Origin of the sequence: Delftia sp. CH05, assembly GCF_009827015.1 — a bacterium.
GTDB lineage: Bacteria > Pseudomonadota > Gammaproteobacteria > Burkholderiales > Burkholderiaceae_C > Comamonas > Comamonas tsuruhatensis.
In genome coordinates, this window is sequence record NZ_WUMG01000012.1 from 1 (window position 1) to 115343 (window position 115343).

Sequence of the window (115343 nt, forward strand, 5' to 3'; positions counted from 1 at the left end):
GGATTCGCCCGCAGCCAATGCCCGCGAGATCTCCTCGCGCTCAGCGAGAGTCAGTGCCAATCGTGATCGATGGCGCGCTGGCGGGCGGATTCCGCCGGTTGCGGCCAGGATGTTCTGAATGGAGGTATGTGGCCGATCGAACAGCTTGCCGATCTGGTGCAGGGTATCGCCCTTGCTCCAGCGATCCCACATCATCGCCTTCTGTGCTTCGGTGTAGTAGATCCGAGGTCGTTGCTTCATGGCCAGCACTCCTTGCGCCAGGTGCAGTCATTGTGTTGCATCGACCGGTTGAATTCACACGCAAAACTTGGCGTTCGGCGCCTTTTTGCTTGCGAAATCCATCTCGGGAAATGATGGTCCATCGCGCTCCGCGGTCCTGTCCCAGTATGGTCAACCATGTGATGTCCTGGGTATCTGCGGAGAACAACTCTGTGAGATGGGCAACCTTATCAATATGCCCCGGGTCAAAGCGGTCTGCCCCCAAGCATGCAACTGCTGCCGCCAAGCTCGGCGGCATGTTCGCATCAAACAGAAAATTCAATGCACGCTCCGCTTGAGTTCAAGCTCAAAGCGGATGGCTGCCTCCACGGCGCGCAGGGGCACTTTGTAAACGCGACCTGTGATGGCCATGGCTTGTCCGTCGCTGCCTTCGGCGAGATAGGAGGCAAACAGAATACTGGTCGGCGTTCCCGTGGTTTCGATGATGGGGGCGCCGAACTGGCGGGCTGGGTCGATGACGATGGGCGCCTTCTTTCCAGCGGGGTACCAGCGGCTGGCCTGCTTCTCGCTAGCGTCGTAGACGATGCCCTCATACAAGGATGGCCTTATGATGTCCTTGAAGACCGACTGCCTGCTTTTGAGATCCACCAGAGAGTTTTCGTGCGTTTCCTCGGACAGCGCTTCCGCATAGATGGTTCTCCCATCTGTCCTGAAGCGCGGTATGGTCATGGGATGGGTGACCCCATAAAGCTCGCCAGCTGTGGTCAGGCAGCGACGGATCACGTTCAATGCGACACCATGGCGCCTGAACTCCCGGATAAAGCGTAATTCCAGCAGATCCCGAAAGCCAATGACCTTTTCATCAAAGTCTTCGTTGAACAGTTCGTGCTTCCACAACGGTTGGCTGTACGTGCGCGAGTCTGCCTCGCCTGGCGTCTTGCGGTAGTGGTAACCGAAGAGCCAGCGATGGATGTCCCGCGTCGGCACGTCAATCAGGCGCGATGCTTCCGGGACAGAATAGATGCCGGTGCCCTTGTACATAGCCATGCAAGTCTACTACGGAAGCCAACGGGAACTATCTCCTGTGGGTGCCTGGAAATCGTTGTGCCACAACGGTTTACGCATTCTCAAGAGAGTCTTGTTCCATGTCCGGCAGCACCCCGCCCGGCACGGCCTCCTCCAGAAAGCCGGCGATCAGCCGGGCCTGGCGGCGTTCGCGCAGGCAGTACAGGTATTCGGGCAGGCGCGGCACGGGGCCTGCGAAGGGCAGGACGACGATGTCGGGGTGGGCCGAGGCTTCATGCCGGGCGAAGACGCTGATGCCCATGTCGCGGATCACGGCCTCGCGGATGGCTTCGCGGCTGGCGATTTCCATGATGTGGCGCGGTGCCAGGCCGGCGGCGGCCAGCATCTGTTCGGTGAGCTGGCGCGTCATGGAGCCGCGCTCGCGCAGGATCAGCGTGTCTTGCACCAGATCGGACGCCTGCACCATGGTGCGCTGCGCCAGCCGGTGGCTGCGGTGCACCAGCAGGGCCAGCGGGTCCTGGCCCAGTTCCACGCGCAGCAGGCGCGGATCACCTTCCAGGTGCGATGAGGTCGCCAGGTCCACCTGGTAGTCCACCAGCGCCTGCACCATCTGGCGCGAGTTGCCGCCCACGATGGCCACTTCCACCCGCTCGAAGCGCCGCTGGTAGCGCTTGACGATGTCCAGCACGTAGTAGGGCGCCGTCGCACCGATGCGCAGCTGGCCCTGGCTGGCATCGCCCGAATGGCGCAGCGCCGACTCCAGCTGGATGGTCTGCAGCAGCAGTTGCTCGACCTGGGGCAGCAGGCGCAGCCCAGCATCGGTGATGGACAGGCGCCCGCCCTGGCGATGGAACAGCTCCACGCCGTAGTGCTCTTCCAGCGCGCGGATCTGGGTGGTCACGGTGGGCTGGCTCAGCGAAAGCTGGCGTGCCGCCTGCGTGATGCTGCCCAGGCGGGCGACCCAGAAGAAGGACTTGAGCTGCGTGACGAACATGGCGGGGTGTTGGGGTCAGGAATGCCTGGCGCCATTTCAACATGGCGCCGTGATGCGCAGGGCCGGCGTGGCCGGGTATGTCCCTGGAAACAACTCCTGCGCCTGAAGGCACACTTCTTGCATACCAGTTTGCGTGCCAGTTTGTGTGCCAGCTGATTCATGGGTCTCGGCTGGTCTTGTGTCAGTGATTGCTCGTGATCAAGGAGCGCAGCAATGGATATTCGCAATCCCTCGCCGGGTCTTTACAACGAAGACCTGGCGCCCACCAAGGACCGCCGCTGGGGCGCCTTCAGCATTTTCAACGTCTGGACTTCGGACGTGCACAGCCTTTGGGGCTACTACCTGGCGGCCAGCCTGTTTCTGCTGTGCGGCAGCTTCGTCAATTTTCTGATCGCCATCGGCATCAGCTCCCTGGTCATCTTCTTCTTGATGAACTTGGTGGGCTATGCGGGCGAGAAGACCGGCGTGCCCTATCCGGTGCTGGCGCGTGCGTCCTTCGGGGTATGGGGCGCGAATCTGGCTGCCCTGGTGCGAGCCATCGTGGCCTGCTTCTGGTACGGGGCGCAGACGGCGGCCGCCTCGGGCGCCATGGTGGCGCTGCTGGTGCGCAATGAGGCGTTGCTGTCCTTCCACCAGACCACGCACTGGCTGGGCCATTCGGGTCTGGAGGTGATCTGCTACGTGGTCATCTGGGCCTTGCAGCTGCTGATCATCCAAAGGGGCATGGAGACCGTGCGGCGATTCCAGGACTGGGCCGGGCCTGCCGTGTGGATCGCCATGCTGGTGCTGGCCATCGGCCTGTGCGTGAAGGCCGGCGGCTTCAGCTTCGACCACGGCATTCCCATGGATGTGCTGCTGGACAAGACCAAGGATGCGGGGGTGAGCGGCGCGCCGGGCAGCTTCTGGGCGCTGATGGCCGTGGGCGCGACCTGGATCACCTACTTTGCGGCGCTGTACCTGAACTTCTGCGATTTCTCGCGCTATGCGAAGAACAAGGAGGCGGTGGCCAAGGGCAACCTCTGGGGCCTGCCCGTGAATCTGATCGCTTTCTCGCTGGTGGCCGGCATCACCACGATTGCGGCCTTCAAGGTCTATGGCGAGGTGCTGCTGCACCCCGAGCAGATCTCGGCCAAGTTCGACAGCTGGGTGCTGGCCCTGCTGGCCGCCGTCACCTTTGCCGTGGCCACGCTGGGCATCAACGTGGTGGCCAACTTCGTCTCGGCGGCCTTCGATATTTCCAACGTGTTTCCCAAGCGCATCGACTTCAAGCGCGGCGGATACATCGCCGCACTGATCGCCCTGGCTCTCTACCCCTTTGCACCATGGGAGGGCGGCGCTGCCCACTTCGTGAACGCCATCGGCGCCACCATGGGGCCGCTGCTGGGCATCATCCTGGTGGACTACTACCTGGTGGCCAAGGGCAACATCAACGTGGCCGCGCTGTATGACGAACATGGCGAGTACCGCTACGAGGGCGGCTGGAACGTCAACGCGCTGATCGCCACCGGCATCGGCAGCGTGTTCTCCACCATCCTGCCGAACTTCACCAGCCTGCTGCCGGTCTGGTGGGGCACCTACGGCTGGTTCTTCGGCGTGCTGATCGGCGGCAGCGTGTACTGGGTGATGGCCACGCTGCGCCCGCGCCGCATTCCGGCCGCAGCCTGAGGAGGCCGCCATGTCCGAGCCGCAGGATGCGCCGGCCACCGGGCCGGCCTTGATTGCCGAGCGCGTGATGCGCTCCATCGTCGAGCGCAAGCTGCGCCCTGGCGAACGCCTGGGCGAAAAGGAACTGGCCGAGGTCTTCGGTGTGAGCCGCACCATGGTGCGCGAGGCGCTGATGCAGCTGCAGGCGCGCGGCTTCGTCGAGGTGCGCTCGCGCCAGGGCTGGTACGTGGTCGAGCCCTCGTTCGAGGAAGCCCAGGAAACCTATGCCGCGCGCCGCGTGCTGGAGTCCGGCATGCTGCGCGACGCGGGCCGGCCGCTGCAGGCGGCCATACGCACGCTGCGCGAGCATGTGGCCCAGGAGCGCGGCGCCATCGCCGAGGCCGACAACGCCGGCCAGCGCAGCGTGCTGCTGGCCGACTTCCACGTCTGCCTGGCCGAGCAGATGGGCAACCGCTTTCTCACGGCCATGATGGCCGACCTGTCGGCGCGCACCACCCTGGTGTCTGCGCTGTACCAGTCGCAGACCGAGGCACAGCACTCCAATGCCGACCACGAGGCCATCGTCGATGCGCTGGCCGCCGGCGACATGGCGCGCGCCGAGCAGCTGATGCGCGATCACATCGACGCGCTGGCCGCGCGGCTGGATGAGAACCTTGCCCACCGCGCGCGCCTGCAGGACCGGCTGCTGGATGCGCTGCAGCCGCAGACGGCCCAGGCTGAGCGCCCGGGCAGGGTAAAGCCGCGCCGCTGAAGAAGGCGGGAGCGGGGCGAGGGGGCGCCTGGGGGCGGAGGGCACCCAAATCCGCCAATACCCGCTTCGCTAAATTTCCGTTGTGTGACACGGACGTTTCACCTGCGCTTTCTACAGTGGGTGTCAGAGGTGGCGACCCTGCCGCCTGTCCACGAACCCACAACGGAACTGACACGCCATGCGCCACACCCTTGCCTCCCTGGGCCGCCGCCTCGCCATTGCCTCTGCGGCGCTGACCGTCGCCTCCTTCGCCTCCCTGGCCCACGCGGCCAAGACCGAGCTGCTGGTCTACAGCGCGCTGGAGGCCGACCAGATCAAGGCCTACAAGAGCGGCTTCGAGAAGGCCCATCCCGAGATCGAACTCAAGTTCGTGCGCGACAGCACGGGCATCATCACGGCCCGCCTGCTGGCCGAGAAGGCCAATCCCCAGGCCGACGTGATCTGGGGCGTGGCCGCCACCTCGCTGATGCTGCTGGACAAGCAGGGCATGCTCCAGCCCTACGCGCCCAAGGGCCTGGACAAGGTGCGAGCCAACATGCGCGATCCGCGCGCCCAGCCGACCTGGGTGGGCATGGACCTGTGGTCCTCGGCCATCTGCTTCAACACCGTGGAGGCCGGCAAGCGCAAGCTGCCGGTGCCCGCCAGCTGGGCCGACCTGGTCAGGCCCGAGTTCAAGGGCACGATCACCATGCCCCACCCGGCCTCCAGCGGCACGGGCTACCTGATGGTCGCGGCCTGGCTGCAGATCATGGGCGAGGACAAGGGCTGGGCCTACATGGACGGCCTGCACCAGAACATGGGCGTGTACACGCACAGCGGCTCCAAGCCCTGCCGCCAGGCAGGGGCCGGGGAGTTTCCCGTGGGCCTGAGCTTCGAATACCGAGCCAGCAAGACCAAGAAGGACGGTGCGCCCATCGACATCGTTTTCCCCCGGGAAGGCCTGGGCTGGGATGTGGAGGCCACGGCCATCCTCAAGACCAGCAAGAAGCAGGAAGCCGCCAAGGCCCTGGCCGACTGGGCCGTCACGCCCGAGGCCAACAAGCTCTACGCCGCCAACTTCGCCGTGCTGGCCTTGCCCGAGGCGCAGGAAAAGCTGGAGTTCATTCCTGCCGACCTCGAAAAGCGGCTGGCGAAGAACGACTTCGATTGGGCCGCGGCCAACCGCGAGCGCATCCTGGCCGAGTGGAGCCGCCGCTACGAAGCCAAGGCAGAGAAAAAGTAAGCCGGAGCCACGCCATGCTGCGCATAGACCATATCGCCAAGCGCTACCGCGAGCAGCAGGTGCTGCGCGGCATTGACCTGAACGTGGAGGCGGGCGAGTTCGTCAGCCTGCTCGGCCCTTCGGGCTGCGGCAAGACCACGCTGCTGCGCATCGTCTGCGGCATCGACATGCCTGACGAGGGCAGGGTGCTGTTCCAGGGCGATGACATCACGCGCTGGCCGGCCGCGCGCCGTGGCTTCGGCGTGGTGTTCCAGAGCTATGCGCTGTTTCCCAACCTGACGGCCGCGCAGAACGTGGCCTTCGGGCTGAACGGGCAGCCTGCGGCGCAGGCGCGCGAGCGCGTGGCCGAGATGCTGTCCCTGGTGGGTCTGGGCGCGCAGGCCCAGCGCTACCCGGCCCAGCTGTCGGGCGGCCAGCAGCAGCGCGTGGCACTGGCCCGCGCGCTGGCGCCCCGGCCGCGCCTGCTGCTGCTCGACGAGCCGCTGTCCGCGCTCGATGCCCAGGTGCGCACCGAGCTGCGCAGCGAGATCCGCCAGCTGCAGCGCCAGCTGGGCATCGCCTCCATCATGGTCACGCACGACCAGGAAGAGGCCTTGTCCATGGCCGACCGCGTGGTGCTCATGCACCAGGGCTGCATCGAGCAGCAGGGTTCGCCCGAGCAGCTCTATGCCCAGCCCGTGAGCCAGTTCGCGGCCGGTTTCGTGGGCCGCATGAACCTGCTGCCGGCCACGGCCGAGGGGGCGGACCAGGTGCGCATCGGCGAAGCCAGCCTGCGCTGTGCGCTGGCCGGCTTCGAGCGTGGCGACGCGCTGCTGGTCGGCGTGCGTCCGGAAAGCGTGGTGCTGCACCCGGCCCAGCCCACGGCGTTGCCCAACCTGTTGCGCGCCCGCGTGGTGGAGACCTCCTTCCTCGGATCGATGGCCCTGGTGCGCCTGTACAGCCCCACGCTGCAATGCCAGGTTGACGCCCAGTGGCCCCTGCGCCACGACGTGGGCCTGCCCGACTGGCTGCAGGGCGAGGTGCTGATGGAGCTGCCCGCCGCTGCGCTGCAGCCGTTGGCGGCGCCCGACGCGAGGAAGGCCGCATGAGCGCGCATCCCATGGACACGGCCGTTTCCGTGCCGGTGCCGGTGGACCGCTTCGCTTGCGCACGCCGCAGCGCGCCTGCAGGACCCGTGCGTCCGCAGGGGCGCAGCGCAGGCTGGGAGCGCTGGTGGCTGGGCGCCCTGGTGCTGGGCGCACTGGCCTGGCTGCTGGCCACCATCGCCCTGCCGGTGGCCAGCCTGCTGGGCAGGAGTTTCTGGGACGACACGGGCCGCTTCACGGGCCTGGCCCAGTTCATCACCTATGCGCGCATGCCGGGCGTGACGCAATCGCTGTTCAACAGCCTGTGGCTGTCGGCCGTGAGCAGCACGGTCTGCGTGCTGCTGGCCTATGCCTACGCCTATGGCGTGGTGCGCAGCTGCATGCCGCTGGCGCGCTGGTTCCGCGCGCTGGCCCTGGTGCCGCTGCTGGCGCCTTCGCTGCTCATGGCCATCAGCCTGATCTACCTGTTCGGCAGCCAGGGCCTGCTCAAGGGCTGGCTGCAGGGGGGCTCGGCCTACGGGCCCTTCGGCATCATCGTGGGCTCGGTGCTCTGGACCTTTCCGCATGCGCTGATGATTCTGTGCACCACGCTGGCCTCGGGCGATGCGCGCCTGTACGAGGCGGCCGCCACGCTGGGCGCCAGCCGCTGGCGCAGCTTCCGCCAGGTCACGCTGCCGGCCAGCCGCTACGGGCTGATGATTTCGTGGATCGTGGTTTTCGTGCTCGTGGTGACCGACTTCGGCGTGCCCAAGGTCATTGGCGGCAACACGGCCATGCTGGCCACCGACATCTACAAGCAGGTCATCGGCCAGCAAAACCTGTCCATGGGTGCGGTGGTGGCCATGCTGCTGCTGGTGCCGGCCGGCCTGGCCTTTGCGGCAGAGCGCCATCTGCGCGTGCGCCAGGCGGCCACCATGGGCGTGCGCTCCGTGCCGCTGGTGCCCCAGCCCCATGCGCCGCTGGACCGCGCGCTGTTCGCCTACTGCGCGCTGGTGGCGCTGGCGCTGCTGGCCGTCATGGGCACGGCCGTGCTGGCCTCCCTGGTCAGCTACTGGCCGTACAACCTCACGCTGACATTCAAGAACTACCGCTTCGACATGATGGACGGCGGCGGCTGGGCCAGCTATGGCAACTCGCTGTCCATGGCGCTGGCCACGGCCGTGCTGGGCGCGGTGCTGAGCTTTGTGACCGCCTACCTGGTGGCCAAGCCCGTGCGCTGGGCACGCACGCGCCAGTGGCTGCATGCCGTGGCCACGCTGCCCATGGCCGTGCCGGGGCTGGCGCTGGGCCTGGGCTACATCCTGTTCTTCAATGCCCAGGGCAATCCGCTGCACTTCCTGTACGGCAGCATGGCCATCCTGGTGCTGTGTTCGGTGGCGCATTTCTTCTCGGTGGCGCACATCACGCAACTGGCCGCGCTGCAGCAGCTCGATGCCGAGTACGAGCGCGTGGCCGATTCCATGGGTGTGGCCTTCTGGACGCTGCTGTGGCGCGTGCACCTGCCGGTATGCCTGCCCGTGGTCATGCAGGTGGCCGGCTATTTCTTCGTCAACGCCATGACCACGGTGTCGGCCGTGGTGTTCCTGTACTCGCCCGAGACCACGCTGGCCTCGGTGGCCGTGCTGGCCATGGACGACGCGGGCGACACCGCGCCGGCCGCCGCCATGGCCACGCTGATCTTTGCCACGGCCGCTGCGGGCCGGCTGCTGATCGCGGCGCTGGATGCCTGGGTGCAGCGGCGCACGCAGCGCTGGCGCCAGCGCTGACTTTTTTCCTTTCCCTCTCCTCTGTTTTCTCCCATGAAGAACTACGACCTGATCGTGGTGGGGGCCGGCATTGTCGGCCTGGCCCACGCCTATGCGGCTGCGCGCCGTGGCCGCAGCGTGCTCGTCATCGAGCGCGATGCGGCCTGCATCTCCGCCTCCATCCGCAATTTCGGCTTTGTCACTGTCACGGGGCAGCAGGCGGGCGCCCACTGGCAGCGGGCCATGCGTTCGCGCGATACCTGGGCCGAGATCGCGCCGCAGGCCGGCATCGAGGTCGTGCACCGCGGCCTGTGGCTGACGGCGCGCCGGGCCAGCGCCGAGGCCGTGCTCCACGCCTTTCTGAGCACCTCCATGGGCGAGCGCTGCGAGCTGCTCACGCCGGCCCAGGCCGCCGAACGCCACCCGGCACTGCGCACCGAAGACCTCAGCGCCGTGCTCTACAGCCCGCATGAGCTGCGCGTGGAGTCGCGCACGGCCATTCCCAGGTTGGCGCAGTGGCTGGAGCAGGCCATGGGCGTGGATTTCCGCTTTGGCGAGGCCGTGCTCGAGGTGGCGGCACCCCGGGTGCGCAGCGCCCGCGCCAGCTACCACGGCGAACGCGTGGTGGTCTGCAACAACGCCGACCCGGGCGGCCTGTTCGCCGGCCTGTGGACGCCGCACCGCATCCAGCTGTGCCAGCTGCAGATGCTGCGCGTGCGGCCGCAGCCGGGCTTGCAGCTCAAGGGCTCGGTCATGGGGGACCTGAGCATGGTCAGATACGAGGGCTACAGCGCCCTGCCCGAAGCCGCCGCGCTGCGCGCCGAGCTGGAGCGGGAGGAGGGCGAGAGCCTGGCCCACGGCATCCACCTGATCGCCGTGCAAAGCGCCGACGGCAGCCTGGTGGTGGGCGACTCCCACCACTACGGCGCAGCGCCCCAGCCCTTTGCCAGCGAAGCCGTGGACCGGCTGATGCTGCGCCACATGAACGAGGCCCTGCACCTGCGCGATGCCCAGGTGGTGGAGCGCTGGGTGGGCGTCTACCCGAGTGCGCAGGACGCGCCCTGCGTGGTGCATGCGCCCGACGAGGCCACGCGCGTGGTCGCTGTGACGGGTGGGTCCGGCGCCAGCACGGCGTTCGGTCTGGCCGAGGAGGTCTGGAGCGCGTGGTGAGCGGCAGCCGGCCTACTTACTGGCCGAACATCACCCACAGCAGCGCCAGCACCATGATCGTGGCCAGCACGGCCAGCGTGATCTTGAGGGCGCTGTAGGGGCGCTCGCCCGCGATCTGGCCCGTGTAGCCGTTGGCGATGATCTGGAAGGTCCTGCTGCCGTAGGTGTAGCCCACCAGCCAGACCGGCACGAGGATGTGCTTGAAGGTGCGGCCCTGGTACTCGCGCTGCATCTGCAGGTTGCGGTAGGTGTCGCCGGGCACCTGGCGCGCGCACAGGGCGCGCAGCTGCTCGTCCATGTCCTGCACGTTGACCTGCGCGGCCTTGCCCAGGTCGATCTGGTAGCGCTCCACCGTCCAGCCGCGCACGAACTCGGGCGTGTAGGGCTTGAGGTCGGTGGTGGTGGGGAAGGGCTCCACCTGGCGCAGCAGGTTGGCGTGCACGCCCACGGTGCCGGGCACCAGCTCGTCGTCGAAGAAATGGGCGAGGCTGCCCGAGGCCGGCTCCCAGCGCACATGGCGCACCTGGCGCGTCTGCACGTTGCCGTTGCTGTCGCGGTAGGACTCGGTGGTGTAGTAGTAGAAGCCCGCCTCGGCCTGCCAGTCGGCGCTGGCGTGGGCGTCGAAGGTCCAGTACGGCAGGTACACGCCGTGCAGCGTGTCGGTCAGCGCGGCGGACTTCAGGCGGTTGGGCGCGAACCAGCGGCTGCCGTACCACTGGCGTATGCGGTCGCGGATCTGGCCGTCGCTGATCTTGAAGGGCAGGATGCTCTGCGGCGTGATGGCATCGCCCTGGCCCTCGTGGGCCACGATGGAGGGCGAGCCGCAGAAGTCGCAGCGCTGGGCCACGGTGCGGTTGACGAAGACCGAGATCGCGCGGCAGTTCTGGCACTGGACCTCGTAGCGGTCCTCCGTGCCCCAGCCCCGGCCGGACTTGGGGTTGCGCAGCGCCTCGGCCAGGTCCTGCTCGACCACATCGCGGCCCAGTTCCTCGCGCGTTTCCTCGCTCCAGGGCACCGTGGTGCCGCAGTACGGGCACTTGAGCGCCTGGGCCTGGGCATTCCATTCGAGGTTGGCGCCGCATTCGGGGCAGGGGTGCTTGCGCACCATAGCCGGCGCGGCGGCAGCGGCCTCCCAGGAACCGGAGGCGGGGGAAGTCGAGGTGCTGGAGGAACTGGAGGAGGGCGCGCTCACGGCATCGGTCCTGGAAAACGGGACGCGGCGCCAGGCAGGGCCTGGCGCCGCAAAGGGTCAAACCACGGAAATGTCAGCCGCGCAGGAAGTCATCGAGTGCGGCTTGCGCAATGCGCCACTGGCTGCCGATCTGGCGCGCCTTGAGGTTGCCGGCCTGGATCTCGGCCAGCACATCGGCCTCGCTGACACCCAGCACCTGGGCCGCCTGTGCCGGAGTCAGCACCTGCAGGCCACCGGCGGCGGGTGCTGCCGGCGCCTGGGCGGCCTGGGCGGCGGCAGGCGAGAACGGGTCGGAGGCCTGGCCGGCCGGTGCGCCACCGGCGCCGCCGCCGTTTTGCATGCTCTTCATCATCTCCTGCGCCATGCCGAAGCCCATGGCCATGGTGGCGGGCAGGGTGGCTGCGGCAGCGCCTTCGCCGCCCGTGGTCATGGCCTGGCCCATCTGGTACTTGACGTAGTCGTTGAGGTTGCCGATGGCCGTCATGCTGGAGCGCTTGTCGATGGCCTGCTCCACCTCGGGCGGCACGGACACGTTCTCCAGCACGAAGCTGGTGATCTCCAGGCCGTACTTGTCCGTCATGGCCGGGTTGATCAGCGGCAGCAGCGCATCGCCCAGCTCGCCATAGCGCTGGGCCACGTCCAGCACGGGCACCCGGGCCTTGGCCAGCGACTCGGTGAACACGCTGATGATGCGCGAGCGCATGGTGTCGGCGAACTCGTCGATGCGGAAGTTCTGGTCCGTGCCGGCCACTTCCTTGAGGAACTTGGCCGGCTCGACGATGCGGAAGTCATAGGTGCCGAAGGCGCGCAGGCGCACGGCGCCGAAGTCCTGGTCGCGCACCATCACGGGGTTGGAGGTGCCCCACTTGTTGCCCGTGAACAGCCGCGTGTTGATGAAGTAGACATCGCACTTGAACGGCGAGTTGAAGCCGTACTTCCAGCCCTGGATGGTGGACAGGATGGGAATGTTCTGCGTGGTCAGCGTGTGCTTGCCGGGGCTGAACAGGTCGGCGTACTGGCCGGCCGAGACGAACTGCACCTGCTGCGACTCGCGCACGATGAGCTGGGCGCCGTTCTTGATTTCCTTGTCGTCGTCGGGCCAGCGGTAGGAGAGCGTGTCGCGCGAGTCATCGGTCCACTCGATGATCTCTATCAGTTGCTTGGTGATGATGTTCATCAGGTTCATGGCAGGCTCCGAAACGGTGTTGGTCCACGACAAAAAAGGTCAATGGGCCATTCTAGGCGGCGTGCATGGCGGCGGGGAGAACGGCCACCGGCCGCTGCCCCGGTGAATTGTCAAAAAATGATCCGGATGCGTCGTGCAAGGCGGGCTTTCGGGGCTTCGCGCGCCACGGCCTTTGCCGGCATGTGTCGCCTGCTCCGTTTTTTGATGCAGATCGCCCTGTGGAGCGTCTGCCGTGGGGCCGCAGGCCCGCGCCACGGCGCAGGGCCGGGCGGCGCCTTAAAATCGTCGTTTGCGCGGCGCGAGCCGCCTCTCATTCACCGGCGCGGCCCCGGCCTGCGTGCGACGCCTGAAACAAGTCATGCTCACTTTCCAACAAATCATCCTCAAGCTGCAGTCCTACTGGGCCGACCAGGGCTGCGCGCTGCTCCAGCCCTATGACATGGAAGTGGGCGCGGGCACCTCGCATACCGCGACCTTCCTGCGCGCCCTGGGCCCCGAGCCCTGGAAGGCCGCCTACGTGCAGCCCAGCCGCCGCCCCAAGGACGGCCGCTACGGCGACAACCCCAACCGCCTGCAGCACTACTACCAGTTCCAGGTCGTGCTCAAGCCCGCGCCCGACAACATCCTGGAGCTGTACCTGGGCTCGCTCGAGGCCCTGGGCTTCGATCTCAAGAAGAACGACATCCGCTTTGTCGAGGACGACTGGGAAAACCCCACGCTGGGCGCCTGGGGCCTGGGCTGGGAAGTCTGGCTCAACGGCATGGAGGTGACCCAGTTCACCTACTTCCAGCAGGTCGGCGGCATCGACTGCAAGCCCGCCACCGGCGAGATCACCTATGGCCTGGAGCGCCTGGCCATGTACCTGCAGGGCGTGGACAACGTCTACAACCTGACCTGGACCGACGGCCTGAGCTACGGCGACGTCTACCACCAGAACGAGGTGGAGCAGTCCACCTACAACTTCGAGCACTCGGACGCCGACTTCCTGTTCACCGCCTTCAGCGCCCACGAAAAGCAGGCCAACCACCTGATCGGCGAACAGCTGGCGCTGCCGGCCTACGAGCAGGTGCTCAAGGCCGCCCACACCTTCAACCTGCTCGATGCGCGCGGCGCCATCAGCGTGACGGAGCGTGCCGCCTACATCGGCCGCATCCGCAACCTGGCCCGCGCCGTGGCCAAGGCCTATATGGACAGCCGTGCGCGCCTGGGCTTCCCCATGGCGCCCAAGGCCCATGCCGACGAAGTGCTGGCCGAGCTGGCCAAGGCCGCCGAACAACAGGGCAAGAAGGCCGCCTGAGGCGGACACCGCTGCACCGAGAGAACACCAGACCATGAACGCATCGAATCTTCTTGTTGAACTGTTTGTCGAAGAGCTGCCCCCGAAGGCGCTGCAAAAGCTGGGCGACGCCTTTGCCGGCGTGCTGTTCGAGCAGCTCAAGGCCCAGGGCCTGCTGGCATCGAGCGAAGCGCGCCTGACGGCCTATGCCTCGCCGCGCCGCCTGGCCGCCCACATCACCGAAGTGCTGCCCCAGGCCGAGGACAAGGCCGTGTCGCAAAAGCTCATGCCCGTCTCCGTGGGCCTGGACGCCGACGGCAAGCCCACGCCCGCACTGATCAAGAAGCTGGCCGCCCTGGGCGCCGGCGAAGAAGCCGTTGCCAGCCTGACCCGCCAGGGCGAAGGCAAGGCCGAGGCCCTGTTCCACGCCTCCACCGTGCGCGGCGTGATGCTGGCCGACGGCGTGCAAAAGGCGCTGGACGAAGCCATTGCCCGGCTGCCCATCCCCAAGGTCATGCGCTACCAGCTGGCCGACGGCTGGAGCAGCGTCCATTTCGTGCGTCCGGCCCACGGCCTGGTGGTGCTGCACGGCACCGAGGTGCTGATCGGCGTCAAGGCCCTGGGCCTGACGGCCGGCACGGCCACGCATGGCCACCGCTTCGAGGCGGCGGTCGATCCCGTGGTCATCCGCTCCGCCGATGACTACGCCGCGCAGCTGCGCGAGGAAGGCGCCGTCATCGCCAGCTTCGCCGAGCGCCGTGCCGAGATCGCGCGCCAGCTGCAGGCCGCTGCCGAGCGCGTGGGCGGCGGTGTCCGTCCCATCGAGGACGAGGCCCTGCTGGACGAAGTCACGGCCCTGGTCGAGCGCCCCAATGTGCTGGTCTGCGAGTTCGAAAAGGAATTCCTCGACGTGCCGCAGGAATGCCTGATCCTCACCATGAAGGCCAACCAGAAGTACTTCCCGCTGCTGGACGCCGCCGGCCGGCTGACCCACCAGTTCCTGGTGGTCAGCAACATCAGCCCCCAGGATGCCAGCGCCGTCATCGGCGGCAACGAACGCGTGGTGCGCCCGCGTCTGGCCGACGCCAAGTTCTTCTTCGACCAGGACCGCAAGAAGACCCTGGCCTCGCGCGTGGACGGGCTGGGCAAGGTGGTCTACCACAACAAGCTCGGCACCCAGGGCGAGCGCGTGGAGCGCGTGCGCTCCATCGCCAAGAGCATTGCCCGCCAGCTGGGCGACACGGGCCTGGCCCAGCAGGCCGACCTGGCCGCGCAACTGGCCAAGACCGACCTCGTGACCGACATGGTGGGCGAGTTTCCCGAACTGCAGGGCACCATGGGCCGCTACTACGCGCTCAACGATGGCCTGGACGTGGCCGTGGCCGATGCCATCGAGGACCACTACAAGCCCCGCTTTGCGGGCGACGAACTGCCGCGCGGCAACGCCGGCGTGGTCGTGGCCCTGGCCGACAAGCTGGAAACCCTGGTCGGCATGTTCGGCATCGGCAACCTGCCCACGGGCGACCGCGACCCCTTCGCGCTGCGCCGCCACGCCCTGGGCGTGATCCGCATGCTGGTCGAGAAGGACCTGGCGCTGGACCTGGAAACCCTGCTGGTCAGCGTGCTGCCCGCCTTCGGCGACAAGATCGAGGACGCCACGCCCCAACTGGCCGATTTCATCTACGACCGCCTGGCCGGCAACCTGCGCGAGCAGGGTTTCTCGGCCCAGGAAGTGGACTCCGTGCTGGCCCTGCGCCCGCAGCGCCTGTCCGACGTGCAAAAGCGCCTGGAGGCCGTGCGCGCCTTCGGCGAGCTGCCCGAGGCACCGGCCCTGGCCGCCGCCAACAAGCGCGTGGGCAACATCCTCAAGAAGGCCGACCAGGCGGTGCAGGCCCAGGTCAACGCGGCCGTGCTGGCCGAGGTGGCCGAGAAGGACCTGTACGCAGCCCTGCAATCGGTGGCGCCCAAGGCGCAGCAGCAGTTTGCTGCCGGCGACTACACGGCCAGCCTGCAGACCCTGGCCGCGCTGCGCGCCCCGGTCGATGCCTTCTTCGAGCATGTGATGGTCAACGCCGAAGACCCGGCGCTCAAGGCAAACCGCCTGGGCCTGCTGGCCACGTTGCACGAAGCCATGAATCGCGTGGCGGACCTTTCGCGACTGGCGTAAATGGAGCACCCCCTGAGGCGCTTCGCGCCTTCCCCCCGTGGCACGGCGCCTCTCTACTTGCTTCGCAAGGGAGGGGGACGACACCCTCGGTGCGGGGCGGCGCGGCCGGCCTAGGCCCTTCCTCGGTGTCCCTCGTCTTGGGACGCGCGCAATTGAGTTCTGACATTCTTGGGACCCGACCATGAAAATTGCGATCCTGGACCGTGACGGAACCCTCAACCAGATCGGTGAAGAGGGGTTCATCGGCTCGGCCGAGGCCTGGAAGGCCCAGCGCGGTGCGCTGGAAGCCGTGGCGCGCCTGAACCGGGCGGGCTGGCATGTGGTGGTCGCCACCAACCAGCCAGGCCTGGGCCGGGGCCTGTTCGACGTGACCGAGCTCAATGCCGTGCACGCGCGCATGCACCGCGAAATGGCGGCGGCAGGCGCGCGCGTCGATGCGGTTTTCTACTGCCCCCATGCCCCGGACGAGGAATGCCATTGCCGCAAGCCCGGCACGGCGCTGTTCGAGCAGATTGCCGAGCGCTTCGGCGTCGAGGGGCAGCAGCTGTGGGTCATAGGTTCCTGCGTGGCCCACCTGCAGGCCGGAGCCGCCATGGGCGCGCGCCTGCACCTGGTCTGCACGGGGGCCAGCGCCGGAGTGTCTCTGGATGGGGCGCTGCCGCCTGGACTGCCGCCCGGCACCCAGCGCCATGCCAGCCTGGCCGCGCTGGCCGATGCGCTGGTTCCGGCAGATGCCGCACCCGCTCCCTGAACGCCTGAACGTCCGAATGGCGCTTTGCCCATGCGCCGCCGGCCTGCCGTCCTGCGCACAATGCTATCTTTGTGAATTCCGATTCCTGAGGGCGCAAGGCCCGGGCCAGCCGCCCGGCCGCTGCGCCGCTTTCTGCACCACACTGCCGCCATGTCCCTGATCCGCTCCACCCTCCACATGCTCTGGATGGGCATCACCGTGATCCCCTACACCCTGGCCGTGCTGCTCACGCGCTGGCTGGGCGGCGGGCCGCGCCGCGTCTATGCCGTGGCGCGCGCCTGGCTCAAGCTGTCGGTGGACAGCGCCCGCGTGATCATGGGCGTGCGCCACCGCGTGCAGGGCATGGAGAACCTGCCCACCGATCCCAAGCAGGGCGTGGTGCTGCTGGTCAAGCACCAGTCCACCTACGAGACCTTCCTCATGCCGGCGATCATGCCGCGCCCGCTGGCCTATGTGTTCAAGAAGGAACTGCTCATGGTGCCCTTCTTCGGCTGGTCCATCGGCAGCATGGACATGATCCATATCGACCGCAAGCACGGCTCGCGCGCATTCCACAAGGTGGTCGAGCAGGGCAAGCGCCTGCTGGGCCAGGGCACCTGGGTGATCATGTTTCCCGAAGGCACGCGCATCCCGCGCGGCGAACGCGGCGAGTACAAGACCGGCGCCACGCGCCTGGCCATCATGACCGGCGTGCCCGTGGTGCCCATTGCCGTCACCTCGGCCAAGTGCTGGCCGCGCAAGGCCTTCATCAAGACCCCGGGCGTGGTCGATGTCTCCATCGGCAAGCCCATCCCTTCCGTGGGCCGCAAGCACGAGGAGCTGATGGTGGAAGTCGAAAACTGGATCGAATCCGAGATGCAGCGCCTCGACCCCGAGGCCTACCGCGCCTGAGGCAGGAGTCGGCATGGCGGACACGGCACAGCGTTCCTGGGACTGGTTGGTGCCGCCCGCCGTGGAAAGACAGGACGGCGGGCTGAGGCCGCGCCGTGAGCGATCCGCTCAACCCGAAGCGCCGCAGGCTTTGCCTGCACCTGCACCTGCACCTGCACCTGCACCCACCCCGCCCACCGGCTCCGTGCACAGTTCCTTCGTTCATCCGCAAGCCAACCAGCAGGCGGTTCTCCAGGGGCAGGTGCTGCACTTTCGGTTGCAGCGGTCGCGCCGGCGCACCATAGGCTTCACCATCGGCGCGCAGGGGCTGGTGGTCAGCGCGCCCGCATGGGTGAGCATGACGGCCATCGGGCAGGCACTGGATGCGAAGTCGGGCTGGATACTGCGCAAGCTCCAGGAGGCCGGGCAGCGCCAGCGGGCCCAGGAGTCGGCACGCATCCGGTGGGAGCACGGCGGCGAGATCGACTATCTGGGGCGTCCCCTGGCACTGCTTCTCACCGGTGGCGAAGCCCAGCCGCTGCGCACCCGCCAGGTCCACCGCGAACAGGCGGCCGACGGCAGCCATTCCCTGCACCTGCCGCTGGCGCCAGACGCATCGGCTGCCGAGGTGCGCGCCTGCGTGCAGGCCTGGATGCTGCGCGAGGCCCGCTCCTGGTTCACGGCCAGCCTGCAGCGCCATGCGCCGCTGCTGGGCGTGCAATGGACCAGCCTGCGCCTGACCAGCGCGCGCACGCGCTGGGGCAGCGCCAACAACGCAGGGGCCATCCGCCTGAACTGGCGGCTCATGCAGCACACGCCCGAGGTCATCGACTACGTGGTCGTGCACGAGCTGTCCCACCTGCGCCACATGGACCACAGCCCGCGCTTCTGGGCCACGGTGGCCAGCGTGATGCCGGGCTGGGAGGCGCAGCGCCAGGTGCTGCGCGACAGGCTTCTGCCGCCCTGGGAATAGGCGACTCGGGCACCGGCGAGGCGGCGCCAGTCGGGCTGGACGGTTATTCTTGCCGGGCACACAACCGCGTCCTATCAAGAAAGCCCATCCATGTCCGCAAACGCTCCCGTTCCCGCAGCCATTCCCCTGACCGTCCAGCCCGCACAGGGCTATGCCGGCGACATTCCTCCCGAACTTGCCTGGCAATGGCTGCAATCCGGCGAAGCCGCGCTGGTGGACGTGCGCACCGATGCCGAGCGCGAGTGGGTGGGCCGCGTACCCGGCGCCGTGGCCGTGGCCTGGAAGCAGTGGCCGTCCATGGCCATGAACCCCGATTTCGACAGCCAGCTGCGCGCCGCCGTGCCTGAAGGCGGCAAGGTGGTCCTGCTGTGCCGCAGCGGCGTGCGCTCGGTGGCCGCTGCCCAACGCGCAGCGCAACTGGGCATCGAGGCCTACAACATCCTCGAAGGCTTTGAGGGCGATGTGGACGCCAGCGGCCAGCGCGGCCATGTCGGCGGCTGGCGCCTGCGCGGCCTGCCCTGGCGCCAGTAAGCCGGCGCCAGCCTGTCGTCGCTCAGCGCTGCGGCTGCGCGAACCCCAGCGCCGCCGCCCGGGCGGCCACCATGTCCACCAGGGCCTGGGCCGGTCCTGACAGCGTGGCCTGCGAGCGCATGGCCAGCAGCAGCCGGCGCCGGGTGTTGAGCGCCCCCAGCGGGCGCAGCCGCAGTGCCCGCGCGGCCAGGTGCGGCGCGGTGGCCGCGCGCGGCAGGATGGCCAGGCCCAGGCCCACCGAGACCATGTGGCACATGGCATCGAAGCTGCGCACCTGGATGCGGATCCGCACGGGCCGGTTGATGGATTCGGCCTCGGCCGCAATGCGCCGCATCAGCGAGGTGGAGCGGGCCAGGCTCACGAAGTCGTGGTCCAGCACGGTGGCCAGGGGCACGGGGGAGTCGTCGTCCGTGTCCAGCGCATGGCCGCGCGGCATGACCAGCACCAGCTCGTCCACATCGCAGACCTGGGTGCTCAGCCCTTCCAGGGGCGTGTTCTCCCCGATGATGGCCAGCTCGGCCACGCCGCTGAGCACGGCGCGCACGGACTCCTCGCTCAGCGCGTCTTCCAGGTCCACCGAGACACCCGGGTGGGCCGCCATGAAGTCGGCCAGCAGCCGGGGCAGAAAGCCTGCGAACGCCGAGTTGTTGGCCCACAGGCGCAACTGGCCCGTGGCGCCGCTGCGAAAGTCGTCCATGGCCAGGGCCAGATGTTCCAGCCGGGCCACCACGTCCACGGCATGGTGGTACATGCTCTGGCCGGCGGGCGTGGGCGTGACGCCGCGCTTGCTGCGCACCAGCAGGGTCACGCCGCAGTGCTGCTCCAGCTCGGCCACGCGCTTGCTGGCGGCTGCCAGTGACAGCCCCAGCGTGCGCGAGCCCGCCGTCAGGCTGCCGGCATCGACCACGGCCACATACAGGCGCAGCGTCAGCAGATCGAATCGGTGCAGGTTGATCATTCGCATCCTCCACCAGAGACGAAGGATGGATCAACGAGATACGGCTGTTCGACCGCGAGCAGGCCCGCAAGAATGCGCCGGTACAAAGAGAACATGGAGACAAGCATGAATCGACGCATTGTGCTGCAGGCCGCCGGCCTGGCAGCGGCCGCCCTGCTGGGCGCAGGAACCGTCCAGGCCCAGGCCTTTCCAGCCAAGTCCATCACCCTCGTGGTCCCCAATCCGCCCGGAGGCGTGGTGGACACGGCGGCACGCCTGGCGTCCGATCCGATGTCGCGCCTGCTGGGGCAGTCGGTCGTGGTGGACAACCGGGGCGGGGCCAGCGGCAACATTGCCTACCAGATGGTGGCCAGGGCACCCAAGGACGGCTACACGCTGCTGGCTTCGTATTCGGCCTACCACGTGGGCAATCCGGCGCTGTTTCCCAAGCTGCCCTGGGCCCAGTCCGAGCTGGTGCCCGTGGGACTGATCGTGGCCGCCACCAATGTGATCGCCGTCCATCCTTCGGTGCCGGCGAACAATCTGCAGGAGTTCATTGCCTATCTGCGCAAGAACCCGGGCAAGGTCAATTACGCGTCGCAGGGCAATGGCTCGCTGTCCCATGTGGGCACGGCCGTGTTCGCCCAGGTGACCCAGACCCAGATCACCCACGTGCCCTACAAGGGCTCCGGCCCCGCCATCCAGGACGTGCTGGGCGGCCAGGTGCAGATGTTCATCACCACGCCGCCTTCGGTGCTAGGCCATGTGCAGACGGGCAAGCTCAGGGCCCTGGCCGTGACCAGCAAGACGCGCCATCCCATGCTGCCCGATGTGCCCACCACGGCCGAAGCGGGCCTGCCGGGCTTCGAGCTGGAAGCCTGGGTCGGCCTGTTCGCACCTGCGGGCACGCCGCCCGACGCCATCGCCAGGCTGTCGGACGCGCTCAAGACCTCCTTGGAGTCGCCTGACGTGCAAAAGCGCGCGGCCCTGCAGGGCGTGGAGCCGCGATTCCTCGGCCCGCAGGCGCTGGCCGCCCTGGTCCAGCGCGAGACGGACCACTGGGGCAAGGTCATCAAGGCCAACCACATCACGATGGATTGACATGACAGCCAAAACCCATTTCCGTATCGGGCAGATCGTGCCCAGCTCCAACACCACGATGGAGACCGAGATCCCCGCCATCCTGCGGGCCCGCGAGGCCCTGGCGCCCGAGCGTTTCACCTTTCACTCCAGCCGCATGCGCATGAAGCATGTGACCAAGGAGGAGCTGGCTGCCATGGACGGCGACAGCGACCGCTGCGCGCTGGAACTGTCGGATGCGCGTGTCGATGTGCTCGGCTATGCCTGCCTGGTGGCCATCATGAGCATGGGGCGCGGCTACCACCGTGTCTCCGAGACGCGCCTGCACCAGCGCACCGTGGACAACGGCGGCCCCGCGCCTGTGGTCACCAGCGCCGGCGCCCTGGTCGATGGCCTGCACGCCATCGGCGCGAAGAAGGTGGCGCTGCTGGCGCCTTATATGAAGCCGCTGACGCAGCTGGTCATCGACTACATAGAGAACGAAGGCATCGAAGTGGTGGACAGCATCTCGCTGGAGATTGCCGACAACCTGCAGGTGGGCGCCCAGGATGCGCGCGCACCCATCGAGATCACGCGGCGCCTGAACACGGCCAATGCCGACGCGGTCATCGCCTCGGCCTGCGTGCAGATGCCCTCGCTGGCCTCGGTGCAGCCCATCGAGGACCGCGTGGGCCTGCCGGTACTGTCTTCCTCGGTGGCCACGACGTTCATGATGCTCAAGCGCCTGGGCTTGCCGACAGCCGTTCCGGGGTTCGGTGCGCTGTTGAGCGGTAAATACTGAATCTTTCCTTGAGAAAGGCCGCTATTGCGGCCTTTCTCGGAGCGGGGTAGGTCTAATTCGCGGCATCCAGAACTGGCATGAGCCAGGTCAGAGACACCGAGCAAGGGCCGCCCCGCCGCGAGGGTGTCGTCCCCCTCAGGGGGAAGCGGCGACGCCGCTCAGGGGGGCTTAGATTGCCGGAATGCGCAGCTTCTGGCCGGGGTAGATCTTGTCGGGGTGGCTCAGCATGGGCTTGTTGGCCTCGAAGATCACCGGGTACTTGTTGGCATCGCCATAGAACTTCTTGGCAATGGCCGACAGCGTGTCGCCGCGCACCACGTCGTGGTACTGGGCTTCGGGCTCGGGGTTGGTCACCGTCATCTGGTTGTCCACGGACTGCACGCTGGAGACGTTGCCGCAGCACAGCGTCACCTTTTCCTTGGCCGCCTGGGTAGGTGCCGTGCCCAGCACCGTGACCTTGCCCTGCGAGCCGTCGAACTGCACCTTCACGTCACTGACGCCCAGGTTCTGCGTGCCGATATAGGTCTCGATGGCCTTGGCCGCCTTGGCATTCAGGTCTTGCGCAGGCTCGGCTGCCTGTGCGGCGCTGCCGCCGAACAGCTTTTCGCCGGCTTCCTTGATGAAACTGAAAAGTCCCATGGGTGACTCCTGTTGGTGGGTGGAAAAACGGAAAGGCCAATGTAACGCCTAACAGTGGCAGCGCGCGCTGCCGGGCAGGAGCGCTCCCGGATTTTTGACATTTGCGCCATTCTTGCGTTCACGTCCTCACTCAGTTGTCGTCCATGGCTGACGCTATCCTCCGGAAAACTCCGATAATCCCGCCCATGACTTTTTTGGCCATAGACATCGGCAACACCCGCTTGAAATGGGCGATGTACGACGCGCATCGGCCTGGCGCTGCCCTGCTGGCGCACGGCGCCGAGTTCCTTGAGCACATCGAGCACCTGGCCGAAGGGCCGTGGAGCGACCTGCCCACGCCCACGCGCATGCTGGGCTGCGTGGTGGCTGGCGACACGGCGCGACGGCGCGTGCACGACCAGATCGACATGATGCTGGGCTGGGATTTCGAGCCGCAGTGGGCCGTGCCCAGCGCAGCCGAGGCCGGCGTCACCAATGGCTACGATTTTCCGTCGCGCCTGGGTGCGGACCGCTGGGTGGCCATGATCGGTGCGCGCCAGCACATCCTGCAGCGCGGCCCCGAGCGGCCCCTGATCGTGGTCATGGTCGGCACGGCCGTCACCGTGGACGCGCTGGACCAGCATGGCCACTTCATGGGCGGGCTGATTCTTCCGGGCCACGGCATCATGCTGCGCGCCCTGGAAAGCGGCACGGCCGGCCTGCATGTGCCCACGGGCGCGGTCACGCCATTTCCCACCAACACCAGCGACGCCCTGACCAGCGGCGGCACCTACGCCATCGCCGGTGCCGTGGAGCGCATGTACCAGCATCTCTACATGCACTGCAGCATGGAGCCTGCCTGCGTCATGGCCGGCGGCGCAGGCTGGAAGATGGTGCCCAGCATGACGCGGCCTTTCGAACTGGTGGACAACCTCATCTTCGAGGGGCTGCTGGTCATGGCCCAGCGCCGTTGGGGCGATGCCAGCGGCCTGCCCGCGGAGGCGGTGAAGGCGGCTTGAAGCCGCCTTGAACCACCTGACAACGCCTGAAACCGCCTGAGGCCACTTTTCATCGTGCAGCGCAGCATCGCGCCGCACGATTGCGCGCGTAACAGTTGATGACGGGAAGGCGGCGCCCCTGGGTGTCGCATGCTATGCCTTTGGCGGGGGATGCGGCGACAGTGGATAATCCGCGGCAATGTCTTCCACCAATCACCTCATGGAACCGATTGCCGCTGTCGAAGCCCCGATCAAGGGGCGGCTGGGCGAACGCCTCCTTTCCGCCGGCAAGCTGAACGAGCGCGATCTGCAAAACGCCCTGCAGGCGCAGCAGGAGTTGGGCGGCTACCTGGGCCAGGTGCTGGTACAGCTGGGTGTGGTGGCGGAAACCGACGTGGCCCAGGCGCTGGCCGAGCAGCTGCAGATGCGCTGGCTGCGTGCGGAAGAGTTTCCCGACCTGCTGCCCGACGTGCCTGGCCTGCTGGCCAGTTTTCTGGATGCGCAGTGCGTCTGCCCGATTTCGCTGCAGGACGGCGTGCTCGAAGTGGCCATGTCCGTGCCGCAGGACCCCTTCATCACCAAGGCGCTGCGCTTGGCCACGGGGCTGCAGATCAAGCCCGTGCTGGCGCTGGAGGCCGACATCCGCAAGGCACTGTCCGAAGCAGGCCAGGAACCCGAAGGGGAAGAAGGCCAGGACTGGGAATCGGACGCCACGGGTGGCGACTTCGTCGAACATCTGAAGGACCTGGCCAGCGAGGCGCCCGTCATCCGCTTGGTCACAGGCATCATTTCCCGCGCCATCGAGCTGCACGCCTCCGACATCCACCTCGAGCCCTTTGAAGCCGGCCTGCAGGTGCGCTACCGCATGGACGGCGTGATCCACGCGGCCGAACTCGTGCCGCCGCGCCTGAGCGCCGCCGTCGGCTCGCGCGTCAAGCTGCTGGCCCATCTGGACATTGCCGAGCGCCGCCTGCCGCAGGACGGCCGCATCAAGACCCGCGCCAAGGGCCGCGAACTGGACCTGCGCGTCTCCACCGCGCCCACGGTGCATGGCGAGAGCATCGTCATGCGGGTGCTGGACCGCGCCAGCGTGAGGCTGCGCCTGGAAAGCATGGGCTTCGAGGCGGACACGCTCGAGAAATTCAACACGCTGCTGGCCAAGCCGCACGGCATTGTGCTGGTCACGGGCCCCACGGGCTCTGGCAAGACCACCACGCTGTATGCAGCCCTGTCCAAGATCGACGCGGTTTCCAACAAGATCATCACCGTCGAGGACCCGGTCGAATACCAGCTCGACGGCATCAACCAGATCCAGGTCCATCCCCAGATCGACCTGACCTTCGCCAACGCCCTGCGCTCCATCCTGCGCCAGGACCCGGACATCATCATGATCGGCGAAATGCGTGACGGAGAAACCGCGCAGATCGCCGTGCAGTCCGCCCTGACAGGTCACCTGGTGCTGTCCACGCTGCACACCAACACCGCCGCAGGCGCCGTCACCCGCATGCGTGACATGGGGGTGGAGAGCTACCTGATCACCTCCTCGGTCAACGGCGTGCTTGCCCAGCGGCTGGTGCGCACGCTGTGCTCGCGCTGCAAGCAGCCCGACACACTGCCGACGGCCGCCATCGAGGGCAGCGGCCTCAAGCGCTTTCTGCGCGAGGGCTCGCCCATCTACCGCGCCGTCGGCTGCGAGCACTGCCGCGGCACGGGCTACAAGGGGCGTACCGGCATCCACGAACTCATGGTCATCGACGAGCCGCTGCGCCGCGCCATCATCGAAGGCCAGGATGCCAACGCCCTGCATGCCATGGCCGCAAAGAGCGGCATGCTGAGCCTCTATGACGACGGCCTGCGCAAGGTGGCTTCGGGCGTCACCACGCTCGACGAAGTGCTGCGCGTGACCCAGGACCAGAGCGATGCCTGATTACAGCTGGGAGGCCGTGGACAGCCGCGGTCAGATGGTCAAGGGCACTTTTTCCGCTGCGGCCGTGGCCGAGGTGGTGGTGCACCTGCGCAAGAGCCGCCTGTCGCCCATCAAGGTCGAGGAAGCCGCAAGCCTGGGCAATGTGCCGCTGGCGGCGCGTGCGCTCAAGAAAGGCCGCATCAAGGCCGACGACATCCAGGGCATGACCACGGAACTGGCCATCATGATGCGTGCCGGCCTGTCGCTGGACAATGCGCTCAAGGTCCTGGTGGAGATGAGCCACAAGGTGCAGATGCAGGCCATGCTCCAGTCCGTGCTCGACAGCGTCAAGGCCGGCATGCCGCTGAGCCAGGCGCTGGGCAAGCACCATGACCTGTTCGGCGACTTCTATATCAACATGGTGCGCTCGGGCGAGGCCAGCGGCCAGATGTCGGGCGTGCTCAACCGGCTGGTGGAACACATGGCGCGCCAGCGTGCCCTGCGCGACAGCGTGGTCTCGGCCACCATCTATCCGGCCATCCTGCTGGGCGTGGCCGTGCTGTCCCTGGTGGCCATGCTGGGCTTCGTGGTCCCGCAGTTCGAGCAACTCTTCAACGACATGGGCGACGCGCTGCCCCTTCCCACGCAGTTCGTGATGGGGTTGGGCCATGCGTTTCGCAGCTACGGCTGGGCGGTGTTCATCGTGCTGGGCGCGCTGGGCTGGGCCTTTTCCCGCTGGGCCAAGAGCCCCAAGGGTCGCCAGACCTGGCAATCGTGGCTGCTGGGCCTGCCGGGCCTGGGTGGCGTGGTGCGCAAGTACCAGCTCACCTTGTTCAGCCGATCGCTGGGCACGCTGCTGGGCAACGGCGTCACGCTGCTGACCGCACTGCGCATTGCCAGCGACACGGTCTCCAACGTCGCCATCCGCGAGCGCCTGGAAAAAATGGGTCCCATGGTCAAGGAAGGCCATCGCATGGCCCATGCTGCCCAGAAAACCGGAGAATTCGAGCCCCTGGCCCTGAATCTGGTGCGGGTGGGCGAGGAAACCGGCCGCCTGGGCGACATGATGCTGGAGCTGTCCAACATATTGAACCGCGAGGTCGAAAACGCGATCAAACGCCTCCTGACCATGCTGGAGCCGGCGCTGATCCTGGTCCTCGGTATCCTTATCGCCTCCATCATCGTGTCGATCCTGCTCGGAATCCTGTCCGTCAACGATCTGGCCGTCTGATGAATCTGAATTGTCTGAAAGGTATGTAGAAGATGATGCGCATGCAAAAGCAACTGTCCTCCCGCGCCCGCAAGCGTGGCTTCACGCTGATCGAACTGCTGGTCGTGCTGGCCATCCTGACCCTGCTGGCCGGCCTGGTCGGCCCCAAGGTGCTGAACCAGTTGGGCGGAGCCAAGACCAAGACGGCCGGCGTGCAGATTGCCGACATCGAAAAGGCGCTGGAGCTGTACAAGCTCGACGTGGGCCGCTATCCCACCTCGCAGCAGGGCCTGGACGCGCTGGTCAAGCAGCCCGCTGGCGTCGCCGGCTGGGCAGGCCCTTACCTGAAGGGTGGCGTGCCGAATGATCCCTGGAACAATCCTTACCGCTACACCTATCCGGCTGCCAATGGCGACCTCGAGATCCTCTCGCTGGGCTCCGATGGCACACCCGGCGGAGAAGGTGAAGCTTCCGATATCCGCAACACCAAGTAAGTTGCTGGTCTGACGCCTCAGTGCAACGCTGCCTCCGTGCCGGGAATGAGTCTTGAAGCGCGCCCATGGTTTCACGCTGATCGAGTTGCTGGTGGTCTTCGGCATCCTTGCCGCGATCATCGGCATCGTGCCGCCTGCCATGGGCAAGCTGCGCGATGCCGTGGACTATCGGCAGACGGTGCAGGACGTGACGGCCCTGCTGCGCAAGGCGCGCCAGCAGGCCACGTTGCAGGGCATGCCCGTGGCATTCGCTGTCAATACGAATAGCAGGCAGTACGGTATCGCCGGACAGGCCACGGCCAAGCTGCCCGACAGCCTGACGGTGCAACTTACCACGGCAGCCGGCATGGCCCTGCCCGACGGCAGCCAGACCATCGTCTTCCTGCCCGAGGGCGGTGCCACGGGCGGCAGCATTTCGCTCGCCCGCGCGCAAAGCGGCAGCGGCGTGCGTCTGCGTGTGGACTGGCTGTCCGGCCAAGTCACCAAAGAGGCCCTGTAGTGCGTCGGCGCGCTGGAGCCCGCACCCGGGTGCGGGGCATGACCTTGCTGGAGTTGCTGGTGGCGCTGTCCATCATGGCGATCTCGCTGGCGCTCATCTATCGGGCGGTGGGTGGTTCCGCGCGGGGCGTCGCCAAGCTGGAACAGAACCAGGGCGTGGCCCTGCTGGCCGATTCGCTGATGGACGCCTTTGCCATGGTCGATCCTGGTGGCACCCAGGCTTCGGGGCAGGATGGCATCTACGCCTGGCAAGTGACATCGGCTCCTTTCGCAGTGGGCGGTCTGCCGGAGACCGCCGTGCAGTTGCATGCCTTGCGCATCATTATTTCGACAGAAGATCGCAACTGGGTCTTCGAGACCCTGCGCCCCCAGCGGCCCTTGCAGCCAGGTGAGGTGACTCGATGAAGCTGCGTGGCTTGTCGTCCTCCGGGCAACGTGGCTTCACCCTGGTGGAGTTGCTGGTGGTCATGGCGCTCCTGTCCCTGCTTATGCTGGGGCTGGCGTCGGCCATGTCCACAGTCTCGCAGACGCAGGAGCGTGTCGATGCGCGACTGGACCGCATGGACCACCAGCGTGTGTCCATCGGTTTTTTGCGTACGGTGCTAGGTCAGGTCTCTGCGGAGCGGCGCCGGGGTGGGCAGCGCATGCAGGGACAGAGCCCATTCTTCTTTCAGGCGGGACCCAACGGCATGCAATGGCTGGGGATCATGCCTGCCCGGTTCGGGCTGGGGGGACGAACACATTTCCAGCTGGCCCTTGAGGGGGATGCGTTGGTGTTGCGATTCACGGCCTGGAGGGGCGCGAACATGGAGCCTGATTGGGGCCAGAGCCAGTCCTACGTAGTCGAACGTGCCGTCTCGGCCTTTTCATTGAGCTACCAAAACGCCAAATTGGGCGCGTCCAGGTGGACTCCCCTTTGGGAGGACGAAAAGGAGCTGCCCTCGGCAGTGCAGATTCAGTTGCAGACCTCCACGGGCGCTTGGCCTCTAATGGTGGTTTCCTTTCTGACGCCTTCTGCAACGAACCCGAGTGTGGGCGGTGGTGGACCGACATTTGGCGGGGGGCGTTAGTGGTGCAGGATCCTCAGATGCGCAAGCATCCGCAAGCCCGGGGGATGGCGTTGGTCTTGGTCCTCTGGATCGTGGCGGCGCTCGCCATTTTTGCATCCAGCTTGGGCGGGGTGGTGCGCGAGGAGGCCAAGGTGGGGGGGGTGACACGCGACATGGCCCTGGGGCGAGCCATGGGCGAAGCTGCTATCTACCAAGTTTTACAGAGAATGGCGATCAACCCTGCCGATTTTGCGCAATACCAGGTCGTGAGCTTGCCTGGGGCGCATCAGATAATAGAGGTCGAAATCGTGCCATGGAGCGGATTGGTGGACATCAACGCAGCATCTCCCGTGCTGATGGCCGCAGTCTTCTCCCGCCTGGGTATAGGCTCGGGTGAGGCGCTCGCGCAAGCCTTGATGGAGGCGCGGCAGGCAGCGCGCAGCGCAGCCTTTGGAGGAGGGGTCGCCTGGGAAGCCCCTGAAGATCTTTTGCAGGTGCCCGGCGTGAGCTACGGCATCTATGCGCAGATCAAGCCTTTTGTGGTGGCGGATGTTGACGGCCGGGTGGGAGTCAACGCCAAGGCTGCGCCGCCCGCGCTGAGACAACTTCTCGAGGGAGTTGGCGCGGGTCAAGGGGGCATTTCCAGCACACGCTATCGATTGACTGCCAGGGTCGTTTTTGAAGGCCAGGGTGCCGCCATGGTGATGCGCGACGTGGAGATCGCCGGCGGCGTTGGCAAGACAGCGCTGCCATGGACAGTGCTTTCAGCGGCCCAGGCGTGGGCCGGACGGATATAGGTGCATCGAAACCCTGGAATGCGCGCGCGTTGCGGCGCGTCCTTGGCGGATGTGGATCAAGAAGGATTCAGCAAAAGTGAAAACGAATTTGTTCATCAGGGATGGGGATCTATGGCGTTGATGACATCCGATGCGAAGCTGTTCGGGCTGGATTTGCGCGGACTTTCGGCTGAGCTGGGAGATGCCTTGCGCAAGCTCTCCCAATCGGCTTGGTTGCGCAGGCTGGCTCCCACATCGTTGGTGGGCGTGTGGGTAAATGCCTCAGGGCCTGTGGGGGCCAAGGTGCGCGGGACTCATATCGAGTGGATCGATTCGGCCCGGGAGGCGCTGGAAAAAACAGCTTATAAGGCCGTATTGCTGGACCCCGAACAAGTGCTGCAACGCGTGGTTGTATTGCCTGTCATGGCTCCGGCGTCGTTGCGCGGTGCCATTGAGCTGGATGTGCATACCATGACGCCTTTTGCGCCACAGGACACCTTGTGGGCCTACGCGGAAAGCCCTGGCCCACAGCCGCCGGGGCGCCTGCGAATCGAAATAGTCATTGCGTCGCGCAGCCAGGTCGAGCAGGTCCTGCGCCAGCAGTCCATGCTGCTGCCTGCCGGCAGCACTCCGGAGGTCTGGGCTCCCGCCAGCACCACCACGGTCATATTGCCCAACTTTGGGGAGTCGCGACGGCGTCACGCCGAGGTGCGGCGGCGTAACTGGATTCTGGTGGGGCTGGGATGTGTGCTGCTTCTGGCGGTGGCGTTGGCTGTCACGCCAACGCTGCAACTGCAGCAACGTGCGCTGGACGCCCGCCAGCAGTTTTCCAGGCTGGCCGAGGCGTCCAAGGACACCGTGGCCAAGCGCCAGCTTCTGGTGGAGGAAGGGCAGGAACTGGGCAAGCTGCAGGAGCGCCTGCAGCAGCAGCCGGATCATCTGCGCGTACTGGCAGCCTTGACGGAGGCCTTGCCCGATGATGCCGCCACGCAGCGCATCGTCCTTCGAGGGAGCAAGCTTACCATCCAGGGCCTCACCGGCAACGCGTCCAATACCGCCGCCATGCTGGCCAAGGTTCCGGGATTCCTGGAGGTGCGCCTGCCAACGGCCGTCACGCGCGTTCCCGGATCCAGTAAGGAAAGCTTCGCGCTGGAGGCCGATATCGACCCCAAGGTTTTGGGTCAATACGTGCGTGAAGAAGACAAGCCGGCGGACGGTTCGGAGGAGGAAGGCGGCACGGGTGTGCAAGCTGAGGCAGTAGGCGCAAAGCCAAAGCCGGCAACCAAGCCTGAATCTTCCAGTGGGAGTCAAACGGATGCCGCCGTTGGTACAAAGCCTGTGAGCGGAACGAAAACTGAAGCTGTCACTGCTGCAGATGCAAAGCCGGCGGCTAAGCCTGAATCTTTGAGTGGGAGCAGGACAGATGCCGCAGTTGGTGCAAAGCCTGTGAACGGATCGAAAACTGAAACCGGCACTGTCGCTGGTACCAATGCCAAGACGAAGGAGCCGCAATGACGGGCTCACGCAAACTGACGCCTCGCCAATGGCTGCTGCTCGCGGGGATTGCTGCCTTGCTGGTTGTGCCTCCTGTGATGTTGGGGTCCTGGGTCCATGCCAAGCACACCTGGGCGCAGGAACAACTGGACACCATGGAGCCACGATATGCACGCCTGGTTGGCTTGCAGGAACAGGTCGATGAAATCCAGCAGGGCCTGGAGCAGATCGCCGAAGCAAAAGCCGCCTATATCTACCCTGCCGAACAGGACAGCACGCAGACCGGCAATGCACTGCAGCAGAGGCTGCGTGCGGTACTGGACAAGTCGGGCCTGGCAGTAGTCAGCAGCCAGATGCGCCCTGCGTCGGAGTCTGAGGAACAGGGGCAGAGCCTGGGCCCCTATGAGCGAATCACCGTCGCCATGACAGCCGAAGGCAATTGGCCAGCCATTCAACTGGCCATATTGTCACTGTCTGAAGTATCTCCCACGGTGTGGCTTGACGAGTTGCAACTGAACCTGGTGGGCAATCTGGTCAACAACAATCCCAAGGTCCTGCCCAAGATCAGTGCGCAATTTACCTTCAGCATTCTTCGGAGCAAGCCGTGAACCAGCGCATTCTTTGGACCGCAGGACTTGCCGTGCCCATGGTGTTGTTAGGGGGGGGGCTCGCGTGGACCTGGCTGACGCCCCAAATGCAACTTAAAGATACCGTCTGGATACCTCCCGAGCCCATAAAGGCCGACATCCAGGCACTGGTACCCGCACCGTTGCCGGTGGTTGACCACGCTCGTCGTGATGAGCAATTGCTGTTGGAAATGCAGGAGCGGCCCCTTTTCGCCATCAGCCGCAGGCCACCACCTCCTCCTCCGCCACCTCCTCCGCCACCAGAGAAAAAGCCTCCAGAGCCCCCGGATGTCTGGAAACAGGCGCGCCTGACGGGTACCTTCGAGGGGGATGTGGCGGGGATCATTTTCTCCCTCGATGGCAAGGAGCAGCGCCTGCTGCTCAACCAGGTCCTGTCCGGATGGAAGCTGCAAAGCGTGCAGGGTCGCAGCGCTGTACTGGCACGCGGCGGGCAGACACGTACGTTGCAATTGGTGAAGGCTTCCATGGACAAAGGCCCTACCATCCCGCCCGGCATGCGAGTGCCTGCATCCCTGCGTGAGGCAGCGGCCCAGGCGCAGGCTTCGGCACCACCCGCCCCGCCTTCGCAGGCGCCATCGCCTGGCGGTGCAGGAGCGCCTGCTCAGGCCGATCCCGAGCCTTCCTTTGGCGGACGCTGAGCCATCACCCGCCGAGAAATGAAAGACTGGTCACGAACACCATGAAATTGCATAACAGACCCCTTCAAACCGCCTTGGCACTGGCCGTGTGCCAACTGCTGCTTGCGTGCGCCCAGCAACCAAGGAGCAACTTCGTCAGCCATTTCAGTTCCACTGGGCCGCAGGAAAGCTATATCTTCAGTGGCGACGATGGCAGCAATAAGGACGACGAGGGCAAGGACGCCGGCAGCGAGCCCCGCATCCTGAAAGGCACGGGCAAGCTGCTGGGAGATGCCAAGCCGGCGCCAGTACTCAAGACGGCCCAGGTCAAGCTCAGCTTCGAAGATGCGCCCCTGGCCCAGGTGGTACGTACCGTGATGGGCGACATCCTGGGGCTGGACTATGTGTTGCATCCCCCCATTGCCGGAAACGTGACGCTGCAGACGCAAAAGAACATCTCCGGGGACCAGGCGCTGTACCTGCTGGAAGCAGCCCTGCAGGCCAATGGGCTGGCCATGGCCCGTGATGCGCGCGGTACCTACCATGTGGGTCGAGTCGACGCGCTCAAGAGCCTGGGCGCTCCGGTGCGCCAGGCCTCGGCTTCGGCGCCGCTGGCTCCGGGCTATGGCGCCATCATCATTCCGCTGGACTACATAGGGGCCAACGAGATGGCAGCCATCCTGCGGCCCATGGTGCCGGGGGATGCCATCGTGCGTGTGGACACGGTACGCAACATGCTGGTCATGAACGGCTCGCGTGCCCAGGCCGAGGGCTGGCTGGAGATGGTGCGCACGTTTGACGTGAACCTGCTCGAGGGCATGTCGGTGGGCGTGTTCCCGCTCAAGTATGTGTCCATACAGGAGGTGAACACCGCACTGCAGGTTATGAGCGGTGGGGCGGCGGCCGCAGCTGCCGGTGCAGGAGGCCCAGCCATTGGCTCGGTGGCGGGCCGGCCTGCACAGGGCGCGGCTGCCAACGCGGCCGCGGCGGCGGGGCTGGGCGAAGGCAACCCGATGTTTGGCGCGCTGCGCATCATGCCCATAGAGCGGCTTAACAGCATTCTGGTCATCACGCCGCGCGCCGCATACCTGGAGGAGGCGCGGCGCTGGATCGCCAAACTGGACCAGCCGGGGACCGGCGGCGCGCTTCCCCAGCTCAACATCTACCATGTGCGCAACGGCAATGCCAAACACCTGGCCGGGGTGCTTGCCGGTATCTTTGGGGGAGGAGCCGGTACGGGTTCAACCAACAGCGGTGTCGCGCCGGGCCTGGGTACCTCGACCACTGGGACCAGCAGCTTCGGCAACAGCGGCTTCGGCAGCAGTGGCTTCGGCAACAGTGGCTTTGGCAACAGTGGCTTCGGTAGCAGCGGATTCGGCAGCAGTGGGTTCGGCAGCAGTGGGTTCGGCAGCAGCACGGGCACCGGCCTTCGCATGGGCGGCACGGGCTTTGGACAGACTGGGGTCACGGGACAGACGCAGGGCACGGGCTCCACGGTGGCCAATGTGGGCGGTATCCGCGTCATGGCCGATGAACTCAATAATTCGGTTCTGGTCTGGGGAACTCCTGCTGAGTTCGAGCGCATTGAGGCTGCGCTGAAGAAGCTGGATTTGCCGCCGACACAGGTGCTGATCGAAGCGAGCATAGTAGAGGTCACACTCAACGATACGCTGCGGTATGGCCTTCAATGGGCTTTTAGTGGCGATGTGGGCAACAAGGGATACTCGGGCAACGGGGGGGTGCTTGAAGCAGGAGGAACTAATGCTGGGCCTGGCGCTTCGTCAATGACGGATAGTGGGCTTGGCAGCGTTCTCCTGGGGCAGGGCTTCAACTACACCCTCAAGAATTCCCTGGGAAATATCAAGGCTGTTCTCACAGCCTTGGCAGGTAAGACCCAGGTCAAAGTGGTTGCCAGCCCCACTCTGATGGTGCTTGACAATCACCAAGCCGCGATTTCCGTGGGTACACAGCAGCCCTACCAGTCAGGTACTACGGTCGTAGGAACATCGGGTACTCCCATCAGCAACTATGCTTTCAAAGATACGGGTGTCAACCTTCAGGTCACACCATCGGTCAATGCTGGAAATCTTGTCACCATGACGGTCAATCAGTCGGTGACAGACGTGGGAGCAGAGGACAAGGTCACTGGCCAGCGCTCATTCTTGCAACGTCAAATAGCAAGTCGCTTGGCTGTGCGGTCGGGTGAGTCCATTGTCATGGGGGGGTTGATCCAGGAGAACTCCAGTTCTGGACGAGCCGGTATTCCTTACCTGTACGACATGCCAGTGATCGGAAATCTATTTGGTTCCACTAACAACTCTGGCGCACGTACCGAACTGATCGTCATCATCACGCCCCGCGTGGTGCGCACCGATGTGGACGTGCGCGAGGTCACGGAAGGATTGCGCGACTACATGCAGGCGCTCACTCCATTATTGAAGTCTCCTTCGTCGTCAGCGCCTGCCCCTTCGGGGGAACTTGCAGACGCTCCCGCGCGTCAGTCAACCAAGCCTTGAGACCTGGACGCTTCAAGGCCTTGAGATGCAACCAACGGAAAAAAGTAAGATGAAACAACCAATACATGTAAGATTGCGTGGCGCTTGTGCGGTTTTGTTCGCTGCTGGGGTGCTTGCGGGTTGCGCCAGCATGGGAGGCGCGCAGGCTCCCGAGGCGGCCGTGACCCAGCGTTCTGCCGACTACTGGAAGGCACGCCTGTCGGGCGATGTGGACAAGGCCTATGCCCTGACTTCACCGGGCTACCGTGCCATCAACGACCGCGAGAAGTACCGCCTGTCCTATGGAGCCGTGCCGGTGCTCAAGGGCGGCGAGGTGGTGACGATCGAGTGCTTGCCGGAGCGTTGCGAAGTTCGCAAGAACTTTGTGACCCATATTCCGCTGATGAAGGACACACCGGTTCCCCTGATCATCAAGGAGATCTGGATCAAGGACGAAGGCCAGTGGTGGCTGATGCCGCAGTAAGGCCCTGTGTTCCTGGCGTCTGGCCAAGTTCCCCATGCTGTGTCCAGGTGTACACTCGGCACCCTGCATCAGAACCAGGCAGGGTGTTGTTTTTTTTCAAAAATGCTTGGCAGTCCCTTGGAAAGCGATGCAGGTGGACGAATAAGCTGTGCTACGATTCCTCGGCGATCTTTCGTGGTGGCGGCTTTAGATGAACAACGCCCCTTTCTTTTCTTTACTGGAGATAGTTTTATGAAGAAAAATGTTCTGGCCCTGAGCATTGCCGCCATGGTTGGTGGCCTGGGCTTCGCTGGCGCCGCTTCGGCTGCCGTGATCCCTGGTACCGGTGCTAACCTGACGGCTACCGACGCTACCGAACTGCAAGTCGACCCCTCCAACATGGGTCACATGCTGCTGGTGCCTTACTTCAATGCTCAAGCTGGCAACACGACCGTGTTCCACGTGGTCAACACCGACACCAAGAACGGCAAGGCCGTGAAGGTGCGTTTCCGCGGCGCTAGCAACTCCGACGATATTCTGGACTTCCAGCTGTTCCTGTCGCCTGGCGACGTGTGGACCGGCGCCGTGTCCGAAGGCGCCAGTGGCGTGGCCCAACTGGTGACCAACGACGGCACCTGCACGGCCCCCGCCATCGCCAAGGGCGCAGCTACGCCTTTCAACACCCAGCGCCTGAACAGCAGGCTCAGCACCGGTGAGAAGGCCAACCAGACCCGCGAAGGCTATCTGGAAATCTTCAACATGGCTGACATCCCGGCGACTGCCAGCGGGACCAAGGACCTGTACAACGCCATCAAGCACGTCAAGGGCAATGCTCCTTGCGCCGTGGACGGCTCGGATGCACGCAAGCTCCTGAACTCCATCGCTGTGCGTGACTTCTCGGTTGTGCCCGCAGGCAGCACCAACACGGTGGAGCAAGAAGCTCGTGCCGCTGGCTTTGATACGCCTACCGGTGGCCTGATGGGTGACTGGTACATCATGAACGTGGCCCAAACCACCACGTTCGCTGGTGCTGCCACCGCTGTTGCTGCCAAGACCCCTGCTGGCGTGAATGGCCGCGGCAACTTCGTGCACTTCCCTCAAGCGAACTCGGTCATTGCCACCGGTAACATTGCTAACTACACGTCCGATCCGCTGCTGGCTGCTGGTTTCATCTATGATGCGACTGCGAGCACTTACTCGCCTAAGCCCTCTACGGCTACGGTTGTTGCTCGCAACTATGACTTGCCCGACATGTCCACCCCTTACACGGTGAGCGCTGGCACGTCTACCCCTGTGGTTCCTGCTGTGCAGGCTGACAACCTGACTTCGGCCATCGCCGTGACGTCGGTGACCAACCAGTACGCTATGGACACCGTGGTGTCGGCCAAGACTGACTGGGTGTTCTCCATGCCCACACGTCGCTACCAAGTTGCTGCCAACTACGAAGCTGCCACGAACGCTAACGCTTACCGCGTGTTCGCCAAGCAAATCGTTTCTCCCGCTGTGCCTGGCGCTACCAACTGGTTCCACGGTGCCAACACTTCGGTGGACACCGCCGGCAACATCTGCGTGAAGGCTGATGGTCAGCAGTTCTGGGACCGTGAGGAAAACACTCCGGAACCTGGTGCTGAAGAGCCCGTGTTCTCGCCTAGCACCCCCGGTGAAGCTGCTGTCGTCCGTTTCTGCGGCGAAGTCAGCGTGCTGACCTTCAAGGACGCCAACACCTCGGTGCTGGGCGCTGCGGTTGCCCGTCAGAACGTGGATGAAGGCCCGTACGAAAACGGCTGGGCTGTGGTCTCCACGGCCAACGGCACTGCTGGCCTGCCCATCCTGGGTAGCTCGTTCATCAAGCTGACGAACCCCCAAGCTGCTGCCGGCACCGTTGGTACCTACGGTATCACTTGGCCCCACCGCTTCACGCGCAATGTTCCCTAATTAGCGGGAAACTTCATCACGCGTAAGTGATCACAAAAAGGCGGGAGGCAACTCCCGCCTTTTTTATTTTTGATGTAGTGTGACCATGAGTAACTCCATTCGCCGATTTCGTCATCTGACCTGTGTGTCTCTGGTCGTGTTGACCAGCCCGTTTATGTTGGCGGCACATGCCGCGCCCCTGGTCCAGGGGGATGGTGTGGCCGTAACAGCCGATGACATCAAGGCAGACGGCATACTGCGCGTGCCTGAACATGTTCGTGCCGAGCTCTACTCCAAGCCCCAGTCTGTAGAGCAGATCGCCGGCAACCTCCATGTGCGCCGCGTAATGGCGGAGCAGGCTGTCAAGGATGGCCTGGGCGACCGGCCGGAAGTGAAGGCTGCCATTCAGATCATGCGCGACAAGGTTTTGTCCGATGCCATGCTGGCCGAATTCGATCGCAAGCATGCGCCCTCGGAGCAGGATGCCGAGCGCCTGGCTCGCAACATCTACGCGGCCCAGCCCGAACGCTTCAAGGCAGAAGAGCAGGTTCGCGTGCGACATATCCTGGTGTCGGGCCAGGACGACGCGGCCAAGGCCAAGGCAGAACAGTTGCTCAAGCAACTGCGCGATGGCGCTGATTTCGCCAAGCTGGCAGAGCAGGAGTCGGCCGATAAGAGCAACGCGGCCAAGGGTGGGGACCTGGGCTTCTTCGGTAAGGGGAAGATGGTCCCGGCCTTCGAGACCGCAGCCTTCGGCCTGAAGAAGAAGGGTGAGCTTAGCGATGTGGTGGCTACCCAGTTCGGTTTCCATATCATCCAGCTGGAAGAGCACCGTGCCGCTGGGACCAAACTCTTCGAGGAAGTCCGTCCGGCCCTACTGCGCGAAGTGCGCAGCTCGGCACAGCGCGATGCGCGCCAGGAGATGGTGCAAAAGATCCAGAAGGACGCCAAGATTGACAAGGCTGCGGTCGAAGCCTATGCGGCTGAGTTTCAGAAGCAGCTGGATGCTGCGGGCAAGCCCGCATCGGCGAGTACAACGGCCAAGCCCTGATTTAAGTACACTCCACAGCTTGCTTTGACTGGCTCCTGGGCTGGCACGGCCTGTTGTGTGGCTTGCTGAAATGACAGGCCCCGCCCCGCACATGCGTGCGGGCGGGGCCTTTGTACTGCCCAGGTCCTGGGGTTTCACCATGTTCAAGAATCGCAGGGATTGATGCGCTTTTTAGTCGATGAATGCGTGGCGCTGTGGCGGGCCCGTGGGCTGCTATGGGTGATGACCCGGCGCGAGGTGGCCGCACGCCATGCGGGCACTGCTGCAGGCGTGCTCTGGCCTTATCTACAGCCATTGCTGACAGTGGCCGCCTACTACCTCGTGTTCGACGTGGTCTTTTCCATGCGCCTGGGCGACAACGCGCCTACGCATGCCGTGGGTGCTTTCCTGGTGGTGGGGGCCTTGCCTTGGATGGCTTTCTGCGATGCCACGGCACGGGGCATGAACAGTCTGGTGGAGGCCGGTGGCATCCTGCAGAAGAATCCGCTGCCACCGGTGCTCTTTCCCCTGCGTGCCGTGCTGGCCAGCAGCGTGATCTTCGGTCCGCTGCTGCTGCTGGTGGCCCTGGCCTACTTACCGCAGCATGGTTTGAATTCGTCGCTGCTGGCCTTGGTGCCCTTGCTGTTGGGCCAGTTGCTGCTGTGTGCGCTGCTTGCCTATGCGCTGGCCATCCTGACGGCGGCATTGCGCGACGTGGGCCAGCTCGTGACCTTTTTGCTGTCGGTGGGCATTTATCTGTCGCCCATCCTGTTTCCGCTGGCCCTGTTTCCCGAGCGCTGGCGTTGGGTGCTCTGGGCCAATCCCATGACCGCGCTGGTGCTGGGCTACCAGAATGTGCTGCTGCAAGGGCTGTGGCCCCAAGCCGCAGTATGGGTGGCGATCGGGGCCTGGGTACTGGTGCTGGCCGTGCTGCTCAATGGTCTGGTGCGGCGCAGCCGCGATCAACTGGTGGACTGGCTATGAATGCCAAGCATGTGGAGCTGCCCGGCGACCTGGTCCTGCGTGTGCAGGGCCTGGGTAAGGAGTACAAGCTGTATCCGTCGCCACGCGCGCGCTTCAAGGCGCTGCTGACGGGCGCGGCCACGCACCGCAGCCACTGGGCGTTGCGCGATGTCTCTTTCGAACTGCACCGAGGCCAGTGCATTGGCGTGATCGGCGACAACGGTGCTGGCAAGAGTTCGCTGCTCAAGCTGTTGGCGGGGACCTTGCAACCCAGTTGCGGACAGATAGAACGCGTGGGCCGGGTGACGGCCATCCTGGAGCTGGGTGCGGGATTCCATCCCGATTTCAGTGGACGGGACAACCTGTATTTCGGTGGCAGCCTCATCGGCATCAACCCTGAGCGCATGCGTGAACTCGAACCCGAGATCGCGGCCTTCGCCGAACTGGGCGAAGCAATGGAGCGCCCGGTCAAAACCTATTCCTCAGGAATGACCGTGCGCCTAGCGTTTGCGCTGGTGACAGCCGTGCAGCCTGATGTACTGATCATCGATGAGGCGCTGGCTGTGGGCGACCAGCATTTCCAGAAGAAGTGCATAGAGCGCATCATGGCGTTCCGCAACAGCGGCTGCACGATTTTGTTCTGCTCGCACAGTCCCTACCACATCCGCCATCTGTGCGATGCCGCGCTGTGGCTGCGCGGGGGGCAGGTGGCGCAGTTCGGCGATACCGAGCAGGTGTTGGCGGCCTATGACCTGCATACGCGAGAGCGCCAGGAGCGCGAGCAGCAGGCCCTGGCCGGCGGCGGGGACTGCGCAGCCGAGAGCGAGACAGCGCAGTCGGCTCAGGCTGCGCCTGTCTGTGATGTGCCGGCAGGGCGTGTGGCTGCTGCGGACAGCGGCTCGGCCTGCATTCTTTCCGTGGATGTGAAGGACCTTGCCGAGCCTGTGGGCGATCAGCCTGGTCTTTTGCAAAGCCAGGATCTGGTCGTTACTATCACGGCGCGCGGCCGGGGGAACGAGCGGCCCCATATCGGCTTCATGATCGAGCAGTCGAAGGGGGTGGGGATCACTTCCCTGGCCACACACGAGGATGGGGCCGTCCCGCGCCAACTGCCGGACGGGACTTGGCAGACCGTTCTGACCTTCCCGGAACTGCCGCTGCACAGCGGAGACTATGTGATCAGCGCCTTCCTGTTCGATGAGACGGGTCTGGCCGTCTACGACGAGTGGTTCCAGTTCCTGCACCTGCGCTTCATCTTCCCCAAGCCCTTGCCGGGCCTAGTGCGGCTGCCCCACCACTGGAGCTGAGTCCGTACGGCGGGATACACGGCTGCCTGTCGTTGGCTCCATAATCCACACCCCATGACATCCGACAATTCTTCGAATCCCCCGAGTGAAGGCCAGCGACTGCTGCAGGAAGCGCAGCAACTTTTGGAGCAGGGAGACCGCGCAGGTGCCGCCCAGGTGCTGGTCAGGGCTCGTGAAAGAGACGACAGCCTGTTGCAGGCTCACGCCTTGATCGAAACCCATGGCCTTGTGGGCTCGTTCTCGAACATCATGGGTCTGGATTGCAGGATTTCGCCCAAGGACGACATTTTTGGTTTCTTCCGAGGCCATCCGTCCAGTGTGAATCCACTGCGCGACTATTTCGCCGATGGCTGGCGCACTCTGTCCGAGCTCATGCTGCTGCTGGAGGCCGTGGACAGGCCTTTGCTGCGCACTGCCAGCGTGCTGGAGTTTGCCAGCGGCCATGGCCGCTTCACACGGCACTTGGTCAAGGCGCTGGGGGCGGAGCGTGTGACGGTCTCGGACATCGTGGCCGATGCCGTGGATTTTTCGCAGCGGACCTTTGGTGTGAAGGGCTTTGCATCGGCCAGCGTGCCGGAGCAGGTATGCTGGCCCCGGCAGTACGAACTGGTGTTTGTGCTTTCGCTGTTCAGCCATCTGCCGCGTTCGACCTGGACTCGCTGGCTGCAGGTATTGCGCGATGCAGTGGCGCCGGGCGGTTTGCTGGTATTCAGTACCCATGGCGTCAAGGCGGCGAATTTCGATAGCGTGAAGCTGGATGATGATGGATTTTTCTTCGCTCCTTCCAGCGAGTCGAATGCCATCGATGCCAATGAGTACGGCACGGCGTTCACCTCCGAGCGTTTCGTGCTGGACCGCATCGCCGAGACCTGGGGCAGCGATGCGCTGCGCCACCGCTCGCTCGTGCATTTCTGGAACCACCAGGATGCCTATGTGTTGCAGCGGCGGTGAGCGGTATCGGGGCTATTGAGAAAACAAAGAGGACGATTGCATGAGTTGGATGCTGCGGTTGCAGGAGCGGTTGTTCGGGCTGGCGGCATGGGATGCCAGCAAGATCACGGATGAATGGTTCCGTGCGCATTTCAACTATGCGGCCGATCTGGCCCATGATTGGCTGGGGCGGTCGCTGGACCTGTCCAGGGTCCGCTTGCTTAACTTCGGCTGCGGTGATGGCATTACTGATCTGGCGCTGGTGCTGCGCCATGGCGCCACCTCCATCCATGGCATCGATATCCGCCAGGAGTATTCCAAGCTGCCTCGCATCGCGCGGGAGCAACTGGGCATGTCGCGCATTCCCGCGGCGCTGAGCTTCGAGACCATCGAACCGAACTCGCCATTGGCTGGCCGGCATGCCAGCTACGATGGCTTGCTGAGCTGGTCGACTTTCGAGCATGTGCAGCGGGACAAGGTACTGCCTATCCTGGCAGACCTGCATGCCTGCCTGCGGCCGGGTGGCGTGTTCTTCCTGCAGATCGAGCCCCTTTTCCATTCGCCCTGGGGCTCGCATCTGCGCCGCTATGACGATGTGCCCTGGCACCATCTGATAGCCTCGGAAGAGGAGCTGTGGAGCATCATAGAAAAGCACGAGGGCCCTCTGGATGCCGCCGAAGTGGATTTCGGCTTTGCGGACTTCGGTGTGGATGGCTACAAGCGCTTTGTGTTCAAGGAGTATCAGGCGCTGAACCGGCTGACCGCCGATGAACTGATCGATATTGCCCGGCAGGCCGGTTTCGATGTGCTGCGCGAGGAGCGGCGCCATGTGGACATGCCCATCCCAGAGGCATTGCAGGGCCGCTATCCCGAAGATTGGCTGCGCAACAACGAGATCCTATTGCTGCTGGGAAAACGCTAGCCGCAAGGGGCTGCGGCTCCGGGTCTCTGTGTCAATCGACCGTCCGGTAGAAGCTCCAGTTGCCCTCGGACTTCAGGCGCCGCAGGTGCGGATTCTGATTCAGACCTTGTTCATGACGCCGCGGCGCCGCGATATGGGTCGCGGCAATCTTCGAGAAATCGAAGCTGCGTGTGTTCACTCGTAGCAGCACATGGTCCAGGCTATGAAGGATCAGCTCGAAATCCGTGCCTTGCAGTTCGGCTCCTTCTATGGTTAGGTGCTGATAGCGGTTGTAGGTGCCGAAGTATTTCTTTCCGGGGTCCAGCTTCTCCCAGAAAGCCAGAGGTGGGTGGTAGAAGATGCCGGAGCTGATCCTGAGACCGGATGCCGCCAGTGCCATGGCCTGGCGATGATCGTCCAGCACTACCCAGCGGGCCTGGCCTGAGGTGGCATCGATGTCCAGCTGTCTCAAGACCTGTCCAGGCTCCACATGCGCAGGCGCCTGCAGCAGCGGGTTGAAGGGCAGAGCCGTGCCCAGCATCCAAACCATGTAGATGGCCATCGCTGCAACGAATTGCCGGTTTGCCAACAGCAGGGCCAGGATGGCGAAGGCAGCGGCCGTGATGGCGGCTACGCCGGGACTGATGGTCTCGGAGATCGCCACAGGCAGCGTGGAATAGGTGAAGGCTGCCAACCAGGCGCAGGCTGCGGCACCCATTGCCGCCAGTGTCGGCAACTGCCACGGCCTTGCTGTCAGGGGCTGGCTGGACTCCAGGATCCCGGGCTGGGCAGGCCACTGCTTGCCGAGCACTGTGGCCAGCAGCCAGGTCTGTGCCAGCAGCAGGCCGATATCCGTGCGGTAGACCGGGACCTTGGCCCATTGTGTCGCCTGAGCCAGCCAGAGAGGCACGCCATGGTATGAAAAGTACAGCGTCCAGCAGATGAAAACCAGGCATATGACTCCCATGAGATCCAGTGGCAGTGGCGTGCGCTGCCGCATGCCCTGCGCTTGCTGCCAGGCGAACAGCAAGGCCAGCGGAATGGCCAGGAAGATGTAGGAGCCGGCATCGCTGGGGACTAGCATGTCGGTGATGTGGAACATCTGGTCCGGGCCGAAAAGTCCCCGGGCCAGGTACCAGGGGTCCATGTATCCCCCGGTCTCCATGCGCTTGCCCGGGTAGACGGTGGCGGCAATCGACGAAACGGCGTCTGCAGCATGAAGCCACCATGTGTAGAGCAGGAGGGCCGTCACAATCGCCATGACCGCCGCGAGGAATGCCTGATGCCAGTTCCAGCGCCAGTCCATGCGGCGCATGTACAGCCAGGCAATGGCCAGCGGCCCCAGCAAGCTGGCAACTACCACAAGCCAGGCCGGATACAGGGTGAGTGCAAAGCCAGCCAGCGCCCAGCCTGCCACCAGGGCTCGGGGCAGCACCTGCCGTATGGACTGCTGCGTCCAGGCGGTCAGGAACATGCCGAAGGCGAGCAGTGCGAAAAACAGGATGTAAACAGGCCAACCCGACCACCCCAAGGACATGGGTGATGCACTCACGCTGAGTGCCAGAACGGCTGCTGGCTGCCAGCGCAGCTGTGCGATGCGTACCAGGGCCCACAGGCAGGCCGCGAATCCGGCAAAGTAAGGGAACCACCAGTACCACGCGAGGGCCCTTCGCAAGTCAAGGGCAAAAAAGCCCCAGGTGGCTGGCTTGGCGAGCGCAGAAAGATTGGAGACAGGCACACCGCTCATGCCCACGGTGTTCATGTTGTGGCCGGCGCTGGAGAAAGCCGTGCTGGTGTTCTCGAAGCGCTTCAGCAGGAGACCGGGTGCGGCGGCCTGGTATTGGCTGATGGCCATTGCGGTGATGACCTGCCATTCGTCGCTGCGAATGATCTGGGGGGAGCCAATCCAGGATTTCTCATCATGTATGACAAGTTCGTCATTCTGAAATAGCAGGGAGACGGAGGAGCCGGTCCAACCGCCTGCTACCAGAATGATGAAGGCCGCTGCGGTCGTTGCGCCAAAGGCCCTTGCGTCAATGCGCAGCCTGGATTGCCAGCCAGACAGGGACAGCAGCAGGACCAGCGCCGGCAGCGCGAAGGCCACAAGTGCGCCGGCTCTGGATGGCGAGCTGGCACGGGCGGGCTGGTGCAGCGTGATCTGCCGGGCCTTGTCCAGAACCGACAGATCAAAGTGCTGTCCATCCGTGGTCATGATTTTCATGCGCACGGCGTAGGTGCCGGAAGCCATGTCCAGGTCGAGTGGGGCGCGGATGTGGAATCCTGAGTTGGCCCAGCCCGGGTTGCCTGTGGCCGCCACGACGTCTGGTCTGGGATAGGACAATGCGTTGAGCCGGCCTTGGTAGACCAGACGCTCGTCCAGGAAGATCGAGGCCTGGGTGGGAAAGGCCTGGCTGCGCGCTGACCCGCTCCAGCCTTTGGCGATCAATTGCTGTTTGGCTGCGTCGAAATGGACCTCTTCCAGTACCCCCTGATCGTGGAGCAAAGCATCGGCCGCAGCCGCCGGCCATGAAAAGCAGCAGAGCACCATGGCACTCAGCAATGCTGCTATCTGATGAACGGTTATGTAGAGTGACTGGCGAATGGGATACATGGCCGGAGCAGCGTTGTCAACCTGTGCGCGATCTGGACCTTGCCTCACGGCAACTGGCAAGGTCCAGGGCTGGATCGGTGGATTGGGTCGTAGCCCAGGGCAAGCCCCACTTGGTTGTCGCTTGTCCCGGTCAGGCTCAGGCCTGCAGCCAGTTTTTAACGCGCCGTTGCCAATGCGCGGGGATGCGCCTTGCCAAGCCGCGCAAGAGGGGCATTGAACGCAGCCTCATGAGGGTCGTAAGCGCCAGGGAACTTGCCACATGTGCCTTGTGCTGCACGTGGTGGGTGGACAGAAAGGCAGGGGGAAGAGGCTGGAGCAGGGCTTGTTCCGGGGGCTGCAGGCCTTGCAGGTAGCTGCGGGAATAGAAATCCTGCCCAGGCAGCGCCTGGGTAGTGCCGCCGGCGGGTTGAACATCCGGGGCCTGCTGGGGGATGAATTGCTCCTGGCGCACCTTGACGAAGAAGTCCAGCCATTGGGCGGTGCTGGCGTCCCAGGGCATGACCCAGGACCAGTCGCGGCCCGCCAGCCTTTCGGGAAAGGCCCCTATGTCGGGCGCGACGATCGGCAGCCCGGCGGCCAGGCAGGCGCTCAGGGTGTAGCTGTAGGTCTCCGGCCATTGGGCGGGGAACCAGGCCAGGTCGGGCTGTAGCCAATCCAGCAGCGCAGGCAGTTCCTCTTCCTTGTAGCCACCATGCACCGTCAGGCGTGCGCGTGGCTGGGTCTGCAGGCTGCGGTAGCCATAGCCGAGCAGATGGAATTCCACAGGAGCTCCGCGTTTGGCGGCTTCGATGGCCACGGCTTCAAGCACGTCGGCCCCCTTGATGGCACTCATGGCTCCCAGCACGACGATCTTGAGTGGGGCCGGGGCCGGCAATGTGCGTGCCGCTGGAGCCGGCAGCTGTGCCGGCAGGTCGGTGTGGGCAACCGCCTGAACACGCGCGCCGGGCACGAAGCCGGCGATCCGGCTGGCCGTGTCCTGGCTGGGGGCCAGCACATGGCGCGCGTTGTTCAGCAGCAGCGCATTGCGGTGGCGCCACTGGGCCACGGTGCCGGCATAGGGGGCTGTGTCCGTTGGTTCGCAGCAGCCGCATTCGCCCGCGCGGGGCGGCACGATGTAGCGGTTGTCTATGCCGGTCAGCGAAATGTTCTTGCAGTAGGTGTAGAAATCATGGGCCGTGAAGTCATGGGCCGTTCCCAGGCGTGCGGGCAGGTCCAGGATGGCTTCGCTGTGGCCCAGTAGATGCTGGTAGTGCACGTGCACTACGCCCAGCTGGCGCAGGGCCTGCACCAGCTCCTCCATCTGGTCGTTGATGCGGAAGGCGAGCTCGAAGGCTTCCTTCTCTTCGGCACGGCGCAGGACCACGACTCCACCTGCGGCTGGGGACAGCATGAGGAACAGTGCCTTGCCTTGCAGGAACTGCGCCAGTTCGCGGACATGGCGCACGGTGCCGCCCGCCCGATCGTGGAGCACGGCCAGCACCACGGGCTGCTGCGCTGCCTCGGCCTGCAGGCGTGCCACATCCAGCGCCAGGCGTGCCGTGCGCGCAGGGTCGGCCTGGACGAAGGCCATGACATCGGCTTCGTAGCGCGGATGCAGCCTGCGCAGGGTTTCCATGGCGGCACGTTCACGCGGGCTCTTGCTTTCTCCGAAGCTCACGCCGCCTGTGTGCAGCACGAAGGTGTCCAGCAGATGCAGGTTGCGCCAGCCAGCGGCTGCGGCACGCTGGCAGAAGTCGTTTTCCTCGCCATAGCCCTTGCCGAAGTGCTCGGTGTCGAACAGGCCGACGGCGTTCAGGCTGTCGCGGCGGATGTACATGCAAAAGCCCACGCCGGTCGGCACGTCCACCACCTGGCCGGGATTGGTGCGCGCGCACAGTGCGTCGATGGCGGCCGTATCCATGCCGGGCGGCAGGTCGTTGCCCTCGCAAAAGCGCGGGTAGCTGCAGATGGTGGCGTTGTTGGAAAACGGAGTGACGGAGGCGATGCGTGCATCTCCGTAGGCAGCCTGGCGGATGCGGTCCAGCCAGTCATTGGCAACCACGGTGTCGCTGTTGAGCAGCAGCACGTCATGGGCGGTGTTCAGCGCCATGCCGCGGTTGACGGTGCCGACGAAGCCGAGGTTCTCCTCGTTCTCCAGCAAAGTGATGCGGGGCTCCTGCGCAGCCTTCTCGCGCAGCCAAGCCGTGACTTCGGGCTCCGGGCTGGCATCGTTGATGACCACGAGTTGCCAGTGCGTGCGGCAGGGGCTGGCCAGAACGGATTCGATGCAGTTGCGCGTGTCGTCCAGGCCGCGGTACACGGGCACGATCACATCGACGGGCTGCTGCGGCATCGGCTGGGGCACGGGTGTGTGGAGGACAGGGGCAGGCACGGGCGTGCGGCCCAGCAGGCGGTCAATGCGCATCTTGGCGTGGACGAGAGGGCGCGTGGCCCGGAAGACGGTGGAGTTCTCTATATCGCGCAGGTGCTGCTCCAGGCGCGCGAAGTCCCGCTGCACGCGGGTGGCCTCCTGCTGCCAGATGGCGCGTTCCTTGCTTTGTGCCGCGTGGCTCTCTTCTAGCAGAGCATTTCGATGCGAAAGGCCCTTGATGGAGTCACTCTTGTGCTGAATCTCAACATTCAGTCCTTGAAGCTCATTGGCGAGCCGGCTAAGGGTTTCCGCATGTTGCTGTTCATGCACCAGTTGCTGGGTGTGCAGTTGATCCTGCAGATCATTGGCCCGGCTGCGCTCCTGCGCGATCTGCCGTTCAAGCGGCTGCACGGCGCCCGCCAGCGCCAGATAGTCGGCCGACATGGGCCATCCCATCTCGATCTCCAGCGAGGCGCCACGCAGTGCAGCCAGGGTTTCTGCGGGAATGGGCAGTTCGAACCAGGGGTCATCGCCGGTCAGAAGCAGCATCAGCGAGAAGGCGCCTGCCGGATGAAGTCCATTCCAAACGAGCTGATGATGCGGGCGTTCCCCCAGCAGGGCAGCGTCCGAATCCTCGGGCAGCCATTGCCAGACGACGGCGCCTTGCGCATCGAGCAAGGCCAGCCGATGCAGGTGTATGAAGCCCGGCCGGTCGGCCAGGTCCAGACGCAGATGGCTCAGTGAAGTGTTGTGGTCGGGCAGCGCAAAGCGCAGTGTCTGGCGTGCCTGGCCAATGATGCCCGTGGTGGAGAGCTTGCTTTCTTCGTCATAGCGGCCAGCGCGTGCCATGTAGAGCTGTGCCGTGAATAGGGCATGTGCCTGTGGATAGTTCACCGGCGGCTCGATGGCCTGTGCCTGGGCCACCGGGGCGGCACTGGCGATGAACTGGTAGGCCAGTGCATCGGGCGTGGCCAGCAGGTGGCGGGCAACGGCAGGGGGCAGGCTGTCGTAGGCGACGCGGAATTCGGATTCGGGGAGCGCCCGTTCGATGGTGTCGATGTCGTCCACCTGCCAGCCTTGCTCGGCCAGAAAGCGCGACAGCGAGCGCCGCGTGAAAAAACGCAGGTGGGTGCGGTCCAGCAGGCCTTCTTCGCGGTAGCGGAATTCGCCATGCAGCAGTTCTGCCACCAGGCCGCTGTAGCCTGCATTGGGCACGGAGATCAGCAGACGGCCTTCGGGCGTCAGCCGCTTGCGGCATGCAGCCAGGATGCGCTCGGGCTGGCGAAGGTGCTCCAGCACGTCGGCGCAGACGATGTAGTCATAGCTTGCTTCGCCGAAGAGCTGGTCCAGGTCGCAGTCTTCCAGGTCGGCCACATGGACATGGCGGTAGAAGGGCGCTGCATGGCGTGCCTCTTCCTGGCTCAGGGTGACGCCGTCGCAGACGCATTGCTTGTGCTCGGCGAGAAAGGCTCCAAGTGCACCGCTGCCGCAACCCAGATCCAGTATGTGCGCCTGGGCCCGGACATGGCCGGCCAGCACGGACAGCGACGTGCGCTCGTTCAGATCGACAGTGCGCAGGTAGACGTGGGGATCGGGAATGGGTGTGGTCATAGGAAAAGGGGTGCCGGGCAATCTCTCCGCTGGGAGCAGGTGCCGCGGCCATATTCATTCACGCCAGACGGCCTTGGCCAGTCCGCAGCGGGCAGCAAGCTGCGCCCACGTCAGGGCGCAAAAAATCCCGGAAGTCCGGGCGGCAGATTGTCGCGCATCATAATGCCGGCCACTGCAGTGACTGCATGGCATGGCCGGGTAATGACATATTGCGCGGCTGTTGCATTTTTTTGCATTACGGCATGGCCGCTGACGCTTGACGAAGGCCGTCGGCGGAATACTCTGTGCCGCCGTTTCTGCGGCGCGTGATTCCCGTGCGGGAATTTGAAGATCTGAAGGGCGGCATTGATGGGTTCATCGTTGGTCGTGTCGGTGGTGAGCCACGGACATGGCGCTCATATCCAGAGGCTGCTTGAGTGCCTGGCTTCGGCGCGCCTTGCTCCGGTGTCCCGTGTGGTGTTGACGCTCAACATTCCCGAGGCGGAGCCCCAGGCGCCCGTGGCCGGCTGGCCCTTTGCTCTGGAGATCCGGCGCAATGCGCAGCCTCTGGGGTTCGGCTGCAACCACAACCGGGCGCTGGCGAGCGCACGGGAGCCGTTTGTCTGCGTGATCAATCCCGATGTGTTCTGGAGCGAGCAGGAGGAGCCGTTGCAAGACCTTCTGGCGCTGGTGGCCCGCCCGGGACTGGCCCTGGCCTATCCCCCCCAGATCGGTGAAGACGGCGCGCTGCAGGATTTCGAACGGGAGCTGCCATCGCTGTGGAATTTGCTGCGGCGCAAGCTGCGCGGGCGCGTGGAGCGGCATGTGGAATGGGTGAATGCGGCCTGCCTGGTGCTGGGCCGGGACAGTTGGCTGCGGCTGCGTGGGTTTGACGAAGGTTTCTATATGTATTGTGAGGATGTGGATCTGTGCCTTCGCCTGCGGGTGCTGGGCGGAGAACTCAGGCGCGGCGGTTTGCCTGTGGTCCATGCGGGCCAGAGGGCGAGTCGGCGCAGCCTGCGCCACGGCGCATGGCACGTGGCCAGTTTGCTGCGGCTGTGGAGCCGGCCGGCCTACCGCAAGGCCAGGGCCCTGCCGCAGGCAGCGCCCTCGCTGCGCAGCCTGCGTGGAGAACCATCGTGATCTGGATGTCGGTACTGGCCTTCATGGTCTCCTTCATCGGCTGTGCGCTGCTGCTGCGCTGGGCCCGGCGGTCCGCAACGTCCTCCTACGGATACGACAAGCCTCAGCGTTTCCACATGGGCGAGGTGCCCCGGCTGGGGGGCGTGCCCATGTACCTCGGGCTGGCTGTCTCCTGGGGAGTCGGCACCTGGCTGAGCATGCGCGGAGATCCTTCGTCGCTGCGCATGCAGCTGTGGGTCGTCGTATGCCTGGCTGCCATGCTGCCGGCCGTGGTCGGCGGCGTCATCGAGGATGTCTCGCAGCGCCTGAGCGTGCGCTACCGGCTGGTGCTGACCCTGCTGAGCGCCGTGCTGGCTGTTTTGCTGTGCGGCCTCACCGTGCCTCGGCTCGGCTGGCCCTGGCTGGAACAGGCGCTGGGTCCTGCCATGCCCTGGCTGGGCATGGGCCTTGCGGTGCTGGCGCTGACGGGCCTACCCCATGCCTTCAATATCATCGACGGCTACAACGGGCTGGCGGGCATGGTGGCCACCATCATCTGCCTGGCGCTGGCCCATGTGGCCTTGCAGGTGGGCGACCGCACGCTGGCCGCCATGCTGGTGACGCTGGCCGCCGCCACCTGCGGCTTCCTGGTCTGGAACTACCCGCGCGGCATGATGTTTGCCGGCGATGGCGGAGCCTATGTCTGGGGCCTGGCGATTGCCCTGGCCAGCATCGCCCTGGTGCAGCGCAATTCCGCAGTCTCTCCATGGTTTCCCATGCTGCTGCTGATCTATCCGGTCTGGGAGACGGTGTTTTCCATTTACCGCAAGCTGATGCGCGGCATGTCGCCGGGCATGGCGGATGCGCTGCATTTCCACCAGCTTATCTATCGGCGCATGGTGCGCGGTGTGTTCGACGATGATCTGGCCCGGCGCATGCTTCGCCGCAATAACCGGACCTCCCCCTATCTGTGGGCCTTCACGCTGCTGACCGTGGTGCCGGCATTGCTGTTCTGGAGCAATACGCCCGTTCTGGTGGGTTTTTGCCTGCTGTTCGTGGTCAGCTACGTGGTGGCCTATCTGGCCATCGTGCGCTTCAAGCTGCCGGGCTGGATGCAGAACAATGGATGATGACCGGGCGCCATGGGCGTTCCGTCATCCGGGCATGCAACACTGCGGCGCAGTTGCGGCACAATGCCCGCCTTGTTGTTGACTACTTCCACGCCCCCGGGCTAGCACCATGAACGATATCCTCTCGATTGCCCCCCGCGACAAGGCCGAAATCCTCGCCCAGGCCCTGCCCTACATCCGCAAGTTCCATGGCAAGACCATGGTCATCAAGTATGGCGGCAACGCCATGACCGATCCGGCCCTGCAGGCCGACTTCGCGGAAGACGTGGTGCTGCTGAAGTTGGTGGGCATGAATCCGGTGGTGGTGCATGGCGGCGGGCCGCAGATCGAGACGGCCCTGAACCGCCTGGGCAAGAAGGGCGAGTTCATCCAGGGCATGCGCGTGACCGACGCGGAGACCATGGAAGTCGTGGAATGGGTGCTGGCCGGCGAGGTGCAGCAGGACATCGTGGGCCTGATCCACCAGGCCGGTGGCAAGGCTGTGGGCCTGACAGGGCGCGATGGTGGCCTGATCCGCGCACGCAAGCTCAAGATGGTCGACAACAAGGATCCGAACATCGAGTACGACGTGGGCCAGGTGGGCGACATCGTCTCCATCGACCCCAGCGTGGTGCGCGCGCTGCAGGATGACGCCTTCATCCCCGTGATCAGCCCCATCGGCTTTGGCGAGGAAAACGAGAGCTACAACATCAACGCCGACGTGGTCGCCAGCAAGCTGGCCACCGTGCTGCAGGCCGAAAAGCTGGTGCTGCTGACCAACACCCCCGGCGTTTTGGACAAGGCAGGCAGCCTGCTGACCGACCTCACGGCGCGCGAGATCGACGCCCTGTTCGCCGACGGCACCATCTCGGGTGGCATGCTGCCCAAGATCAGCGGCGCGCTGGATGCCGCCAAGGCCGGCGTCAACGCCGTGCACATCATCGATGGCCGCGTGCCGCATGCCATGCTGCTGGAAATCCTGACCGACCAGGCCTACGGCACCATGATCCGCAGCCATTGAGGCCCGATGGCGCGGACTTTGCGGTTCGCGTTACCATCGCGCATGGCCCGGGCGTGGTCTGACGGCCTGGGCCGGTCTGCTGCAAGCCGCCTTTGGGCGGCTTTTGTTTTTTAGGTTTGATATGCGTTTGCTTCTTGTGGAAGACGATGTGATGGTGGCCAGCGGCATCAAGCTGGGGCTGTCCGATGCGGGGTATGCCGTGGACTGGGTCGGCAGTGCCGAGCGCGCCCTGGAGGTGCTGGCCCAGGAAGCCTTCGACCTGGCCGTGATCGACATCGGCCTGCCCGGTATCGACGGGCTGGAGCTCACACGCCGCCTGCGCAGCAGCGCGGTGGAGAGCTCGGCCATGCCCGTGCTGATTCTGACGGCGCGCGATGCGCTGCAGGACCGCGTGCAGGGCCTGGACCAGGGCGCAGACGACTACATGGTCAAGCCCTTCGAGCTTCCTGAACTGCTGGCCCGGCTGCGCGCGTTGCTGCGCCGATCACAGGCAGCCACATCGGCCGTCCTCAGCTTCGGGCCCATCGAGCTGGACACGGCAGGCCGCCGCGCCGGCGCGCGCCAGCCTGCGCAAGACGATGAGAGCGAGGGAAAGCTGCTGCCCATCGACCTGGGCCCGCGCGAATGGACCGTGCTGGAATACCTGCTGATCCACGCGCCCAAGCCCGCCAGCAAGGACAAGCTGCTGCAGGCGCTCACGGGCTGGGACCGAGAGATCACGCCCAATGCGGTCGAGGTCTATGTCTCTCGCCTGCGCAGCAAGCTGGAGCCGCACGGCGTGGCCCTGCGCTCCATCCGGGGCTTCGGCTATCGGCTGGAACTCTCGCATACCGTTGCCTGATGCGGACATGGCGCATGGCCCCAGGCGCTGACCGCCCATGACAGCCAATCTGCGACTTCGCCTGCTGGTGCTGCTGGTGGTGCCGCTGACGCTGCTGGCGCTGATGGGCGGCTGGTTCGGCTACCGCTCGGCAGACGAGGCCTCCACCCAGCATGACCAGCGCCTTTTGCGCCTGCTGCCCGCGCTGGCCGACTCCGTGCTGGCACCGTCGATTGCCGAGGGAACGCCGCCGCTGGTCGCGCTGACGCCCGCCATCGAGGAAGTCTTGCGCCAGCGCGGCAACGACGTCGGATATGCCGTGGGCGACCTGCAGGGCCATGTCGTTGCCGGCGACACCTGGATCCGCTTCGATGTGCCTTCCACGCCGCTGGCCGAGTTCCACAGCCAGGAGCATGACGGCCTGACCTACCGCGTGGCCGTCATGCGCGCCGAAACCTATGGCGCCGGTGAAATGGTGCTCGTGCTGGCCGACGGTGGCGACGTACGCCAGCAATGGGTGCGCCAGTTGCTGCTGCATGTGCTGCTGCCCAGCGTTCTGCTGATCGCGGGCGCTGGCATTGCCATCTACTGGTCGGTCAGCCGGGCCTTCCGGCCGCTGCTGACCCTGACCCAGGCTGTGGAGCGGCGCTCGCCGCGCGACCTCAGTCCCATCTCGGAGCACAGCTCGCCGGCCGAGGTCCGCCCGCTGGTGCGCTCGCTCAACCGATTGTTTGCACTGGTCAACGCCCAGGCCGAAGGCCAGCGGCGCTTTGTGGCCGATGCCGCCCATCAATTGCGCACGCCTCTGGCGGCCTTGCAGGCCCAGGTCGAGGCCTGGGCGCTGAGCGCGCAGGCTGCCCAGGCCGAAGCGAGGCGCAAGGGCACCGAGGCCCAGGTGGTGCTCAGCGTGACGCAGATCGAGCAATTGCGCGACGCCACGCGGCGTACCTCGCAGCTGGCACGCCAGCTGCTGGCGCTGTCACGTGCCGACGCCCGCAATGCCGAAGTCCAGCCGCTGCAGCAGGTGGACCTCAAGGACCTGTGCGAAAGCATGCTGGAAATGTTCTTCGACCAGGCCAGCGCCAAGGGGCTGGACTTCGGCCTTGACGTTGCTCCGGCCAGTGTCTGGGGCCACAGCTGGCTGCTGCGCGAACTGGTGTCCAATCTCGTGGACAACGCCATCAAGTACACGCCGCCCGGCGGCAGCGTCACGCTGCGCTGCGGCATGTACCATGGCGCGGGGCAGTCTGCGGATGAGCCGCCAGGGTGGGCCTTCCTGGAGATCGAGGACGATGGCCCCGGCGTGCCCGAGGCCGAGCGCTCGCAGATCACGCAGCGCTTTTACCGCGCCCAGGGTGCGTCCGGCGATGGAACGGGGCTGGGATTGGCGATTGCCGATGAAATCGCCCTGTTGCACCAGGGCACTCTGGCCTTTGGCGCTGGCGCGCAGGGCAAGGGCCTGCTGGTACGCTTGGAGCTTCCATTGCAAATGCCGGCCGTGCTCTCGGAAACAGTAGCAGCGCAGCCAACAGGGACGCGATCCTGACGGTTGCGCTCATGGGGACAGCTTTGTGCGGAGTTGCCGCCGAGGGCTGTGAGAGAATTACTTACAAATAGTTGATCTGCTTATGTCCGAGTCTGAAGTCCTGTCGCCTTTATCCGCTCCTGGCGCTGATGTCGTTTCCGACGAAGCCGCCTCCGCTTCCGCCCCCACGCCTGCGCGCAAACGCCCCAAACCCGGGGAGCGGCGCGAGCAGATCCTGCAGGCGCTTGCGGCCATGCTGGAAAAGCCCGGCGCAGAACGCATCACCACGGCAGCGCTGGCCGCTCACCTGGGCGTCAGCGAGGCGGCCCTGTACCGCCACTTCGCCAGCAAGGCCCAGATGTTCGAAGGACTGATCGAGTTCATCGAGCAATCCGTCTTCACGCTGGTGCAGCAGATCGTCGGGCGGGATGTGCCGGAGGAAGAGCGGCCCGCAGTGGATGGCATGCGCCAGGCCAGCCGCGTGATCTCGCTGGTGCTGCAGTTCGGCGAGCGCAACCCCGGCATGGTGCGCGTCATGGTGGGCGATGCCATCGTCTTCGAGCACGAGCGTCTGCAGGCCCGCATGAACCAGTTCTTCGACCGCATCGAATCCACGCTGCGCCAGTGCCTGCGCCCCGCCGCCGGTGCGCTGGGCTCCTCCGCCCCGACGGTCGATGCCCAGGTCGCCGCCAGCGTGCTGACGTCGTTTGCGCTGGGCCGCCTGCAGCGCTACGCACGCTCGGGTTTCCGCCGCCTGCCGACCGAGCATCTGGAAGCCAGCCTGGCCTTGATGGTCTGAACACGGCCCAGCGGACCCCAGGGTCCGCTCTGCAGCAAAGCCACCCGCTTGCGCCGGTGGCTTTTTTGCGACCAGGGCCTTGCTTCTTCGCGGTGGCAGTGCTCAGCCGGCAAGATTGCGCCGTCGCCTGGCCGGTGCTGTCACGCCCAGCGCCGCAACGATGCGCCCCACCTGGCCTTCCGTAATCCCATGCTCGGCAGCCAGTTGCCGGGCCGTCTTGTCCGTGGCGTAGTCTGCGGCGATACGCTGGTTGCGTAGTGCCTGCAGTGCGCGCGCTGCCCTGGGCAGCTGGAAGTGGGGCAGGCCTCCATACTCACGGGCGAGCTGGAGCAAGGCTTTTACGCCTATGGTGGCCGCATAGGGATGCTCGGGTGTGACCTTGTCCGGCGTGGGAACGTAGATGCGCAGCCCACCCCAGCGCTGCACCAAGGCCATCGTGGGCTGCAGTCCGATCAGGCGCTCGAAGTCCTGCAGCAGGGGCGGGAGCAGATCACTGCAAGTGCCATGGCGCGGGTCAATGGCAGCTGCTGCGGGCGTGGGTATGCCGATGGTGGGGGGCAGGGCAGCAGGCCGAAAGCCCTGGAAGACAGGTGCCGGATGGTGTTCGGAATGCATTTTGGCTGTACGCTCTTGGTTCAAAAGGAAACGGTTCAATTTGAACCATATTCTTGGTCCATAACGAACCACTGTCAAGATTCGCCATGCCTGCAAAACCTGTGACTGATGCGCTTACATCCAACGTTGATGAGGTACTGGCGCGCATGGCTGAAGCCTTGGGACCCGACTGGATGGCCGGCATGGAGGTTCAGCCTGAAACGGTGCGGACATGGCGCAAGCGCGGGGAAGTGCCAGCACGGCAACTGCTGCGGGCCTCGCAGCGAGCGGGCCGGCCGCTGGAGTATTTCAACGGCACGGGCGCGGCGAAGCCTGTCGCTCGGCATGGTGGGGCGGCCGAAGACGAGTTCACGCAGATCGAGATGCTCGATGCGCACGTCAGCGCAGGGCATGGGGCCGTCAACGGCCCTGACGAGGTGATAGGCCGCTTCGCCTTCCGTTCGTCCTGGCTGCAGTCCAAGGGGCTGGGCAGACACAACGCCAAGATCGTGCGTGCCCGTGGAAGATCCATGGCGGACCGCATCAACGACGGCGACATCCTGCTGGTCAACACCTCGGTCGATACGCTGACCCAGGATGGTGTTTATGTGATCGAGCTGGAGGGTGAGAACTACGTCAAGCTGCTGGAGCGCGACTTCAGCACGGGCGGTGTGCGCATCGTCAGCTACAACCCCGCTTATCCGCCCCAGGTTCTGGAAGGCGAAGCGGCCAACCGGCTGCGCATCTGCGGCCGGGTTCTCTGGCACGGCGGAGAACTCTAGCCCCCGGGCCGTGCCGCTCGGCACCGCTCCAGAGACTTTGCCGCAGGCCTGAGGCGACCTGGGCGTTTCCGTCTTCTCTCGGCCTTTCTCGTCCTCCTCTTTCGTGCGTCCGTGCCTACCCGAGCGGCAGGACGTTTGCGCTTGCCTGGCCGTTGGGATGTGCCGGGCCAAGGCACATGTGCCTGGCATCCAGGTCCGCTGCGCCTGAGAAGGCGCGCGCCTGTGGACGCTGAAACCGGGCCTGCATATGCAGGCCTTATTCATTTTTGCCTACCTCGGCACAGTCACTCCATCGCAACGACGCATCTTTTTCTGCGTCCCCCAACGGAGTGACCCATGTACGCCATCGCACAACTGTTCCTGCTCTTTGCCGCTCATCTGCGGCCCATCGTGGCCGAGGCTGCGGCGAGCGTGGCAGCGGCCTTTCCGGTGCTGCGCCCATGAATGCACTGGCCCAGCATCGCAACGCCATCGTGTCCGTCCTGGCCTCGGTGCCGCAGATCGGCGTTGTACAGGACCGCGAACGCCATGCCGCCAGCGATGCCGAGCTGGCCGCCCTGTTCACGTATACGCCGCCTGCAGCAGGCACGGCCCATGTCCGCGGCTGGTGGCTGCGCAGAAGCAGCACGGTCGAGCACGGCAGCAGCACGGCCCGCACGGTAAGCGTGCACCAATGGACGCTGCATGGCTACCTGGCCATCGCCGACGCCCAGGCCAGCGAGTTGCTGCTGGACGACCTGGTCGAGCAGTTCCGCGCCCTGGTGCGAGCCGATCCGACCCTGGGTGGCGTGTGCCAGCCCGGTCCCCTGGCAGGCAGCGACGACAGCACCGATGGCGTGCAGGTCATGCGTGCCGAGCCGGTGGATTTCGCGGGAGTGCGTTGCCACTCCGTTGTCCTGCAACTCAGAACCTGGAGCTACCTGTGACCTGCACACCACCGAACCGGGCCTAGACCGGACACCTCGCAACTTTCCCGCAACCCCTGTGGTCCGCGGCGCTGGAGAACGGCGCCCAAGGCCGCGAAACCTTTCCTCATCTCTTCAAAGGATTTTCCAAATGGCAGCAAAGATCATGCGCAAGATGGCCCTCCTGGCCCTGGTTGAAACCGTTGTCGGCACGGCCGTCGTACCGCTGGCGGCCAATGCCATGCTGGTCAGCGACGTGACCCTCACCCCCATCGAGGGCGACGTGGTCGAGCGCAACAACATCCGTCCCTTCTTCGGCTCCAGCGGCAGCACCCTGGTCACCGAATACCAGAAGGTGGCGTTCTCCGTGGAATTCGCGGGTGTGGCCGCAGCGGGCGAGCGTCCCGGCGTGACCGACCTGTTGCGTGCGTGTGCCGCCAGCGCCAGCACCGAGACTGGCGTGAAGACAGTCTTCTCTCCCGTGACCGACGGCATCCAGAGCGTGACCATCTACGGCAACGTGGACGGCACCCTCTACAAGATGCATGGCGCACGCGGCGAGGTGGAGTTCAGCACCGATGCCAAGGCCATTCCCAAGTGGAAGTTCGAGTTCACGGGCTCCTTCGTCCCCGCCGTGGATGAGGCCCTGCCGGCAGTGGACTACAGCGACTTCGTCGCTCCCCTGGGCGTCAACAAGACCAACACCCAACTGACCCTCGACGGCCTGGCGGTGGCCTGCAGCGCCTTCAGCTTCAAGTGCGGCAACCAGGTGGTCAAGCGCGACCTGATGAACGTGGACACCGTGGAAATCACGGACCGAAAGTCCACGGGCAGCGTCACCTTCGAGAACACCAGCGTGGCCACCAAGGACTGGATCGGCCTGGCGCGCGCCAGCGCCATCGTGCCCGTCACGCTCAAGCATGGCCCCGGCGCCACCAACACCGTCAGTTTCAAGAGCGCGCGCGCCCAGATCGGCAAGCCGACCTACAGCGACAGCGATGGCGTGCAGATGATCACGATCCCCCTGTCGTTCATTCCCTCCGACGCGGGCAACGACGAATGGTCCATCGAGATCTGACGCCTCACCTCCCTGCCTGACAACTACACATCCAAGGATCACCATGGCCGTCAAGATTTCCGGGCTCAAGCCCACCATCTCCGTTCCCGCAACGCTGTACCTGCCCGTCGATGAGGGCAGGTTCGGAGCCCATCACTTTGCCGTCGTGTTCAAGCGCCTGGGCAAGGCGCGGCGCGACGAGATCAATGAACTCATCGTCGTCGGCAAGCCCGCCACGCAGCCCGATGGCTCGCAGGAGGTACGGCGCATGACCATCCCTGAACTGCTCGACGAAGTGGTTGTGGGCTGGGAGGGGATGCTGGGCGACGAAGGAACACCCGTGCCCTACAGCCGCGACGAGCGCCTGGCGGCCGAGGAGGCCTACCCGGGACTGGAGCAGGCCATGGCCGTGGCCTGGTTCGACGGACTCAACGTGCACCAGCGGGATGCCGCCACAAAAAACTCCGTGGCGCTGTCCGGCATCACCTCGGCCTCGACGGCGCAGACCGCTATCTCGTAGACGACGAGCTGCGCACCCAGTGCGCGCAGATGGGGATCGACCCCGACCGGATGGTGCCCGGCGATCTGCAACGGCAGCACCCCGAGGACTACGAACTGTGGCCGGAGCATGCGATGGCCTGGAGCGTGTACCTCGGCTGCTCCACCCAATGGCGTAGGACGGCCACGCCCTGGGGCCAGTGGCACTGGGACGGGCTGGACTACGCCGGGGCCGAGATCGTGATGCGCCGCTACGCGGTGCCCGCCGCGCAGCGCGGCGAGGTCTTCGCGCAATTGCAGGTACTGGAGGCGCAGGCGCTGCGCCAGCTCAACCGGGGCTGAGGCATAGGGGCCTCGGCTCCGGCCTTTCAAGACAAACACAAGCGGTCAAGCATACCGAACAGAGATCAGCATGAGTACAGCGGTCAAAAGCATAGGCATCGCCCAGACGCCCAGCCTGAGCGAGCTGCGTGCGCAGAATGCCCAGTTCTCCCAGGAGCTCGACAAACTCCACGGCAAGCTGCAGCAGGCGTATGCCGGCATGTCGCAGTTCGCAGGTGCCTCAACGGACACGGCGCTTGTGTCGGCGCGTGCCAGCGTCGATATCGAGAGCCTGTCTACTTCCATGGGCAAGATTGCAGGCCGCGCCAATGCCATGCTGGAAGTGGCGGGTTCGGCGGCCAAGGTGGGAGAGGCGCTCTACACGGCCAGTGCCCAGACAGAGAATTTGCGTACACGGCTGGACCTTGCCACCGGCGGCAAGGGCGCGCAGGAACTGGCCTATGTCACGGCCCTGGCCGATCGGCTGGGCCTGCAGCTCAATGCCACCGGCCAGGCCTACGCCGACTTCGCCACCAAGGCGCGAGGTACGGCGCTGGAGGGCGCGCAGGTGCAGGCCATCTTCACGGGGATTGCCTCGGCCAACGCGGCCATGGGCCTTTCCGTGGAGCAGGGCAATGCCTCGTTGGCAGCCGTACTCGACCTGATGGGCAAGGGGACGATAGGCGCGTCGGACTTCAGCGAGAAACTGGGACATATCCCGGAGGCGGCGCTGGTCGGCGCTCAGGCCCTGGGTGTGACACAGGAGCGGTTCTCCCAGATGCTGCAGACCGGCGAGGTCGTGACGCAGGACTTTCTGCCCCGTTTCTCGCAGGCGCTGCAAAGCTCCCTGGGAGAGGGGACGGACAAGGCGGCGGACAGGCTGGATGCCGGCACCCAACGCATGGCCAACGCCTGGGACAAGCTCAAGTCCGCCGTGGGAGATTCCGGCATCAGCCAGATGATCTCCTTTGGCATGAATGCAGCGGCCAACGACATGAACGCCTTTTCGGAGTCCATGTCGCGGGCGCGTGACAACGGGTCGGGCTTCCTGGGCCAGATCAGCAGCGGCCTGGGCAACATCGCCGGGCGCGCGGTGGGCTTGCAATACATCAGCACGGCCTTCCAGTCGAATGCGGAAAAGGCAGCCTATCTGGCCAAGGAGCTTCCGCGCGCCAGGGCTGAACTGGAGATGCTGCAGGCCAAGGGGGCAGCGACATCGCGCAATGTATGGGTGCGCACGGCCCATGACGATGCCCAGCGCCTGGTCGAAAAATTGCAGCAGGTGCAGCGCGAATTGATGGCGGCACAGGGTCAGCGCAATGCAGGCGGCGGCCGCGGGTTCATCAATCCGCCGCTGGTGGGACAGCCACAGCCGCAGGAGCAAAGCAAGAAAACTGACGCGCCTGCGCAGAAGAAAGAGCCGCCTGCGGTACCCCGCACCGTCAGCTACGCGCCACCGGCCGTGCCAGCCAGAACGCAGCAGGACGATGAGGAGCTCAAGCGCGATCAGGAACTGCAGAAAAGGCAGCAGGAGGTGGCGCAACTCGTCAAGGAGCACCAGACCAAGGCCGGACTGGCCGAAAAGAACCTGGAACTCGCCCGGCAGGAAACGCGCGCGATTGGCCTGACCGGTGAGGCGTTGGGACAACTGCGCCAGGAGCAGGTCGAGAAGACCATCGCGGAGATGGAAGACAACGCGGCCGGGCAAGAGAGTGTCCGCTGCTCCAGGGAGGTCGCCGAGGCCGTTGGCAAAGAGGCCGAGGCCACGCGCGAACTCGCCCGGGTCAAGGGCTACAACGAGTCTGCCAGCAAGGTGGACGAGTACACCAAAAGCGTGAAGGCGGCCAGTGAGGCGGTGCAGTTCGAGCAGTCTCTGGCAGCCATGTCGGAACGCGACCGCAAGATCGCGCTGGAGCAATACCAGGTCGCGATCGAGCTCAAGAAAAAGCTCGAAGACATCTCGGCCAAGAATCCGGATGATGCGGCTGGCGCCCAGAAACTCAAGGACGACGCCACGGCCGCAGCCAACCAAGCCAAGGCCAATGTTGCCGAACGTGTCCGCATGCAGGAGACCCAGAAATCGGTCGACCAGATGGACGAGATGTTCCGCAAGGGCTTCACGGACATGCTGGCCAACGGCACCGAAGGCTGGCGTACCTTCACCAAGAGCCTGAGTGCGACGTTCAAGGCCTCTGTGGCCGATGAGATGTACAAGGCGTTTGCGCGGCCGTTTCTCGTGCCTGTCTTCGCTCAGCTCAGGGGGTTCGTCGGCAACTTCCTCGGTCAAGGCGGTGCTCCGGGAACAGCGGGCGCTGGTGATGCGCAGGGCACGGGCCTGGGCGGTGGATTGACGGACTGGTCCACCTGGGGCACCTCGGCGCAGAAGTACCTGAATGAATCCGCACTCAAGCTCATGTCCAATGGCTGGAACATGGCCGGTGAAGCACTGCAGGACCTGGGCAAGACCGTGGGCCGGTTCGACACCTGGCTGAAAGACATTCCCGGTTTCCAGGGAGGGATTGGCTCTGCTGCCGGTTACCTGGGAAGCCTGTACAGCCTGTCCCAAGGACAGTACGGAGCCGCTGTGGGTCAGGCGGTGGGAACCTGGATTCTTCCGGGCATCGGCTCGATGATCGGCAGCTTCCTCGGTGGAGCGCTCGACAAGGCCTTCGGCTCCCGCGGCGCCAACCATGGCGGCGCGGCCTACAGCACGGCCGGCATTGGCAATGACAAGGCGGCCGAGCAGCTGTTTGGCCGCGCGGCAGGCGACTGGTACGACGATCTGACACGCCGCCACAGCGATGGCATCGAAAAGCAGCTCAAGACCAGTCTGGACGGACTGGCCCTGGTCTACGGATCCCTGGGCAAGTACGCCACGGGCGGAGTGCGCGACATCGACTTGGTGGGCGGCTTTGCCGCCAACGGAAAGTACACCGACGAGGACGCCTACGGCTACGCCAAGATCATCGACAAGACGACCGGCATGATCCTGGCCGGCTTCGAGAACCGCTCGCTGGGCAACAACCCGGAAGAGGCCTACAAGGCCTTCCTGGGCCAGACCGGTTCCCTGCTGGTGTCCGAACTCAAGAAGGCGGACCTGCCCAGCTGGATGCGCACCACGCTGGACTCGCTGGGCGAAGCACCCAATGTCGAGGCTCTGCAGGCAGCCTTCCAGACCATTGACCTGATCGGCCGCTCCTTCGAGGAACTGGGCAAGAAGATCACGGGCTTTGCCGACCTGACCGACCTGGCCTTCGAGTCCCTGATCAAGGCCTCGGGCGGCATCGAGGCGCTGAATGCCAACGCGGGCAGCTTCTACCAGAACTTCTACAGCGAGGATGAGCGCAAGACCATCGCCAAGCGCGAGATGGGCAGCAAGCTCAAGGACCTGGGCGTGGACATCGACCTGGACGCCGATGACGCCCAGGCCCGGTTCCGCACGCTGGTGGAGGACAAGCTCAAGGCAGCCAACTCCGAGGAGGCGAATGCCAAGGTATTGAAGGACGCCATCTCGAAGGTCCAGGGCACGCAAGGCCTCAAGGACATGGCCAAGACTGGCGCCTTCAAGGACTGGGCCAGCACCACCCTGGAAGAAGGTTCTGGCGATATCGGAAAACTCGCGGCCGATCTCGAGAACCTGGCGAACACCAGCACGTCGCTGGCCGACTTCACTGCCGGTATGGACAAGCTGATCGGCAATATCGGCGGCACCGGCAAGTCTTCGGCCGAGACCGCTGCCGAGCTGCTCAAGCTCAACGACACGTTCAAGGCCGTTACCAAGACATCCGAGGATGCTGCGGCGGCTTCGGCCAAACAGGCCGAGGAAGCCAAGCGCAAGCAGGAGGAGCAAGCGCAGGAGGCGAAGAAGAAGAACGAGGCCGATACGGATGCGGCGTGGAGCCTGCTGCAGCGTTCCGTCGATGCGGAGCGCTCGGCCATACAGGCACGCATCGATGTCGCGCAGGAGCGCGTGGATACCGAGCGCGCCCTCATGGACACCTTGCGCGGGCATGTCGTCGAACTGCGCGGCCAGATCGAGAGCACCCAGGCCATGGCCTTGGCCAGAGCCAACGAGGTCATTGACCAGGCACTGGCTGCGTACCGGCGCACGGGCTATCTGCCCGAATCGGCTGACATCGGCGAGGCCGTCTCGGCTGCGCGCGGCGGTATTTCCTCGGGCAACTTCCGCTCGCGCCTGGACTATGAGGCCGCGCAGTTGATCCTGGCCAACAAGCTCGAAGTGCTGCATGACGCGGCGGGCGAGCAGCTGTCTGCCGATGAATTGATTCTGGAGCAGGAAAAAAGCCAGGTCGATGCGTTGGACCGGCTGCTCAAGACCGAGAAGGAGGCGCTGGACATAGCGCGTGGCATCGACACGCGGCTGCTGTCGTCCGATCTCGCATGGGCGGAATTCCGCGCGGCACTGCTCAAGGAGAGTGTAGGCCATGGCAGCGCAGGCGATCTGGACGGGGCTGACGGCAAGAGCGAAAGCGGCTTCGGCCCTGGCGGTGGAGATGGTTCAGGCGCTGATCGGGCAAAGCGCATCGCTGAGACCTATCGCAGGTACGAGGGGACTGGGGATGTCGCAGGCTTGGTGCGAGATATCAAGGCGGCTGGCGGGACGGCAAAAGATATCGCGAATCTGGGAGGCTATGCGCTGGGCGACGTGAATGCTGTTCTAGACCAGATGGGAATCCCCCGATTCGCGCGAGGTGGCGATCACGCCGGAGGCGTGCGCATGGTCGGCGAATTGGGGCCTGAGCTGGAATTCACCGGCCCATCGCGCATCTACAGCGCACAGAGAACCCAGCAACTGTTCGCCGGAATGGGGGGCGGTGAAACATCCAGGCAGATCCAGGCATTGCATCAGTTGATCTTTGACATAGGCCGTCAGCAAATTGTGCTGTTGCACAGCATGGAGGGCTTGGCACGCAAGGCCGATGCGTTGGGTATCAAGCGGAGGGTCGCAGCATGAGCACGAATGGCGCATTCACGAAAGGCATGGGCTTTCTGCCTCCCATCGCCGTCACGCTTTCCAATATGACAACAAACGTTGCACCCAGTGAACTGGCGCCCTGGATGGTCAACAAGACGTATGCCCTGGGTGACGAGATCATTGACGTCACAGGACTCATTTGGCGATCCCTGGTCGCAGGCAATACGGGCAATGCTCCAGCAACGTCCGAAGGGAAATGGCAACGGCGCGGTGTGGAAAACCGCTTGCGCATGTTCGATGCAAGTCTGGGTTCCTACACGGAGGCTGACGACCTGATTGAGGTGCAGATCAAGCCAGGTTGCATCGTGACGGATATCGAGCTGCTGGGTATTCAGGCTCACACGGTCCAAGTGCTGATGCGCGATCCCGTCGATGGCGACGTATTCGACAGTGGCGCGCAACTCATGCTCAAGCCGTCGGGCAACTCCCACTGGAACTATTTCTTCGCCCCCATCGCTCGCGAACACAAGTTCTCCCTTACGGGTCTGCCGGCATACACCCAGGCCACCATCACGATTCGCATCAGCAACCGTGGGGCCAAGGCGCGCTGTGCGGAGGCAGTCATCGGTCGTGCCGTGTGGCTGGGCAACACACAGTGGCGACCCTCCATCAGTTTTGACGACTGGAGCCTCAAGAAGCGCGACGACTGGGGGGGCTGGGTAGCCGAGCCCGGCGCATACAGCGATCGCCTGAAGCTGCAGGTACTCGTTCACGGCACGCAGTACGAGCGCGTGCGCAACGAAATCTTGGCGTACCGCGCCAGGCCGGTCGTATGGATAGGTGCGCGAGGCTACAGCGTGCTCACCACGTATGGCTACATCACGGGCTTCGACCAGGTACTGGTGGCCCATGGCTTCTCCGATTGCAACCTAACCATTGAAGGACTGGAAGACGATGAACTTCACGCAACCACCTGATCCACCGGATGAAGGAGTGTCGATACCCAACCGACGAACCGACCCGCAGGATGTATTCGACGTCAAGACTGATGTCTACCTGAATTGGCTTTCCGGCTTCAGAAGCTGGACAGCGGGTCTGGCCGGTTGGCTGAAGACCTTTCTTGCGGAACTAGTCCAGGCACTGCAGACAGTTGAAGCCAATAAGAACGCCGCCCAGGCTGCCGCCGCAGCTTCGGCCACTAGCGCACAGAACGCCGCCTTGGTCGCCGGGGCGCAGCGCTGGGAGCCGGGCAACTATGCCCAGGGCGATGCAGTCTGGTCGCCTATCTCGCTGCTGACCTATCGGCGTGTACAAGTGGGGCTCTCAGCCAGCGCCATTGACCCCGCACAGGACCCTGCCGGCTGGCGGCTGTCAGGCTCTCCCATGTCGATGCCGCAGCAGGATCTGACCTCAGCTGGGCCGCACCAGCTCATCGTCGGCATGCACTATCTGGTCACGCATCCCCTGTGCGTGTGCCTGATGCCTGCAGGCGCCGCGCCTCAGGACCAGTTGCGCGTCACCAACCGCTCCAACGCCCTGACGCCCGTGCTGCGCCGCAACGGCGGCAAGTTCTCCGGTATCGAGGACGACTTGGTGCTGGATTCGCGCTTCGCCGACCGCACCTTTACACAAACCGCAACCCTGGGGTGGATCTGATGCTTTCGTTCAATACCTTGTATGGCCAACCGGCTGCGCTCATGCGCCGGCGCATCTGGAGCGGCGAGGAGCGCAAGCTGCCTGCAGCCAGTGTGCGCGTGGAAAACATGTTCAAGGCGCACCAGGGCTTCCTGCCGAATTTTTCGTTAGGGGTTCCAACTCGAGCAGTGTGGAACGGCCGCGTGTATGCCGTCGCCACTGCCACGACGCTCTACACGACACCGGACCTGCGCACCATCACGTCCAGGTTTGTGACGACCGGGACGATCCAGGGCTTGGCACAGCACAACGGCACCATCGTCGTCAGCTATGTCGATGGACCGCAATACGGCCTGCGCGCGAGCACGAATGATGTGTCGTTCACGGCGCCCGCTGGCGCTCAAGCCGTGGCCGCGATCAGCCGGGCCGGTGGGTTCTTTTTTGGTCAGCAGACGTCGACCGGCCTCTCCTACTGCTACAGGTCCGTCGCAGGGACAGATACCTGGCTGAACACGCCCATGCCTTCGGGAGACCCATGGCATAAATTCCTTTTCAACGGGTCTGCTTATCTGGCATTGTCTGGAGCAGGCCCCTCCTGGATCAACGCTGCAGTGTCAGACTCCGGGGCCTCGTTCATCAGCTCCACCGGGTTCAACGCGCTGCGCAACACGGTATCAGCAGCATCGGCCGCGCTCAATCAGGGCATTGCGGTCGGCACAAAGTTCGTGCTGTTTGGTGCGGTGGGGAAGCGGATGTGGACGGCAACGTCCGAAGATGGGCACAACTTCGACCTGAAGGTCCAACTGCTGCCCCTGCTTGATGGAGAAGATGTCCAGAGCATCACGAGCGCAATCGTGCTGGACGGCGTGATCTATGCGCGGGCCGTGACGCTGGACAACGCCAATGCGAGCCGCTTACGCCTTGTGGCCTCATACGACGCTGGGGCGAACTGGCGCTTGTTCCCCCCAGCATTCGTCCCTCGAACAGGGGTAGTCGATGTGACAACCCCCATCTTTGCCCTGGAGCCTGGTAAGGGCTTGTTTCTCGGGACCCAAGGCATGGGACTGCTATCCGACGTCGACAACGACCGTGAGTTCTACTACGAACAGGGGGCCGCATGAATTACGAATATGACCTGTGGGGTTGGTATGTGGGCATGGCCACGTCGCCCAGCGAGCGCACGACCACGCTGCCGCCTGACAACATGCAGACCCACGACGCACCGGGCCGCCCGCGCAGCAACTTCACGGGCCTGGCCTGGGTCGAACTGCCTTATGAGGCCCCGCCCGAGCCGGTGCCCGAACCCGCGATGCCGGAGATCGTCATCACCGGCATCGCGGCCGACAAGGAGGACTTTGTACATACTCCCGACTTTACCGATGCGACGGTGCCGGTAGGCGCCACGCTGGCCTTCTCTGCCGAGCTGCGGGCAGGCGCGCAGGTGTTGGCCAAGGATGACAGCTTTCGACTGCCCATCCGGTCGCGCGATGGCCGCGAGCGCGTGGTGCTGGCCTCCATGGCCAAGGGCTTCATCCGTTTCTCTGTCCACTTCGAAGACAGTCGGGTCTGGGAAGTGACCGAAGCCATGGTCAATTCCGACCTTCCTCCCGAACGCCACATGCGCTTCAAGGGCATCAAGGTATTTGCCGTGGAGGCATGACTTGCTCTGAGGCGTGACAACCAACCAAGCCGGCACCTGCCGGCTTTTTTGCGCCTGCCCACAAGCTAGGTGTTTTCCCCCGCATGTCTTCGCCGCGACAAGCTTTCCATGCAAAATAGCACGAACGTTCGTTTTAACAAGAATTTCGCATGTCCAGCGTTTCCGCCCCACGCCGCACCGCTCGCTCTCCGACCAACTCCAATGCCGATCCCAAGGCCGGCTCTTCCGTGCACGAAGCGGCTGCGCCCGCGCCGCGCCGCGCGCTGCACAAGGGTCAGCAGACCAAGACCACCATTGTGGAGGCTGCCCTCAACCTGGCCACGCACATCGGCCTTGAGGGCCTGTCTATCGGCGCTCTGGCCGAGCTGACGGGCATGAGCAAGTCGGGCGTGTTCGCGCATTTTGGCTCGCGCGAGGAGCTGCAGATTTCCGTGGTGCATGAATACCACGACCGTTTCGAGCAGGAAGTGTTCTTCCCGGCGCTTCAGGCACCGCGCGGCGTGGCGCGTCTGCGGGCGCTGTTCGACAACTGGATGAAGCGCACCTCCATCGAGCTGGACTCGGGCTGCATCTATATCAGCGGCGCCGTGGAGTTCGACGACCGCACGGGGCCGGTGCGCGATGCGCTGACGGCTTCGGTCCAGACCTGGCACGCAGCCATGCGCCGCACCATCGTGCAGTGCCGCGAATGCGGCGACCTGCGTGCCGACCTGGACGAGAACCAGCTGCTGTTCGAGATCCACGGCCTGATCCTGGCCCTGCATTACGAGGCGCGCTTCCTGCGCAACGAAGGCTCCATGCAGCGCGCCATCGACGGCTTCGAGAGCATTCTGGCGCGCTACGCCAGCCCGACCTGATTTTTCAGTTTCACCGTTTTCACCGCATCCACTGCAAACCCCGCCAACACAGGAGAAGACAAATGCCCAGCTACAACCCGCCCCTGCGCGACATGCAATTCCTCATGCACGAGGTGTTCAAGGTCACGGATGACTACCGGCAGATGACGGCGCATGCCGAGGTCGATGCCGACACCATCAACGCCGTGCTGGAAGAGGCGGGCAAGTTCGCGGCCAATGTGACGTTTCCGCTGAACATCAGCGGCGATGCCGAGGGCTGCGTGCTGAACAAGGAAACCCACGAGGTCACCACGCCCAAGGGCTTCAAGGAGGCCTACCAGAAGTACGTGGAAGGCGGCTGGCCTTCGCTGTCCTGCGACACGGCCTATGGCGGCCAGGGCCTGCCCTTTGCGGTGAACTCGGCGCTGTACGAGATGCTCAACAGCGCCAACCAGGCCTGGACCATGTACCCCGGGCTGTCGCACGGCGCCTACGAGGCCCTGCATGTGCATGGCACGGAAGAGCAAAAGAAGCTGTACCTGCCCAAGCTGACCAGCGGCGAGTGGACCGGCACCATGTGCCTGACCGAGCCCCATTGCGGCACCGACCTGGGACTGCTGCGCACCAAGGCCGAGCCCGTGGCCGGCGCGCCCGAGGGCACCTACAAAATCACCGGCAACAAGATCTTCATCAGCGCTGGCGAGCACGACTTCACCGACAACATCGTCCACCTGGTGCTGGCCCGCCTGCCCGATGCGCCCCCGGGCTCCAAGGGCATCAGCCTGTTCGTGGTGCCCAAGTTCGTGGTCAAGGCCGATGGCTCGCTGGGCGAGCGCAACCCCATCTTCTGCGGTGCGCTGGAGCACAAGATGGGCATCCATGGCAATGCCACGGCTCAGATCAATATCGACGGCGCCATCGGCACCCTGGTGGGCCAGCCGAACAAGGGTCTGCAGGCCATGTTCGTGATGATGAATGCCGCCCGCCTGGGCGTGGGCAACCAGTCGCTGGGCCTGACCGAGGTGGCCTACCAGAATGCCCTGGCCTATGCCAAGGACCGCCTGCAGATGCGCAGCCTGTCGGGCACCAAGGCCAAGGACAAGCCGGCCGACCCCATCATCGTCCACCCCGACGTGCGCCGCATGCTGCTGACGGCCAAGGCCTATGCCGAAGGCGGCCGCGCGCTGGTGACCTACTGCGCCTTCCTGATCGACAAGGAGTTCAACCACCCAGACGAAAAGGTGCGCAAGGACAGCGCCGAGCTGGTGGCGCTGCTGACCCCCATCGTCAAGGCCTTCATCACCGACAACGGCTGGACGGCCACCACCATGAGCCAGCAGGTCTATGGCGGCCATGGCTTCATCACCGAATGGGGCATGGAGCAGTTCGTGCGCGATGCGCGCATCAACATGATCTATGAAGGCACGAACGGCATCCAGGCGCTGGACCTGCTGGGCCGCAAGGTGCTGGGCAACCAGGGCGCATCGCTCAAGAAGTTCGGCAAGCTGGTGGCGCAACTGGTGGAGGAAGAGGGCGTCAACGAGAAGATGGCCGAGTTCATCAATCCCATCGCCTACCTGGGCGACCAGATGACCAAGTTCACCACCGAGATCGGCTTCAAGGGCATGCAAAACCCCGACGAGGTGGGTGCCGCCTCTGTGGACTACCTGCGTGTGGCGGGCCACCTGGTGTTCGGCTACTTCTTCGCCCGCATGGCCCAGGTGGCGCTGCGTGAAATCGCCAAGGGCAACACCGACCCGTTCTACCAGGCCAAGCTGCAGACCGCGCGTTTCTACTTCGCCAAGCTGTTCCCCGAGACCGCGACGCTGATGCGCACGGCCCGCGCGGGCAGCAAGTCCCTGATGGACACGGACGCAGCGCTGGCCTGAACGGCTTCACTCCAACATGGGAGCACGGGCTGTGCGCATCAGCGTGGTCTGTGCGCCTTTCTAGGCGAAAGGGGTTTGAAATGAAGGCATATCAAGCACTGGCAGCAATGGTGCTGGGCCTCACGGCCGTCGCGGCGCAGGCGCAGATGACGCCCGTGGGCCTGTGGAAGAGCGTGGACGACAAGAGCGGCGAAGCCAAGTCCGAGATCCGCGTGGCCGAGAACGACGGCGTGGTCACGGGCCGCATCGAGCAGATCCTGCGCAAGGGCGCCGATCCGGCCGCCACCTGCACCGAGTGTTCTGACGACCGCAAGGGCCAGCCGCTCAAGGGGCTGGAGATCATCCGCGGCGCCAAGAAGGCCGAGGGCAAGGACGTCTGGGAAGGCGGCAAGATCCTTGACCCCGAAAACGGCAAGACCTACACCCTGCGCCTGACGCCCATCGAGGGCGGCGCCAAGCTCGAGGTGCGCGGCTCCATCGGCCCCTTTGGCCGCACCCAGACCTGGGTGCGCGTGCAGTAAACCATTCCGGAAGGCGGCCGCAGCGGCCACCTCCCTCCCACTTGTGGAACATCCATGTCCCGATTCAATGTGAAGAAAGTCGCCGTGCTCGGCGCTGGCGTGATGGGTGCGCAGATCGCGGCCCATCTGGTCAATGTCAAGGTGCCCGTGGTGCTGTTCGACCTGCCTGCCAAGGAAGGCCCGAAAAGCGGCATCGCCGAGCGCGCCATCGCCAACCTCAAGAAGCTCAAGCCTTCGCCCATCGGCGTGGCCGAGGACGCGGACCTGATCCAGCCCGCCAACTACGAGGAGCACCTCAAGCTGCTCAAGGGCTGCGACCTGATCATCGAGGCCATTGCCGAGCGCATGGACTGGAAGCTCGACCTGTACACCAAGATCGCGCCCCATGTGGCCAAGCACGCCATCGTGGCGTCCAACACCTCGGGCCTGTCCATCACCAAGCTGTCCGAGGCGCTGCCCGACGCGATCAAGCCGCGCTTTTGCGGCATCCACTTCTTCAACCCGCCGCGCTACATGCCGCTGGTGGAGCTGATCGCCACGCCGACCACGCAGCCCGTGGTGCTGGACCAGCTCGAAGCCTTCGTCACCAGCGGCCTGGGCAAGGGCGTGGTGCGCGCCAAGGACACGCCCAACTTCATCGCCAACCGCATCGGCATCGCCGGCATGCTGGCCACCATGAAGGAGGTCGAGAACTTCGGCCTGACCTTCGACGTGGTCGATGACCTCACCGGCAAGAAGCTGGGCCGCGCATCCAGCGGTACCTTCCGCACGGCCGACGTGGTGGGCCTGGACACCATGGCCCATGTGATCAAGACGCTGCAGGACAACCTCAGCGCCGAGACCGATCCCTTCTACGGCAGCTTCGGCACGCCGCCCGTGCTGGCCAAGCTGATCGAGCTGGGCAACCTGGGCCAGAAGGCGAAGAAGGGCTTCTACAAGAAGGTCGGCCGCGACATCCTGCAGTTCGAGCTGGACAGCGAGGACTATGTGCCCGCAGGCGGCAAGGCCGACGAGGTCTATGGCCGCATGCTCAAGAAGCCTGCTGCCGAGCGCCTGAAGCTGCTGCGCAATGCCGAGGGGGCGCAGGGCCGCTTCCTGTGGGCCATCCTGCGCAACAGCTTCCACTACGCGGCCATCCACCTGGAGAGCATTGCGGAGTCCGCACGCGACGTGGACCAGGCCATGCGCTGGGGCTTCGGCATGAAGCAGGGCCCGTTCGAGCTGTGGCAGGAAGCCGGCTGGCTGGAAGTGGCGAAGATGGTCCAGGAGGACATCGATGCCGGCAAGGCATTGAGCAAGGCACCTCTGCCCAAGTGGGTCTTCGAAGGCCCGGTGGCCGAGGCCGGCGGCGTGCACACGGCGCAGGGCTCGTGGAGCCCTGCCAAGGGCCAGTTCGTGCCCCGCCGCGTGCTGCCCGTCTACGAGCGCCAGATCTTCCCCGAAAAGCTGCTGGGCGAAGACAGCCTGCCCGACTGGAAGACGGCCGGCACCACGATCGCCGAATCCAAGGCGCTGCGCACCTGGACGCTGGACGGCCAGATCCTGATCGCCAGCATCAAGAACAAGATGCACGCCATCAGCCCCGAAGTCATGGAAGCGCTGATGGAGGCCGTGGACGTGGCCGAGACCGACTTCCAGGGCATGGTCATCTGGTCGGGCGATGCGCCGTTCAGCGTGGGCGCCGACCTGGAAGCCACCATGCCGGCCTTCGTGATCGGCGGCGCCGACGCCATCGAAAGCGTGGAGCAGGAGCTGCAAAACCTGATGCTGCGCATCCGCTACGCCCAGGTGCCCGTGGTTGCGGCCATCCATGGCATGGCGCTGGGCGGCGGCTGCGAGCTGGCCGTCTACAGCGCGCGCCGCGTGGCGCACATGGAAAGCTACATCGGCCTGGTGGAAGTCGGCGTGGGCCTGGTGCCCGGCGCGGGCGGCCTGACCTACATCGCGCGCCGCGCGGCAGAGAACGCCGCCACCAGCACGGGCAAGGACCTGCTGCCCTTCCTGACCGAAGGCTTCACGGCCGCGGCCATGGCCAAGGTGGGCACCAGTGCCATCGAGTCGCGCAAGCTGGGCTACCTGCTGGACAGCGACCTCATCGTGCCGCACAAGGACGAGCTGCTCTTCGTCGCCATCAACGAAGCCAAGTCCATGGCCGCAGGCGGCTGGCGCGCGCCGCTGCCGCGCAGCTTCCCCGTGGCGGGACGCAGCGGCGTGGCCACCATCAAGGGCTCGCTGGTCAACATGCGTGACGGCGGCTTCATCAGCGAGTTCGACCAGCATGTGGCCAGCCTGATCGCCAACGTGGTCTGCGGCGGCGACGTGGATGCGGGCACCCTGGTGGACGAGGCCTATCTGATGAAGCTCGAACGCAAGGCGTTCTGCCACCTGATCGGCCATCCGAAGACCCATGAACGCATTCTCGGAATGCTGAACACCGGCAAGCCCGTCCGGAATTGATATGTCCCCCCTGAGTCGCTTCGCGCCTTCCCCCCCAGGGGGACGACAGCCTCGCGGCGGGGCGGCCCTTGCTCGCTGTCCCTGGTCTGGAGCACGCCAGTTGTCTGGGGCGCGCCCTTTTCGGGGGCTGCGGGGGTGATGAATAACTGAGATCGAGGAGCAATCTCCATGAAACAAATCCAAGACGCCTACATCGTCGCCGCCACGCGCACGCCCATCGGCAAGTCGCACAAGGGCTTTTTCCGCAACTACCGTCCCGACGACCTGCTGGCGACCACGCTGAAGGCCGCGCTGGCCCAGGTGCCGGGGCTGGACCCGGCTGCCATCGAGGACATCATCTGCGGCTGCGCCATCCCCGAGGCCCAGCAGGGCCTGAACGTGGCGCGCATCAGCGCCGTGCTGGCGGGGCTGCCCACCAGCGTGGGTGGCATCACCGTGAACCGCTTCTGCGCCTCGGGCCTGTCGGCCGTGGCCATGGCGGCGGACCGCATCCGCGTGGGCGAGGCCGACGTGATGATCGCGGCCGGCGTCGAGAGCATGAGCATGGTGCCCATGATGGGCAACGCGCCCTCGCTGTCGCCGTCCATCTTCGAGCGCGATGGTGACGTGGGCATTGCCTATGGCATGGGCCTGACGGCCGAGAAGGTGGCCCAGCAGTGGAAGGTCTCGCGCGATGCGCAGGACGCCTTTGCGCTGGAGTCGCACCGCCGTGCCCTGGCCGCGCAGCAGGCCGGCGAGTTCAAGGACGAGATCACGCCCATCGAGGTCACCGACCGGGGCCTGGACCTGGCCAAGGGCGAACCCGTGGTGCGCACGCGCACCGTGGAGCTGGACGAGGGCGCACGCCCCGACACCAGCCTGGAAGGCCTGGGCAAGCTGCGCACCGTGTTCGCGGCGCGCGGCTCGGTGACGGCCGGCAACAGCTCGCAGACCAGCGATGGCGCAGGCGCGCTGATCCTGGCCAGCGGCGCAGCCGTGCAGCGCTTCGGCCTCACGCCGCTGGCGCGCTTCGTGAGCTATGCCAGCAAGGGCGTGCCGCCGGCCATCATGGGCATCGGCCCCATCGAAGCCATCCCGGCCGCGCTGCGCTATGCGGGCCTCAAGCAGGACGACATCGACTGGTTCGAGCTCAACGAAGCCTTTGCCGCCCAGTCACTGGCCGTGGTCAACACGCTGGGGCTGGACCCCGCCAAGGTCAATCCCATGGGCGGTGCCATCGCCCTGGGCCACCCGCTGGGTGCCACGGGCGCCATCCGCTCTGCCACCGTGGTGCATGCGCTGCGCCGCAAGCAATTGCGCTACGGCATGGTGACGATGTGCGTCGGAATGGGCCAGGGCGCCGCCGGCATCTTCGAGCGGGTCTGACCGTTGCTCAAGGCCCCGTTCGCGGGGCTTTGTCTTTTTCGCTCATTCCATTTTTTCCCATCCATGCGAGCCGGCACAGAAACGGCACTGACCAGGAGACAGCCATGGAACAACACCAACTCAGCAGCGATGGCGCCACGCTGGCGCTGCGCGTCTACACGCCCGCTGGCCCGCCACGCGCCAGCGTGGTCATCGGCGGGGCCATGGGGGTGCGCCAAGCCTTCTACGAGGCCTTTGCCACCTGGCTTGCGGGCCAGGGCTATCGGGTGACCAGCTTTGACTACCGGGGCCATGGCGATTCCCTGCAAGGCGCTTTGCGCCAGGTGCGTGCCGACCTGTGCGACTGGGCGCGCGACTACGAGGCGGTCATCGCCCATGCCAAGGCGCAGCTGCCGGACCAGCCGCTGTTCCTGATCGGCCACAGCCTGGGCGCCCAGCTGCCGGGCCTGCTGCGCTCCCCGCAGCTGGTGGACGGCCTTTTGAGCATTGCGGCCGGCAGCGGCTACTGGCGTGACAATGCGCCCCGCCTCAAGCGCATGGTTCCCTATTTCTGGCATGTGCTGGTGCCCGTGGCCACGCGCCTGTGCGGCTACTTTCCGGGCCGCCGCCTGCGCAAGGTGGGCGACCTGCCGGCCGGCGTCATGCTGCAGTGGCGCCGCTGGTGCCTGAACCCGCGCTACAGCGTGGGTGCCGAGGGCGAGGCCGCCGCGCGCAGCTACGCCGCCGTGCGCTTTCCGGTGATGGCGCTGTCCATGAGCGACGACGAACTCATGACCTGGCGCGGCACCGAGCACCTGTTCGCGCTCTACGCCAATGCCCCCAGCCGCATCGAGCGCATCGAACCCAAGGCCCTGCAGTTGCGGCGCATAGGGCATTTCGGCTTCTTCCGCGCCGATATGCGCGACGCGCTCTGGGGCCGGGCCGTGGACGTGTTCTCGGGCTGGACCAAGGCGCCGGCCGCCGCGGCCCACCCGCGCTTTCCCTCACCCGCAGAGTCGCCGGCTTGACGGACGCGGGCGCCGCTTGCCATCACACTCGTTTGCCATGAGCACAGACATCCATCCTCTCGACCAGGCCGTGGCGCTCACGCCCACCGGCGCCGTGGGCCACTACCAGGGCCAGACCACGCAGGACTACTGGAACATGGTGGGCCCATACGGCGGCATCACCGCCGCCGCGCTGGTGCGGGCCATCCAGCAGCATCCGCTGTGCCTGGGCGATCCGCTGTCCATCACCGTCAACTACGCGGCCGCGCTGGGCGCGGGGCGCTTCGACATCGAGGCCCGCCCCGTTCGCACCAACCGCTCCACCCAGCACTGGCTGCTGACCATCACCCAGCCCGACCAGGATGGCGATGCCCAGGTCGTCACCACGGCCACGGCCGTCACGGCCGTGCGGCGCAGCACCTGGGGCGGCACCGACCTGGCCATGCCCGAGGTGCCGTCGCCCGCCGCCGTGCCGCGCGTGCCGCCGCTGGGCGGCGTGGAATGGCTCAACCGCTACGACATGCGCTTTCTCGACGGCATCATTCCCCAGACCTGGGATGGCCGCGAGACCGACAGCCTCACTCGCCTGTGGGTGCGCGACGAGCCGCCGCGCGCACTGGATTTTTGCGCGCTGGCCGGCCTGGCTGACGTATTCTTCCCGCGCGTGTGGCTGCGCCGCGCACAGCGCACCCCGGCGGGCACGGTGTCCATCACCGTCTACTTCCATGCGGGGCGCGAGGAACTGGCCGCCGCAGGCACGGGCCACCTGCTGGCCCAGGCGCGCGGCCAGGAATTTCGCAACGGCTTCTTCGACCAGAGCGCCCAGCTGTGGAGCGAGGCCGGCGTGATGCTGGCGAGCAGCCACCAGATCGTGTATTTCAAGGAATAAGCAAGGCAAGACCATCATGAGCGAAACCACCCAGGACATCCTCGTGCACACCGAAGCCGGTGTCTGCACCATCACCTTCAACCGCGCCGACAAGAAGAACTCCATCACCGAGGCCATGTACGCCAGCATGGCCGATGCGCTGGCCCAGGCCGGCGAAGACGCCGCCGTGCGCTGCGTGGTCTTCCAGGGCGACATGGCCATCTTCAGCGCGGGCAACGACATTGCCGACTTCCTCAAGCAGTCGGCCGGCGGCGCCGCCAGGCCGGAGGGCGAGCAGCGCCCCGTCTGGCGCTTCCTGCACAACATCGCCGCCTTTCCCAAGCCCGTGATCGCCGCCGTCTGCGGCCCGGCCGTGGGCATCGGCACCACCTTGCTGCTGCACTGCGACCTGGTCTATGCGGGCGACAACGCGGCCTTCTCGCTGCCCTTCGTGAACCTGGGCCTGTGCCCCGAAGCGGCCTCCAGCCTGCTGCTGCCCCAGATGCTCGGCTACCACCGCGCGGCCGAGGCCCTGCTGCTGGGCGAGCCCTTCCTGGCCGAAGCCGCACTGGAGGTGGGCCTGGTCAACCGCGTCGTGCCGCCCAGCGAATGCAATGCGCTGGCCCAGGCCCAGGCCAGGAAGCTGGCCGCCAAGCCGCTGTCGGCCCTGATCGAGACCAAGCGCCTCATGAAGGCCGGCCAGTCCGGCCTGGTGCGCGAGCGCATGGCCGAGGAGGGAACGAGCTTCGGCAAGCTGATGGGCGGCCCCGCTGCCAAGGAGGCGTTCACCGCGTTCATGGAGAAGCGCAAGCCGGACTTCAGCCAGTGCTGAAATCCACGAAGGCCTCCGGGGCCTCCGAGGCGCCCGTGCAGTTCGAGCCCGAGTTCATCGCCGGGCTGCGCGAAGTGTTCGAGCGCCAGATCGCCTTCAACCAGGTGCTGGGGCTGCGCATCACCGAAGTGCTGCCCGAGCGGGTTGAAGGCCGCATCACCATGCGGCCCGAGCTCATAGGCCACGCCGCCTACCAGCGCATCCACGGCGGCGTGATCAGCGCCGGTCTGGACTCCATGGGCGGCCTGGCCGTCATGGCGGCCATCGGCGCCAAGCACATGGACGATGCGCCGCTGCAGCGCCTGCACCGCTTCTCGCGCCTGGGCACCATCGACCTGCGCGTGGACTACCTGCGCCCCGGCATAGGCAGCGAATTCATCCTGCGCGCCGAGGTGCTGCGGCTGGGTTCGCGCGTGGCCAACACGCGCATGGAATTCCTGGGGGCCGATGGCAGCTTGCTGTCCACGGGGACGGCGGCGTACATCGTTTCTTGATGCATGGCCCGCTGACTGCGGGCCTTCTTTTTTGCGTCTCTTCACCCCCAGCGCGCGCGCCACACGGCCCAGGCCGTGCCTGCGCCATAGGCGGCCATGGCCACGGCGACCAGGATGAACAGCGACTGGGCACTGCCCAGGCCGCTGGACATGAGCCAGCCGCCGCCCACCACCACGATCAACAGGCGCACCGTGCCGGCCAGCACGGGTGCCCAGACGCGGCCTGCGCCCAGGGAGGCGAAGTACAGCACCAGTCCCAGGCCGAACAGCCCGAAGGCCGGGCCCACGGTGCGCAGGTAGAGGTCGGCGTAGGCGCGCACGGCCGGGTCGCCGGTGAAAATGCCCGACCACAGCTGCGGCCAGACCATGACCACCAGCCCCAGCACGCCCAGCAGGGCAGCGGCCATGGCGCCGCCCGACCAGGCCACGCGGCGCGCGCGCGCCACCTGGCCGGCGCCCATGGCCATGCCCACCATGGGCACGGCGGCCATGCCGACGCCGAAGGCCATGGGGATCAGCAGGAACTCCAGCCGCTGGCCAATGCCGTAGCCGGCCAGTGCCAGCGGGCCCAGGCGGGCGACCATGCCTGTCAGCAGCAGCGCGGCCAGCGCCGTTTGCACGGGGGACAGGCAGGCGAGGGCCCCCACGCGCAGGATGTCGCGGAACATGGGCCAGGCCAGGCGGGGCCTGCGCCAGTCCAGTTGCAGGCGCTGCTGGCCCCATTGCAGATAGGCCAGGAAGACTGCGACGGCCAGTGCCATGGCCACGATGTTGCCCACGGCCACGCCCGGCATGCCCCAGCGCGGCATGGGCCCCAGGCCCAGCCCCAGCGTGCCGCCCACCACGATCTGCACCAGCGAGGCCGCAAAGATCACGGCCGACGGCATGCGCATATTGCCCGTGCCCCGCACCACCGAGGCCAGCGTATTGCACAGCCACACCAGGATGGCGCCGCTGAACAGCACGGCGCCAAAGCCCGTGGCCGCTGCCAGCACCTCGCCGCGCCCGCCCAGCCAGCCGTAGAAGGTGGCGCCGCACAGCACGAAGATGAGCGAGTACAGCAGGCCTGCGATGGCGCCGATCACGATGGCGTGCAGGGCCAGTGCCGAGGCGCGCGCGCCGTCGCCCGCGCCCAGCGCGCGGCTGATGGCCGAGGACACGCCGCTGCCCATGGCACCGTTGCTCATCATCTGCGTGAGCATGGCCAGCGGAAACACCAGGGCCATGGCCGCCAGCGATACGGTTCCCAGCTGCCCTACGTAGTAGGTCTCGGCCACGGCGACCAGCACCGACATGCTCAGCGCCACCATGTTGGGCACGGCCAGGCGCACCAGGGTGGAGGCGATGGGGCCGCTGACCAACGGATGCGCGGACCCGCTGGCCGCAGCGCCAGGGGCTGCGGAGGGCAGGGCGGCGTTCATTCCGCGCTCTCCTGCGTGGCGGTTTCCAGCACGGGCAGCATGCCCAGCACCAGGCTTTCCAGCGCGCCGATCTGCTCGCTGCCGCACAGCTCGCGCACGCGCTGCTGGGCCTGGCGCCACAGGGCGGCAGCCTCGCGGATGCGGGCGCGGCCTTCGGGCGTGACCACCACGCAGCGGCTGCGCGCATCCGCGCCGGGAACCAGGTCGATGAAGCCGGCCTGCTGCAGCGTGCGCAGATTGCGCGTCATCGTCGTGCGGTCGGTGTGCAACTGCTCGGCCAGGGCCGAGACCGTGGGCGGGCCGTCGGGCGCATTGCGCGCCTGCACCAGCAGGCTGAACTGCGTGCCGCGCAGGCCGCTGGGCGCGAGCGTGTCGTCATAGAGCTGGGAGATCTTGCGCGACAGGCTGCGCACCATGAAGCAGGTGCAGACCGGACTGGCGGCGCTTGGGGTGGAGGAGGTCATGGGGCGTGGGGCAGGTGGCCTGGAATGGAAATGAGTGTAGATGCACCTATTGATTTGCGCATGTCCGCTGCGCGACCTGCGCATGCGCGGTGTGTGATCGAGAAAGGCTTGCAAGCACATGAAACGGGAGAACCATCTGGTTACTTTTCTTGCGAGATGCCGGCATTTGTTGCCAGTTCGTGTGCGTAGCATCGGATTTTTCCGAAGGAGACCCACCCATGGCTGTTCAGAACCCGTTCTTTGGCAAGCGCGACAACGATGCTTTCACCTCCCGCAACACCCTGGGCAGCGGCATAGGCGCCACCGGTACGGGCGGCAGCCCCTCCGGTGCCGTCACGCCCAGCTCCAGCGTGACAAGTCCGTCGACCGCCCAGCGCCAGGCATCGGCCGTGGCGCAGGACTCCCAGGGCAGCAAGCTCACCGTAGGCCCCAATATCAAGCTCAAGGGCGTGGAGATCACCGACTGCGACACGCTGGTCGTCGAAGGCACGGTGGAAGCCACCATGGACTCGCGCGTGATCCAGATCGCCGAGCAGGGTGCCTTCCACGGCACGGCCGAAATCGACATCGCCGAGATCCATGGCGTGTTCGACGGCACGCTGACCGTGCGCGAGAAGCTGGTCATCTACGGCACGGGCAAGGTCAGCGGCAAGATCCGCTACGGCAAGGTGGTGATCGAAGAGGGCGGCGAGCTCACGGGCCAGATCGAGGCCGGTTCCTCGCCGCGCTCGTCCTCGTCGGGTTCGGCTGTGGCATCCAGCGCCTCCAGCCTGTCTTCCTCGTCGGCCGCCTCCAGCGACAGCGCCGCCAGCAGCTCCGCTGCGCTGGCCGCGGCCAGCGCGGCCGCCTCGCTGCAGCCGCGCGTCACGCCCTCGCTGGCCTGAGCCACCCCTGCGCCGGAAATGAAAAAGCGACCTGCAAAGGTCGCTTTTTTCATGGCTGCAGATGGGCGGGTTCAGCCGGCCTGCTGCTGCTTGCGTTCTGCATTGCGCTCGGCCGCTGCGCGCCAGGAACGCACCTGGTCGTTGTCCGGCAGCGACTGGGGCTTGCCCTGGCCGTCGATGGCCACGTAGGTCAGCAGGGCCTCGGTCACCTTGACGAAGCGGCCCTGGTCGGCAAAGCGCTCGGCATAGACCTCGACATCGACCGTGACCGAGGTGCGGCCCACGCGCTGCACGCTGGAGTAGAACGACAGGATGTCGCCCACGCGCACGGGCTGCTTGAAGATGAACTCGTTCACGGCCACGGTGACCATGCGGCTCTGGCCCAGGCGCGAGGGCAGCACCGAACCTGCCAAGTCAACCTGCGCCATAACCCAGCCGCCGAAGATGTCGCCATTGGCGTTGACATCGGCAGGCATGGGAATGACCTTGAGAACCAGCTCCTTGTCTGCGGGCAAGGGATGGGGCGGGAGGTCTGGGCGGGGTGGCATGGGCACAATCGGGTCAATATAACAACCGAGAATTGTCTTTCATGCGACGCGAGAGCGCTTCCCCTACGGATTTACCCTTAGTCCCAACCCCGGCACCGTCGCGGGACTGGAACGCGCTGCGGCGCCTGCTGCCCTACCTGTGGCAATACAAGTGGCGCGTGCTGGCGGCGCTGGGCTTCATGATCGGGGCCAAGCTCGCCAACGTGGGCGTGCCGGTGCTGCTCAAGCACCTGGTCGATGCGCTGGATCTGAAGGCCGGCGATGCCCGCGCGGTGCTCGTCGTGCCCGTGGCCCTGCTGCTGGCCTACGGGCTGCTGCGCTTTTCCAGCTCGCTGTTCACCGAGCTGCGCGACCTGGTCTTTGCCAAGGCCACGCAGGGCGCCTCGCGGGCGATTGCGCTGTCCACCTTCGAGCACCTGCATGCGCTGAGCCTGCGCTTTCACCTGGAGCGCCAGACCGGCGGCATGACGCGCGACATCGAGCGCGGCGTGCGCAGCACCGAGTCGCTGATCTCGTATTCGCTCTACAGCATCCTGCCCACCTTCATCGAGATGGCGCTGGTGCTGGGCATCCTGGCGCTGCGCTTCGACATCTGGTTCGCGGCCATCACGCTGGCGGCGCTGGTGTTCTACATCACGTTCACGGTCACGGTGACCGAGTGGCGCACGCGCTTTCGACGCGAGGCCAATGCCCAGGAGTCGGCGGCGCACACCAAGGCCATCGACTCGCTGCTGAACTACGAGACCGTCAAGTACTTCGGCAACGAGGGCTTCGAGGCGCGGCGCTACGACGAGAACCTGGAGGCGCTGCGCCGCGTGCGCCTCAAGAGCCAGAGCACGCTGAGCCTGCTCAACTGCGGGCAGCAGCTGATCATCGCAACGGCCCTGGTCGCCATCCTCTGGCGGGCCACGCAGGGTGTGGTGGATGGCCGCCTGTCGCTGGGCGACCTGGTCATGGTCAACGCCTTCATGATCCAGCTCTACATCCCGCTGGGCTTTCTGGGCGTGATCTACCGCGAGATCAAGCAGAGCCTGACCGACCTGGAGCGCATGTTCACCCTCATGGACAAGGAACGCGAGGTGGCCGACGCGCCCGGCGTCCAGCCGCTGCAGACCCATGGCGCACCGCCCGAGCTGCGCTTCGAGCATGTGGACTTCGCCTATGACCCCGAGCGGCCCATCCTCAAGGACGTGAGCTTCACCATTCCCGCCGGCAAGACCGTGGCCGTGGTCGGCCCTTCGGGCTCGGGCAAGAGCACGCTGGCGCGGCTGATCTTCCGCTTCTACGACGTGCAGTCCGGCCATGTGCGCATCGCCGGGCACGACCTGCGCGAGCTGACCCAGGACAGCGTGCGCGGCGCCGTGGGCATCGTGCCGCAGGACACGGTGCTGTTCAACGACACGGTGGAATACAACATCGCCTACGGCCGCCCTGGCGCCAGCCGCGAGCAGGTGGTGGCGGCCGCGCGCGCCGCGCGCATCCACGACTTCATCGAGGCCACGCCCCAGGGCTATGCCACGCGCGTGGGCGAGCGCGGCCTGAAGCTGTCGGGCGGCGAAAAGCAGCGGGTGGCGATTGCGCGCACCCTGCTCAAGGACCCGCCCATCCTGATCTTCGACGAGGCGACGTCGGCGCTGGACTCGGCCAACGAGCGCGCCATCCAGGCCGAGCTGCAAAGCGCCGCGCGCAACAAGACGGCGCTGGTGATTGCCCACCGCCTGTCCACCGTGGTCGATGCGCACGAGATCCTGGTCATGGAGGCGGGCCGCATCGTCGAGCGCGGCACCCACGCCCAGCTGGTCGCGGCGGGCGGGCGCTATGCGGACATGTGGGCGCTGCAGCAAAGCGGGGAGCCCGCCGTGCTGTAGCGCGGGGCGGCCGAGGGACCGGGCGGCCGGGTGCCTGGACGGCTTCAGGGCTTGAGGTGCGTGACCAGGAACTGCTCCATGGCCTCGTAGAACTCGAACTTGTTCTCGTCGTTGTGAAAGCCGTGGCCCTCGTTGTCCTTGACCATGTACTGCACCTCGACGCCGCGCTCGCGCAGCGCCTTCACCACCTGGTCGCTCTCGTCCTTGTTCACGCGCGGATCGCGCGCGCCCTGGGCGATGAACAGCGGGGCCTTGATGCGGTCCACATGCAGGGCCGGCGAGGTGGCGGCCAGGCGCTCCCTGTCGCGCTCGGGATCGCCCACCATGGCGTGCATCTGGTCCAGCAGCGGCTTCCAGTAGGGCGGAATGGTCTTCATGAAGGTGAACAGGTTGGACACGCCCACATAGTCCACGGCCGCCGCATACAGGTCGGGCGTGAAGGCCACGCCGGCCAGCGTGGCATAGCCGCCATAGCTGCCGCCGTAGATGCCGATGCGCGCAGGGTCGGCAATGCCCTGGTCGATCAGCCAGTGCACGCCATCGGTGATGTCGTCCTGCATCTTCAGGCCCCATTGGCCGAATCCCGCTTCCCAGAACGCGCGGCCATAGCCCGTGGAGCCCCGGAAGTTCACCTGCAGCACGCAGAACCCTCGGTTGGCGAGGAACTGCACCTCGGGGTTGTAGCCCCAGCCGTCGCGGGCCCAGGGGCCGCCGTGCGGGTTGATGATGCAGGCCAGGTTCCGGGGCTCTCGGCCGGCCGGCAAGGTCAGGTAGCCGTGGATGGTCAGGCCGTCGCGGCTGGTGTAGCTGACGGGCTGCACGCGCGACATGGCGGACTCGGGAATGGCCGGGTTGATGTCGGCCAGCTTGGTCAGCGCATCGGCGGCCGCATCGTAGATGTAGCGCGCGCCCGGCGTGCGGTCGTTGAAGGCGGCGACGATAAACTTGTCCTCGGCGCGGTTGGCGCCCTGGATGGCGAAGTCGTAGCCGGGCAGCTGCGCAGCCAGCCGGCCGTACAGGGCTTCGGTCTCGGCATCGAAGAAACGGTACTGCGGCTTGTCGGTCTGGTAGGCGGCCAGGGTGAGCACGCGGCGCTTGCGCGAATAGGCCGCCGCGCCCAGATCGACTTCTTCGGGCACGAAGATTTCCTCTTCCTCGTCGGGCCGGGCCGGGTCGATGACCACCAGGGCCAGCTTGTCGCGGCCCCGGTTGGACAGGGCGTAGAGCTTTTGGTCGTCGAAGGTGAAGAAGGCCGGGCTGACGCTGGTGCGGTAGTCGGTGGTGATCAGGGGCTGGAACTCGCCGGCCTCGTCGTCACGGTAGAGCAGGGCGCTGTTCAGGCCGTCGCTGGCCACGGCGGCCCGCACGCGGCCCGCATGGTCGGTCTGCCAGCCGACGATGTTGCCGGGGTTCTGCGCCACCAGTTGCGCCGCGCCCGTGTGCACGTTCACGCGGTACACGTCGAAGACCTCGGCATCGCGCCGGTTGTGGCTGATCAGCACATGGTCGGGGTCGTCTTCCAGGTCGTCCTCGATGCTGGCGCGCACGCCTTCCCAGGGCGTCAGGTCGGTGGCTTCGCCGCTGCGCGCGTTGACTGCCAGCACATGGAAGTTCTCGTCGCCGCCGAAGTCCTTCTGGTAGAGCACTACATCCGGGCCCTTCCAGAAGAAGTTGCTGATGTCGCGCTCGGTCTCGGCCGTGATGCGGCGCGGCTCGCCCACAGGGGTGTTGCCCTCCAGCGCCTGCACATGGATATTCATGCGCGCCGGATGGCCGTCCACGCTGACGGGCTGCATGAAGCCCAGCATGCTTCCGTCATCGGCCAGGCGGAAGAAGCCGCGTTCCGGATTGCGGAAGAAGTCCTTGATCGGATAGGCCTGCGGAGCCTGCGCATCGGCGCTGGCATCCCGTGCCAGGTTGAGGATGTGGGCGGCCATGGCGGGGTGTCGGGAAAACGTCGGCAAGGGTGACCTCCTGGGTTGCAGCGGCAGGGGAAAAAGGGAGCCGGCCATGATGCCATGGTGCTGTATACAAACAGGCGGGCCACTGTCTTTGCTGGGATTGGTTGTATACATTTGATTGGTGTTTTCCCGTGTTTTTGCGGAAAAGTGCACCATGAATCGCCTTGGATGTATACATTCACGCCATTCCATCCAGACAAAGCCCCATGAGCCCTCAGCTTGCCCCCGCCGCCTCCGAACCGGAAAGCCATTCCCAGGTCATCAAGGCCCAGCTGCAACTGCGCGAGATGATTCTTGCGGGCGAACTGCCCGCAGGCGAGCGCATTGCCGAGCTGACCGTGGTGCAGCGCCTGGGCATCTCGCGCACGCCGGTGCGCGCCGCGCTGATGCGGCTGGAGCAGGAAGGCCTGCTCGAAGCCATGGCCGGCGGGCGCGGCTACCGCGTGCGGCTGTTCTCCGAGGCCGATGTGGCCGATGCCATCGAACTGCGCGGCACGCTGGAAGGCCTGGCCGCGCGCTGGGCGGCCGAGCGCGGCGTGGCCGAGCCGCTGCTGGCGCAGGCCGGGCGCTGCCTGGATGCCATCGACCGTGTGCTGGAGACGGCCGACTGGGGCGACGAGGCCTTCTCGCGCTATGTGGCGCTGAACTCCGAATTCCACGACCTGCTGCATTCCATGGCCGGCAGCAGCGTCATGCAGCGCGAGCTGGAGCGCGTGGTGCGCATGCCCTTCGCCTCGCCTTCGGGCTTTGTGCTGGCGCGGGCCGAATCCCCGCGTGCGCGCCACAGCCTGATGGTGGCCCAGGACCAGCACCGCCAGGTGCTGGACGCCATTGCCGCGCGCGAGGGCGCCCGGGCCGAGGCGCTGATGAAAGAGCACTCGCGCATTGCGCGCCGCAACCTGCGCGAAGCCGTGAGCGAGCCCGGCAGCCATGCGGTTCCTGGCGTGCAGTTGATTCGAGTCTGATCTGCGCTTGATGTGTGCTTGATGTGCGCCGGCGGCCTCGGTCGCCCGTGCCCCAGCCACCGCAGCGCCAAGGACTGCGGACCCCACCCATAAAGGAGACCCCCATGAGCACATTCCCCAAGAACACCTGGTACGTGGCCGCCACGTCCGACGAGATCCAGGACAAGCCGCTGGGCCGTCGCATCTGCGGCGAGCGCATCGCGTTCTACCGCGCGCAGCACGGCATTGCCGCCGTGGAGGATTTCTGCCCGCACCGCGGCGCGCCCCTGTCGCTGGGCTTTGTCTGCGAGGGCAAGCTGGTCTGCGGCTACCACGGGCTGGAGATGGGCTGCGACGGCAAGACCATTGCCATGCCGGGCCAGCGCGTGCGCGGCTTCCCCGAGATCCGCAGCTATCCCGTCGAGGAGCGCCATGGCTTCATCTGGGTCTGGCCCGGCGACAAGGCGCTGGCCGATGCCGCGCTCATCCCGAAGCTGCCCTGGCACGACAACCCCGAATGGGCCTATGGCGGCGGCATGTTCCACATCCAGGCCGACTACCGGCTGATGATCGACAACCTCATGGACCTGACGCACGAGACCTATGTGCACGCCAGCTCCATCGGCCAGGCCGAGATCGACGAGACGCCCTGCAAGACCGAGACGCGCGGCGAGGGCGCCGATGTCGAGGTCGTCACCAGCCGCTTCATGAACGACATCCCCGCCCCCCCGTTCTGGAAGATGGCGCTGCGCAGCAACGGCCTGGCCGACGATGTGCCCGTGGACCGTTGGCAGGTCTGCCGCTTCACCCCGCCCAGCCATGTGCTGATCGAGGTCGGCGTGGCCCACGCAGGCCACGGCGGCTACGACGCGCCCGACGAGCACAAGGTCTACAGCATGGTGGTGGACTTCATCACGCCGGAGACCGAGGAGTCCATGTGGTACTTCTGGGGCATGGCGCGCCGCTTCAATCCGGGCGATGCCGAAGTCACCGACCGCATACGCGAGGGCCAGCACAAGATCTTCAGCGAAGACCTGCAGATGCTGGAGCTGCAGCAGCGCAACCTCAGTGCCCACCCCGACCGCAAGCTGCTCAAGCTCAACATCGATGCGGGCGGCGTGCAGTCGCGCAAGGTCATCGACAAATGGATTGCGCAGGAACAGCAGGCGGCGGCGGTGGCCGCAGCAGCGGCCCAGCCTGCCGCCGCGGTGGCCTGAGGCCGGCCATGGCCCGGCGCGCATCCAGGACCGGCGCCGGGGATGGGGTAATCTCGGCGGGCTTCAACCCCAGGGCCGCAAGGCCTGCCGCCACCGATGGTCCACTCCGCCTCCGATCCGCTTTCCATCGACCTCTACGACCAGCCGGGCCACCTGATCCGGCGCGCGCAGCAGATCGCGGCGCAGCTGTTCCGCGACGTGCTGGGGCCGGACGTGACGCCGGTGCAGTACGCCATCCTGCGCATGCTGCAGGAAAAACCGGGCATCGACCAGGTGACGCTGGCGCGGCTGGTGGCGCTGGACAACTCCACCACGGCCGACATCGCGGCGCGACTGGAGGCCAAGGGCTGGGTGCTGCGCGAGATCCTGCCCCGGCGCCAGCGGCGCCTGACGCTCACGGCCGAGGGCGAGGCCATGCTGGGCGGCTTCGTGCCGAATGTGCACGAACTGCACAACCGCATGCTGGCCGCGCTGGAGCCCGAGGAGCAGGCCGAGTTCAAGCGCCTGCTGCGCAAGTTCGTGCAGTTGCACGACGCACGCGACGCCCTCGACGCTTCCTCATCCGACTGACAGCGGCCCGGCCGCCTCCGCGTCCGAGACTGCGCGGCCCCGCCTGATCGGGGAAATCCCGGTATCTGGCGCCGATTTTCATTCAGTAAACTGAATCACATTCAGCATACGTAATGATGTGCTGAGAACACAAGAAAGCTTCCACAGAGCTTCAACCCAAGGAGACCCACGATGACTGCCTCTACCCCTGTTCCATGGCTGCAGCGGCCTTGCGCCGCCGCATCGTCCAACTGCCCGTTGCGGGAGCTGCGGCCATGAGCGCCGACCTGCGTGCAAGCGTCGACCAGCGGCCCATGACGCGCTTCCAGTGGTCGGTCATAGCCCTGTGCATGGTGCTCAACATGATCGACGGCTTCGACGTCCTGGTCATGGCGTTCACGGCCTCTGCCGTGTCGGCGCACTGGCAGCTCAGCGGCGCCCAGCTGGGCTTTCTGCTCAGTGCGGGCCTGTTCGGCATGGCGGGCGGATCGCTGCTGATCGCGCCCTGGGCCGACCGGCTGGGCCGCCGGCCGCTGATCCTGGCCTGCCTGGCCCTCTCGGGCGTGGGCATGCTGGGCTCGGCCTTCAGCCAGAGCGCCACGCAGCTGGCGGCGCTGCGCGTGCTCACGGGCCTGGGCGTGGGCGGCATCCTGGCCTGCAGCAACGTGATCGCCAGCGAATACGCCTCGCAGCGCTGGCGCAGCCTGGCCGTCACGCTGCAGTCCACGGGCTACGCGCTGGGCGCCAGCATTGGCGGCTCCATCGCGGTGTGGCTGCTGGGGCGCCATGACTGGCGCGCGGTCTTCCTGTTCGGCGGCTGCGTGACGCTGGGCGTGCTGGTCCTGGCCTGGTGGCGACTGCCCGAGTCCATGGACTTCCTGCTGGCGCGGCGCCCGGCCGGCGCGCTGCAGCGGCTCAACGCCCTGGTCGGGCGGCTGGGCCTGCCCGCATTGGCTGCGCTGCCGCCTGCCGCGCCATCGGCGGCGGAGCGCTCAAGGCGGGGCCCGCTGCAGCTGTTCGCGCCGGGCCTGCGCCGGCCCACGCTGCTGGTCTGGCTGTCGTTCTTCGCGGTGATGTTCGGCTTTTACTTCGTGATGAGCTGGACGCCCAAGCTGCTGGCCGCCTCGGGCCTCACGCCCGAGCAGGGCGTGACCGGCGGGGTGCTGCTGAGCCTGGGCGGCATCCTGGGCGCCACCTTGCTGGGCCTGCTGGCGGCGCGCTATCCCGTGCACCGCGCGCTGGCCGGCTTCATGCTGGCCACGGCCGTGCTGCTGTGCTTCATCGTGAGCAATCCGGGCTCGCTGCTGCTGTCGTATGCGCTGGCTTTTCTGATCGGCGTCTTCGTCAACGGCTGCGTGGCCGGGCTCTATGCCATCGCGCCCATGGTCTATGGCGGCGAGGTGCGTGTGACCGGCGTGGGCTGGGGCATAGGCATAGGGCGCATCGGCGCCATCGTCTCGCCCATGGTCGCGGGCTCGCTGCTGGACGCCGCGTGGTCGCCCAGCCAGCTCTATGTGGGCTATGGCCTGGCCTTCGTGTTCGCGGCCTGCATCGTGTCGCTGCACCGGCTGCAGGGGCCCGAAGCCGGCAGGCCCGCAGCCACGGGCCGCACGCTGTCGGCGCATTGAGCGCGACTTGCAGACAAGAAGGAGAACCCATGACCGAATGCACCACCATTGCACCTGCCTCCACGCCTGCCTTCCCGCTGGACCAGTGGTATGTCGCCGGCTTTGCCTGGGAGCTGCAGGACGCGCCACTGGCACGCACCCTGCTGGGCCGGCCCGTCGTGCTGTTTCTCACGCCCGATGGCAGCGTCGCCGCGCTGGAGGACCGCTGCTGCCACCGCGAACTGCCGCTGTCCTGTGGCACGGTGGAGGCGCGCGGCCTGCGCTGCGGCTACCACGGCCTGCTGTTCGACCGCGCCGGCCAGTGCCTGGAGATTCCGGGCCAGCAGCGCATACCGCCCAAGGCCTGCGTCAAGTCCTTCGAGCTGCGCGAGCGTGACCAGATCCTCTGGATCTGGATGGGCGCCACACCCGATTCCGTGCCCGCGCAGGAGCCGCCCGCCTATCCCGTGCATGGCGATGCGCGATACCGCTTCGGCGGCGATGTCTACCACTACGACGCGCCCTACCAGCTCATCCACGACAACCTGCTGGACCTCAGCCACCTGGGCTATGTGCACCTCAAGACCATTGGCGGCAATGCCGGCATCCACATGAATGCGGAGCTGCAGGTCCGCCAGGACGGGGACAGCGTCACCGTGCTGCGCTGGATGCCCGACTCCGACCCGCCGCCCACCTATGCGGCGGCCTGGCCGTTCGCGGGCCGCATCGACCGCTGGCAGGAGGTGGAGTTCCACCCCTCGCATGTGCGCATCTGGACCGGCGCCATGGACGCAGGCAGCGGGCAGCTGGACGACCCGCAGCGCGAAGGCTTTCACATGCGGGGCTTTCACGGCGTGACGCCGGAGACCGAGCATTCGGCCCACTACTTCTGGACCATTGCCACCAACCCGCATCCCGACATGCAGGACACCACGCGCCTGGTGATCGACCAGACGGCCGCCACCTTCGAGGAGGACAAGGTCGTCATCGAGGCCCAGTTCCGCAACCAGCAGCGCTTTGGCGCGCGCCCCGTCATCGACATCCACGTGGACGCCGGCCCCAACCGCGCGCGCCGCGTGATCAGCCGGCTGCGCGAGGCCAGCGCCCATGCGCTGGCGGCGGCCTGATTTTCCGAACCCATCCCTTTCCGCTTTTTTTCCCATGCAAGCCAACCCCATCCTCCAGGTGCGCGTCGCGCGCAAATGCGCCGAGGCGCAGGACATCTGCAGCCTTGAACTCGTGCCGCTGGACGGCGAAAGCCTGCCCGCCTTCACGGCCGGCTCGCACATCGACCTGCACCTGCCCGGCGGCCTGGTGCGCCAGTACTCGCTGTGCAACGACCCGCAGGACACGGGTCGCTACGTGGTCGGCGTACTGCGCGAAGCCGCCTCGCGCGGCGGTTCGGCCGCCGTGCACGAACAGGTGCAGGAAGGCCAGCAGATCGCCATCGGCGCGCCGCGCAACCACTTCGCGCTGCATGCGGGCGGCCCTGCGCGGCATCTGCTGCTGGCCGGCGGCATAGGCATCACGCCCGTGCTGGCCATGGCGCGCCAGCTGGCGCGCGAGGGTGCCGACTTCGAACTGCACTACTGCGCGCGTTCGCGCGAGCGCATGGCCTTCACGGCCCTGCTGCAGTCCATGCCCTGGGCCGACCGCGTGCACCTGCATGTGGATGGCGAGGGCGCGCTCGACATGGCGCAGCTCCTCGGCGCCCCGCAGGCGGGCCTGCACCTGTATGTCTGTGGCCCACGCGGCTTCATGGACGCGGCCCTGGGCATGGCTCGCGCATCGGGCTGGAGCGAGGACCGCCTGCACTACGAATTCTTTGCAGGCGAGGCCGTGCAGCGCGAGGGCGATGCCGGGTTCGAGATCGAGATCGCCAGCACCGGCCAGGTGGTGCGCGTGGCGCCCGAGCAGACCGTGGTCCAGGCGCTGGCCGGCATCGGCGTGGAGGTGCAGACCTCGTGCGAGCAGGGCGTGTGCGGCACCTGCCTCACGCGTGTGCTCTCGGGCGAGCCCGAGCACCGCGACATGTACCTGACCGAGGACGAGCAGGCCGCCTGCGACCAGTTTCTGCCCTGCTGCTCGCGCGCGAAATCCGCCCGGCTGGTGCTGGACCTGTAGCGCTGGACCCGGCCGGCCGGCGCACAATGAGGTTTTCCCCCAAGGCCCGCCCTGTGGCGGCGGGCGCCGCCTTCCTGCCATGCAACCTGCCCTGCTCGTCCTCAACTTCAATACCGAGGCCCATCTGCGCCAGATGGCCCAGGCCTTTCCCTCCTTCGACCTGCTCTACGCGCCCGACGCCGCCCAGTGCGAGGCCGCCATCGCCGAGCACGGCACGCGCATACAGGCCGTGCTGACCATAGGCTCCATCGGCCTGTCGGCCGCGCAGATGCAGCGCATGCCCGCCCTCAGGCTGGTCTGCGCGCTGGGCGCGGGCTACGAGAACATCGATGTCGCCCATGCGCAGGCCAACGGCATTGCCGTGGGCAATGGCGCAGGCACCAATGACGACTGCGTGGCCGACCATGCCATGGGCCTGCTGATCGCCTCCGTGCGCGGCCTGGTGCGCCTGGACCGCGCCACGCGCGACGGCGTCTGGCGCACCGCCATGCCGCTGCCGCCCAATGTCTCGCACAAGCGCCTGGGCATCCTGGGCATGGGCGCCATCGGCGCCAAGATCGCCCAGCGCGCGCTGGGCTTCGAGATGGAAATCGGCTACCACAACCGCAGCCCGCGCAGCGGGCTGCCCCACCGCTACTTCGGCGACCTGCTTTCCCTGGCGCAATGGGCCGATGTGCTGCTGGTCGCCACGCCGGGCGGCCCGGGTACGCGCCATCTCGTCAACGCCCAGGTGCTGGACGCACTGGGCCCGCAGGGCCACCTGGTCAATATCGCGCGCGGCAGCGTGGTCGATACCGCCGCCCTGGCCGCCGCCGTGCGCGAAGGCCGCCTTGCCGGCGCGGGCCTGGATGTCTACGAAAGCGAACCCGCGCCCCCGGCCGAACTGCTGGACCTGGACGCCGTGGTGCTCACGCCCCATGTGGGCGGCTGGTCGCCCGAAGCCGTGCAGGCCTCGGTGGACCGCTTCATCGCCAACATGCGCTGCCACCTGGAAGGCCGCCCGCTGGTCTCGCCGGTCACGGCCTGAGGCTGGATTCAGCCCTGTGCCATCCCGGCAGCTGCTGCCAGGTGCAGCAGCCCCATGACCAGGCAGAGGGCCGAGGACACATGCCAGAAGCGGTCGCTGTTGTTCGGGAACCGCGGTTTCAGCCACGGAAAGGCCGCGGCCCGCGCCACCAGCACCAGGCCGGCCCCGGCCAGCACCGGGCGCATGAAGGGCAGGGGACCCAGCAGGCCCGCGCCTGCCAGCGCATACCCCGCCAGCAGCGACAGCACCACGCCGATGGCCGCCGACACCAGCGGCGGATACCAGTGCCCGGCCTCGGCCATGCGCGCCATGCGCTCGCCGGCACCCATGAGCCGCAGCCCACGTCCCCCCCAGACGATGCAGGCGAAGTGGGCCAGCGCGGCCGCCGTGTCGAACAGGGCGGCGGCCAGGGCCAGCAGTTGCACGCCCTTCACGGCAGGGCTTCCCACGCGCCGGTGTGCTGATGCTTCTTCATGGTGTATTCCTTGGGATTTGCTGCAATGGCCGGCCACTGTAGTGCTTAAACTCCGGGCAGAAAACTCGCCTTGTGCTCAGGTTTTGCCGCATGCCCTCCCATACCTCCGCTACCACTGAATCCCAGAGAAGAAGACAGCCCGTGCAGGCCCGTGCGCAGCGCACGCTGGAGGCCATTCTTCAGGCAGCAGCTCAGATTCTGGTCAAGGAGGGCGAAGCCGCGCTCACCACCAATCGCATTGCCGATCGCGCAGGCGTCTCCATCGGCACGCTCTACCAGTACTTCCCCGACAAGCAGGCCGTCTTGCGCGCCATGGTCGATGGCCAGCGCCGTGCGGCCGTCGCGGCCATCGAGGCCTGGCTGGAGCAGGCGTCGGAGCAGGGCCTGCCGCGCGAGGCCGTGGCGCGCGGCGTGGTCGCCTGCATCGTCGAGGGCTTTGCGGGCCGTACGCCTGCGCGGCGCAAGCTGGCGCGCTTTGCCTGGCGCCAGGATGGTGACGAGCGCATTGCCCTGTCCATGCGCGAGACCGCCGAGCGCATGGCCGCCCACCTGCAGCGCTGGGGCGGCCCCTCGCTGTCCTATGCGCGCCTTTACGTGGCCACGCGGGCCGTGCTGGGCACGGTGCGCTTTGCCTCGCTGGAGGCTTCGCCGCTGATCGCCTCGGGCGCACTGGAGGAGCTGCTGTGCGAGATGGGGGCAGATATGTTGCTGGGTGGCGCGACGGACGCGGGAGCCGCTGCCCGTGCCCCTGCCCCATAGGCAGCAGGGGCTGTGCCTGTGCCATTTCGCTGGACCGGCTTCGCAGCAAGGCATGCCTTGATGGGCGGGCTGAAGTCCTGGTCGTCCTTGCGAAGCAGGATGGCGAAAAAAAGGCCCCGCAGAGCGGGGCCTTTTGCTTCTACCGGAGTGTGCGATCAACCGATAGCATTCTAACGAGTTCGCGCGGCAATGGCTTTCTCCGCCACATCCACCAGGTCGGCGCCGACCTGCTGCTTCCACTTGTCGTAGACGGGGCGCGTGGCCTTGACGAAGGCTTCGCGCTCGGCCGGCGTGAGCTGGGTCACGGTCACGCCGTTGGCGGCCAGGTCCTTGAGCAGGGGCTTGTCGGCCTCGATCATGCCCTTGCGCGCGATCACGACCTGCTCCTTGGCCGCGTCCACGGCGGCCTGACGCACGATGTCCTGGTCTTCCTTGGTCCAGGTGGCCCAGATGTCCTTGTTGACCACGAAGATCAGCGGATCGTTGATGTAGCCCCACAGCGTCAGATGCTTCTGGCCCACGGACTGCAGCTTGGCGGCCATGTAGACCGAGACGGGGTTTTCCTGGCCGTCCACGGCGCCGCTGGCCATGGCGGGCTGGGCATCGGCCCAGCTCATCTGCGTGGGGTTGGCGCCCAGCGCGGTGAAGGTGTCCAGGAACAGCGGCGAGCCCACGACGCGGATCTTCAGGCCCTTGAGGTCGGCAGGGGTCTTGATGGCGTGCTTGGAGTTGCTGATCTCGCGGTAGCCGTTCTCGCCCCAGGCCAGCGGCACCACGCCGGCCTTGTCCAGGCGCTGGAACAGGCGCTTGCCGGGCTCGCCATGCGTGAGAGCGTCGGCAGCCGCGTAGTCGGGCATCAGGAAGGGCAGGGCGAACAGGTTCAGCTCCTTGATCTGGGGCGACCAGTTCAGCGTGGAGCCCACGGCCATGTCGATCACGCCCTGGCGCAGCGCGCTGAATTCGCGCGTCTGGTCGCCCTGGATCAGGGACACGCCTGGGTAGAGCTTGATGTTGATGCGGCCGTTGGTGCGCTCGCGCACCTTGTTGGCCCAGATCTCGCCGCCCTTGCCCCAGGGAAAGGCCGTGCCCAGCACCAGCGACATGCGGTACTCGCTCTTGTACTTGGCCGGAGTCTGCGCCACTGCGGGAGCGGACGAAAGGGCCAGGGCCGCCGCTGCGGCCAGGCCGCTGGCGAGGAAAGTGCGAAGTTTCATTGCGAAGGTCTCCTTGTTGAATTTTTGGGAAATCAGTAGCCCAGGCGTGCTGGGAGCCAGAGAGCCAGCTGCGGGAAGGCGATCACGGCGATCATCACCAGGAACATGGCCAGCAGCATGGGGCCGACCCAGCGCACGGTGGACTCCATGCGCACGCCCGCGATGCGGCAGGACACCATCAGGTTCACGGCCAGCGGAGGCGTGAACTGGCCCAGCGCCACCTTGAGCGTGAGGATGACGCCGAACCACACCGGGTCCCAGTGGTAGTGCTGCATGATCGGCAGCAGCAGCGGCACGAAGATCAGGAAGATGGAGATGCCGTCCAGGAACATGCCCACGGTGATCAGCAGCAGGATCAGCAGCGCCATCACGCCGTACTCGCCCAGGCCCGATTCCACGATGGCCTTGGCCACCGGATCGATCACGCCCAGCGTGGACAGCGAGAACGCGAAGATGCCGGCCAGCGACACCACCAGCAGGATCACGGCCGACAGCTCGCCGGCCTCGCGCAGGATGGGATACAGGTCGCGCAGCGTGATGGTGCGGTGGATCACCATGCCCACGAACAGGCCGTAGAACACGGCCACCACGGCGGCCTCGGTAGGGGTGAACCAGCCGGCGCGCATGCCGCCCAGGATCAGCACCGGGGCGGCCAGGCCCCAGGAGGCCTCGCGCAGGCTGCGCCAGAACGGCGGGCGCGGCATGGACGATTCCAGCGCACCCATCCTGTGCCTGCGCGACATCCACACGGCCGGAACGATCAGCGCCACGCCGGCCAGGATGCCGGGGATCATGCCGGCCGCAAACAGCGCCGGCACCGAGGCGCCGGGCACCAGCACCGAGTAGATGATGAAGGCCACGGACGGCGGGATCAGGATGTCGGTGGCCGCAGCCGCGCCCACCACGCTGGCCGAGAAGCTGCCGGGATAGCCGGCGCGGCTCATGGCCGCGATCATCACGCCGCCCACGGCAGCGGCATTGGCCGGGCCCGAGCCCGAGATGCCGCCCAGGAACATGGCCACGGCAATCGCCACCAGGGGCAGCATGCCGGGGCCGCGGCCCACGATGGCCACGGCGAAGTTCACCAGGCGCAGCGCCACGCCCGAGCGGTCGAAGATCGAGCCTACGAGCACGAACATCGGAATCGCCAGCAGCGGGTACTTGCCCAGGCCGGCATAGAAGTTCTGCGGCACGGCCAGCAGGCCGAACCACTGCGTGTCGGGGCTGGCCAGCGCGATGGCGGCCGCACCTGCCAGGCCCAGGGCCGCGCCGATGGGCACGCCCAGGAGCATCAGGCCCAGGAAGGCGATGAAGAGCAGGGTCGCGATCATGGCGCCTTCTCCTCGTCCACGAAGGCGCCGGGGCGCCCCTGGCGCAGGAACAGTTGCAGCGCGCGCAGCGTGATCAGCGCCGAGCAGATGGGCAGCCACATCGAATACCACCACTGCGGCACGCCGATGCCGGGCGAGGTTTCCTCGAAACGGTAGTCGTCCCAGACCACGCGCACGCTCAGTGCGGCGATCACCGCGAACAGCAGGGCCACCATCAGCGTGCCGAAGCGCGCCAGGCGCTTCCTGCGCAGGGCGCTGCCGCCTTCGGCGAAGTATTCGATGCGGATGTGGGCGTTGCGCGCCACGGCCGCCGAGCCCGCGACCATGGCCAGCAGGATCATCAGGAAGACCGAGATTTCCTCGGTCCACGCGAAGGACGAGGAGGTGAAGTAGCGCACCAGCACATTGGCGAAGGTGATCAGGGCCAGCAGGGCCATGATGACCACGGTGAGCCAGTCCTCGATGCGCAGCGAACGCGGCTCGTCCGGCTGGGAAGGCGTCTCAGCGGCGCCGTTTTCGGTGGGAGGGGATGACATGGACGCGGGGAGTCAGAAAATTACACATGGCGGGGCAGATGCAGTCACTGAGCTTCCTCGGCGTCGTGTGCCGGGGGCCGTGAGGAAAAAATGTCACATTGGGTAAATGCGGCGCAGCGCCATTATGTGCGCATACGAGCGCCGCATCAGATGGCGGTTTCCTCAGTGTGGCGGCCCATGCGGGACGTTGATACGGGCATGCCCCGGCGTGGAGGCACCGAGGAAGGGCCGCCCCGCACCGAGGGTGCCGTCCCCCTCCCGGAGAGAGAGGGGGAAGCGGCGTAGCCGCTCAGGGGGTGCCTTCCATCACAGCGGATAATGAGGCCCATGGAAACCAAATGGCTAGAAGATTTCGTCAGCCTGGCTGAAACACGCAGTTTCAGCCGCTCCGCCCAACTGCGGCACGTGACGCAACCTGCGTTCTCGCGCCGCATCCAGGCACTGGAGGCCTGGGCCGGCACCGACCTTGTGGACCGCAGCTCCTACCCGACCCGGCTCACGCCGGCCGGCAAGACCATGTATGACCAGGCGCTGGAGATGCTGCAGTCGCTGCAGAGCACGCGCACCATGCTGCGGGCCCATGTCAGCGCGGGCAAGGGCATGGTGGGGTTTGCCGTGCCGCACACGCTGGCCTTCACCTTCTTCCCGAACTGGGTCTCCAGCGTGCAGGCCAAGTTCGGGCCGTTCCGCAGCCGGCTGTTCGCGCTCAACGTGCACGACGCCGTGATGCGCCTGGTCGAGGGCGGCTGCGACCTGCTGATCGCCTACTTCCATCCGTCCCAGCCCTTCCAGCTTGACCCGGCGCGCTACGAGATGGTCAGCCTGGGCCATGAGGTGCTCGCCCCCTACGCCAGGCCCGACGCCGACGGCCTGCCGCTGCACCAGCTGCCGGGCCGCCAGGGCCAGCCGCTGCCCTACCTGGGCTATGCGCCGGGCGCCTACCTGGGCCGCGTGACGGAACTCATCCTCAAGGAAGCGGCCGAGGCCGTGCACCTGGAACGCGTCTACGAGACCGACATGGCCGAAGGCCTCAAGGCCATGGCGCTGGAAGGCCATGGCGTGGCCTTTTTGCCATTCAGCGCCGTGCGCAACGAGCTGGAGGCCGGCCGCCTGGTCAGCGCCGCACCTGCCGGTGACGACGGTTTCCGCATGGACATGGAAGTGCGCGCCTACCGCGAAAAACCCACCAGCAAGGATGCGCCCCAGGGCGTGGCCGGCGCGCTGTGGAACTTCCTGCTGGAGCAGGGCGAGACCATCGGCTGACACGCCAGGCGGCACTCATGAAGACAAAGGGGCTCTCGAGCCCCTTTTTGCTGCACGCTGGTGCATGGCAAAGCCCTTCAAGAGACCGACTTGGTGCATGGGTTATGCCTAGGGTAAACACCTATTATGCATGGCATGCATAAGGGTTTCTGCAAACGGCATTGGCTGTGCTGCCACGCCTGGCATTAGAGTGCGCGCACAGCAGCCACGCCGTGTGCAGGCCCCCAGGCGCGCTGGATCGGGCAAAAAACGCGTGCCATGGCACGGCAGTTGCTTACCTGAATCTGGCTGACGTGCTGGAAAGCCCTAGCACGTGTCGGTGCTCCAGCACCGTGCGTGATTGCACAATATGTGTCACATCGTTGATAGTTCGAGCCAGCCCACAAGGCGACTCGACCGTTCTCAAGACCGTTTTCGTTCTCATCTCAGGAGACCCGTATGAAGAAGCATTTGTTGGCCATCGCCGTGACCGCCCTGGCTGCAGGCAGCGCTTTTGCGCAGGCTGGCGACACCCTGGCCAAGATCAAGTCCTCCGGCGCCGTGACGCTGGGCGTGCGTGAATCCTCCGGCCTGGGCTACACGCTGGGCAATGGCAAGTACGTGGGCTTCCACACCGAGATGGGCGAGCGCGTGCTGGCCGACATCCAGAAGCAGCTGGGCCTGGCCAAGCTGGACATCAAGTACCAGCCCGTCACCTCGCAGAACCGCATCCCCCTGGTGACCAATGGCACCGTGGACATCGAGTGCGGCTCCACCACCAACAGCCAGGCCCGCCAAAAGGATGTGGCCTTCGCCGTGACCACCTATGTGGAAGAAGTGCGCATCGCCGTCAAGGGCAACTCCGGCATCACCGGCATCAAGGACCTGAACGGCAAGACCATCGTCACGACGACGGGCACCACCTCGGTGCAGACCCTGCGCAAAAACAAGCGCGCCGACGGCCTGACCTTCAAGGAAGTCATGGGCAAGGACCACGCCGACAGCTTCCTGATGCTGGAAACCGGCCGTGCCGACGCCTTCATCATGGACGGCTCCATCCTGGCCGCCAACATCTCCAAGTCCAAGGCACCTGCCGACTACAAGATCGTCGGCGAAACCCTGTCGGTCGAGCCCATCGCCTGCATGCTGCGCAAGGACGACCCCGCCTTCAAGAAGGCCGTGGACGACTCCATCAAGCGCCAGATCGCCGACGGCTCGCTGGCCAAGCTCTATGACAAGTGGTTCATGCAGCCGATTCCCCCGGCCAACGTGAAGGTCGGCCTGCCGCTGTCCGACGCCACCAAGGACGCATGGGCCAACCCCAACGACAAGCCCATGGAGTCGTACGAAGTCAAGTAAGCACCAGCTGAATGCCGCCCCTTCTGCCATGCGGTTGGAAGGGGCGTTTTTTGTTGCGGCGCCGTTTTTGCCGGTAGTGCATTTTTCAAGAATCTGAATAAAGAGGTGCTCCTATGAGTTGGGATTGGCAGGTGTTCTGCCAGGACACCATTACCCAAGAGGTCGGTCAAAGCTGCTTCGGCAAGAACGGCGACATCACCTACCTCGACTGGATGCTGTCGGCCTGGGGCTGGACCATTTCCGTGTCGCTGCTGTCGCTGTTGATCGCATTGATCGTCGGCTCGCTGATCGGCACGCTGCGCACGCTGCCCGACCGGCCGTGGATCGTGCGGCTGGGCAATGCCTGGGTCGAACTGTTCCGCAATATTCCGCTGCTGGTCCACATCTTCATGTGGTACCACGTGGTGCCGTCCATCTTCCCCGCGCTGAAGTCCCTGCCGGGCTTCGTGCTCGTGGTGCTGGCGCTGGGCTTCTTCACCTCGGCGCGTATCGCCGAGCAGGTGCGTTCCGGCATCCAGGCGCTGCCTCGCGGCCAGCGGTACGCGGGCATGGCGCTGGGTTTCACCACGTTCCAGTACTACCGCTACGTGCTGCTGCCCATGGCGTTTCGCATCATCATTCCGCCGCTGACCAGCGAGACCATGAACGTGTTCAAGAACTCGTCCGTGGCGTTTGCCGTGTCCGTGGCCGAACTGACCATGTTCGCCATGCAGGCGCAGGAAGAGACTTCGCGCGGCATCGAGATCTACCTGGCCGTCACCGGCCTGTACGTGGTCTCCGCCTTTGCCATCAACCGCATCATGGCCTTCATCGAGAAGCGCTCGCGCGTCCCGGGCCTGATCGCTGCCAGCGGCGGAGGACACTGACATGAACCTGCAAATCGACTGGTCGTTCTTCACCTGGGACCTGTTCAGCAACTTCGTGCTGAAGGGCCTGTACTTCAGCCTGACGCTGACCGTCATCGCCACCATCGGCGGTGTGCTCTTCGGCACGCTGCTGGCGCTGATGCGCCTGTCGGGCAAGAAATGGCTCGATGTGCCCGCCACGCTCTACGTCAACGGCATGCGCTCCGTGCCGCTGGTGATGGTGATCCTGTGGTTCTTCCTGCTGATGCCGCTGATCATCGGTCGGCCCATCGGCGCCGAGGTCTCGGCCATCATCACCTTCATCGCCTTCGAGGCGGCCTACTTCAGCGAGATCATGCGCGCGGGCATCCAGTCCATTCCGCGCGGCCAGGTCTTCGCGGGCCAGGCCATGGGCATGACCTATGGGCAGAACATGCGCCTCGTGGTGCTGCCCCAGGCCTTCCGCAACATGCTGCCCGTGCTGCTGACGCAGACCATCATCCTGTTCCAGGACACCTCGCTGGTCTATGCCATCGGTGCCTACGACATGCTCAAGGGCTTCGAAGTGGCCGGCAAGAACTACGGCCGTCCCATCGAATCCTATCTGGCCGCTGGCGTGACCTACTTCGTGCTGTGCTATTCGCTGTCCTGGGCAGTGAAGCGCCTGCACAAAAAGATTGCCATCATTCGATGAGCCAGCACCCCATTGAGGAATTGCAATGATTGAACTCAAGAACGTTTCCAAGTGGTACGGCAGCTTTCAAGTGCTGACCGACTGCTCCACCAACATCCAGAAGGGTGAGGTCGTGGTGGTCTGCGGCCCGTCGGGCTCGGGCAAGTCCACGCTGATCAAGACCATCAACGCGCTGGAGCCCTTCCAGAAGGGCGAGATCTTCGTGGACGGCGTGGCCGTGCACGATCCCAAGACCAACCTGCCCAAGCTGCGCAGCCGCGTGGGCATGGTGTTCCAGCACTTCGAGCTGTTCCCGCACCTGTCGGTGACCGAGAACCTGACCATCGCCCAGATCAAGGTGCTCGGTCGCAGCCCGGACGACGCCAAGAAGCGCGGCCTCAAGATGCTGGACCGCGTGGGCCTGACGGCGCACAAGGACAAGTTCCCGGGCCAGCTTTCGGGTGGCCAGCAGCAGCGCGTGGCCATTGCGCGCGCGCTGTCCATGGACCCCATCGTGATGCTGTTCGACGAACCCACCTCCGCGCTGGACCCCGAAATGGTCGGCGAAGTGCTGGACGTGATGATCGGCCTGGCCAACGAAGGCATGACCATGATGTGCGTGACCCACGAAATGGGCTTTGCGCGCAAGGTGGCCAGCCGCGTGATCTTCATGGACGTGGGCGGCAAGATCCTGGAGGACTGCTCCAAGGACGAATTCTTCGGCAACCCGGAAGCGCGCCAGCCCCGGACCAAGGAATTCCTCAACAAGATCCTGCAGCACTGAACCGGTGCGGCCCTTGCGGGCACGGCAATCAAGGGGGCGCTTCGGCGCCCCTTTTTTGTGGCCGCGGCGAGACGATGATGAGAATCGTTCTCGATACAATCGCCGGCTCAGCTGTTTGCACCGTGCTCCAGATCCCGCCCCCATTTCCCCGCCACCGGACAACTTCCACGTCCGCCGTGCCATGCCTGCCATGAAGCGCGACGACGCCCCGGGAGAGCCCGGTGGCCATTCCCGCAGTCTCTACACCCGCTGGCGCAAGCCGCTGCAGCGCATGCTGGCGCGGTACTTCAAGAGCCCGGCCGATATCGAGGATGCCTCCCAGGAAGTCTTCGTGCGCATGCTGTCGGCCGACAAGCGCCTGCCCGTGGACGAAGAGCGGCCCTATCTGCATCAGGTCGTGCGCAGCGTGGCGGCCTTCGCGCACCGCACGGCGCCGCAGCAGGCCGGTGTGCGGCTGGTGTCCGTGGAGGATTGCCGCGACGAGGTCGAGGCCCTGCCGGCCCGCGACGGAGCCGACCATGCGCTGGACGATGAGCGCCGCCAGCGCCTGGCCCGGCTGCGCGATGCCCTGAACGAGCTGCCCGAGCGCCAGCGCCAGGCCTTCGTGCTGCACCGCGTGCAGGAACTGACGCTGGAGCAGACGGCCGAGCGCATGGACATCACCGTGCGCATGGTCTCGCGCCACCTGAGCCGGGCACTGTCCTATTGCGAGATCCGCGTACGCTACGCCAGCGCCGAGCAAATGCGTGCCCTGCTGCGCGCAGACGAGCAGCGGCCGGGCGCCGCAGAGAACACACGATGAGCAACGAACTTCCCCCGGGCGTTTCGCCGCAGGAGCTGGTGGGGCTGCATGACAGGGCGGCCGACTGGTTCGTGCGCCGCCAGCAGCCGGACTGGACGGGCGCCGATGAGCGCGCGCTGGATGCGTGGCTGGGCGCCCACCCGCTGCACCGCAGCATCTTCGAAGGCATGTCGCGCCACTGGCATGGCGCGCCACAGCTCAGGGAATTGTTTCCCGATGAGTTCGGCGCAGCGGTGCCGCCCGCCGCGCCTGCCGTCTGCGCTGCACCAGCGGCCGCGCCGCCGCGCCAGCGCGTTCTTGCCCGCTGGCCCGGCCGCCCTGCGGCGGCCCTGTCCGTGCTGGCGGTGGTCTCGCTGCTGGCCTGGGGTGGCTGGTACCGCTGGGACCACACGCCAGGCTATACGCTGCAGGCCCGCACGGCGCCCGGGCAGACGCAGAGCATCGAGCTGCCCGATGGCTCGCGCGTGGCCCTCAACGTGGACAGCGAACTCCAGGTGCGCTACTACCCGCGCCGCCGCGAGGTGGTGCTGGATCGGGGCGAGGCCTTCTTCGAGGTCACGCCCGGCCCGGACAGGCCCTTCACCGTGGACTCCGGCGCCAGCCGCGTCCGGGTGGTGGGCACCGCGTTCAATGTGCGCGCCGGGCCGCCGCGGCTGGTGGTGAAGGTGCTGGAGGGCAAGGTGCAACTGCGGCCCGAGCGAGACCGGGCCGGGGGCGATGTCCTGCTGCTGGCGGCAGGCGCGGGCGTGGCTGTGGACGGCGCCGGCCGGCACAGCACCGTGGTGGCCGATGCGGACAGCGTGGGCGACTGGCGCACGGGCCAGGTGCGCTTCAGCGGCACGCCGCTGGCGGAGGTGGCGCAGGAGCTGTCGCGCTATCTGGGTGCGCCCGTGGAGCTGGGCGACGAGTCGCTGGGCCGCCTGCGTGTCTCGGGCCTGCTGGCCACGGCCGCGCCCGAGCGCTTTGTGCGCGCGCTGCCGGCCTTGATTGCGGTACGCGTGCAGCCGCGCAGCGGCGGAGGTTGGCTGATCGTGCGGGGATGAATCGAAGGTTGGGAAACAATTTGTTTCAAACTGACGGCCAACCCCAGGTTCCAGCTTTGCACCGGTTTTGGCTTCTATAGGGGCAGGGGCGTGGATTTTCCAGGCCCGCACGGCTGCCAGCCAAGGACCACCGAAGGCGCTCGTCCCTCACGCCCCAGCCAACGGCCGCAACACCTGACGCGCATGCGCGGGTGGGCTGGCATGGCTTGTCCGGCGCGGTTCCTGATCGCCCGCGACGGCTGCCTGCGGCCTGCCCGTCGCGTGCCCGTGCAACGGCACAGCAACGGAGTGGCAATGAGAGCGCAAGAAGCAGCAGGCAGGGAATTCGCAGGCAGGGGCACACATGCCCGACGCAGGAACATGAAGGAGCAGGGCGCCGGCCCGCAGGCCAGTCCGCGCCTGCTGGCGTGGCTGGTGGCCGGTGCCGTGGCCGGCATGGGCGCCGCGCCGTCCGCCCGTGCGCAACAGCTTCAGCAGCCGGCCGCCTCTTCACCGATGCCGTCATCCGGACAGCGGCTGGCCTTTGACCAGCCGGCCCAGCCGCTGATCAACGCGCTGCGCGCCTTTGGCCGCCAGACCCAGTTCCAGGTGCTGTACGACGAAGCCGTGCTGGGCGGCCGCCAGGCGCCGGCCCTCCGGGGCAGCTTCACGCCGCAGGAGGCCATGGACCGGCTGTTGGCCGGCACCGGCGTGACCGCGCACAGCACCGAGCAGGGCACGTTCACGCTGCGAAAGGCGCCTGCGCCTGAGCCTGCGCCGCAGGCGTCGGCGGGCACCACGCTGTCCACGGTCAACGTGACCTCGCAGCGCATGGCCGCGCCGGGCAGCTACGTGGGCAGCGGCAGGAGCGCCAGCACCAAGCTGGACACGCCGCTGATCGAGACGCCGCGCTCCATCTCCATCGTCACCCAGGAACAGCTGCAGAACCAGGCGCCCAAGAGCATCGAGCAGGCCCTGTCGTACACGGCCGGCGTGTCCACCGAAGTCACGGGCGCGGACCTGCGCATGACGGGCGCCATCATCCGGGGTTTCAGCGATGGCAGCTCCTACTACAAGGACGGGCTGCGGCAGTTCTCGGCCGGCACCTATGGTTCGTGGAACGACGAGATCGACGAGCTGGACAGCATCGAGGTCATCAAGGGCCCGGCCTCCGTGCTCTTTGGCCAGGGGCGGCCGGGCGGCGTGATCAACGTGGTCTCCAAGAAACCCGAGGCCGACCATGTGAACAGCGTGGGCCTGTCCTATGGCCGCTACCAGCGCGCCCAGGCCACGGCCGATCTGGGCGGCGCGCTGGATGCCTCGGGCGACCTGCTGTACCGGCTCAACCTCAAGGCGCGTGACAGCGACGGACGCACCGTGGGCTCGCGCGATGACCGCATCTCCATCGCGCCCTCGCTGCGCTGGAACCTCTCCGGCCGCACCCACCTGACCGTGCTGGGCAGCTACTCGCGCGAGCGCGGCACGCCCAAGTCCTGGTGGCCCAGCCTGTTCACCTACCCGCAGATCAAGGACCTGCCTGCGCACCTGACCGCCGGCGACCCGTCCTTCGACCGCTTCGACCGCGACACGCGATCGCTGGGCTACGAGTTCTCGCACCAGACCGACAGCGGCTGGCAGCTCACGCAGAACCTGCGCTACTCCACCATCGACATCGATTACCGCCATATCTACGCCATGGACGTGCTGGCCGACGGCCGAAGCGTCTCGCGCGCCAGCCTGGCCCAGCGCACCAAGGGCCGCACGCTGGCGTTGGACACCCGCCTGCAAAAGGACCTGCGCTGGGGCGGGCTGCAGCACCGGCTGGCCTTCGGCATGGACCATGTGAAGTACAGGGAGCGCGGCGGCCTGGGCTTTGGCTGGGATGTGCCCGACCTGGACATGCTCGACCCCGCCTATGGCCAGTCCATCGCCTATCCAGAGCTGGAGGACAGCCGCACGGACCTGCGCCAGACCGGCATCTACACGCTCAACCAGTTCAAGTGGGACCGCTGGGTGGCCAATCTCAGCCTGCGCCATGACCAGGCGCGCACCACGCAGAACAGCAGCACCCAGCCGCGCATGAGCGACAGCGCCACCACCGGCAGCGCGGGCCTGCTCTACCTGTTCGACAGCGGCTGGGCGCCCTATGCGAGCTATGCGACCTCCTTCGATCCGGTCACGGGCCTGCAGTACGACGGCAATCCGTTCGAGCCCCGGCGCGGCAAGCAGTACGAGGCGGGCGTGAAGTACCAGCCTCCGGGAAGCACCTCGCTGATCACGGCCTCGGTCTTCGACCTGCGCCAGACCAACGTCACCACGCTGGACCCCGACCACCCGCGCTTCAGCATCCAGACGGGCGAGGTGCGCTCCACGGGGCTGGAGCTGGAAGGCCGCTTCGCGCTCACGCGCGAGCTGAACGCGCTGGCCAGCTACACCTACCTGGACCCGCGCACCACGCAGAGCAACCGGCCCGCCGAAATCGGCCGCCAGACCATACAGACCACACGCCACATGGCCAGCCTGTGGCTGGACTACCGCCCGCGCGCGGTGCCGGGCCTGATGGTGGCCGGCGGCCTGCGCTACAAGGGTCGCTCTCCCTACAACGTGGCGGCGGACGGCACGCTGAACATCAACGACTCCGCCACGCTGGCCGACCTGGCGCTGGCCTACGAGACACCGCAGTACCGCATCGCGCTGAACATCAACAACCTGTTCAACCGCAAGTACTTCGCAGGCATCTTCCGCGGCGTGGATCGCGAGGCCACGCTGAGCTTCAAGTACTACTGGTCTATGTAGAAGACCTGCGCGCGGTGGGCTTGCGCGCGGCGCGAGCCGGCCCGCGCGGCTCGGGCGTCCTGATCAGCTGGTGGTTGAACTCCCTCCACAGCGCGTCGCGCCGGGCCAGCGCCTCGGACACATCGGCATGGCGCAACTGGGCCACGGCCGAGACCAGGGCATTGCACAGGTAGAAGGCGGCCGTGTAGGAGTGAAAGGGCGAGGCATTGGCCGTGCGCACCTGCAGCCAGTGGTGGGCCACGGTGGCCAGGGGGGCCGTGGGGCTGTCGGTGATGGCCAGCACCCGGGCGCCGGCTTCCGAAAATCGCTGCGCCACCTCGTAGGTGCCGCGTGAATACTGGCTCACGCTGAAGGCCAGCAGCGTGTCGGTGGGGCCTACCCACAGCAGCTGGTCGGCCGGGGCGATGGCGCCTGCATCCAGCTGCTGCACGCCGGGGCGGCACATGTTCAGGTGCAGGGCCAGCCAGGCGGAGACCGGCGAGCTGTTGAGCTGGGCCAGCACGAACACCCGGCCCTCGTCCTGCGCGAGCTGCCGGGCCATGGCCTCGAAGGCCGCCATGTCCAGCCCCTCGCGCGTGGACTGGATGTTGTGCTGGTCGTGCAGCAGTGCATCGTCCACGCACTCGCTCAGGCTGCGCTGCGCGCCCAGCAGCACGGGCGCGCGCTGGGCAGCCGTCTGCAGCAGCGCCGTCACCTCGCCGCGCGCCTCGCGCTGGGCCTCGGCATAGCTGGCATAGCCGAGCTTGGCGAACAGGCGCACCACGGTCGAGGCGCTGGTGCCTGTGCGCGCTGCCAGGGCGGTGGCCGATTCCAGCAGCGCATGCGGATAGTCGCTGCCCAGGGTCTGGGCCAGCGTCTGCTCGCTGGCCGTCAGTTCCGCGCCCTGCTGCGCCAGGCGCTGCGGCAGCAGCAGCGCGGCTTTTTGCAATGGTGATTTCATGTTTTTCTTGTATATGCAACGTGTGTTGCAAAATAGGGGGTCGCGTGCAACACTGCATGCACTCTGGAGATTCCACCATGCACGATACCCTCGAACAAAGCCGCGTGCAGCAGCGCGCGAGACTGCTGGACTGGCTGGGCGGCCAGCAGCAGGCCATGCAAGACCTGTTGCACAGGATTGTCGATATCGACAGCGGCAGCCGCGACGAAGCCGGCATCCTGGCCGTGGCCCAGGCACTGCGCGAGCGGCTGGAGGCGGCCGGCGTGGCCGTGCGTTTCGAGGACGTGCCCGGCTACGGCGTGCTGCTGCATGCCGATGTCGCCGGTCCCGAAGGGGACGGCCCGGCCGAAGGCGCGCCCATCTATCTGATGGGCCATATGGACACGGTCTTTCCGGCGGGCACCGTGGCGCGCCGCCCCTTCCGCGTGGAAGAGGGCAGGGCCTACGGTCCCGGCGTGGCCGACATGAAGTCGGGCCTGGTGCTCAACGTCTTCGTGGCCGAGGCCTTTGCGCGCTGCGGCGGCCTGGGCGCGCCGCTCAAGCTGTTCTTCTCGTGCGATGAGGAGATCGGCTCGCCCGCCACGCGCCAGACCATCATGGACACGGTGCGCGGTGCGCGCGCCGTCTTCAATGCCGAGCCCGGCCGCGTCAGCGGCAACCTGGTGACCAGCCGCAAGGGATCGATGGCCGTGGAGTTCGAGGTACAGGGCGTGGCCGCCCACGCCGGCATCAACCACGCGGCCGGCGCCAGCGCGCTGGAAGCCATGGCGCGCAAGCTGCTGGCCCTGCATGCGCTGACCGATCCCGCCACGGGCACGACCACCAATGTGGGCGTGCTGCAGGGCGGCATCGTGCCGAACATGGTGGCGCCCCATGCCAAGGCCGAGCTCGATGTGCGCTACACGGCCCAGACCGATCCCGATGCGCTGATGGAGCGCATCCGCGCCATCGTGGAGGAAGAATCCGTGCCCCGCACCCAGGGCCGCGTCACCGCCGTGCGCCGCACCCTGCCCATGGCGCCCACGCCCGATGCGCTGCTGCAGCTGTACCGTCGCGGCGCGCAGTCGCTGGGCTTCGACGTGCAGGGCGAGTTCACGGGCGGCGCGGCCGACAGCGGCCTCACGGCCTCGGTGGGCGTGCCCACGCTGTGCGCCACCGGCCCCGTGGGCGGCCATCCCCATACCGAGCGCGAGTACTGCGAGCTGGCCACCTTCGTGCCGCGCGCCCAGGCCGTGGCCCTCGCCATCTTCGACCATCCTTGACTCCGCTGATACCCATGAAAAACCTGTCCGTGAATGCATCCTTCCCCACCCGCCGCAAGCTGCTGGGCGCAGGCCTTGGCCTGGCGGGCCTGTCCGCGCTGGCGCCGCTGGCCGCACGCGCCGATGACAAGTACCCCTCGCGCCCGATCACGCTGGTCGTGCCGTTTCCGCCCGGCGGCTCGGTGGACATCATGGGCCGCCAGTACGCCGAGCCCCTGTCGCGCATCCTGGGCGTGCCCATCGTGGTGGAGAACCGTCCCGGCGCGGGTGGCTCGGTCGCCACGCAGTACGTGTCGCGCGCCAAGCCGGACGGCTACACCCTGGTCGTGTCCTCGCAAAGCAGCCACCTGGCCAATCCGCTGACCCAGCCCAAGATCGGCTACGACCCCATCAAGGACTTCGAGAACATCGCCATCCTGGGCCGCCAGCCCAATGCGCTGATGGTGCATTCCAGCCTGCCCGTGAAGAACTTCCAGGAGTTCATCGAGTACGTGAAAAAGCGTCCCGGCCAGGTCAACTACGGCAGCGCCGGCATCGGCAGCATGGGCCAGCTCAACGTGGAAATGCTCAAGGCCGCCACGGGCATCTTCGCCACCCACATTCCCTACCGCGGCGGCTCGCCGCTGGTCACGGCGGCCATCGGCAACGAGGTGCAGTTCATCCTCGACAACCTGGTCTTCATGCTGCCCCATGTGCAGTCGGGCAAGGTGCGAGCCCTGGTCGTGGCCTCGGAGCAGCGCCTGCCCATGCTGCCCGACGTGCCCACCATGGCCGAGGTCGGCTATCCCCAGCTCAACATGAGCTCCTGGACCGGCATCGCGGCGCCTGCGGGCACGCCCGACGCCATCGTGCAGACGCTGCACAAGGCCGTGCGCCAGGCCGCCACCGCGCCTGCTATGGTGGCCAGCCTCAAGGAGCGCGGCGTGGTCGCGCCCGAGGAGATGAGCCCTGCCGCGTTCGAGAAGATGATGGCCGAGCGCCTGAAGCTCTTCGGCGAGGTGGTGCGCAAGGCCCATATCGTGGCCGAGTAAGCAGGGCACGCCCAGGGCGCCCCCAGGGCGCCCCGGATGGCCGGGCGCAGCCGAGGTAGTTCCATAAGGAGGAGACATGAGCATGACCCCTATCGCCCGCCAGGCTGCCAGCCACCCTTCCCGCCGCCGCGTGCTTGGCGCGGGGCTGGGCCTGGGGATGCTGGCGCCGCTTGCGGCGCTGGCCGCCGAAGGCAAGGCCACCGGCTACCCCTCGCGCCAGATCAGCTTCATCGTGCCGTTCCCTCCGGGCGGTTCGGTGGATGCCATGGCACGCCAGTACGCCGAGCCCATGGCACGCATCCTGGGCGTGCCCATCGTCGTGGAGAACCGGCCCGGCGCGGGCGGCTCGGTGGCCGCGCTGGCCGTGGCGCGCGCCAAGCCGGACGGCTACACCCTGGTCGTGTCCTCGCAGAGCAGCCACCTGGCCAATCCTCTGACCCAGCCCAAGGTGGGCTACGACCCCATCAAGGATTTCGAGAACATCGCCATCCTGGGCCGCCTGCCCAATGTGCTGGTCGTGCCCGCGAGCCTGCCCATCCGCAGCTTTGCGGAGTTCATCGCCTATGCCAAAAAGCACCCTGGCCAGCTCAACTACGGCAGCGGCGGCACGGGCAGCATGGGCCAGCTCAACATGGAGATGTTCAAGGCCGATGCGGGCCTGGACATCACCCATGTTCCCTACCGGGGCGGCACGCTGCTGGTCACCTCGGTGCTGGCGGGCGAGGTGCAGGTGTTCCTGGACAACCTCATCTCCATGCTGCCCCACATCCAGGCAGGCAAGGTGCGCGCCCTGGCCGTGGCCTCCGAGCAGCGCGTGGCGCAGCTGCCCGATGTGCCCACGCTGGCCGAGGTGGGCTATCCGCAGCTGAACATGAGCTCATGGACCGGCCTGGCTGCGCCGGCCGGCACGCCCGCGCCCGTGGTGCAGGTCCTCTTCAAGGCCGTGCGCCAGGCCGCCACGGCGCCGGCCATGGTGTCCAGCCTGCAGGACCGGGGTGTGACCCCGCCCGAGGAAATGAGCCCCGCCGCCTTCGAGGCCATGATGTCCGACCGCCTCAAGCGCTTTGGCGAGGTGGTGCGCAGGACGGGCATCGTGGCCGAGTGAGCTGCTAGTCCAACTGCACACCCACCTCGCGCACCAGCCGCCCCCAGTCCGCCAGGTCCTGGCGCAGCGTGTCGGCGAATTGCGCGGGCGTGGTCCGGGGCAGGTCGGTCAGGTTGAGCTCGCCCAGCTTTTTGGCCGTGGCCGGGTCCTGCAGCAACTGGTTGATGGCGGCGTTGAGCTTGTCCACGATGGGCTGCGGCGTTTTGGCGGGCGCGAAGACGCCGTACCAGGAATAGTTGTGGAACGGGTAGCCCGCCTCGGTCAGGCTGGGCAGGTCCGGCTGGCTGGGAATGCGCTTGTCGCCGCTGTGCGCAATGGCGCGCACGCGGCCCGCACGCACCAGCTCCACGGTGGAAGAGGTGTCTGCAAACGCCGCTTGCACCTGCCCGCCCAGCAGGCCCTGCACACAGGGGCTGCTGCCCTTGTAGGGCACATGCTGCATCTGCAGGCCGGCCTGCTTGAGCAGGAATTCCATGGTCAGGTGCCCGCCCGAGCCCTGGCCCCAGGAACAGTAGCTGAGCTGGCCGGGCCGGGCGCGCACATGCTCCACGAACTCCTTGAGCGAATGCACGGGCAGATCGCGCGAGACCAGCAGCAGATTGCCGGCGCGGCCGATCTGCGCAATGGGCGCAAAGTCCTTGATCGGGTCATACGGAACCTTGCGGTAGAGGCTGGGGTTCACGGCCATGGACGCCGTGTAGGTGAACAGCAGCCGGTAGCCGTCCGGCGCGCCGCGCGCGGCCTGCTCCACGCCGACCAGGCCGTTGGCGCCGGGCCGGTTGTCCACCACGAAGGGCTGCCTGAGCAGCCTGGTCAGGCCTTCGGCAAACACCCGCGCGATGGTGTCCGTGCCGCCGGCGGCGGCCGTAGGCACGATCAGCGTGACGGGGCGGGCGGGGTAGTTGCCGGCATCCTGCGCCGGCTGGGCGTGGCCCGTGCAGGCCATGGCCAGCAGCAGTGCCAGGGCCATGCCGTGCTTCTTCATCGTCTTCATGCACTTGTCTCCTTGTGTCGCCTTGAGTCGCCTTGCCTGTGCGCGGCCCCGTCAGCGCAGCCCCAGGCGCGCCTGCCGGCCCTGCTCGATCATGTCGGCCCCCACGCGGTAGAGGTTGCGCGAGACATAGCTGTCCACCTCGCGCGCACGCTCGCGCAGCCAGGCGGCCTTGAGGCTGCGGGCCTGGCCGATCTCGGGCGCGTCGCCGGCCGCGGTGGCCAGCACGTCGATCACATGCAGGGCCAGCTGCCACTGGCCCGCGTCCGCCAGCGCCTGGGCGCTGGCCACCAGGCCGGGCTTGTCGGTGATGGCATCGGCAATGGCGGCGCCCGCAGCCTCGGGCGGGGCCGGGTGCAGCGTGGTCGGGTTGCGGTCCCACCAGCCGTTTTCCGAACGGTAGATGTCGCGCACGATGTAGCTGGGGTCACCATAGGTGGGCTTCATCCACTCCACGCCGAACAGCTCCTGCGGATAGTCCATGGCCGCGAGCACCTGCTGCTCGTTCAGGCCCTCGTTCATCAGGCGCACGACTTCGGCGCGCAGCCAGCGCAGCGCCTGTGCGGTGTGCAGCAGCACCTGCTGCACGGCCTGCTCGCCCTCGATCACGGGACCGAACTCGCGCACGGCCTTGAGCGGGCGCAGCGCGGCCATGGCCTGCAGCGTGTCGGCCCAGCGCACGGTGTCGCGCAGCGTGCGAAAGGGCGTGCCGATGTTGGGGATGGAGTCCAGCAGCGCCGCGCCGCCGTACAGCACGCGCTGGCCGGGGCTCCACAGCGCGATGGCGTCGTCGGTCTCGGACGGCGCCCAGAACAGCTCGATGCGGCTGTCCCCGCTGCCTATCTCCAGCCGCGTGTCGAAGGTTTCGGTGGGCTCGTGCATGTCCAGCCGGTGCTCGAAAAAGCCCGCGCTGCGGTTGAACTGGATCTCGGCCATGCGGTGCTGCAGCGCCCGGGTCTCGCGGTAGCGTGCCTGGCGGCGCGGCAGGTTGCGGTGCGCGATCAGGCGCGGCACAGGCTCTCCGCGCGCGGCCGCATGCTCCAGCCATGCGGGCACGCCCGCGTTGTAGCCGATGTGGCCGTGGCTGTAGCACAGCGCATGCACGGGCGCGTCGCTGAGCTGGCGCAGGCTGGCGATCATGTCCTGGCTGACCTTGCCGCCGGGGCCGGCGTCGATCACCACCAGGCCCGCGTCGGTCTCGGCCACGAAGGACTGGCCCTGGCCGCGCAGTATGTGCAGGCCCGGCGCCACGGTTTCGCTGCCGGTGCCCACCAGCAAGAAGGGCTTGTCGTCGTCTCTGGCGTTCATGGGGTCTCCGGGTCTGGTTCGATGGGGGGCAGGGCGTAGCGGCCGTCCAGCAGTTCGGGCCGTGGCATGTAGGCGCGCAGGCACAGGTAAAAGCCTTCGCGCGGCGCGGGCAGCCAGTTGGCGCGGTGGTCTTCGCTGGCCGGCGGCGCGTGGCTGATGTGGATAGTCAACCCGCCATCGCCATCGCCATCGCCATCAGCGTCGGGGCGCAGGCCCGGCGTGCGGTCGCCGATGGCATGGCGGTCGATGGGGTTGTCCACCAGCATGCAGTCGTGGGCGCCGTAGAGGGTCAGGGACCAGAAGGCCTGCACGGGCGGCAGCGCGCCTGGGGTAAAGCGCAGCCGGTAGCGGCGGCTGCCATGCAGGGGCCGGCCCTGGGCGTCATGCCAGGCCAGCGGGTAGATGGCCTCGCGGCTTTCCAGCATGCCGATGTACTTGAGCGCAATTTCGGCGCGGGCCTGGAAGTCGTCGCCAAAACTGCCTTCGACCAGGGCGGGGAGTTCCCAGCCCGAGTCCAGGCGCCGGCCCGTGCTGGCCGCGCGCAGCCGGGGCAGCACGCTGTCCAGGGCGCGCTGCAGTGCGGCTTGCTGTTGCGCATCGGGTGCGCCCAGCCCGGCGCCCAGGCCCACGGCAGCAAAGCGCGCGACCCGTGCGGTGTGTTCCTCTGGTGGCGGGTTGTCGCGCAGCGCGGCATTGACCTGGGCGGCGTAGTACGCAGCGTTGGGCACGGCGTTGGGTGCGGCCTGGGGATCGCAGTCCGGGTCGAAGGCACGGGCCTGCGAGGGCGTGCCCGCCTGCCAGTCGGCCAGCGGGCGCACCGCAAAGCCGTCCTGCAGCGCGTGCACGGCGGGCAGGTCATGCTCGCCATCGACCAGGATGCGGCCTATCACCCACAGCCAGGGCGTGGGCGCGGCAATGTGTGCGCCGGGCGCATCGAACGGTGGCGGCAGCGCCCCCTGCCAGCCCGGCGGCGTGACCAGGAAGGAGCGCGCAGCCGTGCCCGTCAGGCGCTGGCCCAGGTGGGCGAAGGGGTTGGTGAAGAAGTCCAGCAGGCCCAGCACGTAGTAGCGGCCCGCCGTGTCGGGCACGTCGATCACCAGCGGCCCGGCGCCCAGGTCCAGCCAGGCGTTGGTGTAGAGCGTGTCGTTGTTGGGCGTGACCACGCGGCTGGTGCCGGCGCGCAGCAGCTGGCGCGCATGCACGAACTGGTTGCACCAGCGCAGCGGTGCGGGCGCAGCCTCGCCGGCCGCATTGCGCCGGGGCGAGGTGGCCGCACGCATGCGGCGCATCTCGTACAGCGGGCAGGTGTGGATGACGGCCTCCTCGGCCAGGGTGCTCAGGTCCATGGCGTGTCTCATGCGGCCACGGGCTGCAGGGGCGGAACAGGCCATTGGTGCGCGCCTGCCTGCGGGTGGTACATGCGCAGGATGAGGTAGAAGCGCCCGTGCGGCGTGGGCAGCCAGTTGGCGGCGCCCTGTGCCGGCCGGGCATGGCCCAGGTCGATCTGCAGGCTGCCGTCGGCCTCGCGCAGCAGTCCCGGCGTGCGGTCGCCGATGGAGTGGCGGCCGATCTCGTTGCCGTAGAGAAAGCGGTCGGCGTCGTACAGGGTGACCGACCAGAAGGCGTCGGCCGGCGGCATGTCGGCGGCATTGAAGCGCAGCACATAGCGCTGGCTGCCGTCCAGCGGCTGCAGGCCTGCGTCGTGGTGGGCGGCGGCGTAGATGGCCTCGCTGGTGGCCAGCGCGCCCAGGCCCAGGTAGGCGGTGCGTGCGCGGCCCAGGTACTCGCTGCCGTAGCGGCCGGTGGACGGCGTCATGGTCCAGGGCCGGGGGCGGCGGTTGCGCCCCATGGCGGCCACGGTGCACACGCCGTCGGCAAAGCCCTCGGTCAGGCCTTCGCGCACGGGCTCCTCCAGCTGCTCCCACGCCATGTGGGCGCTGGCCACCAGGCCGGCCTGGCCGAACCAGGCCAGCAGCCCCTGGTCCTCCTTGCGTCCGGGCGCCTCGGCCAGTGCATGGCAGAGGTTGGTGAAAAAGCGCGGCGCAACCTCGGCCGCAGGCTCCTGGTTCTCGAAGGCGGCCGCCATGGCGTCCACGGGCGGGCCGACCCAGTTCGTGACGGCGGCCGGGCGGCCTCCTTTCGGCACGCCCGGCGCGGGCTCCAGCCGGATGTCGGCCTGCAGTGCGCGGGCTGCAGGCCAGTCGGGCGCATCGCCCACCACGGTGCGGCCGATCAGCCAGACCAGGTTGCTGGGGCAGTGCACCAGACGGTGGCCGGCCAGGTGTTCCGGCACCTGGCCGCCCGGCCCGACCAGGACCACGGTCTCGCCTTCGGGCGCGCAGTTGCGCGGGCCCAGGTTCTCGAAATTCTCGGTATAGGCGTCGTACAGGGCCAGCACGAAATAGCGGCCCGGATGCGCGGCGCTGGAGGGCACGGTCAGCAGGCGCGGGCCGTCGGCCAGGTGGATCCAGGCCAGCGAGTACAGCAGGTCGTTGGCGGGCGTGACCACGTCGCGGTCCTCATGGGTGGAGGGGCGCTGGCTGTGGTGCAGCGTGTCGAAGTCGCCGCGCATGTCCAGGCCCAAACCGGTAGCACGTGCGGCGCCGGCATCGGTCTGCAGGCGGCAGGTGCGGTAGGTCTCTATCAGCGGATAGCCGTAGACAAAGGCAGTCAGGCCGATGGAGCGCGCCAGGGCGCGGCGGACTTCGGGCAGGGTGGGAGGGGTCGGGTTCATGTCCAT

At 66.3% G+C, this 115343-nt stretch carries 101 protein-coding genes and 2 pseudogenes; 79 read left to right on the top strand and 24 right to left on the bottom strand.

What is annotated here, in order from left to right:
- The 4 genes and pseudogenes from GRX31_RS12025 to GRX31_RS12040 all read right to left on the bottom strand — a co-directional run.
- Positions 1–240, bottom strand: a pseudogene (locus GRX31_RS12025) (IS30 family transposase); the annotation flags it as partial.
- 70 nt (positions 241–310) lie between these two features.
- Positions 311–541: pseudogene (locus GRX31_RS31165) on the bottom strand (hypothetical protein); the annotation flags it as partial.
- Positions 538–1266 (bottom strand): DUF433 domain-containing protein, encoded by a 729-nt coding sequence (locus GRX31_RS12035; protein WP_160852881.1) that lies wholly within the window; start codon positions 1264–1266, stop codon positions 538–540. The pseudogene GRX31_RS31165 and the gene GRX31_RS12035, both read right to left, overlap by 4 nt.
- Before the next feature lie 70 nt (positions 1267–1336).
- The gene (locus GRX31_RS12040) at positions 1337–2239 is read right to left on the bottom strand and encodes a LysR substrate-binding domain-containing protein (protein WP_160852883.1); all 903 of its coding nucleotides are present in this window, start codon (positions 2237–2239) and stop codon (positions 1337–1339) included.
- A 213-nt stretch (positions 2240–2452) separates the two neighbouring features.
- Here GRX31_RS12040 and GRX31_RS12045 point away from each other — a divergent pair, with 213 nt between their 5' ends.
- The 6 genes from GRX31_RS12045 to GRX31_RS12070 all read left to right on the top strand — a co-directional run bounded on the left by GRX31_RS12045 (position 2453) and on the right by GRX31_RS12070 (position 9877).
- Complete coding sequence (locus GRX31_RS12045; protein ID WP_016446485.1) at positions 2453–3904, top strand: NCS1 family nucleobase:cation symporter-1; 1452 nt, start codon at positions 2453–2455, stop codon at positions 3902–3904.
- Positions 3905–3914: 10 nt separating this feature from the next.
- Complete coding sequence (locus GRX31_RS12050) at positions 3915–4655, top strand: GntR family transcriptional regulator (protein ID WP_160852885.1); 741 nt, start codon at positions 3915–3917, stop codon at positions 4653–4655.
- 178 nt (positions 4656–4833) lie between these two features.
- The gene (locus GRX31_RS12055; protein ID WP_126311299.1) at positions 4834–5877 is read left to right on the top strand and encodes a putative 2-aminoethylphosphonate ABC transporter substrate-binding protein; all 1044 of its coding nucleotides are present in this window, start codon (positions 4834–4836) and stop codon (positions 5875–5877) included.
- 14 nt (positions 5878–5891) lie between these two features.
- On the top strand, positions 5892–6965 hold the full coding sequence (locus GRX31_RS12060; RefSeq protein ID WP_160852888.1) for an ABC transporter ATP-binding protein: 1074 nt from the start codon (positions 5892–5894) through the stop codon (positions 6963–6965).
- The gene (locus GRX31_RS12065; RefSeq protein WP_160852890.1) at positions 6962–8728 is read left to right on the top strand and encodes a putative 2-aminoethylphosphonate ABC transporter permease subunit; all 1767 of its coding nucleotides are present in this window, start codon (positions 6962–6964) and stop codon (positions 8726–8728) included. Before GRX31_RS12060 ends, GRX31_RS12065 begins: the two co-directional genes overlap by 4 nt.
- A 33-nt stretch (positions 8729–8761) precedes the next feature.
- Entirely contained in the window at positions 8762–9877 is a 1116-nt protein-coding gene (locus tag GRX31_RS12070; RefSeq protein ID WP_160852892.1) for a TIGR03364 family FAD-dependent oxidoreductase, read from the top strand.
- A gap of 16 nt (positions 9878–9893) precedes the next feature.
- Here GRX31_RS12070 and GRX31_RS12075 read toward each other — a convergent pair whose 3' ends face one another.
- On the bottom strand, positions 9894–11069 hold the full coding sequence (locus GRX31_RS12075; RefSeq protein ID WP_034365104.1) for a zinc ribbon domain-containing protein: 1176 nt from the start codon (positions 11067–11069) through the stop codon (positions 9894–9896).
- Between the two features lie 73 nt (positions 11070–11142).
- Positions 11143–12255 carry an SPFH and helix-turn-helix domain-containing protein gene (locus GRX31_RS12080; protein ID WP_016446478.1) on the bottom strand — a complete coding sequence of 371 codons (1113 nt, stop codon included), beginning with the start codon at positions 12253–12255 and terminating at the stop codon, positions 11143–11145.
- 358 nt (positions 12256–12613) lie between these two features.
- Between GRX31_RS12080 and glyQ the strand changes: the two genes are divergently transcribed.
- The 6 genes from glyQ to GRX31_RS12110 all read left to right on the top strand — a co-directional run bounded on the left by glyQ (position 12614) and on the right by GRX31_RS12110 (position 18823).
- Entirely contained in the window at positions 12614–13552 is a 939-nt protein-coding gene (gene glyQ, locus GRX31_RS12085) for a glycine--tRNA ligase subunit alpha (RefSeq protein ID WP_016446477.1), read from the top strand.
- Between the two features lie 34 nt (positions 13553–13586).
- On the top strand, positions 13587–15698 hold the full coding sequence (gene glyS, locus GRX31_RS12090; protein ID WP_016446476.1) for a glycine--tRNA ligase subunit beta: 2112 nt from the start codon (positions 13587–13589) through the stop codon (positions 15696–15698).
- A 181-nt stretch (positions 15699–15879) separates the two neighbouring features.
- Positions 15880–16449: a D-glycero-alpha-D-manno-heptose-1,7-bisphosphate 7-phosphatase gene (locus GRX31_RS12095; RefSeq protein WP_016451836.1), complete on the top strand. Its 570-nt coding sequence runs from the start codon at positions 15880–15882 to the stop codon at positions 16447–16449.
- Positions 16450–16599: 150 nt separating this feature from the next.
- On the top strand, positions 16600–17340 hold the full coding sequence (locus GRX31_RS12100; protein ID WP_160852894.1) for a lysophospholipid acyltransferase family protein: 741 nt from the start codon (positions 16600–16602) through the stop codon (positions 17338–17340).
- A gap of 13 nt (positions 17341–17353) precedes the next feature.
- Complete coding sequence (locus GRX31_RS12105; protein ID WP_160852896.1) at positions 17354–18292, top strand: M48 family metallopeptidase; 939 nt, start codon at positions 17354–17356, stop codon at positions 18290–18292.
- Between the two features lie 90 nt (positions 18293–18382).
- A complete protein-coding gene (locus tag GRX31_RS12110) occupies positions 18383–18823 on the top strand; it encodes a rhodanese-like domain-containing protein (protein WP_012203223.1) in 441 nt (146 codons plus the stop codon).
- A gap of 22 nt (positions 18824–18845) precedes the next feature.
- Here the strand turns inward: GRX31_RS12110 and GRX31_RS12115 are convergent, their stop codons facing one another.
- Positions 18846–19781, bottom strand: a complete 936-nt coding sequence (locus tag GRX31_RS12115; RefSeq protein ID WP_012203224.1) for a LysR family transcriptional regulator — start codon at positions 19779–19781, stop codon at positions 18846–18848.
- A 105-nt stretch (positions 19782–19886) separates the two neighbouring features.
- Here GRX31_RS12115 and GRX31_RS12120 point away from each other — a divergent pair, with 105 nt between their 5' ends.
- Both GRX31_RS12120 and GRX31_RS12125 read left to right on the top strand, forming a co-directional pair.
- Entirely contained in the window at positions 19887–20861 is a 975-nt protein-coding gene (locus GRX31_RS12120) for a Bug family tripartite tricarboxylate transporter substrate binding protein (RefSeq protein WP_017405951.1), read from the top strand.
- 1 nt (position 20862) lies between these two features.
- On the top strand, positions 20863–21621 hold the full coding sequence (locus GRX31_RS12125; protein ID WP_016446470.1) for a maleate cis-trans isomerase family protein: 759 nt from the start codon (positions 20863–20865) through the stop codon (positions 21619–21621).
- A gap of 168 nt (positions 21622–21789) precedes the next feature.
- Here the strand turns inward: GRX31_RS12125 and lysM are convergent, their stop codons facing one another.
- Complete coding sequence (gene lysM, locus GRX31_RS12130) at positions 21790–22260, bottom strand: peptidoglycan-binding protein LysM (RefSeq protein ID WP_016446469.1); 471 nt, start codon at positions 22258–22260, stop codon at positions 21790–21792.
- Between the two features lie 185 nt (positions 22261–22445).
- On the opposite strand from lysM, the gene GRX31_RS12135 reads away from it, so the two are divergent.
- The 19 genes from GRX31_RS12135 to GRX31_RS12225 all read left to right on the top strand — a co-directional run bounded on the left by GRX31_RS12135 (position 22446) and on the right by GRX31_RS12225 (position 41952).
- Positions 22446–23258: a type III pantothenate kinase gene (locus GRX31_RS12135; protein WP_016446468.1), complete on the top strand. Its 813-nt coding sequence runs from the start codon at positions 22446–22448 to the stop codon at positions 23256–23258.
- A 199-nt stretch (positions 23259–23457) separates the two neighbouring features.
- The gene (gene gspE, locus GRX31_RS12140; RefSeq protein ID WP_016446467.1) at positions 23458–25164 is read left to right on the top strand and encodes a type II secretion system ATPase GspE; all 1707 of its coding nucleotides are present in this window, start codon (positions 23458–23460) and stop codon (positions 25162–25164) included.
- Positions 25157–26374 (top strand): type II secretion system F family protein, encoded by a 1218-nt coding sequence (locus tag GRX31_RS12145; RefSeq protein WP_016446466.1) that lies wholly within the window; start codon positions 25157–25159, stop codon positions 26372–26374. Before gspE ends, GRX31_RS12145 begins: the two co-directional genes overlap by 8 nt.
- A 32-nt stretch (positions 26375–26406) precedes the next feature.
- A complete protein-coding gene (gspG, locus tag GRX31_RS12150; RefSeq protein ID WP_017405949.1) occupies positions 26407–26847 on the top strand; it encodes a type II secretion system major pseudopilin GspG in 441 nt (146 codons plus the stop codon).
- Between the two features lie 52 nt (positions 26848–26899).
- The gene (locus GRX31_RS12155; protein ID WP_046240069.1) at positions 26900–27346 is read left to right on the top strand and encodes a GspH/FimT family pseudopilin; all 447 of its coding nucleotides are present in this window, start codon (positions 26900–26902) and stop codon (positions 27344–27346) included.
- The gene (locus tag GRX31_RS12160) at positions 27346–27750 is read left to right on the top strand and encodes a type II secretion system protein (protein ID WP_337193895.1); all 405 of its coding nucleotides are present in this window, start codon (positions 27346–27348) and stop codon (positions 27748–27750) included. The genes GRX31_RS12155 and GRX31_RS12160 overlap by 1 nt, the downstream gene beginning before the upstream one ends.
- Entirely contained in the window at positions 27747–28415 is a 669-nt protein-coding gene (locus tag GRX31_RS12165) for a prepilin-type N-terminal cleavage/methylation domain-containing protein (protein ID WP_160852900.1), read from the top strand. Before GRX31_RS12160 ends, GRX31_RS12165 begins: the two co-directional genes overlap by 4 nt.
- 17 nt (positions 28416–28432) lie before the next feature.
- Entirely contained in the window at positions 28433–29191 is a 759-nt protein-coding gene (locus GRX31_RS12170) for a helix-hairpin-helix domain-containing protein (protein ID WP_160852902.1), read from the top strand.
- Positions 29192–29242: 51 nt separating this feature from the next.
- Positions 29243–30685 carry a PilN domain-containing protein gene (locus tag GRX31_RS12175; protein ID WP_337193897.1) on the top strand — a complete coding sequence of 481 codons (1443 nt, stop codon included), beginning with the start codon at positions 29243–29245 and terminating at the stop codon, positions 30683–30685.
- Positions 30682–31272, top strand: coding sequence for a type II secretion system protein GspM (gspM, locus tag GRX31_RS12180; protein ID WP_160852906.1), 591 nt, complete (start codon positions 30682–30684; stop codon positions 31270–31272). Before GRX31_RS12175 ends, gspM begins: the two co-directional genes overlap by 4 nt.
- Positions 31269–31949, top strand: a complete 681-nt coding sequence (locus GRX31_RS12185; protein ID WP_160852908.1) for a hypothetical protein — start codon at positions 31269–31271, stop codon at positions 31947–31949. Before gspM ends, GRX31_RS12185 begins: the two co-directional genes overlap by 4 nt.
- Positions 31950–31990: 41 nt before the next feature.
- Positions 31991–34444 (top strand): type II secretion system secretin GspD, encoded by a 2454-nt coding sequence (gene gspD / locus GRX31_RS12190; RefSeq protein ID WP_160852910.1) that lies wholly within the window; start codon positions 31991–31993, stop codon positions 34442–34444.
- A gap of 160 nt (positions 34445–34604) precedes the next feature.
- On the top strand, positions 34605–34907 hold the full coding sequence (locus GRX31_RS12195; protein WP_160852912.1) for a hypothetical protein: 303 nt from the start codon (positions 34605–34607) through the stop codon (positions 34905–34907).
- A gap of 231 nt (positions 34908–35138) precedes the next feature.
- Complete coding sequence (locus GRX31_RS12200) at positions 35139–36821, top strand: cell surface protein (RefSeq protein ID WP_160852914.1); 1683 nt, start codon at positions 35139–35141, stop codon at positions 36819–36821.
- 85 nt (positions 36822–36906) lie between these two features.
- Positions 36907–37851 (top strand): peptidylprolyl isomerase, encoded by a 945-nt coding sequence (locus tag GRX31_RS12205; RefSeq protein WP_237426667.1) that lies wholly within the window; start codon positions 36907–36909, stop codon positions 37849–37851.
- Between the two features lie 162 nt (positions 37852–38013).
- Positions 38014–38814 carry an ABC transporter permease gene (locus GRX31_RS12210; protein WP_160852980.1) on the top strand — a complete coding sequence of 267 codons (801 nt, stop codon included), beginning with the start codon at positions 38014–38016 and terminating at the stop codon, positions 38812–38814.
- Positions 38811–40100, top strand: a complete 1290-nt coding sequence (locus GRX31_RS12215) for an ABC transporter ATP-binding protein (RefSeq protein WP_160852916.1) — start codon at positions 38811–38813, stop codon at positions 40098–40100. Before GRX31_RS12210 ends, GRX31_RS12215 begins: the two co-directional genes overlap by 4 nt.
- 54 nt (positions 40101–40154) lie before the next feature.
- Entirely contained in the window at positions 40155–41051 is an 897-nt protein-coding gene (locus GRX31_RS12220) for a class I SAM-dependent methyltransferase (protein ID WP_160852918.1), read from the top strand.
- A 40-nt stretch (positions 41052–41091) separates the two neighbouring features.
- Complete coding sequence (locus GRX31_RS12225; RefSeq protein ID WP_160852920.1) at positions 41092–41952, top strand: class I SAM-dependent methyltransferase; 861 nt, start codon at positions 41092–41094, stop codon at positions 41950–41952.
- 31 nt (positions 41953–41983) lie between these two features.
- Here the strand turns inward: GRX31_RS12225 and GRX31_RS12230 are convergent, their stop codons facing one another.
- Positions 41984–44542: a DUF7657 domain-containing protein gene (locus tag GRX31_RS12230; RefSeq protein WP_160852922.1), complete on the bottom strand. Its 2559-nt coding sequence runs from the start codon at positions 44540–44542 to the stop codon at positions 41984–41986.
- 136 nt (positions 44543–44678) lie between these two features.
- Positions 44679–48503 carry a methyltransferase domain-containing protein gene (locus GRX31_RS12235; protein WP_160852924.1) on the bottom strand — a complete coding sequence of 1275 codons (3825 nt, stop codon included), beginning with the start codon at positions 48501–48503 and terminating at the stop codon, positions 44679–44681.
- A 348-nt stretch (positions 48504–48851) separates the two neighbouring features.
- Between GRX31_RS12235 and GRX31_RS12240 the strand changes: the two genes are divergently transcribed.
- The 6 genes from GRX31_RS12240 (at position 48852) to slmA (ending at position 54878) form a co-directional block, all read left to right on the top strand.
- A complete protein-coding gene (locus GRX31_RS12240) occupies positions 48852–49625 on the top strand; it encodes a glycosyltransferase family 2 protein (RefSeq protein ID WP_016446447.1) in 774 nt (257 codons plus the stop codon).
- A gap of 5 nt (positions 49626–49630) precedes the next feature.
- Positions 49631–50734 (top strand): glycosyltransferase family 4 protein, encoded by a 1104-nt coding sequence (locus GRX31_RS12245; protein ID WP_016446446.1) that lies wholly within the window; start codon positions 49631–49633, stop codon positions 50732–50734.
- Positions 50735–50843: 109 nt separating this feature from the next.
- Entirely contained in the window at positions 50844–51734 is an 891-nt protein-coding gene (gene argB / locus GRX31_RS12250; protein WP_012203251.1) for an acetylglutamate kinase, read from the top strand.
- Between the two features lie 121 nt (positions 51735–51855).
- The gene (locus tag GRX31_RS12255; RefSeq protein ID WP_016446445.1) at positions 51856–52575 is read left to right on the top strand and encodes a response regulator transcription factor; all 720 of its coding nucleotides are present in this window, start codon (positions 51856–51858) and stop codon (positions 52573–52575) included.
- A 37-nt stretch (positions 52576–52612) separates the two neighbouring features.
- Positions 52613–54100, top strand: coding sequence for an ATP-binding protein (locus GRX31_RS12260; protein WP_016451814.1), 1488 nt, complete (start codon positions 52613–52615; stop codon positions 54098–54100).
- Between the two features lie 82 nt (positions 54101–54182).
- A complete protein-coding gene (gene slmA / locus GRX31_RS12265) occupies positions 54183–54878 on the top strand; it encodes a nucleoid occlusion factor SlmA (RefSeq protein ID WP_012203254.1) in 696 nt (231 codons plus the stop codon).
- Between the two features lie 102 nt (positions 54879–54980).
- On the opposite strand, the gene GRX31_RS12270 is transcribed toward slmA, so the two are convergent.
- Positions 54981–55493, bottom strand: coding sequence for a Mor transcription activator family protein (locus tag GRX31_RS12270; protein ID WP_074920493.1), 513 nt, complete (start codon positions 55491–55493; stop codon positions 54981–54983).
- A gap of 146 nt (positions 55494–55639) precedes the next feature.
- Between GRX31_RS12270 and GRX31_RS12275 the strand changes: the two genes are divergently transcribed.
- The 19 genes from GRX31_RS12275 (at position 55640) to GRX31_RS12365 (ending at position 77514) form a co-directional block, all read left to right on the top strand.
- Positions 55640–56254, top strand: a complete 615-nt coding sequence (locus tag GRX31_RS12275) for a S24 family peptidase (RefSeq protein WP_026062523.1) — start codon at positions 55640–55642, stop codon at positions 56252–56254.
- 440 nt (positions 56255–56694) lie between these two features.
- Positions 56695–57180 carry a hypothetical protein gene (locus tag GRX31_RS12280; protein ID WP_017405922.1) on the top strand — a complete coding sequence of 162 codons (486 nt, stop codon included), beginning with the start codon at positions 56695–56697 and terminating at the stop codon, positions 57178–57180.
- 130 nt (positions 57181–57310) lie between these two features.
- Positions 57311–58237, top strand: a complete 927-nt coding sequence (locus GRX31_RS12285) for a phage tail tube protein (RefSeq protein WP_012203258.1) — start codon at positions 57311–57313, stop codon at positions 58235–58237.
- Between the two features lie 43 nt (positions 58238–58280).
- The gene (locus tag GRX31_RS12290; protein ID WP_012203259.1) at positions 58281–58736 is read left to right on the top strand and encodes a hypothetical protein; all 456 of its coding nucleotides are present in this window, start codon (positions 58281–58283) and stop codon (positions 58734–58736) included.
- 50 nt (positions 58737–58786) lie between these two features.
- The gene (locus tag GRX31_RS12295) at positions 58787–59056 is read left to right on the top strand and encodes a DUF1799 domain-containing protein (RefSeq protein WP_237426668.1); all 270 of its coding nucleotides are present in this window, start codon (positions 58787–58789) and stop codon (positions 59054–59056) included.
- Positions 59057–59126: 70 nt separating this feature from the next.
- Positions 59127–64010 carry a tape measure protein gene (locus GRX31_RS12300; protein ID WP_160852926.1) on the top strand — a complete coding sequence of 1628 codons (4884 nt, stop codon included), beginning with the start codon at positions 59127–59129 and terminating at the stop codon, positions 64008–64010.
- On the top strand, positions 64007–64948 hold the full coding sequence (locus GRX31_RS12305; RefSeq protein WP_016451810.1) for a hypothetical protein: 942 nt from the start codon (positions 64007–64009) through the stop codon (positions 64946–64948). Before GRX31_RS12300 ends, GRX31_RS12305 begins: the two co-directional genes overlap by 4 nt.
- Positions 64926–65627 (top strand): hypothetical protein, encoded by a 702-nt coding sequence (locus GRX31_RS12310; RefSeq protein WP_016446436.1) that lies wholly within the window; start codon positions 64926–64928, stop codon positions 65625–65627. The genes GRX31_RS12305 and GRX31_RS12310 overlap by 23 nt, the downstream gene beginning before the upstream one ends.
- Positions 65627–66727 carry a hypothetical protein gene (locus GRX31_RS12315; RefSeq protein WP_016446435.1) on the top strand — a complete coding sequence of 367 codons (1101 nt, stop codon included), beginning with the start codon at positions 65627–65629 and terminating at the stop codon, positions 66725–66727. The genes GRX31_RS12310 and GRX31_RS12315 overlap by 1 nt, the downstream gene beginning before the upstream one ends.
- On the top strand, positions 66724–67266 hold the full coding sequence (locus GRX31_RS12320) for a hypothetical protein (protein ID WP_016446434.1): 543 nt from the start codon (positions 66724–66726) through the stop codon (positions 67264–67266). The genes GRX31_RS12315 and GRX31_RS12320 overlap by 4 nt, the downstream gene beginning before the upstream one ends.
- A 149-nt stretch (positions 67267–67415) precedes the next feature.
- Positions 67416–68123: a TetR/AcrR family transcriptional regulator gene (locus GRX31_RS12325; protein ID WP_160852928.1), complete on the top strand. Its 708-nt coding sequence runs from the start codon at positions 67416–67418 to the stop codon at positions 68121–68123.
- Positions 68124–68185: 62 nt separating this feature from the next.
- Positions 68186–69991: an acyl-CoA dehydrogenase C-terminal domain-containing protein gene (locus GRX31_RS12330; protein WP_016446432.1), complete on the top strand. Its 1806-nt coding sequence runs from the start codon at positions 68186–68188 to the stop codon at positions 69989–69991.
- An 80-nt stretch (positions 69992–70071) separates the two neighbouring features.
- The gene (locus GRX31_RS12335) at positions 70072–70512 is read left to right on the top strand and encodes a DUF2147 domain-containing protein (RefSeq protein ID WP_016446431.1); all 441 of its coding nucleotides are present in this window, start codon (positions 70072–70074) and stop codon (positions 70510–70512) included.
- A gap of 54 nt (positions 70513–70566) precedes the next feature.
- Complete coding sequence (locus GRX31_RS12340; protein ID WP_012203269.1) at positions 70567–72969, top strand: 3-hydroxyacyl-CoA dehydrogenase/enoyl-CoA hydratase family protein; 2403 nt, start codon at positions 70567–70569, stop codon at positions 72967–72969.
- A gap of 168 nt (positions 72970–73137) precedes the next feature.
- Complete coding sequence (locus tag GRX31_RS12345) at positions 73138–74334, top strand: acetyl-CoA C-acyltransferase (protein ID WP_016446429.1); 1197 nt, start codon at positions 73138–73140, stop codon at positions 74332–74334.
- A 104-nt stretch (positions 74335–74438) separates the two neighbouring features.
- Positions 74439–75341, top strand: a complete 903-nt coding sequence (locus GRX31_RS12350) for an alpha/beta hydrolase family protein (RefSeq protein WP_016446428.1) — start codon at positions 74439–74441, stop codon at positions 75339–75341.
- A gap of 37 nt (positions 75342–75378) precedes the next feature.
- Positions 75379–76209, top strand: a complete 831-nt coding sequence (locus GRX31_RS12355; RefSeq protein WP_016446427.1) for an acyl-CoA thioesterase — start codon at positions 75379–75381, stop codon at positions 76207–76209.
- Between the two features lie 16 nt (positions 76210–76225).
- Positions 76226–77020, top strand: coding sequence for an enoyl-CoA hydratase (locus GRX31_RS12360; protein ID WP_016446426.1), 795 nt, complete (start codon positions 76226–76228; stop codon positions 77018–77020).
- Complete coding sequence (locus tag GRX31_RS12365) at positions 77014–77514, top strand: thioesterase family protein (protein WP_016446425.1); 501 nt, start codon at positions 77014–77016, stop codon at positions 77512–77514. Before GRX31_RS12360 ends, GRX31_RS12365 begins: the two co-directional genes overlap by 7 nt.
- 41 nt (positions 77515–77555) lie before the next feature.
- On the opposite strand, the gene GRX31_RS12370 is transcribed toward GRX31_RS12365, so the two are convergent.
- The gene (locus GRX31_RS12370; protein ID WP_160852930.1) at positions 77556–78935 is read right to left on the bottom strand and encodes an MATE family efflux transporter; all 1380 of its coding nucleotides are present in this window, start codon (positions 78933–78935) and stop codon (positions 77556–77558) included.
- Positions 78932–79399: a MarR family winged helix-turn-helix transcriptional regulator gene (locus tag GRX31_RS12375; protein WP_160852932.1), complete on the bottom strand. Its 468-nt coding sequence runs from the start codon at positions 79397–79399 to the stop codon at positions 78932–78934. The genes GRX31_RS12370 and GRX31_RS12375 overlap by 4 nt, the downstream gene beginning before the upstream one ends.
- 218 nt (positions 79400–79617) lie before the next feature.
- On the opposite strand from GRX31_RS12375, the gene GRX31_RS12380 reads away from it, so the two are divergent.
- Positions 79618–80283, top strand: a complete 666-nt coding sequence (locus GRX31_RS12380) for a bactofilin family protein (RefSeq protein WP_016446423.1) — start codon at positions 79618–79620, stop codon at positions 80281–80283.
- Between the two features lie 71 nt (positions 80284–80354).
- Here the strand turns inward: GRX31_RS12380 and GRX31_RS12385 are convergent, their stop codons facing one another.
- A complete protein-coding gene (locus tag GRX31_RS12385) occupies positions 80355–80831 on the bottom strand; it encodes an acyl-CoA thioesterase (protein ID WP_012203278.1) in 477 nt (158 codons plus the stop codon).
- A gap of 41 nt (positions 80832–80872) precedes the next feature.
- Here GRX31_RS12385 and GRX31_RS12390 point away from each other — a divergent pair, with 41 nt between their 5' ends.
- Positions 80873–82699: an ABCB family ABC transporter ATP-binding protein/permease gene (locus GRX31_RS12390; protein WP_160852934.1), complete on the top strand. Its 1827-nt coding sequence runs from the start codon at positions 80873–80875 to the stop codon at positions 82697–82699.
- A 44-nt stretch (positions 82700–82743) separates the two neighbouring features.
- Here the strand turns inward: GRX31_RS12390 and GRX31_RS12395 are convergent, their stop codons facing one another.
- Positions 82744–84636: a S9 family peptidase gene (locus GRX31_RS12395; RefSeq protein ID WP_202396565.1), complete on the bottom strand. Its 1893-nt coding sequence runs from the start codon at positions 84634–84636 to the stop codon at positions 82744–82746.
- A 230-nt stretch (positions 84637–84866) separates the two neighbouring features.
- On the opposite strand from GRX31_RS12395, the gene GRX31_RS12400 reads away from it, so the two are divergent.
- The 7 genes from GRX31_RS12400 (at position 84867) to GRX31_RS12430 (ending at position 92128) form a co-directional block, all read left to right on the top strand.
- Positions 84867–85625, top strand: coding sequence for a GntR family transcriptional regulator (locus GRX31_RS12400; protein WP_160852938.1), 759 nt, complete (start codon positions 84867–84869; stop codon positions 85623–85625).
- Positions 85626–85729: 104 nt separating this feature from the next.
- Complete coding sequence (locus GRX31_RS12405; protein ID WP_012203282.1) at positions 85730–86821, top strand: aromatic ring-hydroxylating oxygenase subunit alpha; 1092 nt, start codon at positions 85730–85732, stop codon at positions 86819–86821.
- Positions 86822–86917: 96 nt separating this feature from the next.
- Positions 86918–87391, top strand: a complete 474-nt coding sequence (locus GRX31_RS12410; RefSeq protein WP_016446419.1) for a MarR family winged helix-turn-helix transcriptional regulator — start codon at positions 86918–86920, stop codon at positions 87389–87391.
- Positions 87392–87645: 254 nt separating this feature from the next.
- Entirely contained in the window at positions 87646–88998 is a 1353-nt protein-coding gene (locus GRX31_RS12415; protein ID WP_154835761.1) for an MFS transporter, read from the top strand.
- 29 nt (positions 88999–89027) lie between these two features.
- Positions 89028–90104 carry an aromatic ring-hydroxylating dioxygenase subunit alpha gene (locus GRX31_RS12420; RefSeq protein ID WP_160852940.1) on the top strand — a complete coding sequence of 359 codons (1077 nt, stop codon included), beginning with the start codon at positions 89028–89030 and terminating at the stop codon, positions 90102–90104.
- A 34-nt stretch (positions 90105–90138) separates the two neighbouring features.
- The gene (locus tag GRX31_RS12425) at positions 90139–91101 is read left to right on the top strand and encodes a PDR/VanB family oxidoreductase (protein WP_016451799.1); all 963 of its coding nucleotides are present in this window, start codon (positions 90139–90141) and stop codon (positions 91099–91101) included.
- A gap of 79 nt (positions 91102–91180) precedes the next feature.
- A complete protein-coding gene (locus GRX31_RS12430) occupies positions 91181–92128 on the top strand; it encodes a 2-hydroxyacid dehydrogenase (protein WP_160852942.1) in 948 nt (315 codons plus the stop codon).
- 8 nt (positions 92129–92136) lie between these two features.
- Here GRX31_RS12430 and GRX31_RS12435 read toward each other — a convergent pair whose 3' ends face one another.
- Entirely contained in the window at positions 92137–92577 is a 441-nt protein-coding gene (locus tag GRX31_RS12435) for a hypothetical protein (RefSeq protein WP_337193896.1), read from the bottom strand.
- Between the two features lie 116 nt (positions 92578–92693).
- On the opposite strand from GRX31_RS12435, the gene GRX31_RS12440 reads away from it, so the two are divergent.
- Positions 92694–93362: a TetR/AcrR family transcriptional regulator gene (locus GRX31_RS12440; protein WP_160852944.1), complete on the top strand. Its 669-nt coding sequence runs from the start codon at positions 92694–92696 to the stop codon at positions 93360–93362.
- Between the two features lie 170 nt (positions 93363–93532).
- Here the strand turns inward: GRX31_RS12440 and GRX31_RS12445 are convergent, their stop codons facing one another.
- From GRX31_RS12445 to GRX31_RS12455, 3 genes are read right to left on the bottom strand one after another with little or no spacing between them, the layout of a single operon-like run.
- A complete protein-coding gene (locus tag GRX31_RS12445; RefSeq protein WP_016451795.1) occupies positions 93533–94576 on the bottom strand; it encodes a DctP family TRAP transporter solute-binding subunit in 1044 nt (347 codons plus the stop codon).
- A 32-nt stretch (positions 94577–94608) separates the two neighbouring features.
- A complete protein-coding gene (locus tag GRX31_RS12450; RefSeq protein WP_016451794.1) occupies positions 94609–95907 on the bottom strand; it encodes a TRAP transporter large permease in 1299 nt (432 codons plus the stop codon).
- Positions 95904–96443, bottom strand: a complete 540-nt coding sequence (locus GRX31_RS12455; protein ID WP_016450270.1) for a TRAP transporter small permease — start codon at positions 96441–96443, stop codon at positions 95904–95906. The genes GRX31_RS12450 and GRX31_RS12455 overlap by 4 nt, the downstream gene beginning before the upstream one ends.
- A 327-nt stretch (positions 96444–96770) precedes the next feature.
- Between GRX31_RS12455 and GRX31_RS12460 the strand changes: the two genes are divergently transcribed.
- The 8 genes from GRX31_RS12460 to GRX31_RS12495 all read left to right on the top strand — a co-directional run bounded on the left by GRX31_RS12460 (position 96771) and on the right by GRX31_RS12495 (position 105966).
- Positions 96771–97706 (top strand): LysR substrate-binding domain-containing protein, encoded by a 936-nt coding sequence (locus GRX31_RS12460; RefSeq protein WP_016450271.1) that lies wholly within the window; start codon positions 96771–96773, stop codon positions 97704–97706.
- Positions 97707–98144: 438 nt separating this feature from the next.
- Positions 98145–99044 (top strand): transporter substrate-binding domain-containing protein, encoded by a 900-nt coding sequence (locus tag GRX31_RS12465; RefSeq protein WP_016450272.1) that lies wholly within the window; start codon positions 98145–98147, stop codon positions 99042–99044.
- A gap of 113 nt (positions 99045–99157) precedes the next feature.
- Positions 99158–99910, top strand: a complete 753-nt coding sequence (locus GRX31_RS12470; protein ID WP_016450273.1) for an amino acid ABC transporter permease — start codon at positions 99158–99160, stop codon at positions 99908–99910.
- 1 nt (position 99911) lies between these two features.
- On the top strand, positions 99912–100583 hold the full coding sequence (locus GRX31_RS12475; protein WP_016450274.1) for an amino acid ABC transporter permease: 672 nt from the start codon (positions 99912–99914) through the stop codon (positions 100581–100583).
- Positions 100584–100608: 25 nt separating this feature from the next.
- Positions 100609–101346, top strand: a complete 738-nt coding sequence (locus GRX31_RS12480; RefSeq protein WP_160852946.1) for an amino acid ABC transporter ATP-binding protein — start codon at positions 100609–100611, stop codon at positions 101344–101346.
- Between the two features lie 190 nt (positions 101347–101536).
- Positions 101537–102148, top strand: coding sequence for an RNA polymerase sigma factor (locus tag GRX31_RS12485; protein ID WP_224986090.1), 612 nt, complete (start codon positions 101537–101539; stop codon positions 102146–102148).
- The gene (locus tag GRX31_RS12490; protein ID WP_046987577.1) at positions 102145–103191 is read left to right on the top strand and encodes a FecR family protein; all 1047 of its coding nucleotides are present in this window, start codon (positions 102145–102147) and stop codon (positions 103189–103191) included. The genes GRX31_RS12485 and GRX31_RS12490 overlap by 4 nt, the downstream gene beginning before the upstream one ends.
- Before the next feature lie 360 nt (positions 103192–103551).
- A complete protein-coding gene (locus tag GRX31_RS12495) occupies positions 103552–105966 on the top strand; it encodes a TonB-dependent siderophore receptor (protein WP_160852948.1) in 2415 nt (804 codons plus the stop codon).
- Here GRX31_RS12495 and GRX31_RS12500 read toward each other — a convergent pair.
- On the bottom strand, positions 105959–106906 hold the full coding sequence (locus tag GRX31_RS12500) for a MurR/RpiR family transcriptional regulator (protein ID WP_047326181.1): 948 nt from the start codon (positions 106904–106906) through the stop codon (positions 105959–105961). The genes GRX31_RS12495 and GRX31_RS12500 overlap by 8 nt on opposite strands.
- A 77-nt stretch (positions 106907–106983) precedes the next feature.
- Between GRX31_RS12500 and GRX31_RS12505 the strand changes: the two genes are divergently transcribed.
- The 3 genes from GRX31_RS12505 to GRX31_RS12515 all read left to right on the top strand — a co-directional run bounded on the left by GRX31_RS12505 (position 106984) and on the right by GRX31_RS12515 (position 110304).
- A complete protein-coding gene (locus tag GRX31_RS12505; protein ID WP_160852950.1) occupies positions 106984–108168 on the top strand; it encodes a M20 family metallopeptidase in 1185 nt (394 codons plus the stop codon).
- 14 nt (positions 108169–108182) lie between these two features.
- On the top strand, positions 108183–109199 hold the full coding sequence (locus GRX31_RS12510) for a Bug family tripartite tricarboxylate transporter substrate binding protein (RefSeq protein ID WP_016450281.1): 1017 nt from the start codon (positions 108183–108185) through the stop codon (positions 109197–109199).
- A 76-nt stretch (positions 109200–109275) separates the two neighbouring features.
- A complete protein-coding gene (locus GRX31_RS12515) occupies positions 109276–110304 on the top strand; it encodes a Bug family tripartite tricarboxylate transporter substrate binding protein (RefSeq protein WP_126311318.1) in 1029 nt (342 codons plus the stop codon).
- Positions 110305–110308: 4 nt separating this feature from the next.
- Here the strand turns inward: GRX31_RS12515 and GRX31_RS12520 are convergent, their stop codons facing one another.
- Genes GRX31_RS12520 through GRX31_RS12535 form a run of 4 tightly spaced genes read right to left on the bottom strand, consistent with a single transcriptional unit; the run spans position 110309 to position 115343 of the window.
- A complete protein-coding gene (locus GRX31_RS12520; RefSeq protein ID WP_016451789.1) occupies positions 110309–111298 on the bottom strand; it encodes a Bug family tripartite tricarboxylate transporter substrate binding protein in 990 nt (329 codons plus the stop codon).
- Between the two features lie 51 nt (positions 111299–111349).
- Positions 111350–112603 (bottom strand): alkyl sulfatase dimerization domain-containing protein, encoded by a 1254-nt coding sequence (locus tag GRX31_RS12525; protein ID WP_016450284.1) that lies wholly within the window; start codon positions 112601–112603, stop codon positions 111350–111352.
- Positions 112600–113949 carry a DUF1254 domain-containing protein gene (locus tag GRX31_RS12530; RefSeq protein ID WP_160852952.1) on the bottom strand — a complete coding sequence of 450 codons (1350 nt, stop codon included), beginning with the start codon at positions 113947–113949 and terminating at the stop codon, positions 112600–112602. Before GRX31_RS12530 ends, GRX31_RS12525 begins: the two co-directional genes overlap by 4 nt.
- Positions 113950–113957: 8 nt before the next feature.
- On the bottom strand, positions 113958–115343 hold the full coding sequence (locus tag GRX31_RS12535) for a DUF1254 domain-containing protein (RefSeq protein ID WP_160852954.1): 1386 nt from the start codon (positions 115341–115343) through the stop codon (positions 113958–113960).

Coding starts and splice junctions, on each gene's coding strand:
- GRX31_RS12080 (WP_016446478.1), bottom strand. CDS start 12,255: ATGAACCTGATGAACATCATCACCAAGCAACTGATAGAGATCATCGAG.
- GRX31_RS12040 (WP_160852883.1), bottom strand. CDS start 2,239: ATGTTCGTCACGCAGCTCAAGTCCTTCTTCTGGGTCGCCCGCCTGGGC.
- GRX31_RS12475 (WP_016450274.1), top strand. CDS start 99,912: ATGAACCTGCAAATCGACTGGTCGTTCTTCACCTGGGACCTGTTCAGC.
- GRX31_RS12225 (WP_160852920.1), top strand. CDS start 41,092: ATGAGTTGGATGCTGCGGTTGCAGGAGCGGTTGTTCGGGCTGGCGGCA.
- GRX31_RS12520 (WP_016451789.1), bottom strand. CDS start 111,298: ATGAAGACGATGAAGAAGCACGGCATGGCCCTGGCACTGCTGCTGGCC.
- GRX31_RS12280 (WP_017405922.1), top strand. CDS start 56,695: ATGAATGCACTGGCCCAGCATCGCAACGCCATCGTGTCCGTCCTGGCC.
- GRX31_RS12325 (WP_160852928.1), top strand. CDS start 67,416: ATGTCCAGCGTTTCCGCCCCACGCCGCACCGCTCGCTCTCCGACCAAC.
- GRX31_RS12045 (WP_016446485.1), top strand. CDS start 2,453: ATGGATATTCGCAATCCCTCGCCGGGTCTTTACAACGAAGACCTGGCG.
- GRX31_RS12415 (WP_154835761.1), top strand. CDS start 87,646: ATGAGCGCCGACCTGCGTGCAAGCGTCGACCAGCGGCCCATGACGCGC.
- GRX31_RS12510 (WP_016450281.1), top strand. CDS start 108,183: ATGAAAAACCTGTCCGTGAATGCATCCTTCCCCACCCGCCGCAAGCTG.
- GRX31_RS12120 (WP_017405951.1), top strand. CDS start 19,887: ATGAATCGACGCATTGTGCTGCAGGCCGCCGGCCTGGCAGCGGCCGCC.
- GRX31_RS12360 (WP_016446426.1), top strand. CDS start 76,226: ATGAGCGAAACCACCCAGGACATCCTCGTGCACACCGAAGCCGGTGTC.
- GRX31_RS12290 (WP_012203259.1), top strand. CDS start 58,281: ATGGCCGTCAAGATTTCCGGGCTCAAGCCCACCATCTCCGTTCCCGCA.
- GRX31_RS12495 (WP_160852948.1), top strand. CDS start 103,552: ATGAAGGAGCAGGGCGCCGGCCCGCAGGCCAGTCCGCGCCTGCTGGCG.
- GRX31_RS12135 (WP_016446468.1), top strand. CDS start 22,446: ATGACTTTTTTGGCCATAGACATCGGCAACACCCGCTTGAAATGGGCG.
- GRX31_RS12275 (WP_026062523.1), top strand. CDS start 55,640: ATGGCTGAAGCCTTGGGACCCGACTGGATGGCCGGCATGGAGGTTCAG.
- GRX31_RS12425 (WP_016451799.1), top strand. CDS start 90,139: ATGCAAGCCAACCCCATCCTCCAGGTGCGCGTCGCGCGCAAATGCGCC.
- GRX31_RS12490 (WP_046987577.1), top strand. CDS start 102,145: ATGAGCAACGAACTTCCCCCGGGCGTTTCGCCGCAGGAGCTGGTGGGG.
- GRX31_RS12355 (WP_016446427.1), top strand. CDS start 75,379: ATGAGCACAGACATCCATCCTCTCGACCAGGCCGTGGCGCTCACGCCC.
- GRX31_RS12285 (WP_012203258.1), top strand. CDS start 57,311: ATGGCAGCAAAGATCATGCGCAAGATGGCCCTCCTGGCCCTGGTTGAA.
- GRX31_RS12230 (WP_160852922.1), bottom strand. CDS start 44,542: ATGTATCCCATTCGCCAGTCACTCTACATAACCGTTCATCAGATAGCA.
- GRX31_RS12420 (WP_160852940.1), top strand. CDS start 89,028: ATGACCGAATGCACCACCATTGCACCTGCCTCCACGCCTGCCTTCCCG.
- GRX31_RS12470 (WP_016450273.1), top strand. CDS start 99,158: ATGAGTTGGGATTGGCAGGTGTTCTGCCAGGACACCATTACCCAAGAG.
- glyQ (WP_016446477.1), top strand. CDS start 12,614: ATGCTCACTTTCCAACAAATCATCCTCAAGCTGCAGTCCTACTGGGCC.
- gspG (WP_017405949.1), top strand. CDS start 26,407: ATGATGCGCATGCAAAAGCAACTGTCCTCCCGCGCCCGCAAGCGTGGC.
- GRX31_RS12115 (WP_012203224.1), bottom strand. CDS start 19,781: ATGATCAACCTGCACCGATTCGATCTGCTGACGCTGCGCCTGTATGTG.
- GRX31_RS12460 (WP_016450271.1), top strand. CDS start 96,771: ATGGAAACCAAATGGCTAGAAGATTTCGTCAGCCTGGCTGAAACACGC.
- GRX31_RS12125 (WP_016446470.1), top strand. CDS start 20,863: ATGACAGCCAAAACCCATTTCCGTATCGGGCAGATCGTGCCCAGCTCC.
- GRX31_RS12525 (WP_016450284.1), bottom strand. CDS start 112,603: ATGAACGCCAGAGACGACGACAAGCCCTTCTTGCTGGTGGGCACCGGC.
- GRX31_RS12205 (WP_237426667.1), top strand. CDS start 36,907: ATGAGTAACTCCATTCGCCGATTTCGTCATCTGACCTGTGTGTCTCTG.
- GRX31_RS12330 (WP_016446432.1), top strand. CDS start 68,186: ATGCCCAGCTACAACCCGCCCCTGCGCGACATGCAATTCCTCATGCAC.
- GRX31_RS12405 (WP_012203282.1), top strand. CDS start 85,730: ATGAGCACATTCCCCAAGAACACCTGGTACGTGGCCGCCACGTCCGAC.
- GRX31_RS12065 (WP_160852890.1), top strand. CDS start 6,962: ATGAGCGCGCATCCCATGGACACGGCCGTTTCCGTGCCGGTGCCGGTG.
- GRX31_RS12300 (WP_160852926.1), top strand. CDS start 59,127: ATGAGTACAGCGGTCAAAAGCATAGGCATCGCCCAGACGCCCAGCCTG.
- GRX31_RS12535 (WP_160852954.1), bottom strand. CDS start 115,343: ATGGACATGAACCCGACCCCTCCCACCCTGCCCGAAGTCCGCCGCGCC.
- GRX31_RS12370 (WP_160852930.1), bottom strand. CDS start 78,935: ATGAACGCCGCCCTGCCCTCCGCAGCCCCTGGCGCTGCGGCCAGCGGG.
- GRX31_RS12105 (WP_160852896.1), top strand. CDS start 17,354: ATGGCGGACACGGCACAGCGTTCCTGGGACTGGTTGGTGCCGCCCGCC.
- GRX31_RS12450 (WP_016451794.1), bottom strand. CDS start 95,907: ATGATCGCGACCCTGCTCTTCATCGCCTTCCTGGGCCTGATGCTCCTG.
- GRX31_RS12390 (WP_160852934.1), top strand. CDS start 80,873: ATGCGACGCGAGAGCGCTTCCCCTACGGATTTACCCTTAGTCCCAACC.
- GRX31_RS12295 (WP_237426668.1), top strand. CDS start 58,787: ATGGTGCCCGGCGATCTGCAACGGCAGCACCCCGAGGACTACGAACTG.
- GRX31_RS12480 (WP_160852946.1), top strand. CDS start 100,609: ATGATTGAACTCAAGAACGTTTCCAAGTGGTACGGCAGCTTTCAAGTG.
- GRX31_RS12305 (WP_016451810.1), top strand. CDS start 64,007: ATGAGCACGAATGGCGCATTCACGAAAGGCATGGGCTTTCTGCCTCCC.
- lysM (WP_016446469.1), bottom strand. CDS start 22,260: ATGGGACTTTTCAGTTTCATCAAGGAAGCCGGCGAAAAGCTGTTCGGC.
- GRX31_RS12350 (WP_016446428.1), top strand. CDS start 74,439: ATGGAACAACACCAACTCAGCAGCGATGGCGCCACGCTGGCGCTGCGC.
- gspD (WP_160852910.1), top strand. CDS start 31,991: ATGAAATTGCATAACAGACCCCTTCAAACCGCCTTGGCACTGGCCGTG.
- GRX31_RS12235 (WP_160852924.1), bottom strand. CDS start 48,503: ATGACCACACCCATTCCCGATCCCCACGTCTACCTGCGCACTGTCGAT.
- GRX31_RS12165 (WP_160852900.1), top strand. CDS start 27,747: ATGAAGCTGCGTGGCTTGTCGTCCTCCGGGCAACGTGGCTTCACCCTG.
- gspM (WP_160852906.1), top strand. CDS start 30,682: ATGACGGGCTCACGCAAACTGACGCCTCGCCAATGGCTGCTGCTCGCG.
- GRX31_RS12315 (WP_016446435.1), top strand. CDS start 65,627: ATGCTTTCGTTCAATACCTTGTATGGCCAACCGGCTGCGCTCATGCGC.
- GRX31_RS12260 (WP_016451814.1), top strand. CDS start 52,613: ATGACAGCCAATCTGCGACTTCGCCTGCTGGTGCTGCTGGTGGTGCCG.
- GRX31_RS12455 (WP_016450270.1), bottom strand. CDS start 96,443: ATGTCATCCCCTCCCACCGAAAACGGCGCCGCTGAGACGCCTTCCCAG.
- GRX31_RS12035 (WP_160852881.1), bottom strand. CDS start 1,266: ATGGCTATGTACAAGGGCACCGGCATCTATTCTGTCCCGGAAGCATCG.
- GRX31_RS12385 (WP_012203278.1), bottom strand. CDS start 80,831: ATGCCACCCCGCCCAGACCTCCCGCCCCATCCCTTGCCCGCAGACAAG.
- GRX31_RS12320 (WP_016446434.1), top strand. CDS start 66,724: ATGAATTACGAATATGACCTGTGGGGTTGGTATGTGGGCATGGCCACG.
- glyS (WP_016446476.1), top strand. CDS start 13,587: ATGAACGCATCGAATCTTCTTGTTGAACTGTTTGTCGAAGAGCTGCCC.
- GRX31_RS12110 (WP_012203223.1), top strand. CDS start 18,383: ATGTCCGCAAACGCTCCCGTTCCCGCAGCCATTCCCCTGACCGTCCAG.
- GRX31_RS12095 (WP_016451836.1), top strand. CDS start 15,880: ATGAAAATTGCGATCCTGGACCGTGACGGAACCCTCAACCAGATCGGT.
- GRX31_RS12375 (WP_160852932.1), bottom strand. CDS start 79,399: ATGACCTCCTCCACCCCAAGCGCCGCCAGTCCGGTCTGCACCTGCTTC.
- GRX31_RS12485 (WP_224986090.1), top strand. CDS start 101,537: ATGAAGCGCGACGACGCCCCGGGAGAGCCCGGTGGCCATTCCCGCAGT.
- GRX31_RS12530 (WP_160852952.1), bottom strand. CDS start 113,949: ATGGACCTGAGCACCCTGGCCGAGGAGGCCGTCATCCACACCTGCCCG.
- GRX31_RS12410 (WP_016446419.1), top strand. CDS start 86,918: ATGGTCCACTCCGCCTCCGATCCGCTTTCCATCGACCTCTACGACCAG.
- GRX31_RS12255 (WP_016446445.1), top strand. CDS start 51,856: ATGCGTTTGCTTCTTGTGGAAGACGATGTGATGGTGGCCAGCGGCATC.
- GRX31_RS12070 (WP_160852892.1), top strand. CDS start 8,762: ATGAAGAACTACGACCTGATCGTGGTGGGGGCCGGCATTGTCGGCCTG.
- GRX31_RS12445 (WP_016451795.1), bottom strand. CDS start 94,576: ATGAAACTTCGCACTTTCCTCGCCAGCGGCCTGGCCGCAGCGGCGGCC.
- GRX31_RS12340 (WP_012203269.1), top strand. CDS start 70,567: ATGTCCCGATTCAATGTGAAGAAAGTCGCCGTGCTCGGCGCTGGCGTG.
- slmA (WP_012203254.1), top strand. CDS start 54,183: ATGTCCGAGTCTGAAGTCCTGTCGCCTTTATCCGCTCCTGGCGCTGAT.
- GRX31_RS12310 (WP_016446436.1), top strand. CDS start 64,926: ATGAACTTCACGCAACCACCTGATCCACCGGATGAAGGAGTGTCGATA.
- GRX31_RS12380 (WP_016446423.1), top strand. CDS start 79,618: ATGGCTGTTCAGAACCCGTTCTTTGGCAAGCGCGACAACGATGCTTTC.
- GRX31_RS12050 (WP_160852885.1), top strand. CDS start 3,915: ATGTCCGAGCCGCAGGATGCGCCGGCCACCGGGCCGGCCTTGATTGCC.
- GRX31_RS12145 (WP_016446466.1), top strand. CDS start 25,157: ATGCCTGATTACAGCTGGGAGGCCGTGGACAGCCGCGGTCAGATGGTC.
- GRX31_RS12465 (WP_016450272.1), top strand. CDS start 98,145: ATGAAGAAGCATTTGTTGGCCATCGCCGTGACCGCCCTGGCTGCAGGC.
- GRX31_RS12515 (WP_126311318.1), top strand. CDS start 109,276: ATGAGCATGACCCCTATCGCCCGCCAGGCTGCCAGCCACCCTTCCCGC.
- GRX31_RS12400 (WP_160852938.1), top strand. CDS start 84,867: ATGAGCCCTCAGCTTGCCCCCGCCGCCTCCGAACCGGAAAGCCATTCC.
- GRX31_RS12395 (WP_202396565.1), bottom strand. CDS start 84,636: ATGGCCGCCCACATCCTCAACCTGGCACGGGATGCCAGCGCCGATGCG.
- GRX31_RS12505 (WP_160852950.1), top strand. CDS start 106,984: ATGCACGATACCCTCGAACAAAGCCGCGTGCAGCAGCGCGCGAGACTG.
- GRX31_RS12220 (WP_160852918.1), top strand. CDS start 40,155: ATGACATCCGACAATTCTTCGAATCCCCCGAGTGAAGGCCAGCGACTG.
- GRX31_RS12345 (WP_016446429.1), top strand. CDS start 73,138: ATGAAACAAATCCAAGACGCCTACATCGTCGCCGCCACGCGCACGCCC.
- GRX31_RS12210 (WP_160852980.1), top strand. CDS start 38,014: ATGCGCTTTTTAGTCGATGAATGCGTGGCGCTGTGGCGGGCCCGTGGG.
- GRX31_RS12500 (WP_047326181.1), bottom strand. CDS start 106,906: ATGAAATCACCATTGCAAAAAGCCGCGCTGCTGCTGCCGCAGCGCCTG.
- GRX31_RS12335 (WP_016446431.1), top strand. CDS start 70,072: ATGAAGGCATATCAAGCACTGGCAGCAATGGTGCTGGGCCTCACGGCC.
- GRX31_RS12240 (WP_016446447.1), top strand. CDS start 48,852: ATGGGTTCATCGTTGGTCGTGTCGGTGGTGAGCCACGGACATGGCGCT.
- GRX31_RS12100 (WP_160852894.1), top strand. CDS start 16,600: ATGTCCCTGATCCGCTCCACCCTCCACATGCTCTGGATGGGCATCACC.
- GRX31_RS12245 (WP_016446446.1), top strand. CDS start 49,631: ATGTCGGTACTGGCCTTCATGGTCTCCTTCATCGGCTGTGCGCTGCTG.
- GRX31_RS12055 (WP_126311299.1), top strand. CDS start 4,834: ATGCGCCACACCCTTGCCTCCCTGGGCCGCCGCCTCGCCATTGCCTCT.
- argB (WP_012203251.1), top strand. CDS start 50,844: ATGAACGATATCCTCTCGATTGCCCCCCGCGACAAGGCCGAAATCCTC.
- GRX31_RS12170 (WP_160852902.1), top strand. CDS start 28,433: ATGCGCAAGCATCCGCAAGCCCGGGGGATGGCGTTGGTCTTGGTCCTC.
- GRX31_RS12215 (WP_160852916.1), top strand. CDS start 38,811: ATGAATGCCAAGCATGTGGAGCTGCCCGGCGACCTGGTCCTGCGTGTG.
- gspE (WP_016446467.1), top strand. CDS start 23,458: ATGGAACCGATTGCCGCTGTCGAAGCCCCGATCAAGGGGCGGCTGGGC.
- GRX31_RS12200 (WP_160852914.1), top strand. CDS start 35,139: ATGAAGAAAAATGTTCTGGCCCTGAGCATTGCCGCCATGGTTGGTGGC.
- GRX31_RS12440 (WP_160852944.1), top strand. CDS start 92,694: ATGCCCTCCCATACCTCCGCTACCACTGAATCCCAGAGAAGAAGACAG.
- GRX31_RS12430 (WP_160852942.1), top strand. CDS start 91,181: ATGCAACCTGCCCTGCTCGTCCTCAACTTCAATACCGAGGCCCATCTG.
- GRX31_RS12270 (WP_074920493.1), bottom strand. CDS start 55,493: ATGCATTCCGAACACCATCCGGCACCTGTCTTCCAGGGCTTTCGGCCT.
- GRX31_RS12060 (WP_160852888.1), top strand. CDS start 5,892: ATGCTGCGCATAGACCATATCGCCAAGCGCTACCGCGAGCAGCAGGTG.